Below are 86,053 nucleotides of genomic sequence, written 5' to 3' on the forward strand. Positions count from 1 at the left end.
GAACCGTGCTGGTCGAGCTCGTCATACCCCCATTCAACCCGGGGCCACCGACATTACCGACTCGAAAAGAGCCAGATCAGATCCAGAAAAGATCACAAACGGGTCACGGAATCCGATGGTCACATCCTGGGGTCCGAGCGCCCTGAGCATCTCGCGAACGATGCTCAAGGCGTGGCCTTCGACGATCGCGACGCGGCTATCGATCCACCGCCGCCTCCGCTGCAGGGACTCACCCTAGGCTTGGTCCGTGGCGGAACCGATGATCCAGGGCAGCACGGCGCATGAGATCGCCGACTCGATCCGCGCCCAGATCGGATCCGGCGTGCTCGCCGTGGGGGAGGGGCTGCCCACCGTGCGCGCCCTCGCCGACCGCCTCGGAGTGAACCGCAACACGGTCGCCGCCGCCTACCGTGCGCTCGCCCGGGCCGGTGCCGTGGAGAGCCGCGGTCGCGGTGGCACCGTGGTCGCGGGGCCCGTGCGCACGGAGGAGGAGGGCTTCGCAGCGGAGACCGTGCTGCGCGACCTCGGCAGCGGCAACCCGGATCCCGATCTGCTGCCCCTTCCGGTGCTCGCCGAGGTCGACCTGCGCACGCCGGCGCTCTACGGCGACGCGCTCATCGACGAGGGGCTGCGCACCTGGGCGACGCGGTGGCTGGCGGAGGCGCAGCCGCGCGGCGCGGAACTGTCCGTGACCTCGGGCGCGGTCGACGCGCTGGAGCGCCTCCTCGTGGCATCGCTCGCCCATGGCGATGTGGTCGGACTCGAGGATCCGTGCTTCCTGTCCAGCATCAACGTGGTCCGACTCGGCGGGTACCGCCCTGTCGGCATCCCCCTCGACGAGGAAGGCATCACGGTCGCCGGGCTGCAAGCGGCGATCGACGCGGGCGCCCGCACCGTGGTGTGCACGCCTCGGGCGCACAACCCCACGGGCATCAGCCTGAGCTCGGAGAGGGCGGCCGAGCTCCGCGCGGTGTTCGCGGAGGCGCCGCACGTGCTCATCATCGAGGACGATCACTACTCCCTTCTCTCGCGACGGCCGTACCACTCCGTGATCCCCGAGGGGCATCCGCGCTGGGCGCTGGTGCGGTCGATGTCGAAGTTCCTCGGTCCGGATCTGCGCCTCGCGCTGCTCGCGTCGGATCCGGACACTGCGGCTCAACTGCGCACTCGGCTCTCGCCCGGCAAGACCTGGGTGAGCCGGATTCTGCAGCGGGTCGCCGTCGGCATGCTCGATCATCCGGACACACCGGCAGCGCTCGAGCGCGCCGGAGCGCACTACGCCGAGCGCGGCGATGCCCTGCGCGCGCTGCTGCGTGAGCGCGGCATCACGGTGCGCGGGGACGACGGTCTGAACGTCTGGGTGGAGTGCGGCGTCGACGGCCGCGCCGTCTCCGAGGCGATGATGCGCCGCGGCTGGCTGGTGCGCACAGGCGGCGGATTCCTGCTCGAGCCGGACGAGGCCTCGCCGCAGATCCGGCTCACCGCGCACACCCTCGGCGACGCCGAGCTGCGCACCCTCGCCGACGACCTGCAGGCCGCGATCGCCGACGCGCGTCGGCGCTGAGGGCTCCGGGCGCCATAACCGCCGCCGCTAGGATTCCTGCGTGGCTAACCGCAAGACCAAGAAGACCGCACCCGCGTCCGCTCGCCCCGTGACGCGCGCCCGCTCCGGCAACCCCGCGAAGCGCCCGGTCGAGCAGCTGCCGCCGGTCACCCTGGGCGACTGGATCGGCGCCGCCCGTCCGCGCACCCTGCCCCTGGCGATCGCTCCGGTGCTGGTCGGCACGGGGGCCGCGCGGCTGGGGGATCCGCAGTTCCACTGGGTGATCGCGCTCGCGTGCCTTGCGGTCGCCGTGTGCCTGCAGATCGGCGTGAACTTCACGAACGACTACAGCGACGGCGTGCGCGGGACCGACGCGCACCGGGTCGGCCCCGCACGCCTCACCGCCTCGGGCCGGGTGAGCGCCAAGAGCGTGCTGTACACCGGGCTCGCGTTCTTCGCGCTCGCGGCGATCGCGGGCCTCGGCATCACGATCCGCACCCAGCAGTGGTGGCTGATCGCGGTCGGCGCGGTGTGCATCGTCGCCGCCTGGTTCTACACCGGCGGCAAGCGCCCCTACGGCTACAACGCGCTCGGCGAGGTCTTCGTCTTCGTGTTCTTCGGGCTGGTGGCGACGCTGGGCACGACTTGGGTGCAGTCGCTGAAGCTGCCGCAGGAGGCCTGGATCGGGGCCGTCGCGGTGGGGCTCTTCGCGTGCGCGGTGCTGCTGGCCAACAACCTGCGCGACATCGACCAGGACCGCGTGGTCGGAAAGCGCACGCTGACCGTCCTGATCGGCAAGCGGGCCACGCAGGTCGTGTACACGCTGTTCGTGATCCTGCCGTTCCTGGCCCTCGTGCTGCTCGCCCTGTTCTACCCGGTCGCCTGGGTCGGGCTGCTGGCGCTGCTGGCGTTCCTGCCGGCGCTCGTGATCGTCTGGGCGTACCGGGAGCCCAGGGAGCTCGTGGTGGCCCTGGCGCTCACCTCGCTCGGCACGCTCGCCTATGCCGGAGCGCTGTTCTGGGCGTTCATCTCGCCCACCGTATGAGCGGATCCGGATCCGCTCGGGTGAGCGCCGTCCGGCGCCCGCCCACCGTGTGCATAGGGTCTTTTCGTAGGATTCGGAGCATGCCTCTGAGTTCGTCGCGCCCGTCCGCGCCCACCGGCTCACTCGGTGATGCCGCTCTCGGAGACCGATCGGTGGCACGCTCATCCCGACGTTCGCGCCTTGTCCGGACCACGGCTGCCGTCCTCGGCGTCGCGCTCGCGGCCGGTCTCGCGGCCTGCTCGAGCGATCCCGTGGCCGATCAGTACCGCAACGGCGACAACAAGGGCTACATCGGCTCCGACGGCATGCGCGTCGAGGAGATCAAGCCGGCCGACCGCAGCAAGCCGGTCGCGTTCGCGGGCACTCTCGAGAGCGGTAAGAAGTTCAGCAGCACCGAGATCGCGGGCGATGTCACGGTCGTGAACTTCTGGTACGCCGCGTGCGGCCCGTGCCGCGTCGAGGCGAACGACCTCCAGTCGGTCTGGCAGAAGTTCGACGGCAAGGGCGTCTCGTTCGTCGGCGTGAACACCTACGACCAGGCCGGCACTGCCACGGCGTTCAACGACAAGTACGGCGTCACCTACCCGAGCATCATCGATGTGAACACGGGCGACGCGAAGCTCGCCTTCGCCGAGGTCACCTCGATCCAGGCGACGCCCACCACGCTCGTGCTCGACAAGCAGGGCCGCGTCGCGGCGCGCGTGATCGGCCCGATCGGATCCGCCTCGATCCTGGAGACGCTCGTCCAGGACGCACTGGACGAGAAGGCATGAGCGTGCGCGCACCTCGCACGTCTGTCGTCCCGGTGAGGCCGATGCCGGCGGCTTCCGTCCCGGCGACTCCCGCCCCGCGGAGGTCGCGGGCGTGAACATCGACGCGATCGTCGGATCCGGCGCCCTCTGGGCGGCCCTTCCGGTCGCCATGCTCGCAGGGCTCCTGTCCTTCCTCTCGCCCTGCGTGCTGCCGCTCGTGCCCGGCTACCTCGGGTTCGTCGGCGGTGCGGTCGGCGGATCCGCGCCCCAGCAGGACGGAACCACGAAGGCGCCCACGCGTCGCCAGATGGTGCTCGGGGTGCTGCTGTTCATCCTCGGCTTCACGGTGGTCTTCATCCTCATGGCGGTCGTCGGCGGCACGGCGGGAGTATTCCTGTTGCGCTGGGGCGACCTGATCACCCGCATCCTCGGCGCGGTCATCATCGTCATGGGCCTCGTCTTCATCGGCGTGTTCGGCTTCGCCCAGCGCACCGTGCGGATGAACGTGTCCGGCCGTGCGGGTCTCATCGGCGCCCCGCTGCTCGGCATCGCGCTGGGCATCGGCTGGAGCCCGTGCCTGAGCCCGACGCTCTCGGCGATCGTCGCGCTGTCGGTCAACGTCGGCGATGTGAGCCGCGCGGTGTGGCTGGGCGTCGCGTACTCGCTGGGCCTCGGGATCCCGTTCCTGCTCGTCGCGCTGGGCTTCGGCTGGGCCACGCGCTCGCTCTCGTTCCTGCGCCGCCACGTGCGCGTCGTCAACATCGTCGGAGGCGCACTGCTCATCGTGCTGGGACTGCTGATGGTGACCGGCGTCTGGAAGGCGATCATGTCGAGCATCGGGGCGGTGGTCGGCAGTGTCGAACTCCCGCTCTGACTCCTCGTCGACCGTGCGTCGACAGGTTCAGCAACCGCGCGACCGTGCCGAGGCGTCCGTCACCACGACCGTTCGAGCCCTTCGACAGGCTCAGGAACCAAACCGCAGGGACCGGGAATGAACAAGGACAGCTCGAAGAAGGACGCGGGCGCCGATCGTTCGACCGACCCGCTGCGCCCGAGCGACCACATCGACGGCGATGGCGATTCCCGTGGCGACGGCGTCGACTCCCCGAAGCTGAACGTCGTCGGCTGGCTGCGCTGGGGCTGGCGGCAGCTGACCAGCATGCGCACCGCGCTCGTGCTGCTGCTGATCCTCGCGATCGCCGCGATCCCGGGCTCGATCTTCCCGCAGCGGATGGCGGATCCGAACGGCGTCACGCAGTGGAAGGCCGATCATCCGGATCTGTTCCCGATCCTGGACGGCATGCAGCTGTTCGACGTCTACCTGTCGGCATGGTTCTCGGCCATCTACCTGCTGCTGTTCCTGTCGCTGGTCGGCTGCGTGATCCCGCGCATCAAGCACCACCTCAAGGCGCTGCGCGCGCGCCCGCCGCGCACCCCCGTTCGGCTGGCCCGCCTCGACGATCACCGCGTCCTCGAGCGCGCGGTCGCCGGCGATGCTTCGACAGGCTCAGCACAGGCGCGGGCCGCGGCCGAGCAGAGCATCGCGATCGCGGAGAAGCAGCTGCGCGCCCTGCGCTACCGCGTGGAGCGCTACGACGACAAGCGCGGCTTCTCGGTGTCGGCCGAGCGCGGGTACGCCCGCGAGACCGGCAACCTGCTGTTCCATCTCGCCCTGCTCGGGGTGCTGGTCTCGGTCGGCGTCGGCGGCAGCTTCGCCTACACCGGCCAGCGCGTGGTCGTGCAGGGCACCAGCTTCGTGAACACGCTGCTGGACTACTCGTCGATGAACCGCGGCCGCTTCGTCTCCGACGATGCGCTCGCGCCCTACCGGATGACGCTGGACTCCTTCGACGTCACCTACCAGCCCTTCGAGCAGGGCAAGTCGTCCTCGGGCCAGGCCGGGAACTTCGCCGCGAACGTCACCGTCTCCGAGCCCGGACAGGATCCGCACAAGGCCGAGGTGAAGGTGAACCACCCGCTCGGCATCGCGGGAGACCGGGTCTACCTGCTCGGCAACGGCTACGCCCCGACCATCACGGTGCACAACGCCAAGGGCGACGTCGTCTTCCACGACTCCGTGCCGTTCCTGCCGCAGAACAACAGCACGATGATGTCGATCGGCATCGTCAAGGTCGCCGATGGTCTGCCCCAGCAGCTCGGCCTGCAGGGCTTCTTCTACCCGACCTCGGCGAAGCTGACCTCCGGCGCGCTCACCTCGGTCTACCCGGCCCTGGTGAACCCCACGCTGACGCTGAACGTGTTCGCCGGCGACCTCGGCATCGACGACGGGACTCCGCGCTCGGTGTACGTGCTGGACACGGGCTCGATGACGCAGCTCACCGGCGGCAAGACCGGGGTGAAGTCGATCGAGCTCGCCCCGGGCGAGACCACCGCGCTGCCGAACGGTATGGGCACCATCACGTTCGACAACGAGGCCCCCAAGGACGCGAAGGACTACACGCAGTCCGTCAAGCGCTACGTCTCGCTGCAGATCCACCACGACCCCTCCGAGCAGTGGGTGCTGGTGTTCGCCGCGCTCGCACTGGTCGGACTCGTGCTGGCGCTGTTCGTGCCGCGCCGCCGCATGTGGGTCAAGGCGGTGGTGGTCGACGGGCCGGATGGTGCGGAGACGGTGCGCCTGGAGTACGCGGGCCTCGCGCGCGGTGAGGATCCGACCCTCGCCGCCGCCGTCGAGGACCTGCGCGACGGACACGTGCGCCTGCTCGACGCCGACGGCATGACCGCAGCGGTTCCCGAGGAGGGGCCGATTCCTGATGCGGATCCGGTTCCCGGTACGGATCCGGCTGCAGCGGACGTTCCCGACGCCGCCACCCTCGACGAACCAGAGCCCGATGACAGCGGAAATCCGCGGAAGTAGGCTGACAGCATGAACTTCGACTCCCTGTCGATCCTGACGATTTGGACGGCGGTGGCGATCTACGCCGCCGCGTTCATCGCCTACGCGTTCGACCTCGCCAAGCGCTCGCAGCTCGCCGCCGACGCCAAGGCCGTCGTGCCGGAGCGTGAACTGGTCGGGGCGACGGTGGGCGCATCGGCGTCCTCACCGGCACGCACCGCGGGCTCCGCCGGGGCGGGAGCAGGGCCGACCGCCCCGCAGCGCTTCGTCATGGCGCGGATCGGCACGGCGCTGACCACGCTCGGATTCCTGTTCCACCTCGCCGGCGTGGTGCTGCGCGGCATCGCCGCAGGCCGGGTGCCGTGGTCGAACATGTACGAGTTCTCCATGACGGGGACGCTGCTGATCATCGCGGTGTACGTCGGGGTGAACATCTGGTTCGACCTGAAGTACCTCGGCACCTTCATCGTGGGCCTGGTCGTCGTGCTGCTCGGCGGCGCCGCGACCGGCTTCTATGTCGAGGTCGTGCCGCTCGCGGATCCGCTGAAGAGCGTGTGGCTGGTGATCCACGTGTTCGTGGCGTCGCTGGGCACCGCGTTCTTCGCGCTCGCCTTCGCGCTCAGCGTGTTCCAGCTCATGCAGGCGCGCCGCGAGGCGAAGATCCTCGCGGACGCGCCGAAGGCGGGGCCGCGCTTCCTCGCGACCCTGCCCTCCTCGGAACGGCTGGAGGGCCTCGCATACCGGTTCGCAACCGTGGGCTTCATCTTCTGGACGTTCACCCTCATCGCCGGATCCATCTGGGCCAACGACGCCTGGGGCCGCTACTGGGGCTTCGACACCAAGGAGACCTGGACCTTCATCATCTGGGTGCTCTACGCGGGCTACATCCACGCCCGCGCGACGCGGGGCTGGCGCGGATCCCGCTCGGCGTGGCTGTCGATCGTCGGCTTCGCCGCGGTGCTGTTCAACTTCACCATCGTGAACCTGTTCTTCAAGGGCCTGCACGTCTACTCGGGCCTGAGCTGAGCGCGTCGTCCCAGGGGGCCCTGCGGTGACCACGCGGCGGGCCTGGCTGCGGCCCGGCGCGCTGGCCGTCATCGCCCTGGCCCTGATCGCCACGGGAGTCGTCGTCAGCGGACTCCTGCCTCTCGCGGACGCGGGCTCGCTGGCCGGGCGCACGGCTCCGGTGCTCGGCTTCGTGATCGCGATCACGATCGTCGCCGAGCTCGCGCGTGATGCCGCCGTGTTCGACGTGATCGCGCAGCACCTGGCCCGATGGGGGCGCGGCCGGGTGATCGCGCTCTGGGGCGCTGTGATCCTGCTCGCGGTGATCAGCACGATCTTCCTCTCTCTCGACACGACCGCGGTGATCGTCACACCCGTCGTCGTGCTCCTCGCGCAGGGCGTGGGCGTCTCGCCAATGCCGTTCGCGCTCGCGACGGTCTGGCTCGCCAACACGGCCTCGCTGCTGCTGCCGGTGTCGAACCTGACGAACCTGCTCGCCGCGCCGACCATGGGCTCGGATCCGCTCGCCTTCCTCGCGCTGAGCTGGGCACCCGCGCTCGCCGGCGTGCTGGTGCCGGTCGTGATCCTCACCCTCGCGCACCGGCGCACGCTCTTCGGGCGGTACTCGGCGCCCGTGCGGGCTGAGCCCGCCGACCGGGTGCTGTTCGTCGTCTCGGCCGTGGTGCTCGTCGCCCTGCTGCCGCTGCTCGCGCTCGTGCGGGATGTGTGGATCCCGGCCTCGGCCGCCGCCGTGATCCTGATCGTGCTGTTCGCGGTCCGCCGGCGCCGCGCCCTGCGTCTCTCTCTGGTGCCGTGGCAGGCGCTGGGGCTCGCCGCCGCGCTGTTCGTGATCGTCGAGGCCGCTCACGTGCGCGGGCTCGCGGCGCTGCTCTCACCGCTCGCCGCGAGCGGGCACGGTCTGCTCGAGCTGCTGCGCGTGGCGGGCATCGGCGCACTCGCGGCGAACGGCATCGACAACCTTCCCGCCTACCTCGTGCTCGAGCCGATCGCCGGGCATGACCCGGTCGCGCTGATGGCGCTGCTCATCGGCGTCAACCTCGGCCCTCTGGTGACGCCCTGGGCCTCGCTGGCGATCCTGCTGTGGCACCACCGCGTCTCCGCGCTCGGGGTGTCGATCTCGTGGGGGCGCTTCGCCCTGTGGGGTCTCGTCGCCGCAGTTGCCACGGTGGGCGCGGCCGTGCTCGCGCTCGCCGCCGTTTCCTGAATCGCGAATCAGGGTTATCGTCGCGGCATGTGCCGCAACATTCGATGCCTCCACAACTTCGAGCCGCCGACGAACGATGACGAGGTGCGCGAGGCCGCGCTCCAGTTCGTCCGCAAGGTGAGCGGATCCACGCATCCGTCGCGCGCGAACACCCCTGCCTTCGAGCAGGCGATCGACGAGATCGCGCTCGCGACCCGGCGCATGCTCGACCAGCTCGTCACGAACGCCCCGCCCAAGACACGCGAGGCCGAGGCGATCAAGGGGCGCCAGCGGCACGAGAAGCGGATGGAGCGCGAGGTCAGGATCCGCACCGCGAGCGCTTAAAGGATCGGCGTCGCCTCGGGCGGGGCCTTTCGCGGCCGGGCATCCGGCACCGTACGCTCGATGAGAAGCACGACAGTGCAAGAGGGGGCATCATGCGCAGACGTCAGGTGACGATCATCACGGGGGAGCCCGGCCCGGCGGCCGGCGGAGTGCGGATCGAGCCGTTCACGTTCGGCCTCGTCGGCGCGCTCGGCGTTCTGGTCGCGCTGCTGATCGGCGCGATCGTGGGGCAGCTGTCGACGGTGCTCGTGTACATCGGGATCGCACTGTTCCTCGCCCTGGGGCTCGACCCGATCGTGCGAGTGATCGAACGGAAGCTGCCGCGCGGAGCGGCAGTGGCGATCGTGGTCATCGTCGTGGTGCTGGCCTTCGCCGGCATCCTGCTGGCGATCGTTCCGATCGTGGTGCAGCAGATCGCCCACCTCGTCGAGACCGGACCGAAGATGATCGATGACATGCTGCGCAGCGACTGGTACCGGCAGCTCGCCGCGCAGTACGGCGACTCGTTCAGTCAGGCCGTGGACGGGATCGCGAAGTTCTTCAAGGATCCTGGCAACATCACCAAGATCGGCGGCGGAGTGCTCGCGGTCGGCGCCGGCATCGCGGGCGGCTTCACCGGCTTCACGATCGTGCTGATCCTGACGCTCTATTTCATGGGATCGCTGCGCACGATGAAGCGCACCGCTGCCCGGTTCGTGCCCGCCTACCGGCGCCCGCGGTTCACGGAGATCGTCGAGGACGTCTCGGGCGCGGTCGGTCGTTACGTGATCGGTCAGGCGAGCCTGGCGCTCATCAACGGCGTGCTGAGCCTGTTCTTCCTCACGATCATCGGGGCGCCACTGCCGGCTCTGCTCGCCCTGATCGCGTTCATCGGCTCGCTGATCCCGCTGGTGGGGACCCTGTCCGGATCCATCATCATCTCGCTCATCTGCCTGTTCGTCTCGCCGGTGACGGCGCTGATCGCGTTCGCGTACTACCTCGTCTACATGCAGATCGAGGCCTACGTCATCAGCCCGCGCATCATGAGTAAGGCGGTGGCCGTTCCCGGTGCGCTCGTCGTGATCGCCGCCGTCGGCGGCGGCGCACTCGGCGGGATCCTCGGTGCGCTGGTCGCGATCCCGGTCGCCGCGAGCGCGATCATCATCATCCAGAAGGTGCTCTTCCCCGCGCAGGATGCCAAGGTCGTCGCTCCGGAGGACGCGCGCACGGCGTGAGCGCCTGACGATGCGAAGACAGGCGCGGCCCCGGGGGAGGTGGGGTCGCGCCTGCCGCTTCCAAGCTCAGATCGCCGGAGCCAGTATCGCGCGGACCGAGGTCGTGCGCCGCGCCGCCACGGCCAACGTCGTCGCGATCAGTGCGAGCGCGGCCCAGACCAGCAGCGCCGCGATCGCGGATCCGATGCCGTCCTCGCCCAGCAGCGCGGTCGCCGCGGACGAGGTGGGCAGGAACCCGGCGATCGTCGCGAGCCACCCGGGCAGCGTCGAGATGATGCCCGCGCCGAGCGCGGCCACGCCCATGACCGCGGAGATCCAGCGGCCGATGCCGCCGAGTACGGCGACTAGCGCCTGGTTCACGGCGGCGAAGGCGATCCCGGCGAGCACGGCGACGCCCGCGAAGCCCCACCACCGCGACGGGTCGTACGTCGCGACGATCTCGACCACGAGGGCGACCAGCAGGCCCTGTCCGGCGCCGATCGCGGCGGCCGGAGCGAACGCGCGCAGCGCGAGCGAGCCCGAGGCGCGGCGGGAGGTGAGGGCTCCCGCGGTGAACGCCCGCATCACGAGGAACGTCACGAGGCCGCCGAACCACAGCACGACCGCCGCGAGCAGCGGGATCGCGGTGGGACCGAACAACCCGCCCGAGGTATCGGCCGTCACCGGGTTCGCCACGACCTCGGCGAGCGACGATGCCTCGGAGTCGGTGCGCTTCGGCAATGAGTCGGCCGCCTGGTGCAGGCCCGACGCGAGGCCGGATGTGCCGGTCGCGAGCGAGCCGATGCCGGTGCTGAGCTGGGATGCGCCGTCGGCGAGCTGGGTCGCACCGGACTGCAGCCCGGTGGCGCCCGTGGCGAGCCCCTCCGCGCCCGTCGCGCTCTGGGACGTGCCGTCGGCGAGCTGGCCGAGCCCGGCGGAGAGCTGGTTGACGCCATCGGCCGCGGCGCGGAACTGGTCGGCGATGGTCGAAGTGGCTGCGGTGTTGAACTGGTAAAGGCCTGCGGCGGTTCCAGAGGCGGCGTCCGCAGCCTGTGCTGCGCCGGGCACAAGCTTCTTCTGGGCGTCCGCGACGGTCCCCGCGAGCGTGGCGCAGAAATCGGGTTGCGCCTTAGCGTCGCACGTCGAGCTCAATGTCGCGAGGCCGTCGACCAGGCCGCTGACGCCCTGGCTCACGCCTGCTGTCGCCTGCTTGGTGCCGTTCGTTCCGGCGAAGAGTTCCGCCGGAACGAGCCCCTGCGCCTGCAGCGCATCCGCACCCTGTGCGAGTCCCGCGCCGGCCTGGTTCGCTCCGGTCTGCGCCGACGTGATCCCCGAGGCGATCGTGCCGAGGCCGTTCGAGAGCTGCGAGGCGCCGTCGGCGAGCTGGCCCGCACCGTCGGCGAGTTTGGTCGCGCCGTCCGGGAGCGCCGCCGCCCCGGTCGCGGCGGAGGAGGCGCCCGCGGCGAGCTTGTCGGCGCCGTCCGCCGCCTCGCCGATCTTGTCGCCGAGCGTGCCGAACCCGACGAGCACGTTCTGCAGCGTGTTCTTGGAGATCTCGGCGCCCATGGTCGACGCGGCGGTCGCGGCGATCTGGTTGGCGATGAGGCCGTCCGCGGCGCGAGCCTGCGGAGCGGTCGTCACCGAGATCGTCGCCTTCTCGGCGGACTTCGCCGGATCCTGCACGGCACTGCCGCCCGAGATCGCGGCGGCGGAGAAGTCCTTCGGAATACGCACGACGGCCTGGTACGTGCCGTCCTTGAGGCCCGCGGCAGCGTCCTTCTCGTTCGAGATGACCCAGGTGAGGTTCTCATCCTTCTTCCCGGTGCCGTCGACGAGGCCGGCGGAGAGCTGGCGCCCGAGCGGGGCGAGCTGACCGTTCACGGTCACCGGCTCGTCGTCGTTCACGATCGCGGCGGTCATCGTGTCGAGGCGCTGCGTGGGGTCCTGCAGGGCGGCCACGAGCACGCCGCCGAGGACGGCCGGCAGCAGCAGCACGCCGATGAGGGTGAGGGCGGTGATCGGCTTGTGCGAACGGGCGCGTTCGATCAGCGCGGACAGGCGATTGGTCATGCGGTCACCTCGTCGAGGTCGGTGGTGGGCGCGTCGGGGGCGAGCGGTTCTGGTCGGACCTGTGGATGGTCGAGGTCATGCGTCTGCGGGGCGGCCCAGCCGGCGTCGGCCAGCAGCCGGACGGCGGCGGAGGCGTCGGCGGCCGTGGTGACCACCGCGAGAGTGCCGCGGCGCGCGGCGTCGCGCAGCATCGCGACGGCCTGCTCGCTCTGGGCGAGCGTGAGGCGGTCGGCGCCGTCGATCACGACGAGCGTGGTGCGCCCGCGCAGGGCCTCGCGCAGCTCCCGCAGCGGATCCGCCCCCGTCCGGCCGTCCACGATCACGCAGCCGACGTGCGCACGCACCCAGGCGGCGCGCCCCGGCAGGAGGTGTCCCGCCACACGCAGGCGTCCCCCGGAGGGCACGCGCGCCGTGAGCGCGAGCGCCACCGCACGACGCACGGCCTGGTCGGCGCCGGTCAGCACGAGCGCGGATCCGGCGGGCACGCGCAGATCCCGTCCTTCCACGGCGCCCGCCACGGTCAGAGCATCCGCGGCGATCACCGAGTCGTCGCCCGGCCAGGCCGCCAGGTGCCGCTCGCGCTCCACGGCCTCGCCCTCGATGTCGACGCTCGGCAGGACCTTCTCGAGCCACGGGGGGATCTCCCACGCGCGCTCGCCGAGGATCGCCATGAGCGCGGGGATCAGCGTCATCCGCACCAGGAAGGCGTCGATCGCGATGCCGGCGGCGAGGCCGAGCGCGATGGGCTTGAGCGAGGAGTCGCCCTCGGGCACGAAGGCCACGAACACGGCGAACATGATGAGTCCCGCCGCGGTGACGACCTTCGCGGATCCGGCGAAGCCGCCGCGCACCGAGCGCAGTGCAGCGGCCCGGCGCTCGGCGCGGTCGGCGCTGCGGGAGCCGGCATCGTGCACGTAGTCCTCGCGCATCCGGGAGACGAGGAAGACCTGGTAATCCATGGCAAGGCCGAACAGCACGCCCATCAGGATGATCGGCATGAAGCTGATGATCGGTCCGACCCTGGCGACGTGCAGGGCGTCGGCGAACCAGCCCCATTCGAAGACGGCGGAGACCACGCCGAACGCGGCCACGATCGAGAGCAGATAGCCGAGCGCCGCCGTGACGGGCACCCAGATCGAGCGGAACACGATCGTCAACAGCACCAGCGACAGACCGATCACGAAGATGCCGAACGGCAGCAGCGCGGCGCCGAGCTGGTCGGAGATGTCGATCGCGACGGCGGTGAACCCCGTCACCTTCACGTCGATGCCGAACTTCTTGAGCCACTCGTCATGGTGCGAGCGCAGCTCGCGCACGAGGTCGGCGGTGGCCGGAGCGTCCGGCGCGGTCGTGGGGATGACCTGGACGATGCCGGTGTCGGCGGTCTGGTTCGGGGTCGCCAGGGCGATCTCGGCGACGCCGGGGAGCTTGGCGACCGCATCGCCCAGATCTTTCATGAGGCCGACAGGATCCTTCGACGTCACGATGGTGCCGGTGAGGATGAGCGGTCCGTTGAACCCGGGGCCGAAGTGCTCCGCGGTGAGGTCGTAGTTCTCCCGCGCCTCGGATCCCTTCGGCTGCACACCCGAGTTCGGCAGGGCGAGTGCGAGGTTCGCGGCGGGCACGGCGACGACGCCCAGTCCCAGGACGATCGCGAGCGCGACCAGCACCGGGTGCCGGGTGACGCCGCCCACCCAGCGCTCGGAGAACCGGCGACGGGGCGCCGCCTCGGACGCGCCCTTCTTGGCACGGCGGGGCTTGGCGAGGCGGCCGGCCGCGCGGCCCTTGAGGAAGCCGAGGATGGCCGGCGTCAGGGTGACGGCGATGAGCACGGCGATCATCACGGCGACCGCCGCCGCGATGCCCATCGTGGTGAGGAACGGGATCCCGGCGAAGCCGAGGCCGATGAGCGCGATCAGCACGGTGATGCCGGCGAAGACCACCGCGGATCCGGCCGTGCCGGTCGCGCGAGCCGCCGACTCCTCGGGATCCACTCCCGCGCGCACCTGATCCTGGTGTCTCGCCATGATGAACAGCGCATAGTCGATGCCCACGGCGAGCCCGAGCATGAGCGCGAGCAGCGGGGTGGTCGAGGAGACCGAGGCGAACGCCGTGGCGGCGAAGATCGCGGCCATCGAGACGCCCACGCCCAGCACGGCCGTGAGCAGCGGCATGCCGGCCACGACGAACGAGCGGAACGTCACGATCAGCACGAGCAGGGCGATCACCAGGCCGATCCCCTCGGTGATCGAGATCGCGGGGATCGACATCGAGAACAGGTCGCCCCCGATCACGGCGTGCGCGCCCTGCGGCAGATCCTTCTCGAGATCGCTCACCGCGGTGCGCAGCGTGTCCTTCGTCGCGGCGGAGACGTCTGAGGCCTGGCCGTTGAACTGGAGGCGGACGATCGCGGCGGAGCGGTCGTCTGACACCATGCCGGTCACATGCTCGTCGTAAGGGCTCGTGGCGGCGAGCACGCCGTCGACCTTCCCGAGGTCGCGCACGGTCTGCTCGATCGGATCCTTGTAGTCCGCATCGGTGACGTGGTCCCCGTCCGCCGCCACGACGATGAACTGCGCGCTCGTGCCGCTCACCTGCGGGAACGTGCGCTCGAGCTGCTCCAGGCCCGCCTGCGACTCGGTGCCGGGGATCGTGAACGCGTTGTCCGTGCCCTTGCCGAGGGCGAGCGCCGCGCCGCCGGCGATGCCGAGCACCAGCAGCCAGGCCACGAGCACGCGCCAGGGGTGCCGGAACGACCAGCGGCCGAGTGAGGAGAGGAGAGTCGACACGGGTTTCCTCCGGAGGGAGTTCAGGTGGGTTCGATACACTGGTGTATTCGATACGTCTCTGTATCGTAGGACGACGGCGCCGGGATATTCTGTGCGCGGGATGTGAATCGCGGGCGCAGAGTCCGCAGGAGGTGCGGGATGACCGGCAGTGCGACCAGGAGCCGGGAGAACACGCGTGCGCGGCTGCTCGAGGCGGCGGCGCTGGTGTTCGCCGAAGAGGGCCTCGACGGTGCGACCGTCGAGGCCGTGTGCGAACGCGCCGGCTTCACGCGCGGGGCGTTCTACTCGAACTTCGAGTCGAAGGACGAGCTGTTCCTCGAACTCGCCGGCACCGTGTCGGCCGAGCGCCTGACGGCCGTGCGGGCGCGGGTGACCGAGCTGAACGAAGCCGGGGCGCTCGCCCAGGACTGCGACGCGACGTCGCTTGTGCAACAGGTGATGGACTCGGGCAAGGACGACCGACTCGGCGTCATGCTGCTCAGCGAGATCCGCCTCCGCGCCCTGCGCGATCACGCCTGGGGTAAGGCCTATCTCAAGCAGGAGCAGGAGATGGTCGCCGGCATCGCCCGGATCATCGACGACATCGCCGCGACCGGCACGATCTCCCTGCGGGTCGACTCCGAGGTCGCCGCCCGCATGCTGCTGATCATCTGGGAGGGCACGACTGTGCGCGGCGCGATGGCCGGCAAGGACGACGCCCAGCTCCGCCGCACGGGCAGCGTCGAACTCGGCCGGATGGTGTCACTGCTGCTCGGCTGAGTGCTCGCCTTCCGCTCACTGGGCGCATCCTGCGGTCATCCGCCATCGGAAGCCGCATTTCGCGACCAGCGAGCGGATCCGGAACGCGCCTATCGGGCGGTCAGCAGCGCATGGCAGCGGGTCACGCGATCGAGCCACCACTCCCGCCGCTCCGCCGGTGCCTCCAGCCGTGCCAGCGCGCCGGGATCCGGCGTCACTCGGGCTGCGGACACCACCCCGCCGTGCGGGCGGGCATCAGCGACGTCATCGGCGAACAGCGACGCGGTGCCGAGGCCGCAGTCGTGGTCGAGCACGGGCAGAGCCGCAGCCAGGGCGGCGCCGAGCGACAGGCCGACCGCGGTGTCCAGCGCGCTCGAGACGACCACGGGCAGCCCCGCGTCGGCGACGATCCGCAGCGCGCGCTCGATGCCGCCGAGCGGCTGGGCCTTGATGACGAGCAGATCCGCCGCACCCGCGCGGGCGACCGCCAGCGGGTCCTCCGCCTTGCGCACGCTCTCGTCCGCCGCGATCGGGATGTCGAGGTAGCGGATCCGCTCGCGCAGCTCGGCGAGCTCCTCGACGGTCGCGCAGGGCTGCTCGGCGTACTCCAGATCGAACGGGGCAAGGGCATGGATCGCACGTTCGGCCTCGTCGACGTTCCAGCCGGCGTTCGCATCGATCCGGATCCTGCCCTCCGGCCCCATCTCCGCCCGCACGGCACGCACTCGGGCGACGTCGTCGGCGAGGCTCTGCCCCGCTTCGGCGACCTTGACCTTCGCCGTGCGGCAGCCGTCGAACAGCGCGAGCACGTCGGGCACCCGGTCCGCCGGCACGGCGGGGATCGTCGCGTTCACACGGATCTCGGCGCGCACCGCGGCCGGCCGCGGGCGCCAGGCGTCCGCGATCGCGGCCGCCAGCCAGGTCGACGCCTCGGCGTCGCCGTACTCGGTGAAGGGGGAGAACTCGGCCCAGCCCTCCGGGCCCTCGAACAGCAGCGCCTCGCGGACGTCCACGCCGCGGAACCTGGTGCGCATCGGGAGCGCGACCACCCGCGCGGAATCGAGGATATCGGCGAGCGCGGGGAGGTCGGTCATGCCCCCATCATGCACCCGCGCATGCCGTCAGCCGATCCGCTTCTGCAGCTCCGCGAGTCGCCCTGAAGGGCGGAATCCGAGGGCGACGTTGACGGCCAGCATGTGCTCGTTCGACTCGGCGTTGTAGGTCACGACCCGCGGCGTCCGCGGCAACTCCTGCTGCAGTCTGCGCAGGTTCTCCAGCTTCACCCGCATGCCGAGCCTGTGGCCGCGGTCCTCCCGGCGCACGAGCGTGCCCCACTGGTACGCGGAACTGTCATCCCCGGAGACCACGAGCTGCGAGTAGGCCGCGACCTGACCGTCCGGGCTGAGCGCGACGACGCAGAATGAGGTGCGGCCCTGCGCGGCCACGAGCTCCTCGCTCTCGCGGACCTCCGCCACGCTGGGGGTCCCGGCCTCGATGTCGAGGTCGCCCATGGGCGCTTCGGTGTCGAGTGAGCTGGAGAGCGCGGCCCACCCCGCGACGAGGTCCTCGGGCACGGGGCCGGTCCAGCTGCGCAGCACGTAGCCGTCGTCGGGGGTTCCCGCGCCCAGGCGATCGAGCAGCTCCGGGGCCACGGGCAGATCGAGCACGCTCTCCCGGTCGCCCAGCGCGAGCGCATACCCGTGCCGGCGGCCGAACTCGACGCCCGGATGCCCTGTGCCGTCGGCGGGCGCGGAGGCGGCCCAACTCGTCTCGGCCAGGAAGGTCCGTCGGGAGCGCGCGATCGCGCGTGCCTCGATCTCCTCGAGAAGCGTGGATCCGACACCGGTCCTCCGCGCGTCCGGCACCACGTACACCGCGACATCGGCGAGATGGGTGTTGTCCTTGAGTGGCAACCCGAGTCCGGCTGCGCCGACGGCGCGGTCTTCGAGCCGGGCGAGGAACACCTGCCGTTCGAACACGGCGGAGGCCTGTCGCAGCTCCTGACGGGTCTCCTCGAGCGACCACAGCACGGCGTCGTCACCGCGGTCGGCGCGCAGGGCGGCGGCGTAGACCTCCCACCAGGCGTCCACTGCCGCGACGTCGAAGGGGTCGACGGGCCGGATGTCGATCGTCATGCCTCCACGCTATGCCGGTCGGACGCTCGAGCTGCTCGCAACGCGTGAGCACTTCGCTCCGCTCGCACCCGGAATAGGCTGGATCCGTGACTGACAAGCTCGTCTCCGACCTGTTCGATCCGGCTGAGTGGACCCTCGCTCCTGGCGCGGGGGAGTACACCGACATCACGGCGCACGTCTCGAACGACGGGCGGATCGCCCGCATCGCCTTCGACAGGCCCGAAGTGCGCAACGCCTTCCGCCCGCACACGGTCGACGAGCTGTATCGCGCCCTGGACGAGGCGCGTCAGGATCCGCGCATCGGCGTCGTGCTGCTCACCGGCAACGGACCGAGCCCGAAGGACGGCGGCTGGGCGTTCTGCTCCGGCGGCGACCAGCGCATCCGCGGTCGCGACGGCTACAAGTACTCCGAGGACGAGGCGGCGGTGCCCGCCGAGGCGCAGGCGCGTGCGGGTCGCCTGCACATCCTCGAGGTGCAGCGGCTGATCCGGTTCATGCCGAAGGTCGTCATCGCGGTCGTGCCCGGCTGGGCGGCCGGCGGTGGGCACTCGCTGCACGTGGTGTGCGACCTCACGATCGCGAGCGCGGAGCACGGCCGGTTCAAGCAGACCGATGCGGATGTGGGATCCTTCGACGCCGGCTACGGATCCGCGTACATGGCACGCCAGACCGGGCAGAAGTTCGCCCGGGAGGTGTTCTTCCTCGCCGAGGAGTACTCCGCCGAGCGCGCGATGCAGGCGGGCGCCGTGAACCGCGTCGTGCCGCACGCCGAGCTCGAGCGCGAGGCGATCGCGATGGCGCGCACGATCCTGACCAAGTCGCCCACCGCGATCCGCATGCTGAAGTTCGCCTTCAACGCCGTCGACGACGGGCTGGTCGGGCAGCAGGTCTTCGCGGGCGAGGCGACCCGCCTGGCGTACGGCACGGACGAGGCGGTCGAGGGCCGCGACTCGTTCCTCCAGAAGCGCGAGCCGGACTGGTCCCCGTACCCCTGGCACTTCTGAACATGGCCTCTTCGGGTTTCGAAGCGCGCAAATGGCTCGATCCGCACCGCGGATGGGATCATCTGCGCGCTTCGAAACCGGGCGGAACGGGCGGCCGGTGGTGAGGCTGCAGGTCGCCGACGGTGCGGATCCGGTTGCGGTCGGCGCGGCGGTGCCTGGGGCGCTCGACGGGGCTGCGCCCCTCGCGCTCGGCTTCGTGCCGGGTCCGGATGGCGAGGTCGCCGAGGGCACCGCGGTCGTCATCGCGACCTCCGGCTCCACGGGCGTGCCCAAGAAGGTCGTGCTCTCCGCCGCCGCCCTGCGCGCGAGCGCGGAGGCGACAGCGCTCCGTATCGGATCGGGCCGCTGGCTGCTCGCGCTGTCCGCCGGCTATGTGGCGGGGCTCCAGGTGCTCGTGCGGGCGCACCTCGCGCGCACGATGCCCGTACTCCTGGACGGGCGGTTCACGCCGGCCTCGTTCGTCGCGGCGACGCGCGAGTTCGGCGCAGAGCCCCGATACACGTCGCTCGTGCCGGCGCAGCTGGCGACGCTGCTCGATGCCGCCGATGACCGCGACGTCCAGGCCGCGCTGGCGTCGTACGAGGCCGTGCTCATCGGCGGGCAGGCGCTTCCGCCTGCCCAACGGGAACGCGCCCGGGGCCTCGGCGCCAGGATCGTGCGCACCTACGGATCCAGCGAGACCGCCGGTGGCTGCGTGTACGACGGCCTCCCGCTGGACGGTGTGCGCGCCGCTGTCGTCGACGGCGAGATCCGTCTCGCCGGGCCGACACTCGCCGACGGCTACCTCGGCGACCCCGACCTGACCGCGCGCACGTTCGTCGCCGACGGGGCCGGCGACCGCTGGTACCGCACGGGCGACGCCGGAACCGTCTCCGACGGCGCGGTCGCCGTGACCGGGCGCATCGACAACGTCATCGTCTCGGGCGGCGTGAACATCTCCCTCGATCGGGTCGAGCGCGCCGTGCGCGCCGTGCCGGGCCTCGAGGGCGCGGTCGTCGTGGCGATCGATCACGACCGATGGGGCCAGGCGTCCGCGATCGTGGCCGCCGGCCCGGACGGCGCGGCGGGCGCGCTGCTGTCCGCCGCGCGGGACAGGGTCGCGACCGAGGTGGGAGCGCCCGCCCGGCCGGACCGGATCCTGCTCGTCGCCGACCTTCCGCTGCTCGCCTCGGGCAAGCCCGACCGCCGCGCGATCGCCGCGCTGGCCGGGGGTCACGCGGCGACGGATACATCTCCCGGCGGATGACCGCATCGGATCCGGTCGCGTACCGTGAGGGGGTGTTCCGCACCATCCCGCGCTTCTGGCTCGTCTTCGACATCGTGGGCAGCGCCATCGGCCTCCTGCTGACGCTGCCGCTCACGTACACGTTCGAGGCCGGCACCATGAGCCGGTGGATCCCCGACGGGCCGGTCTCGGTCGTGCTGGTGCTGCTGGTCGCGGTGATCCTCTGGGGTGCGGCCGCGATCAGCCGGCTCTCTCCGGTGCTCGCCCTGATCGTGGCCTGGATCGGCGCCCTGCTGCAGATGGCGTGCGGATTCTCCCCGGGCGCTTACGACCTCGCGATCCTCGCCGTGGTCTTCGCGACCTCGGCGTGGGGCTCGATGCGCCTGCTCTGGATCGGCGGCGCATCGGCGCTGGGCGGGGGGATCCTCGCGGGCGGCTACATGTCGCTGATCAACGAGGAGGCGCTTCTCCAGGACACCGAGACGGGCCTGCGCATCGCGCTGGTCGCCGTGCTCCTGGGCACGGTGTCCGTGCTCACCCTGGTGATGGCATGGGGTGCCGGCCTGCTGTGGCGGGTCGTGCTGAACGGTCGTCGCACGCGCGACGCGCAGGTGCGCGCCGAGGCCGTCGCCGTCGCGGAGCAGGAGCGGGTGCGGATCGCCCGCGACATGCACGACGTGGTCGCGCACTCCCTCGCGGTGGTGATCGCCCAGTCGGACGGTGCGCGCTATGCCGCGGCCGCGGATCCGGCGCAGGCGACCGCGGCGCTCACCACGATCGGGCAGACGGCGCGGGCGGCCCTCTCCGATGTGCGGCTGCTGCTCGCGCAGCTGCGGCACAGCGAGGGGCAGGGACCGCAGCCCACACTGGCCGACCTCGAGACGCTGTACACGCAGGTGCGCGCCGCCGGCATCGAACCGCGCGTCACGGTCGACCCGATGCCGCCGGGGGAGCCGCCGGCCGGCATCCAGCTGGCGGTGTACCGCATCCTGCAGGAGGCGCTGACCAACGCGATCCGGCACGGTACCGGCGATGTCGACATCTGGCTCGGCTGGCATCCGGACGGCGTGCAGATCACGGTCCGCAACGGTGTGCCGCCGGTGCCGCGGCAGGCGCACACCGAGCGCGGACACGGCCTGATCGGCATGCGCGAGCGCGCGCAGCTGGTCGGCGGGACGCTCAGCGCGGAGCTCGAGGCGGAGGGCTTCGTCGTGCGTGCCGCGCTCCCGATCGGGCCGACCGCGCCCTGATCTGCGGTCCCGGGCCCGCGCCGGAGGATGACAGACTCTCTGGAGGCGCGGATCCCATCGCGCGGAACGAGGAGGCAGGATGATCCGGGTCGTGCTGGTCGACGATCAGGCGCTGTTCCGTGCCGGAATACGCATGCTCGTCGCGTCCCAGCCCGACCTCGAGGTCGTCGGCGAGGCGGGGAACGGGCAGGAGGCCATCGAGGTCGTGCGGGCGACGCGCCCCGACGTCGTGATGATGGACATCCGGATGCCGGTCATGGACGGCCTGACCGCCGCGGCGCGCATCCTGGAGGAGGCGGAGCCGCCGCGCATCGTGATGCTCACGACCTTCGACCTCGACGAGGCGGCCGCGCGCGCGATCCGTCAGGGGGCGAGCGGCTTCCTGCTGAAGGATGCGGATCCGGAGTTCCTGCTCGCGGCGATCCGCACGGTGCACTCGGGATCGAGCGTGATCGCGGCTTCCGCCACCCGCGACCTCTTCGCGCACTTCGCAGCGCCCGCGCAGACTCCGGTGCCGGCGAGCTACGGCGATCTCACCGAGCGTGAGAAGGAGATCTTCGCGCTCGCGGCGCGCGGCCTGTCCAACGCCGAGATCGCCGCTCGCGAGTTCCTCTCCGAGGCTACCGTGAAGACGCACATCAGCCGCATCCTCGCCAAGCTCGCCCTGCGCGATCGGGTGCAGCTCGTGGTGTTCGCGTTCGAGCACGGCCTGAACTGACCCGCCCTCAGCCCGCCTCCTGCAGCTGTCCTGCTAGCGCTCAGTCCGCCTCGCGCAGCAGCTCCCACAGCGCGCGTGCGGCGCGGGTCGGCGTCGCCCGCCACACCACGCCGAGGCGCGAGCGCACGTGCGGAGCGTCGATCGGGATCGCTCGGATCCCCTCCCAGCGTCGGCAGGTAGCGGCACTGACGACACCGACGCCGAGGCCGCGCACCGCGAGCTTCTCGACCGCGGAGGGCGTGGACACCTCCCAATGCGGGGTCCCCGCGCCCGGGCGTCCGGCCAGCAGGGCGTCCAGCGCCGCCCGGTCGCCGGTGCCCTCCGGGAGGGCGATGAGGTCCATGCCGATCAGCTCGTCCGGGCGGATACGACGCCGCGCCGCCCAGGGATGGGAGGGCGCCACCACGGCGACCATCGGATCGTCGAACACGACCTCGGACCCCAGACCCTCCGGCGCCTGCTCAGCCCAGGCGACGAGCGCGATGTCGATCTCGCCGCGGCGGACCGCGCCGGTGAGCTGGGCGGACGTGTCCTCGCGCAGCCTCAGCTCGAGCCCCGGATGCGCAGCGCTGATCTCGGCGAGCGCGTCGTAGAACCGCGGCCAGGTGAGGCCGAACACGGTGCCGACGCGGAGCGTCCCGAGCAGCAGTCCGCGCAGGTCGGCGGCGGTGGCGCCGATCTCGCCGATCGCCTCGAGCGCCGCCCGGATCGCGGGCATGAGCCGCTCGCCCTCCTGGGTGAGAGCCACTCGGCGCGAAGTGCGGTCGAACAGGGCGATGCCGAGCTCGCGCTCGAGCTTCTGCACCTGCGTGCTCACGCCGGACTGACTCACACGCACACGTGCGGCGGCCGCGGTGAAGGAGCCGGTCTCGACGACGGCGAGGACGTAGCGCAACTGGTGGAGTTCCATCTCTCAGACAGATGATAGCGATAGGGATCAGCTGTTGGACGGATGGATCCGCATCGTCGATTCTGAAGAGGACGAAAGGAAACACCATGACCATCACCGAGACCTCGACCCAGACCGAGTCGACCGTCCCGATCCCCGTCCGTCTCGACATCGACACGGTCGCCCCGCGCTTCTCCCGGGCGCTCGCCGGGCTCGACGCGGCGATGGTCCGCGAGCTCGACGCCGCGGGCATCGACGCACGGCTGCGCGAGCTGGTGCGGCTGCGGGCGTCGCAGATCAACGGCTGCAGCTACTGCGTCGACCTGCACGCGGGCGACGCCGCCAAGGCCGGCGACACCGCCGCCCGGATCGCCGCGGTCGCGGTGTGGCAGGAGTCGCCGTTCTTCACCGCGCGGGAGCGTGCCGCGTTCGCGCTCACCGAGAGCATCACCCGCCTCTCCGAGACGCATGTGCCGGACGCGGACTGGGCGGCCGCCGCCACGCGCTTCTCGCCGGAGGAGCTCGGTGCGCTCGTCTCGCTCATCGTGGTGATCAACGCCTGGAACGCGGTCGGCGTCTCCACGCACGCCTGGACCGGATCGATGTGAGCCGCGAGCCCGATCGCGCCGGGCGGGTCGCCCTGGCCGTCAACCGGCCGGGGTGACCTCGGATCGATCTCGAGCCCTCGGCGAATTCACAGGGACCTAGACTGTCTATGCATCGACTGTCTAGGTAAAGTCGGCTCATGGCAGACGAACGACTCCGAGGCAATCTCGAGATGCTGATCCTGGCGACGCTCGCGCGCGGATCCGCCCACGGCTACGCGCTCGCCGAGGCGCTGCGCACGGCGAGCGGCGGCGAGTTCGACGTGCCGGAGGGCTCGCTGTATCCGGCGCTGCACCGGCTGGAGCGAACCGGTTCGATCGCGAGCGAATGGGTGCACGACGGTCGGCGGCGCCGGGTCTACGCGATCACGCCCGTCGGTGCGGCTCAGCTGACCCGGGAGGCCGGAGCGTGGCAGCGTTTCGCCGACGGGGTGGCCTCGACGCTGGCGGCTCCCGCGATCCGGCCGGCCGTGCAGGGGGCGTGAGATGACCGACGCGATCGATCGCTACGTGGCGCAGCTCGCCGACCGCCTGGGCGCGGGCGAGGACACCTGGCGCCTGCTCGCCGAGACGGACGGGCACCTGCGCGATGCGCAGGCGGCCCTTCAGGCGCAGGGAGTGGAATCCGCCGAGGCTGCGGAGGCCGCCGTGCGACGATTCGGAGACCAGGCCGCCGTGGCCAGGACGCGTTCTCCGCGGCGCCGGGTCCTGGGACTTCTCAGCGGAGGATGGCTCGTCGTCGCCCTCGGGTTCATCGTGATCGGGCTCAGCGGGCTGGTGTCCTGGGCGCTCGAGGCGATCTGGGGGCCCGCATTCCTCGCCGGCGACACGTACGGCGTGACGTACACGGCTGCGCGATGCGGCGACTTCCTGGGGTTCTTCCCGCAGGCGGGCAGCTGTGCGGCCGCTGCGGCGATGCACCACTCCGACGAGATCGTCTCCGAGCGGCTCGCGGCCGGAGTCCTCGGCATCATCCTGCTCGCGGTCTGGTTGTTGGTCCGGCGTCTCCGCGGGGCCGTGCCGATCGCGCGGGAGAACCGGCGCATGCTGCTCATCGCGAGCGCCGTGGCCTTCCTTGGCGTAGGCCTGGTCGGGTTCGGCTCGGGTGCGCTCTCGGTCGCCCTCGACCTCGTGCGGGGGCTCGCCGTGGCCGGGGTCGGCGTGCGCCTCAGTGATGGCGCGATCGCCCTGGTCGCGGGCGTCGTCGCCCTCGTCGTTCTTGCTCGCTTCCTCCGCCACGGCGTCTCCGCACCCGCCGCGCCGACTCCTGCCTGAGCCCCTCCTCCTTCGCCCCGGAGGCGGAAACGGCGGTGGGCGCCAAGACGACGGGTGCGCTCAGCGCAGGAGCTGGAGCGCGTCGGCCGCCGGGCTGCCGGGAGCGGCGATGTGGGTGAGGAGGCGCTGACCGTTGCCGTCAGGCAGGTGCAGTGCCTCGTAGTGCAGATCGACGTCGCCGACGAGGGGGTGGTGCAGCCTCTTCTCGCCGCTCGAGCAGAGTCTGACATCGTGCTTCGCCCAGAGCCGGGCGAAGTCCGCGCTCCGCATCGCGAGGTCGCCGACGAGTTCGGCGAGCATCCGGTCGTCCGGGTACTGCGCGGCGATGTAACGCAGTGAGGAGACCGCGAGCGCCGCCTCGTCGGCCCAGTCGCGATGGAGCTCGCGAGTGTGAGGGTCGAGGAAGAGCATCCGCATCTGGTTGGGTCGCGTCGCGGGGGCGTCCGGCGCCGTGAAGGGGAGATGCCCGGCCAGCAGAGCATGCCCCAACGGGTTCCAGGCCAGGATGTCGTTGCGTCGGCCCAGGAGCAACGCGGGAACCGCGGGCATCGACGCGAGCAGCGCGAGCGCGCCGGTGTTCGGAACCTCCGCGCGGGTGCCGCGTCGGCGCGGGGCGGGAGTCGGCCGCGCCAGCTCGAAGAGATGCGCGCGTTCTGCGTCGTCGAGGTCCAAGGCTCGGGCGAGCGCGTCGATGATCGAGTCGCTCGCGTTCGCGGAATGGCCCTGCTCGAGCCGGGTGTAGTAGTTCACCGAGATGCCCGCGATCTGGGCGAGCTCCTCGCGTCGCAGTCCAGGCACCCTGCGCGCACCCCACATGCTGATCCCGACGTCGGCCGGCGCGACGGCGTCCCGCCGGCTGCGGAGGAAGTCACCGAGTTCGCTCGCCGGGCGGGCGTGTTGGCGGGTGCTCATCGTTCCAGTGTGGCGGACTGCTCGACCTGCAGGGTGCCCCTGTCGGTGGTACCCAGCGCAGGATCTGGTTGAGAGTCATGTCGCGTTCGAAGGTTGACGACATGACTGCTCATCCCTCGCTCACGCCCGCTGGTCCGCGCGCGCCGCGCTCCGTCTTCAGTATCAGACAGCGCGTCGCGCTCCTCGTCCTGCTCACAGCGAGCTTCACGCTGGCCGTGGACTTCTCGATCCTCAACGTCGCTCTGCCGCGCATCGGCGTCGACGTCGGGTTCGGCCTCGCCGACCTGCAATGGATCTCGACCGCCTTCGCCGTGTGCGCTGCAGGGTTCACGTTGCTCTTCGGCCGCTTCGCCGACCTGTTCGGGCGGCGACGTCAGTTCCTCGCCGGGATCGCGCTCCTCGGCGCGGCCTCCCTGGTCGGTGGACTCGCCGACGAACCCTGGCTGCTCCTGATGGCGCGCGTGGCGCAGGGCATCGCCACCGCCGCGGTGACTCCGGCGGCACTGTCGCTGCTGACCACTTCTTTTCCGGAGGGAGCGATGCGGGAGAAGGCCCTCGGCATCAATGGGGCGCTGATGGCTGCGGGCTTCACCACGGGGGCGATCCTCGGCGGTCTCCTCACTGACCTGATCAGCTGGCGATGGGCGTTCTTCGTCAACGTGATCGTCGCGGTGGCCGTGCTGGTGATCGGTCCGGCGGTGCTGAAGGAGACCAGGGCGCCGCAGCGTCGACGGCTGGACGCGGCGGGAGCCGTGACGGTGACCTTGGCGCTCGTCGCGGGAGTGTACGGCCTGACCCAGGCCGGCCAGCATTCCTGGGGTGACATGCGGAGCTGGGGGCCTCTGGGAATCGCCGCTGTCCTGGTCGTCGCGTTCCTTCTCATCGAGCGTGCGGTGCCGGAACCGTTGGTGCCGCTGCGGGTGCTGTCGCGGCGGACGACCGGCTGGGGCAATGTCGCCGGCATCCTCGCCTTCGCCACGCAGACATCCGTGGTCTTCCTGCTGACGGTCTTCCTCCAGGAGGTGCGCGGATACACCGCGCTGCAGGCGGGGCTCGCATTCGCGGTGATGGGCATGGGCACCGTGATCGGAGGGGTGATCGCACCGCGGATCATCGGCTGGATCGGGGGCAGGCGCGCCATCGTCGCCGGCCTCGTGATCCAGGGGCTCGCCACGATCCCGCTCGCGTTCCTCGGCGATCTGCAGGCATGGCTGGCCGTGCTCCTGATCGCGACCTTCATCGGCGGCGTCGCCAATCTTGTCGCCATCGTCGGGTTCATGGTCACCGCCACCTCTGGCCTGCCGGACGCCGAGCAGGGGCTGGCGACAGGGCTGGCGACCATGAGCCAGCAGATCGGCATCGCCCTGGGCACGCCCGTCATGTCGGCGATCGTGACCGCAGCCGCCGGGGCCGCGGTGGTGGGGACCCTCCCGGTGCTGACAGGGGTGTCGACCGCTCTCTCGATCAATGCGGCCGTCTGCTTCGCGGGCGCGGTCGTGACGGCATTCGCGATTCCGCGCGCACCGAAGAAGGCGGCCTGAGTCTCCCGCAAGGTGGCGACGCGCGAGAGGAGGCGCGGATCATCCTTGCGATGTACGGGGATGGATCCGCAGGCCGACGCGGAGGGCCGATGCGGATCCTTAGCGTCGAAGGCATGGAGATCACGACGACCGACCTGGGTCTTGCGGCCCGCGTCCAGCACCTCACCAAGACCTACGGATCCGGCGAGGGCGCGGTGCGCGCCCTCGACGATGTCAGCGTCGGCATCCGCCGTGGCCAGTTCACGGCGATCATGGGCGCCTCAGGGTCCGGCAAGTCCACGCTCATGCACATCATGGCGGGGCTCGACACCCCCACTCAGGGTCGCGCCTGGATCGGCGACACCGAGATCACGGGGCTCGGCGACCTCGACCTCACGATCCTGCGCCGTCGCCGCGTGGGCTTCGTCTTCCAGGCCTTCAACCTGATTCCCACCCTCGACGCGCTCGGCAACATCCTGTTGCCGTTCGAGCTGGACGGGCGCCGTCCCTCCGCGATCGAGCGGGCGCGGATCGACTCGCTGGTCGACATCCTCGGGATCGGGCCGCGCCTGCGGCACCGCCCGCACCAGCTCTCCGGCGGTCAGCAGCAGCGGGTGGCGATCGCCCGGGCGCTGGCCACCGCACCGGATCTCGTCTTCGCCGACGAGCCCACCGGAAACCTCGACTCCGCCTCCGGTCGCGAGGTGCTGCAGTTGCTCTCCACCGCGAGTCGTGAGCAGGGCCAGTCGATCGCCATGGTCACGCACGACGCGGTCGCTGCCAGCTACGCCGACCGCGTGCTGTTCCTCGGCGACGGCCGGATCGTCGCCGACCACCCTCGTCGCAGTGCCGACGAGATCGCCACGCTCATGCTCTCCGGCGGGGCTCCTGCGCCCGTGGGTGCGCACTCGGCGGGGGTGCCGGCATGACCGCCGTCGCCCCGACCCTGCTCGAGACTCCGCTGACCCCGTCGCGGCTCGCGTTCCTGCGGGAGCGCGGCATGGGCTCGAGCGTCTTCGTCGCCGCCCTCACCGCCGCCTTCGGTGTGATCCTCGTCGACACCACGTTCTACCTGGGCGCCCTGCTGCAGAACGATCCGTTCCTCGGCGACAGCGAGACCCTCGCCTACGTGGTGCGGATCCTGTCGGTGCTGCTCACCGCCGTGGCGATGTATGTCGCCGCGATCGTCACCGCCAACACGTTCGCCACCATCGTCGCCGGCCGCACCCGGCGCATCGCCCTGATGCGGCTGATCGGCGCCTCGGCGCGGGCGCAGCGGTCGGAGGTCGCGAGTCAGGGACTCGCGGTCGGCGTCATCGGCGCCGTGCTGGGGCTCGCCGCGGGCGTCCTGCTGAGCTGGGCCGGTGCCGCGATCGGATCCCTCGTCTTCGACCACCCGCCGCAGGGCTTCTCGCCGCTGCAGCCGGGGGCGCTGATCCCCGCCGTCGGCGTGGCGCTGACCACGTGGCTCGCCGCCTGGGCCGGATCCAGGCGCGTGCTGACCGTCACCCCGCTGCAGGCACTGGCGGGTTCCGCAGAGCGCTCGGTCGCCGAGACCGGGGCAGGCGTGACCAGGCATCTCGGCGCGATCACGATGTTCGTGCTCGGCGGCGTGCTGCTGGCCGGCGGTGTCGTGGTCGGGCTGTCCTCGCCGCTCGGCGTCGTGGTGGCCTTCTTCGGCGGAGTGTTCTCGTTCAGCGGGCTCGCGATCGGATCGGTGCTGGTGATGCCGCCCGTGCTGCGGCTGGTGGGGCGCCTGTTCGGCCGCGGTGTGACGGCCCGCCTCGCCGCTGAGAACGCGCTGCGCCATCCCGAACGCTCGAGCCGCATGGCCATCGGCGTGGTGATGGGGGTCACGCTCGTGACCATGTTCGCCGTGGCGCTGGAATCGGCGAAGGCGCTCATGGTGCGCTCGAGCGCCGAGGAGCTGCCGCCCGGGTTCTTCGCCCCGTTCGACGCCTTCGGCACCGTGATGATGGTGCTGGTCGCGGTGTCGGCGGTGATCGCCGCGGTCGGGCTGGTGAACCTGCTCACGATCGGCGTCGTGCAGCGCCGCCGCGAACTGGGCCTGCTGCGCGCGATCGGGCTGAGCAGCCGCCAGGTGCGCCGCATGGTGCTGCTCGAGGCCGCGCACGTGACGATCGCCGCCACGGCGACGGGCCTCGTGCTGGGTGTCGCCTACGGCTGGATCGCCGCGCAGTCGCTGCTCGGATCCGTCCCTTCGATGCCCGACTTCCATCCCGCGGGGCTCATCCCGCCGGTCGTGCCGTGGATCCCGGTCGTCGCGATCGTGGCCTGCACCGCTGTGCTCACGCTCGTGGCCTCCGCCACCCCGACCCGGCTCGCGACCCGCGTCGCCCCGGTCGAGGCTCTCGCCGCGGACTGAGGATCGGCTCGGCGCGGACGGAGTCAGGCAGGGCCGCGAGACTGCTCCGCGGCCCTGTCCCAGCCGCGCGCGAGACGGCGGATCCGCCACCCGCGCCATTGCCATGCCGCCCACAGCACGGGCAGGAGCAGAGCGGATCCGGGCCCCGCGAACACGAGCCGGTCGCGCCAGAGCGCCCGACCGTCCGGCAGGGCGGAGACGGCCATCCGGTGGTCCCAGACATCGAGGGAGGCGAGCGGACCGGTGAGCGGGATGCCGCTGTCGCGCAGGATCCGCACGGTCTCGCCCTTGTGCTCACGGGACTCGTCGTACGCCCCGATCAGCTGGGTGCCCACGGTGATCAGACCGAACAGGCGCAGCCGCACCGCGCTGTGCAGCAGGGAGCCCTCGTCGGCGTGCGTGAGGGGTTCGACGACGAGCACGGGTGCGTACAGTGCGGTGAGCACGGCAGGGGAATGAAGAGCCGCCCACGCGGCGTCCGCGCTCGCGGAGATCCGGAATTTCAGCTGCACGTGCCGCAGCTTCAGATTCGTGGTCGTCATCGCGGCAGCACCGCCGCCCGGCGGTCCGCGGCTGTGATCTCGCGGCGGGTCCAGACCAGCAGGAAGCGGTCGTCGTAGCGACGCGAGCAGCGCGCGCACGAGGACGCCCGAGTGGGGCGCCGGTGCCGGTACGTCACATGGCCGGTCGGACAGCGGCCCACCCACGGCGCCAGCTCGGTCGCCGTCTCGCCGTGGTGCGTGGTGCCGCCCACGTATCCCAGCGTGCGGGCGACTCGCTTCCAGGCGGCTCCATGCGCGGCGTCGTGGCCGGCCACGGCGTGGGCCACCTCGTGCAGGAGCACCTGGTGGATCTCGTCGTCCTCGAACCGCGCCGCGAGATAGCGGGAGACGGTGATCCGCTTGTCGCGGTAGTTGCAGGCGCCGGCGCGGCGCTTGGCGTTGTCGAAGCCGAACGTCCAGGTCGGATCCAGATGCAGGCGGATCAAGGCCTCGCCCCAGATCCGCACTCGCTCCAACTCGGCCATGCATTCACGTTAGGCGATGCCGGGGACACTCCGGCGCGCAGCTCGCGCAGCACGCGGATCCATGCCCGGGTCCGCGTCGGCCGTGCTCGGTCCCACGTCAGCCGTTGACGGCCACCGGGTCGCGCCGGCGCTCGACCGTGTCGACCGCGAGCAGCGCGGCCTCCAGCGCCGCATCGTCGGCGCCGGCCTCGCGACGCAGGAACACGGTGCGCTTGAAGCTCTCCCTGGCCTGGTCGAAGTCTCCGGCCTCGAACGCGTTGCGGCCGCGGTGCTGGTGCGCGAACGCGGCGATCGGCACCCAGCCCTGGCCCTCGGCCTCCGCCACGCAGGCCGTCAGCTCGTGGTCGGCGGCGGCGTGCGCCCCGCGGTACTGCTGCACCGTGGCGCGCAGCACGCGAGCGCGCAGCAGGTCCTTGCGGGTGCCCGCCATACGGGCTTGCCGCACGGCCTCGTCGGCCAGCACGAGTGCGTCGTCCAGGCGGTCGAGCACCTTCAGCAGCCACACCCGCTCGAGCATCGACGGGAGGCTCCGCAGGTCGGAGATCTCGACCAGTCGCGCCTCGCACTCGGCCGGATCCACCAGCTCGCGCAGAGAGTCCGGGTCGTATCCCTTGATGTAGCCCACGCGCCCGTCCTCCTGCACTGCCTCGCCGTGTCCTCCAGTCTGCCTGCGTCTGCGGCGCATCCGCGAAGGCCCCAGGGCGTGCCGTGAGAAACCGGTGCTTCGGGCTGAGCGACGCGACCGGATCCTGAGAGCATCCGGTGTCCGAGGGCCGTGCGATCAGACGCTCAGCGCAGGAAGAGGCCGGCATCCGGCCGGGGCGAGGCCACCGCGGTGGCGTCGGTGACGATCGCCGCATCCTTGGCGAACGCGGTCACCTCGGCGCCGTGGGCCAGCTTCGCCGGATGCGGACCCGCGGCGAGGATGCGTGGCAGCGCGTCGGCCGGGAGCGGCCCGTTCGACGCCGCGAGCACGAGGTTGCCGAACCGGCGGCCCTTCAGGATCTGGGCGTCGGCGAGGATCGCGACCTCCGGCAGCACCGCGCGGATGGTCGCCACCTGGCGTCGGGCGAACGCGAGGCCGGGGCCGTCGGCGACGTTCACGAGCAGCACGCCGGCCGGCGCCAGCAGCTGGGCGAGCTCGGCGTAGAACTCGACGCTGGTCAGGTGCGCGGGAGTCTGCGCGCCCGAGTAGACGTCGGCGACCACCAGGTCGACCGACCCGCGCAGCGCCGGCGGAAGGCGGCGCACGCCTTCGCGGGCGTCGCCGATGCGTATGCGGATCGCGGCCCCCCGCGGCAGCGGAAGATGTTCGCGCACCAGCTCGACCAGTGGGGCCTCCAGCTCGATCACCTGCTGCCGGGATCCGGGGCGAGTGGCCGCGATGTAGCGCGGGATGGTCAGCGCGCCGGCTCCGAGGTGCACGGCGGTGATCGCCGCGCCGGGGGAGGTGAGCTGGTCGATCAGGGCGCCCATCCGCACGATGTACTCGAAGTGCAGATGGGTGGGATCGGCGAGGTCCACGTGCGACTGCGGGGTCTCGTCGATGAGCAGTTCGAACCCGCCGCCGAACTCCGCGGGGATCACCCGCGCGATCCCGCCGGATCCCAGACGTGCCGCCGGATGGTCGGTGTCCTTCGCCCGCGCTCTGCCCATGACACGAGCGTAGGGCGATCCGCGGCGACCTGCGCGCCGGCGCCGATCGTCGCCGCGGAGCAGGAGCACGGCGGCCGTCGCATGCTTGCACCAGTTTTGTTAGTAGTGGATGCTTAATGCGGCGCGACGACGCCGACGGATCGACGAGGAGACCCATGACGCCCGACCGCAGCGCCGCCCATGCCGACGATCTCTCCCGCCTCGCCAACGGCGTGCTGTGGCCCGGCTTCTTCGGCGCCGAACTGCCGGACTGGCTCGCCGCGGAACTGCGGGGCGGCCTCGCCGGCGTCGTCTACTTCGCGCAGAACCTCTCGCCGCACCTGGACCGTCTGAGCGCGGCGATCCACGACGCCAACCCTCGTGCGCTCATCGGCATCGACGAGGAGGGCGGCAGTGTCACCCGCCTCGAGGGCCTCACCGGGTCGACCGTCCCGGGCGCTGCGCAGCTCGGCGCCCTCGACGACTCCGCCGCCACGCGCGCGACCGGAGCGGAACTCGCCCGCCGCGTCCGCGAGGCGGGCGGCGACGTGCTCATCGGCCCCGTCGCCGACGTCAACACCGATCCGCGCAACCCCGTCATCGGGGTGCGGGCGTTCGGAGCGCAGACCGGGCTGGTGTCCCGGCACGCCGCGGCGGAGATCGAGGGCATCCAGGGATCCGGCGTCGCGGCATGCGTCAAGCACTTCCCCGGCCACGGCGACACCGCGGTCGACTCGCACCACGGTCTGCCGCGGATCGCGGGGGATCCGGCTGACTTCGATCGGGTGCACGTCGAGCCGTTCCGCGCCGCGATCGCGGCGGGGGCGCTGTCCGTGATGACGGCGCACATCGTCGTCCCTGCATGGGGGGAGGCGCCCGCCACGCTCAACCCCCGCGTGCTCGGGATGCTCCGCGCCGAGGGGTTCGACGGCGTGATCGTGACCGACGCCCTCGACATGGCGGCGATCCGGGAGTCGGTCGGCATCGGCGGGGGAGCGGTCGGCGCGCTTGCCGCGGGGGCCGACCTGCTCTGCATCGGCAACCCGACCAACCCGGGGGACGCCGCGGCGGTCGATCAGGATCAGCGCGACTTCCATGCCGCGAAGGACGCGATCGTCGAGGCGCTCGCCGATGGAACGCTGAGCGTTCAGCGCGTCGCCGAGGCGGGAGCGCGGGCCGCGCGTCTGGCCGACCTGCTCGCCGCGGAGCGTGCCGGCGTGGACGCGGTCCCGCCGGCCGACATGCGCGACATCGTGCGCCGTTCGCTCACCGTGCGCGGCGACCTCGGCGCCGCGACGGGCGGACTCGCGGTGCTGGATGCGCGTCGCCGCGCGACCCTCGCCGTCGACAGCGCCGCGCCGTACGTCGTCGACGCGCTGGCGGCCGGCAGCTGGTCACGTCGGGTCGATGTCGAGCGCGCCGGTGCCGCGGAGATCGCGGGAGCCGTCGACGAGGCCCGCTCCGCGGCCTCCGCGAGCGGATCCCGGATCGCGGTGCTGGTCGACCGGATCGATACCGACGAGGCGCAGCGCAGGTTCGTCGCGGCGGTCGCGGACGCTGCTCCCGGTGCGGTCGTCGTGAACGTCGGCCTGCCCGGCGCCGACGTCGCACTGCCCGTCGTGGACGTGCGCGCCAGCAGCAGGATCGCTGCCGAGCTCGCTCGAGAGATGCTCGTCCGCGCCTGACGCCCGTGGTTATACCCCCCTCGGGGCAGAAGGTCAAGAATCGCGCTTGCCATGTCGCGATTTCGGAACTATAGTTGATCTTTGCGCCTCGCTCCTCCCTGCCCTCATATGGTGGTCGGCAGAACTCCGTACGTCCTCGCTCCTCGACAGAGCGCCTTCGGCGTGCGGCCGTGTGACGCGGCGCACTCCACCTGACGACGAGGAATCGAGACGCCCTTCGGGGCTCACGGAGGTTATTCCCTTGGCTGCTGCTCGCAACGCATCCACCCCCACCACCAACAAGAACGGACGCGGCCACTCCCGCCTCTCGTTCGCCAAGATCTCCGACACGCTGACGGTCCCCGACCTGCTCGCCCTGCAGACCGAGTCCTTCGACTGGCTCGTGGGCAACGAGGCCTGGAAGAAGCGCGTCGCCGACGGCAAGAAGTCCGGCCGCAAGGATCTGGCCGAGGCCAGCGGCCTCGAGGAGATCTTCGAGGAGATCTCCCCGATCGAGGACCTGAGCGAGACCATGCAGCTCTCGTTCACGAACCCCTACCTCGAGCCCGAGAAGTACTCCATCGAGGAGTGCAAGGAGCGCGGCAAGACCTACGCGGCCCCGCTCTACGTCGAGGCCGAGTTCATGAACCACCAGACCGGTGAGATCAAGACCCAGACGGTCTTCATGGGCGACTTCCCGCTGCAGACCGCCAAGGGCACGTTCATCATCAACGGCACGGAGCGCGTCGTCGTCTCGCAGCTGGTCCGCTCCCCGGGCGTCTACTTCGACAAGACCGCCGACAAGACCAGCGACAAGGACATCGTGTCCGCGCGCGTCATCCCGTCCCGCGGCGCCTGGCTCGAGTTCGAGATCGACAAGCGCGACCAGGTCGGCGTGCGCATCGACCGCAAGCGCAAGCAGTCCGTCACCGTCTTCCTCAAGGCGCTGGGCCTGACCAGCGAGGAGATCCTCGCAGAGTTCGCCGGCTTCGCCTCGATCGAGGAGACCCTCGCCAAGGACACGATCCTCACCAAGGAGGACGCGCTCCGCGACATCTACCGCAAGCTCCGTCCGGGCGAGCAGGTCGCCGCCGAGGCCGCCCGCGCGCTGCTGGACAACTTCTACTTCAACGCGAAGCGCTACGACCTCGCCAAGGTCGGCCGTTACAAGATCAACCAGAAGCTGGGTCTCGACCTGCCGCTGGACGAGTCGGTGCTCACGGTCAAGGACATCGTCGAGACCATCAAGTACCTGGTGCGCATTCACGCCGGCGTCGAGACCTTCGAGGGCATCCGCGGTGGCAAGAAGGCGGAGATCCGTCTCGCGACCGACGACATCGACAACTTCGGCAACCGTCGCATCCGCGCGGTCGGCGAGCTCATCCAGAACCAGGTCCGCACCGGTCTGTCCCGCATGGAGCGCGTCGTCCGCGAGCGCATGACCACGCAGGACATCGAGGCGATCACCCCGCAGACCCTGATCAACGTGCGCCCCGTCGTCGCCGCGATCAAGGAGTTCTTCGGCACCTCGCAGCTGTCGCAGTTCATGGACCAGAACAACCCGCTCGCGGGTCTGACCCACAAGCGCCGCCTCTCGGCCCTCGGCCCCGGTGGCCTCAGCCGCGACCGCGCCGGCGTCGAGGTGCGCGACGTGCACCCCTCGCACTACGGCCGCATGTGCCCGATCGAGACCCCGGAAGGCCCGAACATCGGCCTGATCGGCTCGCTCGCCACGTTCGCGCGGATCAACTCGTTCGGTTTCATCGAGACCCCGTACCGCAAGGTCGAGGACGGCAAGGTCACCGAGCACATCGACTACCTGACCGCCGCCGAGGAGGTCGACTTCAACATCGCGCAGGCGAACGCCCCGCTCGATGCCGAGGGTCGCTTCACCGAGGCGCACGTGCTGGCGCGCCCGAAGGGCGGATCCGGCGAGGTCGACATGTTCCTGCCCGCCGAGATCGGCTACATCGACGTCTCGCCGCGCCAGATGGTGTCGGTCGCGACCTCGCTCGTGCCCTTCCTCGAGCACGACGACGCGCAGCGCGCGCTCATGGGCGCCAACATGCAGCGCCAGGCCGTGCCGCTGCTCCGTTCCGAGTCGCCGTTCGTCGGCACCGGTATGGAGGGCTACGCCGCCATCGACGCGGGAGACGTGATCACCGCCGACAAGGCCGGTGTGGTCTCCGAGGTCTCCGCCGACCGCGTCGTGGTCATGCTCGACGAGGGCGGCACGCAGGAGTACTACCTGCGCAAGTTCGACCGCTCGAACCACGGCACCTCCTACAACCAGAAGGTCGTCGTCTCCGCCGGTGAGCGGGTCGAGGTCGGCGAGGTCATCGCCGACGGCCCCGCCACGGAGAACGGCGAGCTCGCGCTCGGCAAGAACCTCCTCGTCGCGTTCATGACGTGGGAGGGTCACAACTTCGAGGACGCGATCATCCTCAGCCAGGACCTGGTGAAGGACGACACCCTCTCCTCGATCCACATCGAGGAGTACGAGGTCGACTCGCGCGACACGAAGCTCGGCAAGGAGGAGATCACCCGTGACCTCCCCAACGTCAGCCCTGAGCTGCTGAAGGACCTGGACGAGCGCGGCATCATCCGCATCGGCGCCGAGGTCCGCCCCGGCGACATCCTCGTCGGCAAGGTCACGCCGAAGGGCGAGACCGAGCTGAGCGCCGAGGAGCGCCTGCTCCGCGCGATCTTCAACGAGAAGAGCCGCGAGGTCCGCGACACCTCCCTGAAGGTGCCGCACGGCGAGCAGGGCACCGTCATCGCGGTCAAGGAGTTCAACGCCGAGGACGGCGACGACGAGCTCGGCTCCGGCGTCAACCGCCGCGTCGTGGTCTTCATCGCCCAGAAGCGCAAGATCACCGAGGGCGACAAGCTCGCCGGCCGCCACGGCAACAAGGGTGTCATCGCGAAGATCCTGCCCGTCGAGGACATGCCTTTCCTCTCCGACGGCACCCCGGTCGACGTCATCCTGAACCCGCTCGGCATCCCGGGCCGCATGAACTTCGGCCAGGTGCTGGAGACCCACCTCGGGTGGATCGCCAAGCAGGGCTGGAAGATCGAGGGCAACCCGGAGTGGGCCGCGCAGCTGCCCGAGGAGGCGTTCGACGTCGCCCCCGGCACCAAGGTTGCGACCCCGGTGTTCGACGGCGCTCACCAGGAGGAGATCGAAGGTCTCCTCGACTCGACGCTGCCGACCCGTGACGGCGTGCGCCTGATCGACTCGTCCGGCAAGACCACCCTGTTCGACGGCCGCTCCGGCGAGCCGTTCCCGGGGCAGATCTCCGTGGGCTACATGTACATCCTGAAGCTCCACCACCTGGTCGACGACAAGATCCACGCGCGCTCGACGGGCCCCTACTCGATGATCACCCAGCAGCCGCTCGGCGGTAAGGCCCAGTTCGGTGGCCAGCGCTTCGGTGAGATGGAGGTGTGGGCGCTCGAGGCCTACGGCGCCGCGTACGCGCTGCAGGAGCTCCTCACGATCAAGTCCGACGACATCCTCGGCCGCGTCAAGGTGTACGAGGCGATCGTCAAGGGCGAGAACATCCAGGAGCCGGGTATCCCGGAGTCGTTCAAGGTGCTCATGAAGGAGATGCAGTCGCTCTGCCTGAACGTCGAGGTCCTCTCGGCAGACGGCACGGCGGTCAACCTCCGCGACACCGATGACGAGGCCTTCCGCGCCGCCGAGGAGCTGGGGATCAACATCTCCAGTCGCTTCGAGTCCGCATCCATCGACGAGATCTGAGCATTCGGGGGATCCGGATCCGTTCCTGATCCCCCGAGGCCCTGACTTTTTCTTAAGAGAATTTCGACACAGGAGAACTAGTGCTCGACGCAACAACCTTCGATGAGCTTCGCATCGGCCTCGCCACCGCAGACGACATCCGCAAGTGGTCGTACGGTGAGGTCAAGAAGCCCGAGACCATCAACTACCGCACGCTGAAGCCGGAGAAGGACGGCCTCTTCGGCGAGCAGATCTTCGGCCCCTCCCGCGACTGGGAGTGCGCCTGCGGCAAGTACAAGCGTGTCCGCTTCAAGGGCATCGTCTGCGAGCGCTGCGGCGTGGAGGTCACCAAGAGCTCCGTCCGTCGTGAGCGCATGGGCCACATCGAGCTCGCCGCACCCGTCACCCACATCTGGTACTTCAAGGGCGTGCCCTCGCGCCTCGGCTACCTGCTGGACATGGCGCCGAAGGACCTCGAGAAGGTCATCTACTTCGCCGCGTACATGGTCATCTCGGTCGACGAGGACGCGCGTCACCGCGACCTGGCGACCCAGGAGAACAACATCCGCCTCGAGCTGAAGACGCTCGGCGACCGCCGCGACGCCAAGATCGCGGAGCGCCTGGCCAAGCTGGAGGAGGAGCTCGCGGCCCTCGAGGCCGAGGGTGCCAAGGCCGACGCCAAGAAGAAGGTCAAGGACGCCGCCGAGAAGGAGATGTCCCTGATCCGCAAGGGCGCTGACGAGGCGATCGTCAAGCTCGAGCGCGTGTGGGAGGACTTCCGCACCCTCGAGGTCGGAGCCCTGCGTCCTGAGGACGACGTGTTCCACGAGCTGCAGGACCGGTTCGGCCAGTACTTCGAGGCGCACATGGGCGCCGAGGCGATCCAGCGTCGCCTCGCGGCCTTCGACCTCGCCGCCGAGTCGGAGAAGCTGCACCTGCAGATCTCCGAGGGCAAGGGTCAGCGCAAGATCCGCGCGATCAAGCGCCTCAAGGTCGTGAACTCGTTCCTGGAGACCGGCATGAGCCCGGCCGCCATGGTGCTCGACGTCGTGCCGGTGATCCCGCCGGAGCTGCGCCCGATGGTGCAGCTGGACGGTGGCCGCTTCGCGACCAGCGACCTGAACGACCTGTACCGCCGCGTGATCAACCGCAACAACCGTCTTCGTCGTCTGATCGACCTCGGCGCCCCCGAGATCATCGTCAACAACGAGAAGCGGATGCTGCAGGAGGCCGTCGACGCGCTGTTCGACAACGGCCGCCGCGGTCGTCCCGTCACCGGCACCGGCAACCGCGCCCTGAAGTCCCTCAGCGACATGCTGAAGGGCAAGCAGGGTCGCTTCCGCCAGAACCTGCTCGGCAAGCGCGTGGACTACTCGGGCCGTTCGGTCATCATCGTCGGCCCGCAGCTCAAGCTGCACCAGTGCGGTCTGCCGAAGACGATGGCGATCGAGCTGTTCAAGCCGTTCGTGATCAAGCGCCTGATCGACCTGGGGCACTCCCAGAACATCAAGGCGGCCAAGCGCGCCGTCGAGCGCATGCGCCCCGAGGTCTGGGACGTGCTCGAGGAGATCATCCGCGAGCGCCCCGTGCTGCTGAACCGCGCCCCCACGCTGCACCGCCTGGGCATCCAGGCCTTCGAGCCGCAGCTCGTCGAGGGCAAGGCCATCCAGCTGCACCCGCTCGTCTGCGCGGCGTTCAACGCCGACTTCGACGGTGACCAGATGGCGGTGCACCTGCCGCTGTCGGTCGAGGCCCAGGCCGAGGCCCGCGTGCTGATGCTCGCCTCGAACAACATCCTCAAGCCGTCCGACGGCCGCCCCGTCACCCTGCCCTCACAGGACATGATCATCGGCCTGCACCACCTGACCACGGTCAAGAGCGGTGCGCTCGGCGAGGGTCGTGCGTTCGGCTCCGTGGGCGAGGCGATCCTGGCCAAGGACGAGGGCACCCTCGACCTGCAGGCCAAGGTCCGCATCCGCATCCCGGGTCTGACCTTCCTCGAGGGCGAGGCCCCCGAGGGCTATGCGAGCCACGGCCTCGTGGACGCATCGCTCGGCCAGGCGATCTTCAACGACACCCTGCCCAAGGGCTACCCGTTCGTGCGCGAGGTCGCCGACAAGGGCAAGCTCTCGCAGATCGTCAACAAGCTCGCCGAGGAGTACCCGAAGGTCGAGACCGCCGCGTCCCTGGACCGCATCAAGGACGCCGGCTTCTACTGGGCCACGCGTTCGGGTGTGACCGTCGCGCTCAGTGACGTCATCACCCCGCCGAACAAGGCGGAGATCGTCGCGGGCTACGAGAAGCAGGCCGAGAAGATCCAGGCGCAGTACGACAAGGGTCTGACCACCGACGCCGAGCGTCGTCAGGAGCTCGTCGAGCTCTGGACGAAGGCGACCAACGAGGTCCAGGCCGAGATGCAGGCGAACTTCCCTGAGGACAACACCATCAACCGCATGGTGTCGTCGGGAGCGCGTGGTAACTGGCTGCAGATCCGTAACATCGCCGGTATGCGTGGTCTGGTGAACAACACCAAGGGTGAGTTCATCCCGCGTCCGATCATCTCCTCGTACCGCGAGGGCCTGTCGGTGGCGGAGTACTTCATCGCCACGCACGGTACCCGTAAGGGTCTCGCCGACACCGCTCTGCGTACGGCCGACTCGGGCTACCTGACCCGTCGTCTGGTCGACGTCTCGCAGGACGTCATCATCCGTGAGGACGACTGCGGCACGTCGAAGGGCCTGGAGCTGCCGATCGCCGCGCCGAACAGCGCCGGCGAGCTGGTGCGCGACGCGAACGTGGAGAACTCCGTGTTCGCCCGTACGCTCGCCTCCGACGTCGTGAACGCGGCCGGAGAGGTCGTCGCGACGGCCGGTGAGGACGTCGGCGACGTGCTCATCGACAAGCTCGTCGCGGCGGGCGTGGAGTCGATCAAGGTCCGCTCCGTGCTGACCTGCGATTCGGCTGTCGGCGTCTGCGCGCAGTGCTACGGCCGCTCGCTCGCCACCGGCAAGACGGTGGACATCGGCGAGGCTGTCGGCATCATCGCGGCCCAGTCGATCGGTGAGCCCGGTACCCAGCTGACGATGCGTACCTTCCACCTCGCTTCGGCCGGTGACATCACCCAGGGTCTGCCCCGTGTGCAGGAGCTCTTCGAGGCCCGTACCCCGAAGGGCGCCACCCCGATCGCCGAGGCCGACGGCCGCATCACGATCGAGGAGACCGACAAGTCGAAGAAGGTCATCCTCACGCCCGACAACGGCGACGAGGAAGTGGTCTACCCGGTGCTGAAGCGTGCGACGCTTCTCGTCGAGGACGGCCAGCACGTCTCGGTCGGCGACCCGCTGCAGGTCGGTACCCTCGACCCCAAGGAGGTCATGCGCGTCATGGGCGCCCGCGAGGTGCAGCGCTACCTCGTCAGCGGCGTGCAGGACGTGTACCGCTCCCAGGGTGTGCCGATCCACGACAAGCACATCGAGGTCATCGTGCGCCAGATGCTCCGGAAGGTCACCGTGGTCGACCACGGCGACACCGGTCTGCTGCCCGGTGAGATGCTCGACGCGCGTCGGTACCAGGACGTCAACCGTGCGACCGTGGCCGCGGGCAAGCGCCCCGCGTCCGGCCGTCCGGAGCTGATGGGTATCACGAAGGCGTCGCTCGCGACCGAGTCGTGGCTGTCGGCCGCGTCCTTCCAGGAGACGACCCGCGTGCTCACGCAGGCCGCCATGGAGGGCAAGAGCGACCCGCTGGTCGGCCTCAAGGAGAACGTCATCATCGGAAAACTGATCCCCGCGGGGACCGGCCTGCGCCGCTACCGCGACATCACGGTGGAGGCGACCGAGGAGGCCAAGAGCGAGCGCTACCCGAACCGGATCTTCGCATCCGACGGCGCGTACGCCGAGGGCGACTTCGGTTACGTCGACTTCGACGCGTTCTCGACCGACGACATCACCCCCGGCACCTACAACTGATTGAGGCGAGAGCCGAGCGAGCGTGCTCGCTCGGCCGAGCCGATTGAAGTCGCGACTCAACGGAGTGACGACTGATCGAATGACGAAGACCCCCGGATCCACATGGATCCGGGGGTCTTCGCGTTTCCGGATCCGGATGCGTCGATCAGTGGAAGATGCTCGCCACGATGCTCGACGTGTACCCGTTCGGGGAGAGGTTGGAGTACCGCGTGTCGATGAGCACGTCATCGCGCCAGAACAGGGTGCGCCCGTCGGTGACGGGGTACTTGGGATCCGCCCATTCCTTCTCGCAGCGCGTGCCCTTGTCCGGTGTGTAGCAGCTGAAGCCGTCGGTCTTGACGAGACCGTTCAGCGTGTCCAAGGCCTCACCGCGGTACTTGCGCGAGATCGTGGTGGTGATGTTCGTGGTGTCGGCCTTCGGATCCGCCCAGATGCAGATCAGGCTGCCGTCGGACTGGACGCCGCTCGGCCCGTACACGGGGGAGTTCAACGGGGTGTCGCCGAGCTGCGAGAGCACATCGGCGGACAGGATCGCCTTGCAGTCGGTCGGCAGGGCGATCGGCGTCGACGTCGGGCTGGGCGTGGGTGAGGCACTGGTGCCGGGGGAGGGGCTCTTCGTCGGGTGCGCCGGATCCGATCCGGCCGCGGTGCCGCCCGCGGAGGCGGACGGGCTCGAGGTCGTGCCAGGGGTCGTCGGGGTGCACGCGGCCAGCGCGGCGACGAGGGCGAGGGCGGCGAGGGCGACCGCGACGCTGCGTGTCTTCATGGCGTCAGGATAGGGCCAGGGCTTCGCGGGTCCGGGCGGCGCTCCGGAGTAGCCTGGGGAGACCTGCGGAGCGACTCCGCAGGGAAGGGGGCGGCATGGCCGAGCAGCGGGTGGTGATCCTGGGAGAGGCGTGGGTCGACGAGATCCGTGACCCGGGCGGGATGCGTGAGAGCGTGACCGGCGACGCCGTGGAGCTCGCGACGGCCCTGCGCGGCCACGGCCTCGTCGTGACCGTCGTGACGCCGCTCGGAGACGACGCCGACGGAGAACGGGTTCGCACCGCCCTGCATGATCGCGGGATCCGCCTCGTCCCCGTTCCCGCGCCCGAGGGCACCCTGCGCCGTTCGATTGTGCGGGACCGCGCAGGCGCCGAGATCGAGCTGCGCCGGGGCGACGGTGCGTTCCCCGACACGCGCCGGTCGCTGGCCGCGCAGACCGAGGCCGACGTGATCGTGGATCTCCGCGATCGTGCGATCACGACGGTCGCCGAGGCTCGCGACGAGGTGCTGGAGGCCCTTGGGCTTGCCGTCGCCGCGCCGGCGTCGCTCCCGCAGGAGTCGGTGCTGCGGGAGGGCGACGCGGTCGAGGAGGCGGCCGGTGCCGCATCGTCGGAGCAGGCCGAAGCGGCGGGTGGCCACGGGGCCTCCGGCGATGCGCACGCCGATGGTTCACCCGCCGATGCCTCGGCGGAGAATCCGGCGGGTGTCGAGGCTCCGGGGCGCCCGTTGCTCCTGCCCGCGCCGATCGTCGCGGGGACGTACCGTCACTCCCGGGTCCAGCTCCTGCCCGCGCCGCCCGCTGCGCACGCACCGGCGCCCGACTGGCGCGGCCTCGAGGCCCGGATCGCGCGCGTCGCGACCTGACCTCGCCGATGCTCCCGGGGGCCGGGTGATCGACCGCGGGTGCGCGTCGGCGGTGACCGGACGCGTGTGAGGCGCAGAGCCCGATCCGGTCAGCCGCGGGGTGCCCAGTGCGTCGGCGGGTGCGTGCGGCGTACGAGTCCCCGCAGCGCTTCGAGGGAGGCATCGGCGCCGAACGCCCCGGCCGCGCGCGCCTGTACGAGCACGTTCCCGAGAGCGGTGGCCTCTACGGGGCCGGCCAGCACCGGAAGCCTCGTGCGGTCGGCCGTCGCCTGGCAGAGAAGCTGATTGAGGGACCCGCCCCCGATGAGGTCGATCGCCTCGATCGCCGTGCCGCTGAGCGCGGATGCCGTCGATACGGCGTCCGCGAACGCCTGCGCGATCGATTCGACGATCATGCGCACGAACTCCGCCCGTTCGGATGGCGGCTCCGCTCCCGTCGCACGCACGACTGCCGCAATGCACGCGGGCATGTCGCCCGGACTGCTCAGCGACGGGTCGTTGGCGTCGAACAGCGGCACCTCCGGACCCGCGGCGGCGGCGTCGAGCAGCGCGGGCAGATCGATCGGCGCGCCGTCTTCGCCCTCCCAGGAGCGCACGGTCTCGCTGAGCAGCCACAGTCCTGTGACGTTGTGCAGGAAGCGGATCCGCCCGTCGACGCCGAGCTCGTGCGTGAAACCGGCATCGCGTGCGGCGTCGGTGAGCACCGGCTCGGTGGTTTCGAGCCCGACCAGCCCCCAGGTGCCGCAGGAGATGTACGCCGTGGATGGGGAGGCGAGGGGCGCGGCGGCGACCGCCGAGGCGGTGTCGTGCGAGCCGACCGCGACGACGGGCAGATCCGCGCCGATCCGCGCGGCGATGGCGGGGAGCAACCGTCCGATCCGCGCGCCAGGATCGACCAGCGGCGGCAGCAGCGCCGGACGGATGCCGATCCCTTCCGCGAGCGCGAGATCCCACTCCCGGCCGTGCACGCCGAGCAGCCCCGTCGTGGAGGCGTTCGTCCGCTCGGCGACCCTGGCGCCCGTCAGACGATGCGCGAGGAGGTCGGGGATGAGCAGCAGGGTCTCCGCCTCGGCGGCGCGCTCGTCGGCGGCGAGCTGGTACAGGGAGGTGAAGGGGAGGAACTGAAGGCCGTTGCGGGGGTACAGCTCGGCGAACGGCACGCGCGCGTGCACGAGGTCGGCCCCGCGCGCGCCGCGCTCGTCGCGATAGTGGAACGGCTCGGCCAGCAGCGCGTCGCCGCGCAGCAGGCCATAATCGACCGCCCAGGTGTCGATGCCGATGCTCTCGATCGCGGGCTCGCGACGTACCGCTTCGGCGAGACCCGCGATGACATGATCCACGAGCACCTCGAAGTCCCAGTGCAGACCGTCCGCGCGCCGCACGGGCCCGTTCGGGAAGCGCGCGACCTGCTCGAGCTCGAGCACGTCCGTCCCGACGCGGCCGATCATCACCCGCCCGCTGGTGGCCCCGAGATCGACCGCGGCGAAGGCGCGCGGGCGGTGCGCGGCGTTCACAGGGCCGGCCCCTGCACTCGACGAGCCGTGCGCGTCCGCAGGCCGCGGACGAGCTGCGACGCGGTCATCGCAGGAACGCGGCCGCGACGCCGGAGTCGACGGGGATGTGCAGGCCGGTGGTGCGGCTGAGCTCGGGGCCGGTGAGCACGTAGACGGCGTCCGCGACGTTCTCCGGAACGACCTCGCGCTTGAGGATCGTGCGGTTGGCGTAGAACTGACCGAGGTCCTCCTCGGCGACGCCGTAGGTGGCGGCCCGGTTCGCGCCCCACCCGGAGGCGAAGATGCCGGATCCGCGCACCACGCCGTCGGGGTTGATGCCGTTCACCCGCACGCCGTGCTCGCCGAGCTCGACCGCCAGCAGTCGCACCTGGTGGGCCTGGTCGGCCTTCGTTGCGGAGTAGGCGATGTTGTTGGGGCCGGCGAACACGCTGTTCTTGGAGGAGATGTAGACGATGTCTCCACCGAGCTTCTGATCGATGAGGATCTTCGCGGCGGCCTGCGAGACGAGGAAGGATCCCTTCGCCATCACGTCGTGCTGCAGATCCCAGTCCTTCTCCGTGGTCTCCAGCAGCGGCTTGGAGAGCGAGAGTCCCGCATTGTTGACGACGAGGTCGACGCCGCCGAACGCGAGCACGGCCTCGTCGAGAGCGGCCCGCACGGCGTCGGCGTCGGCGACGTTCGCCGCGACGCCGATCGCGACGTCGGTGTTGCCGAGCTCGGCGGCCGCGGCCCGGGCCTTCTCGAGGTCGAGGTCGGCGACGACCACGCAGGCGCCCTCCGCCGCGAGACGGGTGGCGATGGCCTTGCCGATGCCGGACGCGGCTCCGGTCACGAACGCGATCCGGCCCTGGTGGGACTTCGGCTTCGGCATCCGCTGCAGCTTGGCCTCCTCGAGCGCCCAGTACTCGATGCGGAACTTCTCCGCGTCGGAGATGGGGGAGTACGTCGACAGCGCCTCGGCGCCGCGCATCACGTTGATCGCGTTGACGTAGAACTCGCCGGCCACCCGCGCGGTCTGCTTGTTCGCGCCGTAGGAGAACATGCCCACACCGGGGACGAGCACGATGAGCGGGTCCGCGCCCCGGATCGCGGGCGAGGAGGCGGTCGCGTGCGCGTCGTAGTAGGCCTGGTAGTCCGCGCGGTACGCGGCGTGCAGTTCGTGCAGGCGTGCGATCTGCTCCGCGGCAGTGGCGGTCGCGGGAAGGTCGAGGATGAGCGGCTTCACCTTGGTGCGCAGGAAGTGGTCGGGGCAGCTGGTGCCGAGCGCGGCGAGGGCCGGCGCCTTCTCGGAGGCGAGGAAGTCGAGCACCGCCTCGGCGTCGGTGAAGTGGCCGACCATGGGCCTGTCGGTCGAGGCGATGCCGCGGATCGTGCCGGCGAGGGCGGCGGCGCGCTCGCGGCGCTCGTGTTCGGGAAGCGCCTCGAACCCGGCCCGGACGCCGCCGAACGGCTCCGCCTTGCCGTGCTCGGCGATGTGGGCGGCGGCGGTCTCGATGATCCAGAGCGAGTTCGCCTCGGCCTCCTCGGACGTGTCGCCCCACGCGGTGATGCCGTGCCCGCCCAGGATGCAGCCGATCGCGTCGGGGTTCTCGGCCTTGATCCGTGCGATGTCCAGGCCGAGCTGGAATCCAGGGCGCCGCCACGGCACCCACGCGACACGCTGTCGCCCTGCAACATCGCCGAAGATCTCCGCGGTCAGCGCCTCCCCATCGGCCGCGGTCGCGATCGCGATGCCGCTGTCGGGGTGCAGATGGTCCACGTGCACGGCGTCGACGAGCCCGTGCATCGCGGTGTCGATCGACGGGGCCGCCCCGCCCCTGCCGTGCAGGCAGTAGTCGAACGCGGCGACCATCTCGTCCTCGCGCTCAACGCCGGGGTACACATCCTGCAGTGCACGCAGGCGGTCCAGGCGCAGCACGGCCAGGCCCTGCTCGGTGAGGGTGCCCAGGTCGCCGCCCGAGCCCTTCACCCACAGGAGCTCGACGGGCTGCCCCGTGACGGGATCCGTGTCGGTGCCCTTCGCGGAGGTGTTCCCACCCGCGTAGTTCGTGTTCTTCGGGTCGGCGCCCAGGCGGTTGCTGCGCTCGATGAGTGCGGCGGCGGTGGGGGTGGTCATGTCGGTTCCTTGGTAGCGGTGATCGTTCGGGATGCAGCGGGGGAGGGTGCGCTCAGGCGCCCCAGCCGGCCTGGGCGCCGCCGACGCGTTCGGCGGCGATCTTCTCGAGATAGCCCGAGGCTCCGAAGGCCGCCATCGGGTCTGCGGGCAGGCCGCGGTCTTCGCGCCAGGCGGCGAGGGCAGGACGGACGTCCGTGTAGAACGCGTCCATGAGCACGGCGTTCGCGGCCAGCACGTCGTTCGCGCGCTGGGCTTCGGCCAGCGCCTCGCGGTCGATCAGCAGGGCGCGTGCCGTCATCTCCTGCACGTTCAGCACCGAGCGGATCTGTCCGGGGATCTTCGCCTCGATGTTGTGGCACTGGTCGAGCATGAACGCGACGTCGGGGTTGTTCAGGCCACCGCCGCGGATCACCTCGGCGAGGATGCGGAACAGCTGGAACGGATCCGCCGCCCCTACGATGAGGTCGTCGTCGGCGTAGAAGCGCGAGTTGAAATCGAACGAGCCGAGCTTGCCGAGGCGCAGCAGCTGCATCACGATGAACTCGATGTTGGTGCCGGGGGCGTGGTGCCCGGTGTCCAGGCACACCATCGCCCGCTCGCCGAGGGCGGACACCTGCGCGTAGCTGGTCCCCCAGTCGGGCACGTCGGTGTGGTAGAACGACGGCTCGAAGAACTTGTACTCCAGGACCAGACGCTGCTCGGCGCCGAGCCGCGCGTAGATCTGCTGCAGCGAATCCTGCAGGCGGTCCTGCCGGGAGCGCATGTCGTTCTGGCCGGGGTAGTTGGATCCCTCGGCGAGCCAGATCTTCAGATCCCGGGATCCGGCCGCGTGCATCACGTCGATGCAGGCGAGGTGGTGGTCGATCGCCTTCTGCCGGATCCGGTCGTCCTCGTGCGCGAGGGCGCCGAACTTGTAGTCCTCGTCCTGGAACGTGTTGGAGTTGACCGTGCCCAGGGCGACGCCGTGGTCCTCCGCGTGCCGACGCAGGTCCTCGAACGAGTCCACCAGATCCCACGGGATGTGCAGGGCCACGGTCGGCGCGAGCGCCGTGTGCGCGTGCACCTGGGCGGCGTCGGCGATCTTCTCGAACGGGTCGCGCGGCGTGCCCGGGGTGCCGAACACGCGGAAGCGGGTGCCGGAGTTGCCGAACGCCCAGCTGGGCAGCTCGATCGCCTGCTTCTCGAGTTCGGCGAGGATCACTGGGGAGAGCGTGGTCATGATGCGGTGCTTTCTTCGATGCGGGTGGCGCGGAGGGTGTGCGTGCCAGGGGTGAGCTCGGTGGGTCCTTCCAGGATCCAGCCCGGGGCAAGGGCGATGTCGGCCGTGACTCCGAACGGGACCTCGACCGTGAGATCTGCGCCGGCGGCGTCGCGCCGCCAGTCCACCGCGATCCGCCCGGCGGGGGCGTCCACGTGCGCCCGGCAGTGATCGAGTACGCCGTCGAGGTCGGGGGCGATGCGGGTGCGGCGATACCCGGGCTCGATGAGCTCGATCCCCGCGACGCGGCGCATCATCCAGTCGACGACGCAGCCGAAGGCGTAGTGGTTCATCGACATCCGCTCGACCGTGCCGTCCTCGTGCACGGCTTTCCACGCCTCCCAGATGGTGGTGGCGCCGTGGTCGACCTCGTACAGCCAGGAGGGTGCCGTGTCCTGCACCAGCAGTGCCCGTGCGAGGTCGGCGTGCCCCTCGTCCCACAGCACGTCGAGCAGGAACGGGACGGAGACGAAGCCGGTGTCCAGATGTACCCCCGCCTCGTGCACGAGCTCGACGAGCCGGGCGACGACGCGCGGGCGGAGGTCATCGGGCACGGCGTCGAACGCGAGGGCGAGCACGGCGATGCCCTGCATGTCCGGCCCGATCCGGCCGTCGTCGCCCACGTACTCGGCGGCGAAGGCGGCGCGCACCGCCGCCGCGTGCTCACGCGCCTGCGCGGCGGTCGCGGCATCTCCGAGCGCCTCGGCCGAGGCGGCGTACAGATCCAGGGAGCGGATCTGGAACAGCGGCCCCGTGAGTTCGGCCGTCAGCTGCGGTGCGAGCATGATGGCCGCGAACTCATCGAGGCCTTCCGACTCGGGACGGGATCCGTCCAGGGTCGACGGCGCGAGCCAGTCGCCGAAGTTCATGCGCCCGTTCCAGAGCAGCCGCTGCCGGGCCAGGCGCTCCGCGGAGAGCGTCGCCGGATCCAGGTGCGCCGGCAGCGCGGCGGCGGCGTCGGCCGTCTGGTGCTCCACCCAGGCGCGCATCGCGTCGATGTTGTCGCGCAGGAAGCGAGGATCCCCGTAATGGCGGTACAGCTCCCAGGGGGCGATCGTGATCGCGTCGCTCCAGCCGGCCGAGTCGCTGATGTCGCCCACGCCGTCGCCCAGGAGGCCCGGAGCGTCCAGTGCAGGAGGCATCGGCACGATGATCGGCACGATGCCGTCGTGAGCAGCCTGGTCGACGCGGACGTTGCGCAGCCAGCGGTCGAGGAACGAGGCGACGCCCATGAGGGTCGCCGCGGTCGGCGTGAAGATCTGCAGGTCGCCGGTCCATCCGGCGCGCTCGCGCTGCGGGCAGTCGGTCGGCACCGCGAGAAAGTTGGAGCGCTGCGACCACACGGTGTTCTGCACCAGGCGATCGAGGCGCGGGTGGGACGACGAGAACGAGGCGGTCTGATCGAGGTCGTTGGCGATGACGACGGCCGTGAAGTCCTCGGGCAGAGGCGTGCTGGGGTATCCGATCAGCTTGACGTAGCGGAACCCGTGGAAGGTGAGCAGCGGCTCCCATTCCTCGCCGTCCGGGTGGCCGGCCAGCACGTACTCGTCGGCCTGGTCCTTGTTCACCCCGATGATGTTGTCGAGGAAGTTGCCCTCCGCATCGACCACCTCGGCATGCTCGAGGCGGACAACGGTGCCGCGCTCGCCGCGGACCCGCATGCGCACCCGGCCGGCCATGACCTGGCCGAAGTCGATCACGGTCTCGCCCGTGGGAGTGGTCAGCACGCGCTGCGCCGGGAGCTCGCGCACGCGGCGGATCGGCTCGCCCACGAAGGGCACCAGAGGCACGGCGACGGGGACGAGCGCGCACGGCGTCCACGTCCCGACGAGCTCGGCACCGGCCGGCGGGGCGTCCCAGCCGGGCATCTCCGCGCGGGCGTCGTGGCGCTCGCCGATGAAGATGTCCGACCAGTCGATCGGGCCGCGCGAGCTGCGCACCGACGCATCCGGGCGGATCACGCGCCGGGTGCCGTCGGGGAGGTCGATCTCCAGCCGCCAGGTGGCGCGGAGGATGTCGCCGTACTGGGCGCTGCGCCCGAGGATGGAGATCCGCCCGGCGTACCAGCCGTCGCCCAGGATCACGCCGAGCACGTTGGCGCCTTCGCCCAGCAGCGAGGTGACATCGTGCGTCATCACGGAGATCTCGTGCTGATAGCTCTCGTAGCCCGGTGCCAGCAGCCCGTCCCCGACCGGCCGGCCGTTGAGCGACGGCTGGTGCACGCCCTGGCTGCTGATCCGCAGACGTGCCGACACCGGCGCGGCGGGCAGATCGAACTCCTGACGCAGATGCCGTGGCGGGTGCAGGCGCTCGCCGGGCGGGGTCGCATCCTCGGCAGGGGCGAACGTCTCCGGACCGATCGCGAGCGGCCCCTCGGCGAGCACGCGCTCCTGCTCGGGCTCGGCCCACGGCGCATCCCACTCCGCGAGGCCGATGCCGAAGCCGGCGGACGCTTCGACCACGCCGCCGCCGGCATCGCGCACGGTGAGCTGCCAGCGGTAGTCCGCGCCCGGGGTGCCCGCGAAGTCGACGGGTTCGAGCGCGGTCGCGTCCGAGTCGATCCATCCGGAGTCATGCGCGAGCTCGCCGTCGGCGGACGTGATGCGGATCCGGTGCGCGCGGGGCGCGGAACCCGCATCCTCCGCACGCACCCGCCAGGTGAGCCGCGGGGCGGCGCGGCGCAGTGCGAGCGGGTTCTCGAGGTGATCTGCGCGGAGGTCGGAGAGGACGAGTGGCATCGACGGGGCTCCTTTGCTCTGAATCGATTCAAAACGCTGAATTTGACGATACGACCTCGCCACCGAGTCGTCAAGCTACCCATATCCGCGCCGAGAACGCCCCTGCGAATCGGATCCGGTGTCGGGCTTGTGAATCGATTCAAAGCTTGCTAGCGTGCAAGCACCCCGGATCCGCAGCGCCTGCCCGGCCGCCGCATTCCGCATCGCTCACGTTCAAAGGAGAACCATGACCGTCGCAGCCCCCGCCGTCCGCCGCCCGAACCCCTGGTGGGTCGGCATCGTGTGCGGTATGGCGTCGTACATCGATGCCGCCACGATCGTCTCGACGGGCATCGCCCTCGTGATCTATCAGCACACGATCGGCATCACCCCGGATCAGATCGGCATCCTGTCCGGAATGCTCACGCTCTCCATCGCGATCGGCGCGATCTTCGGCGGCCGGCTCGGTGACGCGCTCGGCCGGCGCACCGTCTTCCTCGTCACGATGCTGATCGTGATCGTCGGCATCGCCCTGCTGGTGTTCGGGGCGTCGTTCCCCGCGCTGCTCGCCGGCGTCGTCCTCGCGGGCCTCGGAACCGGCGCCGATCTGCCCGTGTCGCTCTCGACCATCTCGGAGGCCGCCACGGAGAAGAACCGCGGTGCGATCATCGGGTTCTCCAACATCCTCTGGGTCGTCGGGATCCTCGGGACGATCGTGATCGCGACGTTCGCCGGCGGTCTCGGGCGCCTCGGCGGTCAGCTGCTGTTCGGCCAGGTCGGGATCGTCGCCGCACTCGTCTTCCTCGCCCGACTCACGATCCCGGAGTCGCCGTTCTGGCTGGCGGCGCGCGATGAGCGTCGTCGTGGTGTCGTGACCGTGCGGGCCGACCGCGCCTCGGTGCGCGACCTGCTGCGCAAGCCCTATGCCGGCCCGTTCGTCGCACTGCTGATCTTCTACGCGCTCACCAACGTCGGCGCCAACACCGGTGGCCAGTTCGGCACCTACCTGGCGGTCAACGTCGCGGGCATCCCCGTCCAGCTGAACTCCGCGATCGGTCTGGCGTCGTTCCCGATCGGTCTGCTCGCAGGCCTCTGGTTCATGCGCATCGTCGACGGCAAGCACCGGATGACCTACTTCGTCTTCGGAGCGGTCGTGCTCCTTCTCGGGTATCTGACGCCCGCGGTCCTCGGCTTCAGCCTGCCCACGATCATCGCCATGAACCTGTTCATGGGCATCGGCGGCGCCTTCGCGTTCGAGGGCATCATGAAGGTGTGGACGCAGGAGTCGTTCCCGACCCTGCTGCGCACGACGGCGCAGGGCGCCGTCATCGCGATCGCCCGGGTCGTCGCGGCACTGCTCGCCTTCGTCACCCCCGCCCTCATCGCCGTCAGCCCGCAGGGACTGTACGCCGTGCTCAGCGGGGTCGTGGCCATCGGCCTCGTCGTGGCCTGGTTCGCCTTCCGTCACGCGGGCGAGAGCCAGTTCGTCACGGAGTCGCTGCTGACCGTCGTCGTCGAGGCGGAAGCCGAGGCCGCCGCGCCGATCGAGTCCTGACCCCTTCGACCACACGCCTGACCACGATCCGGAAGGACCGAGATGCACACCCCACTCCACCAGGCCGACTTCCTCACCGCGGGGGCTCCGCGCGAGGCCGCGATCCGCATCCAGCGGGCCGTTGCTCCCGCCCAGCCGCGCGACGCGGTCGCCTCCGCACGTCTCAGCGCCACGGCGCTGGGCGTGTATGAAGCGCGGCTCGACGGTGCACCGGTCTCGGACTCGGTGCTCGACCCGGGCTGGAACGCGTACGAGTGGCGACTCCCGTTCCAGAGCTGGGATGTGACGGAGGCGGTGCGCGGCGGATCCGGGGATCTCTCCCTCGAGGTTCTGCTGGGCAACGGCTGGTATCGCGGCGATCTCGGGTTCGAGGGCGCGAATGCGAACTACGGGGAGGAGATCGCCGTGGCGCTCGCCCTGGAGCTCGTCTTCGACGACGGCACCGTTCAGACCGTCGCGACCGATCCGGAATGGACGGCCGAGACCTCCGAGGTGCTGCGCAACTCGCTCTACAACGGCGAGACCATCGATGCGCGCCTTCGTGGCGTTCCGGGGGAGGCGCTGGCCGTTCAGACGGTCGAGGTGGACCGATCCCGGCTCGTCGCGCAGGCGGGTCCGCCCGTGAAGAGACAGGAGACGCTGCACCCGGAGCGCATCTGGGCCTCGCCATCGGGCCGCACGCTCGTCGACTTTGGCCAGAACCTGGTGGGCTGGGTGCGGGTGACAGTGCAGGGGCCGAGGGGCGCCGAGCTCGTGCTGCGGCATGCCGAGGTGCTCGAGGACGGCGAGCTCGGCACGCGTCCGTTGCGCGCCGCGCAGGCCACCGACGTGTTCGTGCTCTCCGGCGGCGAGGACGTGTTCGAACCCACGCTCACCTTCCACGGCTTCCGCTACGTCGAGGTCACGGGCTGGCCCGGGGAGCTGCACGCCGAGGATCTGGAGGCCGTGGTCGTTCACTCCGAGATGCGCCGGCTCGGCTCCTTCGAATGCTCGGACCCGCTGGTCACCCAGCTCGTGCGCAACTCGGTGTGGGGGCAGAAGGGCAACTTCCTCAGCGTCCCCACCGACTGCCCGCAGCGCGATGAGCGGCTGGGCTGGACGGGCGACATCGCGGCCTACGCGGCCTCGGCCTCGTTCCAGTTCGACACCGCCGACTTCCTGCACGACTGGCTCGAGGACCTGCACGCGGAGACCCGTCATTCCCCCGCGGGGATCGTTCCGATCGTCGTTCCGGACGTGCTCAAGTACGCGCACTTCGGCGATGACTTCGCCTTCCCCGCGCTCGGGGCGACCGCCATCTGGGGCGATGCCGCAGTGTGGGTGCCCGAGGCGCTGTGGTGGGCCTACGGCGATCGCGATCGGCTGGCGGCGCACTACCCGGCGATGGTGCTGCATCTCGAGTCGGTGGAGCGCGCGCTCTCGCCGAGCGGGCTGTGGGACGAGGGCTTCCAGTTCGGCGACTGGCTGGATCCGGATGCGCCCCCGGAGAACCCGGCCGCGGCGAAGGCGGATCCGTACGTCGTCGCGACCGCATGCCTGTACCGGTCGGCCTCGTTCGCCGCCGAGGCGGCGGAGATCCTCGGGAAGGCCGTCGATGCGGAGCGCTGGCGGGCCCTCGCGGAGCGCACGCGCGCCGCGTTCCAGGAGCACTACGTGGAGGACGGCCGGGTGCGCTCGGACTGCGTCACGGTCTACGCCCTGGCGATCTGCTTCGGGCTCCTCGACGACGTCGATCGCGAGAGGGCGGCCGACCGGCTGGCCGAGCTCGTGCGCGCCGGCGACTACCGGGTCACGACCGGCTTCGCGGGCACCCCGTTCGTCACCTGGGCGCTCTCCGACACCGGTCATGTGGAGGACGCGTACCGCCTGCTGCGGGAGAAGGAGAACCCCTCGTGGCTCTACCCCGTGACGATGGGTGCGACGACGGTGTGGGAGCGGTGGGACTCGATGCTGCCGGACGGATCCATCAATCCGGGTGAGATGACGAGCTTCAACCACTATGCGCTCGGCGCGGTCGTCGACTGGATCCACCAGGTCGTCGGAGGAGTCCGGCCCGCCGAGCCCGGCTACGCCAAGGTGCGCATCGAGCCGGTCCCCGGCCCGGGCATCACCTGGGCGCGCACTCGGTACGAATCCGCGGCCGGCGAGATCGCCGCCCACTGGAGCACCGAGGACGAGGCGTTCGTGCTCGACGTGCGGATCCCCGACGGGGTCCCCGCGGAGATCGTGCTCCCGGGAGGGGCGGCGCATGAGGTCGTCGGAGGCGAGCACCGCTTCGTCGCGTGAGGTGCGGCCGCGCCCCGATCTGCGGGCGCGGCCCGCCCCGGCTCCGGCCGAGCGATGCCCTAGGCTCGCTGTGCGAGAGAAGGGGGCGGCGATGGTCGTGAGCGTCCGGGAAGTGGCCGAGGACGCCGGCGTGTCCGTCGGCACGGTGTCGAACGTCCTGAACCGTCCCGATCGCGTCGCCGCTGAGACCGTGACCCGCGTCCAGGCCTCGATCGCGCGCCTCGGATACGTGCGCAACGACGCGGCCCGGCAGCTGCGCGCCGGACGCAGCCGCACCATCGGGCTCGTGGTGCTGGACATCCGCAACCCCTTCTTCGCCGAAGTCGTCCGCGGTGCCGAGCAGCGCGCCGACCAGCACGGCATGTCGGTGCTCGTCGCCAACAGCGACGAGAGCGCACGCCGCGAGGGCATGCTTCTGGACCTGTTCGAGGAGCAGCGAGTCGCGGGGGTGCTCATCACGCCGGTCGCCGAGGCGCTGCCACGGCTGCAGCAGATGCGCGATCGCGGCACCCTCAGCGTCCTCGTCGACCGCGAATCGCGCGATCCCGGGTTCTCCTCCGTCGCCGTGGACGACGTCGAGGGCGGGCGGATCGCCGCCGCGCACCTACTGGAGAGCGGACGCCGCCGGCTCGCGTTCGTCGGCGGACCGGTCTCCCTGCGACAGGTCTCGGACCGATTGAGCGGAGCGCAGGCAGTGGCCGCCGCGGCTGGGGTGGGCCTGGAGTTCATGGCGACGGGAGCGCTCAGCGTGGAGGAGGGGCGTCGCGCGGGGATGCTCCTCATGGATCGTCCCGCGGCGGAGCGCCCGGACGCGGTGTTCGCGGCGAACGATCTGGTCGCGCTGGGCATGCTGCAGAGTCTGGTGATGGCCGGGGACGCGCGCGTCCCGCAGGACATCGCACTCATCGGATACGACGACATCGACTTCGCCGAAGCCGCGGTGATCCCGCTGAGCTCGATCCGCCAGCCCGCCGAACTCATCGGATCAACCGCCGTCGACCTTCTGCTGGGCGCGTCGGACGGCGGCGCAGCGACCGCCGAACGGGTGCTGTACCGGCCGGAACTCGTCGCCCGCGCCTCGACGCTGGGCACCTGAACGCGGGCCTCGGGGCGGCTCCGGCCGCTCGATTTCTCGTGGCCGGATCCGCCGGGTATGCTTGATCTTCGCGCCCCCGGTCGGCTGGAAAAGCGGGACGGGCGTGCATTGGCAAGTTGCCCGAGCGGCCAAAGGGAGCTGACTGTAAATCAGCCGCGTTATGCTTCGGGGGTTCGAATCCCTCACTTGCCACATCGATCGAAGGCCTCCGCAGCGCGGAGGCCTTCGTCGTTCGCGGATCCCTCAGCGCTGGGGGGGCTTCGGCGTGTGGTTCCCCGCACTGACCATCCAGGAGAGCTGCGATCCGCTCCAGGATCGTGTGCAGGATGTCGGCCGTGGTGGGGTCCTCCTCGTCGACCTGGTCGTGCACCTCGCTGCAGGTGGGTGTCACGGAATTTGGTGCCGACGACGTTCCAGTGCACCTGCTCGCCCTGCAGGGACAGCTCGATGAGATCGACGAGCACGCGCTGCATGTCGTCGCTCAGCGTCTGGGATGCGGCGAATCCCTTCTCGGCGTTCTCCTCAGCGGTGCGCTGCGCGCCGCGCGCCGGCTTGCGAGGTTCTTCGTGGCGGTCGATGCCTGGGGGCTCATGGGACTCCTCGCTGTCACGGCGGCGCGGGCTCCGCGCGCCCGTCTGCTCATACGCCCTGCACCCTAAGCGCAGGCGTGCGGGAACGGTACGGGCTTGCGCCTTTCCGTCGTGAGGGTCAGGGGGCGACGGAGAGCCGTTCCCGGAACGGCCGGCATCCGGACGAGGGCTTCCTAGACTGGTCCTCATGCGCGCGCTCACCGAAGACCAGATCCGGGCGTCGTTCCGCAACGCCGAGCCCGACGAGGCCGCCGAGATCGCGATGCCGCACGACCTCCTGCTCGCGGAGTGGGACTACCTCGACTTCTTCGCGTGGCGGGATCCGATCGCGTCCCGCAGCGGGTACATCGTCATCGAACAGGCGGGCGAGCCCGTCGGCATCGTGCTGCGGGCGGCGGATCCGTCCCGGGTGCGCTCCGGTATGTGCAACCTCTGCCACACGATGCAGCCCGGCAACCAGGTCGCCCTGTTCGCCGCTCGCCGCGCGGGGGAGGAGGGACGCAAGGGATCCGTCGTGGGCACCTACATCTGCGCCGACCTCTCCTGCCACGAGAGCGTGCGGATCGTGCCTCCGCTGGCGCCCAACGAGATCCGCGCGGACCAGCACGTCGACCGGCGCCTGGACGGCACGCATCGGCGCGTGTACTCCTTCGTCGCCTCCGTGCTCGGCGAGGCCTGACGCCGACGCGGCCCGAGGCCCGACTCTGAGCCTCAGGTTCACGACGGTTGAGACTCGGTACCATCGGGAGCGATGCCGCGGGTAGGCTGGACGGGCGGCTCACGGCCGCACGATCGCCGTCGATCCCGAAGGAGCACCATGTCCGAGCCCCTGCTCTACCGCGTCGAGGACGGCCTGGCCCGCATCACCCTGAACCGGCCGCAGCGACTGAACGCCTTCAACGCCGAGCTCGCGCACGCGTGGGCCGATGCGACGGCCGCCGCTGTGGGCGACAGCGCGGTGGGCGCGATCCTGATCGAGGGCGAGGGGCGTGCGTTCTGCGCGGGCGGCGACGTCATCGACATGGCCACGGGCATGGGCGGGCATGAGGAGATCGAGCGGCTCGCGCAGGTCATCCACTCCGGCATCACGTCCCTGACGACGTCCTCGGTGCCCGTCGTCGCCGCCGCACACGGCACCACCGCCGGCGGAGGGCTGGGGATCCTGCTCGCGAGTGACTACGCCGTCGTCGGATCCGATTCGCGCTTCGGCAGCCTTTACGCCAACGTCGGGCTCACCCCCGACCTCTCCGTCAGCGCCCAGCTGGCCGCAGCGGTCGGCCAGCGCCGCGCGCTGCAGCTCCTGCTCACCGACCGCATGCTCTCGGCCGCGGAGGCGATTGAATGGGGGATCGCCGCGGAGGCCGTCGGCGAGGGCGACGCCGAGGCGGTCGCTGCCGCGGTGCGCACCCGAGCCGAGGAGGTCGCGCGGTTCTGGCTCGCGGGAGCTTTCGGCGCGTACGGACAGGCGAAGCGCCTGATCCGCTCCCGGCCGGAGCGCACGTTCCCGGAGCAGCTGGATGAGGAGGCCCGCACGATCGCGGCCGCGTTCGGAGGATCCGAGGCGCAGGGGCTGATCGCGGCGTTCGCGCAGCGGTCCTCCGGACGCTGACGGTCCCGCCGACCCGGCGCGACGCGCGTCCCCGCATCGCATCCGCCTGCACAGAGTCCCGCGGAGACGAGTTCTCCCCTGATCGTGCATCGCCCGCAGAAGCCGCGACATCGCGTGCGAGGATGAGAGCACGACAAACGGGGGACCCCATGGCGAACACGACGACGGCCAAGTCCGGGCCGAACACTTCACTGCTCATCCGAGGAGCGATCTGGATCGCGATCGGAGCCCTCATCGCCGCCGCCCTGGTGTGCGTCGTATGGGTGCTCATCGGCGATCAGCAGGGCCTGATCGGACGGGCGTTCCTCACGATCGTGCTGCTCGCCGGGTTCGCGGCGATCGCGATCCTCGAGGCCAGTCTCGCGCCGAACCGTCAGGACTGGCTCGCGCTGCTCAGCATGATCACCTGGATCGTGGCGCTGCTGGTCGGTGCGGTGAAGATCTGGCTGCCCGATGACAGTTACTTCGGTGGCGTGGAGCGCTTCTTCCAGCTGATCCTCGTCGTCGGCATCCTGCAGCTCGCGCTGCTGCACGTACGGCTGTTCCAGAAGGCGGCGGCCCGCCACGAGACCGCGTTCACCCGGGGGATCGTCTGGGTGACGTACGCGTTCCTCGCTTCCCTGGTCGTGATGCTGGTGTTCTACCTGACCTTCCCGCACACGTTCGACTACCAGGAGCTGTACTGGCGGATCGTGGTCGCCCTCACGATCCTCACCGCGGTCGGCACGATGCTGATCCCGCTGCTGAACGCGTTGTTCGCCCCGAAGCGCCCTGCGCCGGGCGCACCGGCCCTCGTGGCCTACGCCGCCCCGGCCGCCGTGGCGTACCCGGCGGCTGAGCCGCAGCCGTGGCCCACCTATGCCGACGGGCGCACGCCCCTGCCCTTCTTCGCGGACGGCAGCCCCGATTGGAACGCGTACTACACGGGCGTGCCTTCGCCGGGAGCGACGATCCCGGGTCAGCCGGCCGCGGCGACCCCGCCGGCGTCCGCTGTGCCGACTCCGTCTCAGCCCGCGATGCCCGCGCAGTCCGCGGCCGAGGCTGCCGCGGCGGCTCCCGAGGCCGTCGCAGGTGGCCACGGTCTGACGGGCGCACTGCACTCGGAGACTGGGGCGGCCGAGACGGATCCGGCTGCTCCGTCGGCGCCGGCGATTCCGGCGTTCCCGCCCGCCCCGCCTGCTCCGTCTGCCGGGCCGACGCCGCCGGCCGCCTCGTGACCGCCGTCGAACTCCGCGATCTCGCGATCGACATCGCCCGCGAGGCGGGGGAACTGGCTCGACGTCGGCGGGCCGAAGGTGTCTCGATCGCGGCGAGCAAGTCGACGCTGGCCGACATCGTGACCGAGGCGGACCGCGAGGTGGAGGCGCTGATCCGTGCGCGCCTGGATGCCGAGCGTCCGGGGGACGGCTTCCTCGGCGAGGAGACCGGAGGCGGCGAGGGGACCACGGGCCTCACCTGGGTCGTCGATCCGATCGACGGAACGGTCAACTACGCATCGGGGATCCCGCTGTACGCGGTGAGCATCGCCGTCGTCGAGGGCGGCAGCGATCCCGATCGCTGGACGGCGCTCGCCGGCGTGGTGCAGTCACCGGTGCTGGGGGAGACGTTCTCCGCGGTTCGCAGTGAGGGCGCCTACCTGAACGGCGAGCGCCTCCGCATCGCCGAGCCCGGGGCCGCCGGCGCCCTGCTCGCCACGGGTTTCGGGTACGATCCGGGCACCCACGCAGGAGACCTCGCCACGGTCGGCCGGGTCATGCCCGTGGCCCGCGACCTTCGCCGCGGGGGCAGCGCCGCGACCGACCTCGCATATGTGGCGGCGGGGCGCCTCGACGGCTACTTCGAGCGGGGCCTGAGCCCGTGGGACTTCGCCGCGGGAGCGCTTCTCGTGCAGGAGGCGGGTGGCGTGTTCGCCCGCCCGGAGGGGCCCGATGTCGCACGCCGTCTGAACCTCGCCGGCAGCGCGGATCTCGTCGCGGAGCTGCGCAGACGCATCCTCGAACCTCACTGAGATCGGCCCGGGCGAACGCGGACACGCCCGTGTGACGGCGGGGTCGCCTCGATTCGGCCACGCGCCGATTCTTTGGTATTCTCGTCTGGTTGCCCTCTGAGGGCAGCACGCCCCGATAGCTCAGTGGCAGAGCACTTCCATGGTAAGGAAGGGGTCGTCAGTTCAATCCTGACTCGGGGCTCGCAGTATCCATCGGATGCCGTGCGGCAGGGTAGCTCAGTTGGTGAGAGCGCACGACTCATAATCGTGAGGTCGCGGGTTCAAGCCCCGCTCCTGCTACATCAAGCCCCCCGAAGAACCGCGGAATCACGCGGATCTCGGGGGCATTTACGTCGAAGATTCGCGAGCGCTCGTGAGGATCGCGTCCGTCTATTCGCGCGAATGACGTGATCTGGAATCGCCTCCGCAGCTGCTACGGACTGGTACGAGGAGTCGCGCTCGGCTCGTCACTGCGTGACCTGGACCGGCAGAACGATGCGAACCCAGTGGGGCTCAACGCCGCCGCAGAGCGTAAGCGCGGTGCAGTTCGCGGTGGCCAGTCTCCGGTCGGCGTGGAACGGGCGACGTGCTCAGCGAGGCCAACAGCCGTTCACGACATCTGCGACTTCGACTGAGTGCGCATGCCGACCAGCAGGCAGCGTCGAGCACGGGGTGGCAAGGCGGAGGTCCTCCGCACGACGAGCTGACTTGCCCCGGCTCGTCCCGCCGATGCCTCGCGCGCCCGCCGCAGGGAGGCTGTCATCCCGGATGCCTCGTGTTCAGAGCCGGTGGAAATGAGATGGGTCGGCCGCCGTGTCGTGCGCGGCGGCCGACCCGAGGGGTTACTTGCTGGAGGCGAGTTGCGGGTAGACGGCCTCGAATGGTGCGGACAGTCCAGCCTTGAGCTGCACGGAGGTGTCGTCGGCGAGGACTTCGTAGCCGCCGGCCTCGAGCGTGTCGAACACCTGGGTGACGAGATCGGCGGGGTCGAGCTTCGGATCGGTGCTGTGGGCGGCCATCGCGGTGTCGACGTAACCGACGTGGACACCGACGACCTGCACGCCCGCGGGCTGTAGCTCCAGGCGCAGCGAGTTGGTCGCGGACCAGAGGGCGGCCTTGGTCGCGGAGTAGATGCCGGCGACGGCGTACCAGGACAGGGCGGAGTGGATGTCGATGATCGCCGTGTCCGCATCCTTGGCAGACAGGACCGGCGCGAACGCGCGGGCGAGGAAGAGCGGGCCGAGGAAGTTGGTCTCCACGTTGGCGCGGATCTCCTCATCGCTGTGGGTGAGGATGCCCGGGCTGGAAACCGAGGTGCCGGCGTTGTTGATCAGCACCGTCACGTCCGAGGCCTGCTCCGCGACAGCCCGGATGGACGCCGGGTCGGTGACGTCGAGGGTGAGCGGCACGATCCGCTCGTCGTCCCACTGACGGGGGTTGCGGGCGGTGGCGTACACCTTCGCCGCGCCGCGGGCGAGGGCGTCACGGACGAAGTGACCGCCGATGCCGCCGTTCGCGCCGGTGACGAGGACGACGGCGCCGTTGAGGGAAGTCATGGAATGAAGCTCCTTGCTGGTGTGGTCTTGCGGGTGGTCGAGAAGGAGGGGCCGGGGCGGGCGTCGGGTCCGCCTGCCCTGGCCACGTCGAGGGGTCAGGCGCGCGTCAGGGGCGGGTAGTCGGTGTACCCGCGTGCACCGCCGGTGTAGAGCGTGGCCGGGTCGAGGTCGTTGACAGGTGCGTCGGTGCGCAGCCGCTCGACGATGTCGGGGTTCGCGAGCGCGAAGCGCCCGAGGGGAGCAATGTCGGCCAGGCCCTTTTCGATGTCCGCGGCGATGCCGTCCCTGTCGCGGCCGTACCGGACCACGAGCACCGCGGCCGGCCAGACCTCGCGGAAGGAGGCAAGCAGTTCGTCGTCGCCGAGGTGGTGCACGTGCAGGTAGACCAGGTTCAGCTTCGCGAGTTCGCCGACGAGGTAGTCGTACTGGGCGCGCACGGCCTCGGTGTCGCCCTCGTCGAGCCCCCCGAGGGGGAACGCCGGAGAGATGCGGATGCCGGTGCGGTCCGGGCCGATCTCCTCGGCGACGGCGCGCGCGACCTCGATGACGAAGCGGGCACGGTTCTCGATCGAACCGCCGTACTCGTCGGTGCGCTGGTTGGCGTTGGGGGCGAGGAACTGGTGCAGCAGGTAGCCGTTGGCGGCGTGGATTTCCACGCCGTCGGCGCCGGCGGCGATCGCGGAGGCAGCGGCGTGGCGGAACTCGCCGATCACGTCCTGGACGTCGGCCGTGGACAGCTCGCGCGGCACCGGCGTCTTCTTCGGGCCTTCGGCGGTGAACACGTCCTGCTCGGCCGAGATCGCCGACGGCGCGACGGGCTGACGGTGGTGCGGGGTGTTGTCGGGGTGGGAGATGCGCCCCGCGTGCATCAGTTGGATGAATAGATGCCCGCCGTTCTCGTGCACGGCATCGGCGATCTTCGCCCACCCCGCTACCTGCTCCGGGGTATGGATGCCGGGAGTGTTCAAATACCCCTGACCGTCCTCGGACGGCTGGGTGCCCTCGGTAATGATCAGGCCGAGTGAAGCCCGCTGACCGTAGTACTCGCCGGCGAGGTCGCCGGGTGTGCCGTCGGGGTTGGCGCGGTTACGGGTCATCGGAGCCAGCGCGAGCCGGTGCGGAAGCTCGATGCGTCCGAGGGTGAACGGTTGCCAGAGAGACGAAGACGTCATGACGGGTGAAGTTCCTTTCGATGGGGCATCGCCTGATCTCCGGTGCGCGACGGTCGCCGCGCACCGGCGTGGGAGGATGGGTCAGAGCACATCCGAGTCCACACGATAGTGACTACACTCAAAACTGAGGTAAGTCAGAGTTTATTCCCCGGGAGGAACACGATGTCAGTGGCGACACCGCCGCTCGGGCGACGCGAGCGGCAGAAGCAGGACAAACTCGCGCGCATCACCGCGGCCGCCAGCGACCTGTTCGCAAAGCACGGGGTGGACGAGGTCACCACGCAGCAGATCGCCGACGCCGCCGATATCGGCACGGGCACGCTGTTCCTGTACGCGAAGACCAAGGGGGAGCTGCTCCTCCTGGTCCAGAACGCGCACTACGCCGACGCGCTGAAGCGTGGTCGTGCGGCGGCTGCGGGGGAGTTGGCGGCGGTGGACGCGGTCCTCGCCCTGCTGGGACCGGTGGTGGAGTGCAACCGCGTCCAGGTCGACAATGGCCGCACCTACCTGAGGGAGATGGTCTTCGGCGACCCGAGCGAACCTCACCACGCGGCGGCGCTGGACATCGTCGCGCAGACCGAGCACGCCGTCGCCAGCATCCTCACCGAGAAGGCGGGCGTTCCCACACCTCAGGCGGAGGTGCTGGCGCGAGTTGTTTCCGCCATCCAGTTCCTCGAGCTGGGAGTCAGCGTGAACACGGCCTCGACCATCCCGCAGCTCCTCGCGGACATCCGTACCCAAGTGGCGGCGATCCTCCCGCGTTGACGCGGTTCCGAGTCTCACGGCACGTCGTCGATGGCGCCTGAGCGCACGAACGCCACCTCTGCGTTCGAGACGCTCCTTTCGTCTGCGGTGAGCAGGGCGGCGTGCACGCGCTCGCCTTCGCTCACGGTGACGGCCCGCACACGTGAGCCGGGCGTCAGGGGAATGTGGGCTTCGCCCCACTGCTGCATAGCGACCATGACGACCTTCAGATCCTCACCCGCAGCGGTGAGTCGGTAGGCCTCACGAATGCGCTGCCCTGGCTCCCGGTAGGGCGCTTTCTCGAGTACTCCGTGCTCGACAAGCGTCGCGAGCCGCGCACTGAGCACATCGCTGGCGATGCCGAGCCGGTCGCGGAACTGTGCGAACGTCCCCGCACCGAAGAGTGCCTCTCGCACGATGAGGAAGCTCCAGGAGTCACCGAGAACGCCCACGCTGCGGACGATGCCGCACGGGTTGTTCAGCGCGTGGACGAGTGTCGGTGATCGGCGGGGCATCGGAGCCTCCTCTTTCGGCCTGGCGGTGCTGCCACCGCTCAGAGCAGCTGGGATTCGTGGATCCCGCTCGTATGAGCGGATCGACCGGCCTGGCCCTCGCCGGTGCACCTCGCCGCAGGATGTGCACCTGAAACACCAGTGTCTGTCCCCTCCTTGCGCCACACGAAGACGCCGTGTGACCACCTGAGTTGTCTCAACAAACTTAGCATCGATAGGGTCGGTGCGACGAGGACTTCACGTCGCATCCCGTCATGGCAGATCGGAGCACAGGCATGCGCTACACCGCGTTCGAACGCCGGACGCGGCTGCGGGTCTCGGAGTTCGCGTTGGAGGCGCGGGCCTTCAGCGGAGACGGGGCGAAGGCAATGTTGAGGACGTTCGGTGAGTGAGGTGGCTTTGACCAGGTACGACGAGGATTCCGAGCGGTCGCGCACGATCCGCTACGAGGTTTCGGGTAGGGACAAGCGGAAGCTGTTCGCCCGATCCGGGCTAGAGCAACTTCGGGCTGTGGCCGCGGGCGAGGCACCAGCGCCGCCGATCAGCAGTCACATCGGGCTCGAGATCGTCAGCGTGGAGGAGGGTGACGTGGTGATGACGGCGGTTCCGGACGAATCCCACTACAACCCGATCGGGTCTGTGCACGGTGGGTTCTTCGCCACCGTCCTCGACTCCGCGTGCGGGTGCGCTGTGCACTCCACCCTCCCGGCCGGCGTCGGATACACCAGCCTGGAGATCAAGGTGTCGTTCCTGCGCCCGATCACCGCGGACACCGGCCCCGTCACCGCGCACGGATGGGTCACCCGTAGGGGCCGAAGTGCGGTGTTCGCGGAGGCGGACATCCGTGACAGCCAGGGGCGGGTCCTCGCGACCGCGTCCAGTACCTGTCTCGTCGTCCGACCGGACCCTGCCTCGTGACGCGTCTGGGACGGCGTGGCGCGTTCTGGGCTGCCGCGTCGGTCCTGGCCCTCGCGCTGTGGTCCTCGGGGGCGCCGAGCGTGCTTTATCCGATCTATGCCGCGAAGTGGGATCTCACTCCGGTTGTCGTGACGACGGTGTTCGCGACGTATCAGTTGGCGCTGATCGTGGTGCTCCCGCTGTTCGGGAACCTGTCCGATCTGTTCGGCCGCAGGTGGGTCATGATCACGGGCGTCGGGCTCATCGGCATCTCTGGGGTGGTGTTCGCTTTCGCGCCTCATGTCGGCTTCCTCTATGTTGGCCGCGTCCTGCAAGGGGCCGGGGCGGGTCTTGCGATGGGGGCTGCCACCGCATCCTTGATCGAGAACAACACCACGCGCAGCCCCCGCTTCGCGAGCACCACTGCCGCGGTCGCCACCGCGACCGGCCTCACCGTGGCGTTGCTTCTCAGCGGAGTGTTCGCCGAGTACCTGCCTCTGCCCTTGGTGTGGAGCTACCTCGTCCTCTTCATTCTCGCCGCGGCCTCTACCGCGGCGCTGCTGGCCACACCCGACGACCGGCCGCAGGCGAGGGCCCGGTGGCGACCGCAGGCCCCGTTCGTCCCCGCGGGGATCCGGATCGGGTTCGTCATCGCCACGCTCTCGGTCAGTCTCGCCTACTGCGTCGGGGCGATCTTCCTCTCCCTCGGCGCGCACATGATCGACCAGTTCACGCACACCGACAACACCGCTCTCGTCGGCATACTGCTCGCCGCCTCAGCGGCGTTCATCGGTATCACCGGACTCTTCCTCGCCCGATTCCACGCCCATTCCCTCATCTGGGCAGGCACGGCATTGACGCTGGCTAGCCTCGCCCTGATGGCGGCGGCCAGCGCGCTCCAATCGATCGCGCTCTTCCTGGCATGGTGCGTCGTCGGCGGAATCGCCTACGCCCTGGCATTTACCGGTGGGCTCGGTCTCATCAACCGACTCGCCCCCCAACACCACCGCGGCTCGATCCTGTCCTTCCTCTACCTCATCGCCTACACCCTGCAAGCCGCGACCGCGATCGGCGTCGGCGCAGTCGCCACCGCCATCTCCCTGCGCGCCGCCGTCGGAGCCGCCGCAACCGCGGTCACCGTGCTCGCCATCGCCGTCGGCGTCCTGCTGATCGCCGAGGTCCGGAAAGGCAATCGACCGCGAACACCTCAGTGACAGTGAGCCACCGTCGAGCGCCCATCCGCCGATGAGTTGGTGGCGATTAGGCGGCGTCAGTTCTCGTAGTGCGGGAGGATCTGGCTGTCGTTGACATAGGTGAGCGCGTCGGTGACGTCGTAGGCGTGGACAGCAGCGACGTGCGGGGCGAGCAGGGTCGAAAGGTCTGGGGCATGGTCGGTGTAGAAACGGTCGCGAGCACGGTCGTCGGTGAAGCCGAGGATGACCGAGGCATTCAGGTGCTGGTCGGCCGGGTTGTCGTGGGCGACGTTCGGTGTGTCCCAGGTCTTCTCATTCCACGGCAGGAACACCTGTGTGCGCAGCTCAGTGAGCGCCCCGGTGGCGATCAGGGCGGGGGTGAGCTGCTTCTTGAGGAACTTATGGAATGCGACCGAGCCCTCATCCGCGCCGCGGCGCAGATAGATGATCGCGCGCGAGCCGGGCTTGTACCCGGGAGCGACGTCGTACCAGCGGGAGGTGCCGGGAGGGCCGGCGTGGAGGAGAGTGCGGCGGAAGATGTTGACCTCGTCCTCGAAGGCGAGCGCCGTCTGCTTGCGTCCCGACAGTGGAGAGAGGGCGTTCTCGAAGGTGACCTCCGCGATCCCGTCGATCTTGCGGTCTGCGGGGATCGCGGTCTCGACGCCGGAAGTGTCGGGCCAGCGGCCCGGATTGTGCTCGGCAAGGTGGATCTGCCGGTACTCGAACAGCCCGGGGGTGGCGGCGATGATGCCCGAGTGCGGCCCCTTCCATCGGTCCATGCCCTCCTGTCGAGGCTTATCGGTGCGCATCCAGAGCAGGATCGAGGAGGTGAAGTGCTTCGAGACGTCTGGTTTCGTCGGTGTGGTGTCGGTCATGATGGCTCCTTAGGGGTGACAGCTCGCTGGTCAGTCGGTGAGGAACTTCGCGGCGATCGGGGCGAACTTCTGCCAGTACTGGAAGATGCCGCCGTGGCCGGAGTTGGGGTAGATGATCAGCTCGCTGCCGGTGATGCGCCGATGCAGGTCTTCGGAGAGCACCGAGGGGACCATACGGTCGTTGTCGCCGTTGGCGATCAGGGTCGGGCCAGTGATCACCGACAGGTCCGAGGGGGTCGAGCGCCCATACCGCTGGATGGCCCTGAGCTGGCGGCTGAACGATTTGTTGCTGATCGGCTTGTCGCGGTCGACGGTGCGCTCCTTGAGGCGTTCGACGAACGCCTTCCCGGCTCGCTTGCCCTCAGCGTCACGATTGAAGAAGAGGAACTCCTTCGGGTCAGACCGTGTGATCACGGAGCGGAAGATGTCCCAGTAGGTGACTCCTACCACCTTGTCGATGTTCTTCCCGCCGCGCGGGCCCGTGCCGGTGAGCACGAACTTGCGAACCAACCCGGGGTGGGCGACGACGAGGTCTTGGGCGATCATGCCGCCCATCGAGAAGGAGAAGATGTCGATCTTGTCGTAGCCCAGGCCCTTGGTGATGAACCGGTAGGCGTCGGCCGCGGCTTGTTCGAGTGTGTCGGGGACCTGCCCGGAGGAGGCACCGACGCCGAGCTGGTCGAAAGCGATGACGTGGCGGGTCTTCGCGATCTGGTCGATGATGCGCGGGTCCCAGTTGTCCAGGGTTGCGGCGAGGTGGACGAAGAAGATCACGGGGATCTCTTCTTTCGCGCCGAGTTCCCGGTAGGCGAAGGTGTCCCCGTCGACGGTGACGGTCTTGGCCGGGGCTTTGGCGTAGGAGGTGATGACGGGTTCGGTGGTGCTCATGAGGGTGCTCCTTGAGGATCTGAGTGTGTAAAGCGGACTGGCGGATGGGGATTATGCGGCCTGGTCGGCGCCGGTGATGACGGCCTTGCCGCGGATGCTGCTGGTGCCGAGCGAGGCGACGGCCTGCACTGTCTGGTCGAAGGGGAAGGTCGCGCCCACGACCGGGCGGATGACGCCGGCGTCGACGAGCTCGGCGATCTGGCGCAGCTGGTCGCCGGAGGCGTGCATGAGGAGGAACTCGTAGGTCACGCCGAGCTTCCTGGCAAGTGCGCGGGTCTTGCGGCTGAGGACCGTGATGGCCAGGCGCAGCACCAGGTTCAGGCCTGCGGCTTTCGCGAACGCGGGGGTGGGTGGCCCGGAGATCCCGACGGCCTTCCCGCCGCGCTTCAAGACCTTGAGCGACTTGGTGAGGTTGTCCCCGCCGAGGGGGTCCAAGACGAAGTCGTAGCCGGAGAGCTCGGACTCGAAATCGTGGGCGCGGTAGTCGATGACGACGTCGGCGCCGAGCTCGCGGACGAAGTCCGCGTTCTTGCCAGACACGGTGGTCGCGACGTGCGCACCGAGGTGCTTGGCGAGCTGGATCGCGATGGACCCGACCCCGCCGGCACCGGCGTGGATGAGCACCTTCTGCCCCGGCTGCACGTTCCCCTTCTCCACCAGGGCCTGCCATGCGGTCAGGGCGACCAGCGGAAGCGATGCCGCCTCCACGACGCTGATCGAGGTCGGAGCCAGCGCGACATCTGCCTCATCGACAGCGATGCGTTCGGCGAAAGTGCCGATCCGGTGATCCCGCGGTCGGGCGTACACCCGGTCGCCGACGGTGAACCGGGTGGCTCCCGCGCCGGTGCGGATCACGGTGCCCGCGACGTCGTGGCCGAGGGTGACGGGGGTCTTGTAGGGCAGGACCGCCTTGAACTCACCCGCCCGGAGCCGCTCGTCGAGGTGGTTCAGCCCTGCGGCCTCGACCCGGATCAGGACGTCGTGCTCGCCTACCGTGGGCTCGGGGACGTCTGCTTCGTGCAGGGGCTTCTTGTACTGGTCGAACACGAATGCTCGCATGATGCTCTTCTTTCTGTGATGACGCGTGGGGTGCAGCGACGGCGGTCAGCGCTGCAGGAAACGGTGGGTGGCGTCGGCGATCGCTCTGCAGTTCTGGAAGACGACGCCGTGCCCGGAGTCCGGGAACAGCAGCACCTCGGAGCCCGGGAAGCGATCCCGGAGCGCCTCAGCGTTGGCGGGCGGGACCATACGGTCGCGGTCGCCGTGCAAGACGAGCATCCGACCGGCGAAGGCGCCACCCGCCTGCTGCTGGTGACCCCACCGGTTCACGGCACGGAGCTGCGCACGGAACACCCCGGGGGTGACAGGCGTGTCCCTTCCGATGCGACGGCGCTTCATCCGCGCCTGGTAGGCCCTCGCGGCTTGCTTGCCTGCTCGGGTGCGGGTGAAGAACAGCAGCGTGGTCGGGTCGGTGAAGCTCACAACCCCGCGCAGGATGGTGCGGACGGTGACGCCGGTCATCGCGGTGAGCCCGGGACCATGCTGCGGGCCCGTTCCGGCGAGGATGACACGCTCCACGAGGTCCGGGGCCTGGCGGATGATCTCCTGGGCGACCATGCCGCCCATCGACAACCCGAACAGGTCCACCCGGGACAGTCCGAGGGCACGGACCACGGCGATCGCGTCAGCGGCCATGTCTTCGAACCGGTCACGCACGCTCCCCGTGGATGCGCCCACTCCTCGGTAGCCGAGCAGAATCACCCGCCGCTTTTCGGCCAGGGCATCAACGAACTCCGGGTCCCAGCTATCAAGGTTTGCACCGAGGTGGGTGAGACCAACCAGCGGGATACCGCCGTTGTCGGCGCCGAGCTCGCGGTAGACGAACGGTGCACCCGCCGCCGTGACCGCGCGGGTCGTGGCGTCGACGAAGCGCACGGGCAGTCCGCCTGATCTCTGCTGTGTCTCTGTCATCACAGCTCCTTGCTTGGATTGTCGGCTCCTGCGGCACCGTTCCCCGTCCGCTTGAGCCGAGTACACTCAATTGTGAGCGAACTCAGTAATCTTGTCAAGAGAGATCGACATGGCATCTCATCCGGGCCCGGTGGGGCGCCGTGAGCGAGCGAAGGAGGACAAGCGGCACCGGATCGTCGACGCTGCCGGCGCGTTGTTCGCCGAACACGGCGTGGGAGGCGTGACCACCCAGCAGATCGCCGACCGCGCCGGTGTGGCCATCGGCACGCTGTACCTGTATGCGTCGACGAAAGCGGAGCTGCTGATCCTCGTGCAGAACCAGAAGTTCGCCATCGCCGTCGACGACGGCCTTCGTGCGGCCGGTGCCGATCTTCGTGGAGGGGTCGGCACCGCGGCGGCAGTGCTCGCGCTGCTGGAGCCCGTGGTGGCGTGCATCCGGGAGCAGCCGGAGAACGGCCGCACCTATCTCCACGAGCTCTTGTTCGGCGACCCTTCCGAACCGCACCGCAGCCACGGTCTCGCCCTCTCAGGGCGCCTGGAGAACGGCCTGTCCGGCATCCTCGTCCGCGATCCTCGCATCGTCTCCGCCGATGCGGACTCGCTCGCGCGTGTAATCGTCGCGATTGTCCACGTCACCACCACCGCGGCCCTGCACCTGCGCGACAGTCTCCCTGAGATCCTCGACCACATCCGTCGGCAGATCAGCGCCGTGCTGCCCGGTCCCGCGCACGCGATTGCGGTGTGGCATGCTTCCGGCGCTCCGAAGGCTCCTGTCACTTCAGCAGTGAATGCAACGAGCTCGGAGATCGGGGCGATCAGGATAGGCCGTCGAGGGCTCCCGGGAGTATGGATGGCGGACAGTCGAATCTGAGGACCGCCGTCACATCGAGATGGAGGATGCGTTCGAGCGTCTCGGGAGTGACGCGGGTCCTCGCGGGCTTCCCGTCTCCCGCGAGATCGCCGATCGTCGTGCGTCCGCAACCGGTGAGCGCGGCGATGCGCCGTATTGACAATCCGAGCGCGCGCAGCGCCCGCACCTTCACCGCGGCGGCCTGCGCGTCGACGGGTTCTACGCGCGGCGCGATCCCGGCAGCCCGCGCCAATTGCGCTCGATACCGCGCTCGTGCGTCCGTGCAGGTGCCGCCGGAGTCGTCTCCCGGGCACGCGCGCCGGTCACGGCATCCGAGCAGATACCCGTTCGAAGTGCCGTGCTCGATCGGCGTCCCGATGCCTGCAGTGCGGCGTGACGTATAAGACTGCATGTAGCGCCGTCGTGCTTCGGAGCAGGTTATCGCGCCCTGGAGCCAGTTGGGGCAGTCTCGAGCATCGCGACATCCCCGGGCGTAGCCCCATGGCGTGCCGTGCACCTCGTGGATCGTGCTCGTTGGGGTCGCAGCCGCTTTGGCTGGTGCATGTCGAGGTAAGGGCTGATCGGCCGGGAGACGTGCCAGATGGTAGTCGGCGCGTCGACGGACGGCTGCCTCGGCGCAGGAGAGCAGGTCGGACTCTTCGCCGTGAGCGCACATGGCTCGCGTGCGGCAGCCTCGATCGAAACCAGCCCGGCTGCCGTGTGGCGGAACAGCCGCGTCCATGTCCGTCATCCGTGCAGTGAGCGCGCGAATCATGGCTGGTTTCAGGACTTCGAGCTCGGCCGGCCGGGAATGTGGTTGAGTATCGACTTCGAGAAGCCGCCGTCGACACAGACATCTTGGCCGGTGACGTATCCTGACAGCGGGCTGACGAGGAATTCGATGACATTGGCGATGTCGACGGGTTCACCGATCCTGGACAACGGGATGATCGCTTCGCGCGCCTTTTTGATCTGCGGGTCTGCATACATCTGCTCGGTCATGCCGGTACGGGTCATGCCCGGCGACACGACGTTGACGCGGATGCCGTCGGGCGCCCATTCCAGCGCGAACGTCTGAGCCAGCAGGGTCAGCGCGGCCTTGCTCGGGCTGTAGGCACCGGAGCCGGCATGGGGAAGTTGACCGGACATCGACGAGATGAAGCACGCGGCGCCGCGGTTGTCCCGCAGATGCGGATGGCTCGCCTTGGCGAGCAGCCACGCACCGCGGACGTTGACGGAGAACATGTGGTCCCAGTCCTCGAGGGAGACGTCCGTGAGTGCGCCGGGTTTGGCGATCCCGGCATTCGACACGAGTGCGTCCAGGCCGCCGAACGCATCCGCCGCCGCTGATACGAGCTGCGCCGGCACGTCGGGATCGCCCAGGTCGCCCTCCAGCCCGATAGCGGTTCCGCCGACCGCCTGGATCGAGCGGACGACCTCCTCCTGCCCCGCGCCCGACCTGTTCCCGCAGACCGCGATCATCGCCTGCTCGCCTCGAGCGAGAGCCGCTTCCGCCAGCCTCAGGCTCGTGGCTGCACCGATCCCGCTGCTTCCGCCGCTGACGAGGGCTCTCATCGCGCGATCTCCTCGCGGGTTCCCAGGTTCCACCCGAAGCGAGGAAGGTCCTGCATCGCCTGCGCAAACTCCTCGAGTGGATTCTCCTGGCGGATGATCTCGAGCACGACGTTGCTGAATCCCAGGGTCGATTCGACCGCTCGGCCCAGCCCCTCCCAGTCGATCACTCCGGTGCCGATGGGGTCGTGGCCCCAGACGTCTGTGCCGGTGTCCGAGATGTGCATGAGCCCGATCCACTCGTGGTGCGCGTTCAGCGCCGCGACCGGGTCGTCCCCGATGTACGCGGCATTCGCGACGTCGTGCACGATCCTGAGCGCGTCGTCGTCAACCGTGCGGATGACGTCCGCGATCTCTTCGATCGTGGGAGTGAAGCAGAACGGGGCGTTCTCGAACAGGAGGCGCTTGCCGGCGTTCTTCGCACGGGGGACCAGATCCTCAAGGCTCTCGTAGAGCCACCCGTACACGCTCTCGAGCGGAGGTGAGATCACCGGACGGCGTGTACCAGGAGAGATCACGATGTCCGGGACGTTCCATTCCGTCGCCAGTTCGATCACCGAGACGACATGCTCGATGCTCCTGCGTCGCACGCTCGCGGCCGGGCTTGCCAGGTTGAGGTCATATCCGCCCGCGTTCAGCGACCGGATCTTCGCACCGGACCCGTTCAGCTGCGCCGCAGTGGCCGCGCGCTCGGAACTGGAGATATCCACCGGCCAGCAGTGCGGTGAGCTGATCGGGATCTCGAAGGTCGTGTACCCGTTCTCGACCAGTTCCGCGATCGCCTCGGGAGCGGTCTTGGACCAGAGGTAGGAAAAGGTGTTGATGATCATCGGGATTCTCCTTCTTCTTCGCGGATCTGCTTCAGCAACGCATCGATATCCACGCCGGTATCGTCGTTGACGGCGTCGAGAACCCGGACGCCTTCCCATGCGACGAGGGTCTTTCCCCAGCGGGCCCAGAACGCGTCCCAATCGCCGAGCTTCGCGACATCGCGCGCGAGGCCGCGCGTGACGAGCCGCGTCTTGATCACCGCTTCCGGAGCAAGGATGCGGAGGACGAAAAGGCAGGAAGCGGGCCATCCTCCCTCTGCGGTCGACCGGAGGAAGAAGTCGGGTCGGTCCAGGTATGCGGCGAAGGGTGCATCCAGGACGATGTCGTGTCCCAGCCGTAGATTGTCGCCGGCCACAGCGAAGAGCGCCGTGTACTCGGACGGCATGAGCCGGGTCCGGTAGAAGTCGCTGCTCTCTCGATCGGTGCTCTCGTGCCCGCTCGCGGCGAGGGCTGCTTCGACGAGCGGTCCGGCCAGAGTGTCCTTGTCCAGATACACCGCAGACGCGCCTCGGGCGAGCTCGCGCGCCACCGTGGACTTTCCGGAACCAGCGGGGCCGACAACCGCGACCGCGAACGACATGTCAGCCTCGTGCGGCTTCGACGGCGGAGAGGAATCTCCGGGCGGCCGTCGTGACGCGTGCGTAGTCGCCGTCCGGTCGCGCCGCCTTCGTGACGCTGCTTCCGACACCGACGGCGCTCACCCCGGCCGCGAACCAGTCGCGGACGTTGTGCTCGTCGACGCCTCCCGCAGGCATCAGGGCGATCTGCGAGAGGGGTGCGAGCACCGCCTTTGCGTAATCCGGACCGGCGTCGGCCGGGAAGAGCTTGACGATGTCGGCTCCCTCCTCGGCCGTCTCCAGGATCTCGGTGGGAGAGTAGGCCCCACTGATCGAGACCACCTGGTAGCGGTTGGCGGCGCGAAGCATCGGGCGGCTGAGGTTGGGGCTCACCACGAAGGAGGCACCCGCGGAGACTGACGCGTACGCCATCGCCTCGTCGATGACCGTGCCTGCCCCGATCGACACCTCGGAGCCGTACTCGTTCGCGAGTCGTTCGATGACGCCGAGTGCACCGTCCGTGGACAGCGTGATCTCGATCGCCCGCACCCCGCCCTCGATAGCCGCTCTCGAAGCTCGCAGTGCCTCGTCGGCATCGTCGAGCCGCACGATGACGACCGTGCCGGTCGAGTGGATATTCGTCAGCGTCCGCAGCTTTGCGTTCATGAAACCCCTTTATATCGTTGCTCGACATGAATATAGTAGTCTTCGACAAAACTGTCCAGAGGTGCCGCATCGACGCGGTGGCCGATCACGGGAGCCCGCTCGAAGGGAGCGCGCATGAATCCAGCACGAACGATGGTCCTCGGGCCGTCGCACTGGCACGTTCCGCTCTGTGCGGAACGGATAGGCGCTCGTCATGACGTCATCGGAGTGAGCGACGAGGATGCCGACAGCGCTCGGCGCTACGGCGACCTGTGGGATGCTCCGGTCTACGAACGCTGGCAGGATCTGCTCGCGGCGCACACTGACGCCGACCTCGCCTACGTGTTCGTGCCGCACGACCAGATGCGAGATGCGTGCCTGGCGCTGATCGATGCGCGGATTCCTCTCGTCGTGGAGAAGCCGGCCGGCGTCTCCCGGACCGAGGTTGCCGACGTCCGAGCTGCTGCTGAAGCTGCGGGTGTGCCCATCGCGGTCACGTTCGTCCAGCGAGGTGGGCCCATCGAGCGCTGGCTGTCGCAGGCGGGCCCGGCTGTGTACGAGAGCACACAGTTCATCGCGGGCCCCCCGGACCGGTATCTGACCAATGGCAGCCCCTGGATGATGGATCGATCGCGCTCCGGAGGGGGGTGCGTCATCAATCTCGCACCCCACTTCATCGACATGTTCCTGAGATCGGCGGGGCAGCGAGAGGCAACGGTTTCGGCCGCTCTGTCGTCGACTCTTCATGGACGCGGCGTCGAAGACTTCGGGTCGTTGACTCTCACAACATCCGACGGTCGGATCGGCACCATCCAGGTCGGCTACGCGTTCCCCGGCTCCGTTCTCAAGCGGCACTGCTCGTTCACGCGAATCGGCCCGAACGGGGTGGCGAGCATCTGGACCGACGGGACGGCTTCGTTCACGGACATCGCGGGCGCGACACAGGTGAGCACTCTCGATGTCGATAGCGATCCTCTGTACGACCGATTCGTGGACGCCGTCGCAGACACGCTCGACCAGGGATTCGAGGGACTGCCCGGCATACGCGACCTCGAGGATGCCATGGCGATCGTATGGGACGCCTACTCAGAAGGGAGTCCGACCCCATGACCGGACGACGACTGCCCGGCGTGCGCTACGTGGATCACGCCGCCTACACGGTTCCCGACCTCGACGAAGCGGTGAGTTTCTTCGTCGACGTGTTGGGCGCTGAAGAGCTGTACCGCTCCAAGCGGGGCCCGGACGCCGACTTCATGCCGGAGAACTTCGACGTCCCCGCCGACGCGCAGCTCGAGCTCGCCATGCTGCGGATGCCTCCCAACCTGAACGTCGAGCTGTTCCAGTGGCAGACGGCGGATCGTCGGCACGAGCATCCGCGCCACAGCGACGTCGGGGGCCACCACCTCTGCTTCACCGTCGACGATGTCGACGATGCCTTCGAGATCCTCCGGCAGATTCCCGGCGTCCGGATCCTCGGTGAGCGCAAGGAGGTCGCCGGCGACAGCCCTGCCGTGGCGGGCAACCGCTGGGGCTACTTCGTCACGCCCTGGGGTCTGCTGATCGAACTCGTCGACCGGTCCCGAGTGCAGAACCCGCCGCACCTGGTCGGCCCCGCCGACTGGACCACTCACACAGAAGGACCCACATCGTCATGATCATCGCAGGGCACACCCTCGGCACACCCGACCACGACCTCCGCGGCGCATTGCGGCTGTTCCGTACGGCGGGACTCGACGCGGCCGAGGTCATCTATCAGCAGGACTACGCCGCCGCGATCGCGCCCCACGACGAACGCGCGGCCGCTGAGGCGGCGGAGATCGCGCGGGACGAAGGGATCCCCATCGTCGCGCTCACGCCCTACACGACCGCCATCAACAGCCTCGACGACGAGTCCTGGGGCGCGGGTGTGGACGATCTGCGCGCGTGCATCGCCGCCGCCCACACCGTCGGCGCATCTCGCGTCCGCGTGTACGCCGGCTCCTGGCATGACGGTGACAAGGATTGGGACGCCCACTGGGGTCAGCTGCGTAAGGCGCTCGAGGTGCTCGCCGTCGACGCGGCGGACGCCGGGGTGGTGCTGTGCGTGGAGAACCACTTCGGCACCATGACCCAGACCGCGGCGAACACGGCACGACTCGTCCGCGAGGTCGCGACCCCGTCCGTCGGTGTGCTGTACGACCAGGCGAACCTGACCTTCACGCACGACGAGGCCTGGCCGGAGGCGCTCGTCGTGCAGGGCGATCTCGTCCGCCACGTCCACGTGAAGGACCTGGTGTTCAAGGACCCGAACGCGCCTTTCCGGGCGAGCGACACGGCACGCGTGAAGACGGAGGAGCGCGCTGTGAGGTCGCGCGTGGTCGGTGAGGGCGTGGTCGCGTGGGACGAGATCATCGCGGAACTCGTACGTCGCGGCTACGATGACGTCCTGACGCTCGAGTACGAGTACCGCTGGCACCCGCAGGACCTCCCGGCTCCCGAGATCGGCTTCGGACAGGCGGCGACGGCTCTCCGGGAACTGCTGAGCGCAGCGGGGGCGAAAGCATGAGCGGCCAGCGTCTGCGCATCGGCCTTGTCGGTGCCGGCAACATCGCGAGTATTGCCCAGCTCCCCTCACTCGTGGCTCGGGATGATGTCGCGCTGAGCGCGCTCGTCACTCGACGTGACGATCCAGAGCCGCTGATGCGTCGGTGGGGCTTTTCTCGTGCGTACAGCACTGTCGACGCCATGCTCGGTGCTGAAGAACTGGATGCGATTTTCGTCCTGACGCCGCGTTCGGAGCATGTCGAGGCAACGAAGAGTGCTCTGGAAGCGGGAGTGGACGTGTTCTGCGAGAAGCCGCTGGCAACTCGCCTCGACGATGCCGAGATGCTCGCGCGTTCGGCGACCGATAACGGTCGAGTTCTGATGGTCGGATTCAATCGGCGTTTCGCGCCCGTGTACCGAACCGGGCGGGAAGCCTTCTCCGCATCCGGTGCGACGTTCTGCGTTGCACAGAAGAATCGGGCGGGCTCGGAGTATCGGGCAACCTTCGAGAACGCCATCCACATGATCGATCTGCTGCGCTGGTATTGCGGCGGCGAACCCGTCGAGGTCACGGCGCACGCAGCAGGAAGCGATCAGTGGCAGGAGGATGGCGTGGCTGCGCTCGTGCAATTCGACAACGGTCATACGGGAGTCCTCATGGCCGCGCGGAACGCCGGCAACTGGGGCGAGAAGATCGATGCGTACGGTGATGGCGTGAGCGCTGAGATCCTCGCCCCCGACACGGCGAGGATCACTCGCGACGGCCTCACCACCATCCGTGAGATGACGCCGGAGGCGTACGGGTGGGCTACCGCAACCCACACCCTCGGCTTCGCCGGTGCCGTCGATCATTTCCTCGAGCGCGTTCGCGACCGACGGGAGCCGCTCACCTCCGGCCGGGAGGCGACGAAGACGCAGGCGCTGCTCGAGCGCATCCTGTCCGCGGCGGGTCTTCCTACTGAGGAACAGCCCGGACGCGAGTGGTCCAGCCACGCGAAGAAGTGAAGGAGCTCAGATCATGGTGAATGCAGCAGATCAGGTGGTCGTCGTCACCGGCGGCAACGGAGGAATCGGCGCTGCGATGGTGGCCGCCTATGTGGAGCTCGGCGCGACGGTCATCAACACCGACCGCGGGCCGGCCCGGGTAGGCGCCGCCGCCGAGTACTACGACCTCGACGTCACCGACGAGGCGGCGGTTAAGGCGACGCTCGCCGAGATCGTCAAGAAGTTCGGTCGCATCGACGTGCTCCTCCACGCTGCCGGTGTGCTCGGAGAAACCGTCGATCCCATGAGCACAACCACCGCGGAGTTCGAGCGCATCATGACCATCAACGGCACCGCAGCCTTCACGGTGACGCGCGAGGCCGGGCAGATCATGCTGGATCACAGCATCAAGGGATCCATCCTGCTGCTTTCGTCCGTCGCCGCGAAAGAGGCGCGGACGACGTACCTCCCGTACAACGCGAGCAAGATCGCGGTGCTCCACATCACCTGGTCGATGGCGCAGATCCTGGGCCCGTCGGGAATCTCCGTCAACGCGATCGCCCCTGGGCCCACAGAGACCCGCATGTGGGCGCAGCTCGCGGACGCTTCCGGCCCCGACGTGGAGGCCGCCCGGCTGGCGCGAGCGGCGCGTGCCGCGCAGCTGCCCATGCGACGGTTCGCACAGCCCGAGGAGATCGCGAACGCCGCGCTGTTCCTCACGGACCCACGCAACCGGTACATCACCGGGGTCACCTTGGATGTCGCCGGCGGCGCGCATCTCGGGATGGGGTCATGAAGGTTCTCCGCAAATAAAGGAGATTTTCGACGTATATGCGTCGAACAGTGCTAATATCGGGGAAGAGGTCACCAGATGAAGGGCCTCCGCAGTCGAAATGCCAAAACGTCGCTGACAGGCGCAACCCGAGCGCTCACAGGTGTCACACACGCGACTGATCTCAAAGGAGAGAGTGGGATGATCACCAAACGCTGGAAACTCGTGGTGGCGGGCCTTGCCGCGGCGACGCTGATGCTGGCCGCGTGCGCGCCGGCGGACGACTCCGGAGGCGCCAAGGGCGGCGGCAACGCCAAGGGCCCAGTGACACTGACGTACTGGGACTTCCTCGACCCGAGTCAGGACAATCCGCGCGCTCACGCCCTACGGGACAACATCGCGGCGTTCGAGAAGGCGAACCCCGACATCAAGGTGGACCTCTCAGTCGTATCGCTGGGGGACATGCTCAGCCGACTGCCGCAGGCGGCAGCAGCTGGCCAGGCCCCTGATGTGTTCAAGATGTTCAGCCCGACCGTTCCCCAGATGGCGGCCGCTGGCGCCTACTCGCCTCTGCCTGATGCCGCATCCGGTGTCAAGGACTGGCTGCGGCCTGTCAAGACCCTGGCCGGCCCCGATGGCAAGCCTGTCGCGGTGCCGTACGAGTATCGGACGTGCTCGCTGTACTACAACCAGAAGATTCTCGACAAGATCGGCGCGACCGTCCCGAAGACATACGACGAGGTCGTCGATGTGGCGGCCAAAGCGGCGGCGGCTGGTTATACAGGTTTCGGCACCGGCTTCTCCGATACGGACAATTCGGCGATCATCGCCACGTTCTTCGACTGCTTCATGAGCCAAGTCGGTCAGAACATCTGGAGCAAGGACGGCAGACCGGTCTTCGCCGGCGCGAAGGCCGACGAGTTCGGTGACTTCCTCGCGAAGCTCCGAGATGCCAAGGCGCTGGGCAGCAGCGTCGTCTCTGACAGCTATTCCACGGTGAGCGACGGTCTTGCCAATGGCACGGTCGCGATGGCGGTTCTGGGAACAGAGCGAATCGTGACGTTTAGCAAGACCAACCCGGACATCAAATGGAGCGCCCTCCCCAAGGCGTCGACCGGAAGCCAGGCGGGCACGACGATCGGCTGGACGATGGGCATCGGCGCGGGGAGCAAGCACGTCGATGCTGCATGGAAATTCATCGACTACATGACGGGCCCGAAGGCTGGTGCGGTGATGGCGACGGGAGGCGAAGTGCCGCCGCGCGCGTCGACCTATGACGAGTCGTACTTCTCCACGCCGGCGGCAGACACCGTGAAGTCCATCGCCGACTACGTCAAGAGCAACAGCAAGCCGCATGTCTATGCGGACGACTGGATCGCGGTGGCCAGCGGCCTCTCCCACGCGGGGCAGTCGCTCTATCTGAACGGCCTCACGGGCAAGCAGTTCATCTTGGCCGCGCAGGACGCGGCCAAAAAATAGACCGAGGAACATCCGGGGAGCCCTGCGGGGCTCCCCGGGGATCGGAACATCATGACTGACACTCGCACTCTGGTGATGCCTCCCGGGCAGCGCAAGACCAGGCTGGGCGCGGGGCGGAGCCTCAAAGTGGGTTCCGGCCGTGCAGACCGACGGGTATGGCTATACACCGTTCCTGTCATCCTCGTCTTCACCTTCGTCTTCATCGGTCCTCTGATCTATACGGGATGGACCGCGCTGCATGAGACGAAGTACTACTCGATCGGAAGCTTCTCTGGCCTCAACTCGTTCACGAAACTGTTCTCCGATCCCAGCCTTCCGGCGCAGATCGGCACGACACTCGTGTTCTCCCTTGGCGCGCTGGTCATCGCGCTCCCTGCCGGCCTTCTGTCGGCGATCGTGCTGAACAACCTTCACCGATTCAAGCGCACGGTGCGCAGTCTCTTCCTCTTGCCGTGGCTCATGTCCCAGGCCACCGCGGGAACGATCTGGCTTTGGTTCCTGAATCCCAATTTCGGGCCCGCGTCAGCGATCACCACTGCACTCGGCTGGGGACCCACGGATGTGTTTTCTTCTCCGACCGCAGCCCTGATCGCAGTGACGCTGATCACAGCGTGGTGGTCGTATCCTCAGGCGATGCTGCTGTTCCTCGGGGCACTGCAGACGATTCCCGAGGAGCTCCGCGAGAGCCTTCGCATGGATGGTGGGGGGATCTGGCGCGGCTTCGTCAGCATCACCCTGCCGTATCTACGCAACACGATCGTCTCGGTCGTCATCGTGCTGCTCATGCTGTATGTGCAGATGGTGACCATCATCCTCGTCACCACTCGCGGCGGGCCGTTGAACGCGACGGAGACGCTCTCGATGCGCGTCTTCAACCAGACCTTCGTCGACTTCGACCTGTCTGGTGCGTCCGCCACGGCGATCCTTCTCTTCGCCGTGAACATCGTGCTCACGCTGGTCGCCATTCGTTTCCGTCGGAAGGAAGCATTGTGAACGTCGCAACCGCACGCCGCCGCCGCCCGCTGCGCAAAGCGCTTCAGGAGGTGCCCTCCTGGATCTACGTCGTGCTGTCCGCAGCCATCGTCCTCCCGCCGGTCGCCTGGATCCTCTCCACAGCGCTCAAGCCGGATGCGGACACGATCAAGTTCCCGCCAGAGTGGATCCCGAACCCGTTCACCGTCGACGCCTTCGCTGGCATCTACACCACGACCAACGTGCGGTTCTTCGTGAACTCGCTGATCTACGCGGGCGGATCCATCGTGCTGGCGCTCACGATCTGCATTCCCGCGGCGTACGTCGCCACCCGATACCAGGGGCGGCGCATGGAGGCGGTGATGACGGGTATCCTCGTGTTCTCTATGGTCCCGGCGATCGTCGTGTTCATCGCCCTGTACTCGATGTTCGTCAAGACCGCGCTGATCAACACCTACCCGCTGCTGATCGTGGTCTACACGGCGATCATCAGTGGTCAGACGATCTTGTTCCTGCGGAACTTCATCGAGAACATCCCCGTCGAGATCGAAGAGGCGGCCGCGATCGACGGCTGCTCGCGCCTGCAGATCCTGTGGCGGATCGTGATCCCGCTCATCCGACCGGGTATCGCGGCCATCGCAATCTTCATCTTCGTGTTCGTCTGGAATGACTATCTCGTCGGAACCGTGCTGGCGACGACCGAGAACATGAAGACGGTGCAGAACGGCATCGTGCGCTACATCACCACAGGATTCGGCAACTTCTGGGGGCTATTCTCCGCCTTCGTCATCGTCGCGTTCATCCCCGTGCTCGCCGTGTTCGCTGCATTCCAGCGATGGTTCATCGCCGGCCTGACATCGGGCGGCGTGAAGGGATGAGCGCGGCCGTCCGGGTTGCCGTGATCGGCGCTGCCGGCTGGGCCGGGCGCCGCCACGCGCGAGCGTTCCACGCGATCGGCGCTGACGTGGCAGTCCTCATCGACCCCAGTCCGGCGGTGCACGAACTTGCGCGCGAAGTCGGCGCAGACGTAACGGAATCGTCCGTCGACCTGCGTCGCGAGAACATCGATCTGGTGGTCGTCTCGCTGCCGACGAGTGTGCAACCCGGCATGACAGCCGAACTTCTCCGGCGCGGCTTCCGGGTGCTGGTGGAGAAGCCACTCGGGTCATCTGCGGAGAATGTCGCGGCGCTCGGCTCGATCGATGGCATCGACGATGCTCTCATGGTCGGGTACACGCTCCACCACCACCCGATCGCAGGTCCACTTGCGGAGTGGATCTCCGCGTCGACGGTGATCAGCGTCAGCGTCCGGTCCGCCGCCAGGAAGCTCACGCTCGACTCCTGGCGGGTGGCGCCGCAGGAAGGCGGCGTCACTGTCGTCAACGGTATCCACGCGATCGAGTACGTCGCCTCGTTCTTCCCCGGTGAGGTGACGGTTCGCAGCTCGTACAAGAGCGACGGACTGCACAAAGCCTCCGTCACCGACTACGCCGCGGCAAACGTGTCCTTCGACGATGGTGGCCCGCTCTTCCGGCTGGAGACGTACTGGAATCCGTGGAACCACACGGCGGGGTTGAATGGCGACGACTGGGCCTTGGAGGTGGACGTCGTCGCGCACGAAGGGCGCCGGCTCTGGTCGAACTGGTCCCTCCACGAATGGGACCGTCAAGGATCCGAGACCACGCATCACTTCCCAGAGGTCGATCTCTTCCTCGAGCAGGCGAAGCGAGCCCTCGACTTCGCGAGGGGCGGCCAGCCCTTTGTCGGCTACCGGCAGGCACTGCGGGCGACCGAGATCGCTGACAGGATCCTTCGGGCGTGAGCACGCCGGCCGGCTCGGTGTGCTCACGTGGTCGCACATGATCGAGTGGCTGCCGGCGGCCGTGTTCGCCGCGCAGCGCCGATGGAAACCCGGAGTGGCCATGGGGACGCTTCAGGCGCTCTTCCTCCCCCTGAATATCATCACGGTCGCGATACTCGGACCTCCTCAGGGAGACCTCTCCGTGCTCGTATGGGCGGCGGGCGGGCTTGTCGTTGGCTCCATCGCGGCATCCTTCTTCCTGCGTCGGCTTGCGCGATTCGCTCGACGGATCACACTCTCGCTCGCCGCGTTCGGCGGTGTCGCTCTGGTCATCACAGGCATCGCGTCGGCGATATGAAGGCTGTACGCGCGTCCTCGCAGGCTTCAGGCCTTCGCAGCCAGCCGTGAAGGCGCACGGTCATCGCTTGAGATGAGTCGCCGCAGGTTATCCTCGCTGAGAGCGAACTCGGTGGCCATGATTCCGGCGCCGATGAGCGCTGCGCGCACTGGTTCCATCGAACGAACGATGGCCAGCCCTTCCGTCGCGAACGGCGTCGCTTTCTGATAGACGACTTCTCGGATCCCGGCGACAAGATGATCGCCTGCCGTGGCGAGCCTTCCGCCGATGGCGATCGTCGCGGGGTTGAAGAAGCTGATGCAGGTCGTGAGAACCTCGCCGATGTCGTTCCCCGCACGGCGAACAGCCGAGATCGCCTCGAGGTTTCCACTGAGCACGAGCCCGACGACGTCATCGACTGTTACCGCCTCCACGCCTTTGGCGGACAAGGACGTCGCGATCGCAGGGCCGCTCGCCACCGCGACCAGACATCCCCGTCTTCCGCAAATGCATGGCACGTCAGCGTCACGCGGCACAGGGATATGGCCGATGGCACCGGCCGCGCCCTTGGCGCCGCGCAGCAGGGCGCCGTTGTTGATGATGCCCGCACCGATGCCAGTCGAGGCTTCCACGGCGATCATCTCGGTGGCATCCGGGCGCAATGCGAGCTCGCCCAGGGCCATCAGATTGGCGTCATTGTCGACGAGTACCGGAACAGCGAAGTGCTTCGCCAGATGCCCGGGAACGTCGAAATGATCCCATTCGGGCAGGTTGGTGGAGTTGAACGTACGGCCTTCTTCGTGGAACACCGGCAGGGCGATGCCCACGCCGACCGCCGCGATTCGCCAACCGGCGTGGTCGCTGTCCTTCAAGAGCGTCGACGACGCGGCTGCTGCCGCATCGAGGACCGCTTCCGGCCCGTCCGTCATATCGGCAGGGAAGGCCGCCTCGGCGATGATCTGCCCCGAGAGGTTAAGAAGAGCGACCAGATTGTGCGATCGACCGATATCGATCGCGATCGTCCCCCAAGACACCGGCTCGAACGACACGCGCGCCGAAGGCCGTCCGGCGGCAGTGGAGGGAATCATCGGCGCCGACACCACCAGCCCGGAAGTGATCAGCTCCTCGAGTCGAAGAGCCACGGTAGAGCGAGCTCGCCCGGTCAGTGCTGAGAGCTCGCTCAGGGTGAACGAGTGATCGCCCTGCCCTCGGCCGAAGCTGAACAGGTCGATCGCATCGAAGGAACCCAGCGGTTTGCTCTCCCGTGCCATATCACCATTACACCACCTCAGCCGGACACTCAGTCGAGCATCGCGCTATAAATGCCCTTCAGCAACGCATAAGTGATGAATCTCGGCGTAATGGTCAGGATGAGGCTGCGCAAGCCGAGAGCATGCGCGCGCCCGCTGGAAGACGCAGTGTCGTCGCTGATTGGTGTAGGCGTGCTCATCGTTACCGCATATCCACTGACCGCAGCGACCCCTGTTCGCATGCTCAGCAGAACTGCGCCAGCGGCGGCTCTGGGGTGCTGCCTCGGTCTGCGGCGAGGATGCTCTCGACGATTCGGGCGGTCTTCGGTGGGAATTCGTCGCCGGGGTAGAACTCTCCATACAGTGACTCGGCGTCATCGAGAGAGGTGATGCCGAGACGGTCGAGGAGGTCGGCGATGTCTTCCGCCTCGCGGGCGCCACGTCGTGCGGCGGAGTGCAGCTTCATCGCCAGCAGCGTCTCATGGGTAGCCGCTTGGATCGTGATCGTCGCGTCCTGGTAGAGCATGACCCATTCGGCGGGACGACCGAACCCGCTGGGCAGAAACTGCGCGGCATCGTCGTTCAGCCAATCGGCTGGCCAGTGCCTGCGTTCGGCGACGGTCCGTGCGGCCCGTTCGATCTCGGCCTTCGGCGCGAACGTGGCGTCGATGTCACGGGTCAGGCGTCGGTTCGCGTTGACGGTGAGAACGATGGCGGCCCCGCCGACGAGTTGCAGCGTGCCGGTGATGCCGCGGTCGCGGAGTGTGTCGGCGACATCTTTGATCCCGTCGATGATGTTATCGCGGGCCAGGAACGGAGTCATATTCGCTTCAGGGGTGCCGTGCACGAGCTTCTCGAACTGGCCACGGGACTTCGAATGACCCGTGTCGTCGGCGTGGCTCATGCGCTCTCCAGCTCACCGGCGGAGATCGCGATGCCGCGTCGGCGAAAAGGTTCCGGCGCCTCGGAGAGATCTGTGAGGGCGGGCAAGGGGAACGGCGTGCGCTGTGGCTCCCACACGGGCTCACTTGGTGCCGTGTCATGTTTGGCAGCCCACGGCGGGACCGAACTCTTGGGCAGCCGAAACTCGACGAGGGCGGCGATCGCATCGTCCCACCGACTGCCCAGTCTGCGGGGCTGTTCGACGGTGAGCAGGAACTGCTCGTATGGGTCGGCTGCGGCGAGGTCATCGGCGAGCTGGAGGAAGGCGCGATATGCGGTGGCGGGTTCCGCGCCAGCGTAGGTCGCGATCGTTTCCGCGGCGTCCGCGGCGGTCAGCCGATCGACGCGGGGGATGACCGCGACCCGGACGCCGAGTGTTTCCGCGATCCGCTCCACGGTCCCAGACGTGGGCTCGCGTCGGCCGCTCTCGATGTTGGAGAGGCTGGATGCGCCAACGCCCGAAGCGGTGGCGGTGTGGCGCAGGCTGACGCCGGAGTTCAAGCGCGCGCGACGGAGGCTCGTGGCAATGCTCATCGAGGTTCCCCTTCCTGCCAATGTTACCGGATGCGACAACAGTCTACCTCGTGTCTCCCCGGCGGCACCCTGCCGGGGGTGTTTGCTCGATCCGGACCTGCCTACAGTTCTCGAACTCGTCCGTTTTGTGTCCGCAAATCCGCTTTGTGTCCGTGTATATACTCGTGGGAACCAGTAGCAACCGTTGCTGGATGCTTGGAAAACAGTGGTATCGAGGGGAACTGGCGCCTTGCGCCATTGACGTGAGGTCGCGGGTTCAAGCCCCGCTCCTGCTACCGAATGAAACCCCTGTCGACGACGTTCGAAAAGTAGGCCATTGCGACGTGTGAAAACGAGGCCACCT

Annotated in this window: 75 protein-coding genes, 3 tRNA genes and 1 pseudogene; 48 read left to right on the forward strand and 31 right to left on the reverse strand. The window is 69.3% G+C overall.

What is annotated here, in order from left to right:
- The first annotated feature begins 259 nt into the window (after positions 1–259).
- The 9 genes from ACTJI8_RS19430 (at position 260) to ACTJI8_RS19470 (ending at position 9,965) form a co-directional block, all read left to right on the forward strand.
- Positions 260–1,564: an aminotransferase class I/II-fold pyridoxal phosphate-dependent enzyme gene (locus ACTJI8_RS19430; protein ID WP_440735155.1), complete on the forward strand. Its 1,305-nt coding sequence runs from the start codon at positions 260–262 to the stop codon at positions 1,562–1,564.
- A 40-nt stretch (positions 1,565–1,604) separates the two neighbouring features.
- On the forward strand, positions 1,605–2,588 hold the full coding sequence (locus ACTJI8_RS19435; RefSeq protein WP_440735084.1) for a 1,4-dihydroxy-2-naphthoate polyprenyltransferase: 984 nt from the start codon (positions 1,605–1,607) through the stop codon (positions 2,586–2,588).
- Between the two features lie 152 nt (positions 2,589–2,740).
- Positions 2,741–3,361: a TlpA family protein disulfide reductase gene (locus ACTJI8_RS19440; protein WP_440735085.1), complete on the forward strand. Its 621-nt coding sequence runs from the start codon at positions 2,741–2,743 to the stop codon at positions 3,359–3,361.
- A 91-nt stretch (positions 3,362–3,452) separates the two neighbouring features.
- Positions 3,453–4,214, forward strand: coding sequence for a cytochrome c biogenesis CcdA family protein (locus ACTJI8_RS19445; protein WP_440735086.1), 762 nt, complete (start codon positions 3,453–3,455; stop codon positions 4,212–4,214).
- A gap of 117 nt (positions 4,215–4,331) precedes the next feature.
- Positions 4,332–6,218, forward strand: coding sequence for a cytochrome c biogenesis protein ResB (resB, locus tag ACTJI8_RS19450; RefSeq protein ID WP_440735087.1), 1,887 nt, complete (start codon positions 4,332–4,334; stop codon positions 6,216–6,218).
- 9 nt (positions 6,219–6,227) lie between these two features.
- On the forward strand, positions 6,228–7,223 hold the full coding sequence (gene ccsB, locus ACTJI8_RS19455) for a c-type cytochrome biogenesis protein CcsB (protein ID WP_440735088.1): 996 nt from the start codon (positions 6,228–6,230) through the stop codon (positions 7,221–7,223).
- Between the two features lie 25 nt (positions 7,224–7,248).
- Positions 7,249–8,427, forward strand: a complete 1,179-nt coding sequence (locus tag ACTJI8_RS19460; protein WP_440735089.1) for an SLC13 family permease — start codon at positions 7,249–7,251, stop codon at positions 8,425–8,427.
- 27 nt (positions 8,428–8,454) lie between these two features.
- On the forward strand, positions 8,455–8,751 hold the full coding sequence (locus ACTJI8_RS19465; protein WP_233310275.1) for a DUF2277 domain-containing protein: 297 nt from the start codon (positions 8,455–8,457) through the stop codon (positions 8,749–8,751).
- A 92-nt stretch (positions 8,752–8,843) separates the two neighbouring features.
- Positions 8,844–9,965, forward strand: a complete 1,122-nt coding sequence (locus ACTJI8_RS19470; protein ID WP_440735090.1) for an AI-2E family transporter — start codon at positions 8,844–8,846, stop codon at positions 9,963–9,965.
- 66 nt (positions 9,966–10,031) lie between these two features.
- Here ACTJI8_RS19470 and ACTJI8_RS19475 read toward each other — a convergent pair whose 3' ends face one another.
- Together ACTJI8_RS19475 and ACTJI8_RS19480 are read right to left on the reverse strand one after the other, a co-directional pair.
- The gene (locus tag ACTJI8_RS19475) at positions 10,032–12,014 is read right to left on the reverse strand and encodes a YhgE/Pip domain-containing protein (RefSeq protein WP_440735091.1); all 1,983 of its coding nucleotides are present in this window, start codon (positions 12,012–12,014) and stop codon (positions 10,032–10,034) included.
- Entirely contained in the window at positions 12,011–14,803 is a 2,793-nt protein-coding gene (locus tag ACTJI8_RS19480) for an MMPL family transporter (protein WP_440735092.1), read from the reverse strand. Before ACTJI8_RS19480 ends, ACTJI8_RS19475 begins: the two co-directional genes overlap by 4 nt.
- A gap of 138 nt (positions 14,804–14,941) precedes the next feature.
- Between ACTJI8_RS19480 and ACTJI8_RS19485 the strand changes: the two genes are divergently transcribed.
- A complete protein-coding gene (locus ACTJI8_RS19485; RefSeq protein WP_440735093.1) occupies positions 14,942–15,562 on the forward strand; it encodes a TetR/AcrR family transcriptional regulator in 621 nt (206 codons plus the stop codon).
- An 89-nt stretch (positions 15,563–15,651) separates the two neighbouring features.
- Here ACTJI8_RS19485 and ACTJI8_RS19490 read toward each other — a convergent pair whose 3' ends face one another.
- Positions 15,652–16,635, reverse strand: a complete 984-nt coding sequence (locus ACTJI8_RS19490) for an o-succinylbenzoate synthase (RefSeq protein ID WP_440735094.1) — start codon at positions 16,633–16,635, stop codon at positions 15,652–15,654.
- A gap of 27 nt (positions 16,636–16,662) precedes the next feature.
- The gene (locus tag ACTJI8_RS19495) at positions 16,663–17,676 is read right to left on the reverse strand and encodes an N-acetyltransferase family protein (protein ID WP_440735095.1); all 1,014 of its coding nucleotides are present in this window, start codon (positions 17,674–17,676) and stop codon (positions 16,663–16,665) included.
- Positions 17,677–17,762: 86 nt separating this feature from the next.
- Here ACTJI8_RS19495 and ACTJI8_RS19500 point away from each other — a divergent pair, with 86 nt between their 5' ends.
- The 4 genes from ACTJI8_RS19500 to ACTJI8_RS19515 all read left to right on the forward strand — a co-directional run bounded on the left by ACTJI8_RS19500 (position 17,763) and on the right by ACTJI8_RS19515 (position 21,873).
- On the forward strand, positions 17,763–18,680 hold the full coding sequence (locus ACTJI8_RS19500) for a 1,4-dihydroxy-2-naphthoyl-CoA synthase (protein ID WP_440735096.1): 918 nt from the start codon (positions 17,763–17,765) through the stop codon (positions 18,678–18,680).
- A 100-nt stretch (positions 18,681–18,780) separates the two neighbouring features.
- Positions 18,781–19,926, forward strand: a complete 1,146-nt coding sequence (locus tag ACTJI8_RS19505; protein WP_440735156.1) for an AMP-binding protein — start codon at positions 18,781–18,783, stop codon at positions 19,924–19,926.
- A complete protein-coding gene (locus tag ACTJI8_RS19510; RefSeq protein WP_440735097.1) occupies positions 19,923–21,155 on the forward strand; it encodes a sensor histidine kinase in 1,233 nt (410 codons plus the stop codon). The genes ACTJI8_RS19505 and ACTJI8_RS19510 overlap by 4 nt, the downstream gene beginning before the upstream one ends.
- A 79-nt stretch (positions 21,156–21,234) precedes the next feature.
- Positions 21,235–21,873: a response regulator gene (locus ACTJI8_RS19515; RefSeq protein ID WP_440735098.1), complete on the forward strand. Its 639-nt coding sequence runs from the start codon at positions 21,235–21,237 to the stop codon at positions 21,871–21,873.
- Between the two features lie 40 nt (positions 21,874–21,913).
- Here ACTJI8_RS19515 and ACTJI8_RS19520 read toward each other — a convergent pair whose 3' ends face one another.
- Positions 21,914–22,783, reverse strand: a complete 870-nt coding sequence (locus tag ACTJI8_RS19520; protein WP_440735099.1) for a LysR family transcriptional regulator — start codon at positions 22,781–22,783, stop codon at positions 21,914–21,916.
- A gap of 86 nt (positions 22,784–22,869) precedes the next feature.
- Here ACTJI8_RS19520 and ACTJI8_RS19525 point away from each other — a divergent pair, with 86 nt between their 5' ends.
- The 3 genes from ACTJI8_RS19525 to ACTJI8_RS19535 all read left to right on the forward strand — a co-directional run bounded on the left by ACTJI8_RS19525 (position 22,870) and on the right by ACTJI8_RS19535 (position 24,642).
- A complete protein-coding gene (locus ACTJI8_RS19525) occupies positions 22,870–23,370 on the forward strand; it encodes a carboxymuconolactone decarboxylase family protein (protein WP_440735100.1) in 501 nt (166 codons plus the stop codon).
- 137 nt (positions 23,371–23,507) lie between these two features.
- Entirely contained in the window at positions 23,508–23,852 is a 345-nt protein-coding gene (locus ACTJI8_RS19530; protein ID WP_440735101.1) for a helix-turn-helix transcriptional regulator, read from the forward strand.
- A gap of 1 nt (position 23,853) precedes the next feature.
- Positions 23,854–24,642 carry a hypothetical protein gene (locus tag ACTJI8_RS19535; RefSeq protein WP_440735102.1) on the forward strand — a complete coding sequence of 263 codons (789 nt, stop codon included), beginning with the start codon at positions 23,854–23,856 and terminating at the stop codon, positions 24,640–24,642.
- A 60-nt stretch (positions 24,643–24,702) separates the two neighbouring features.
- Here ACTJI8_RS19535 and ACTJI8_RS19540 read toward each other — a convergent pair whose 3' ends face one another.
- A complete protein-coding gene (locus ACTJI8_RS19540) occupies positions 24,703–25,554 on the reverse strand; it encodes a helix-turn-helix domain-containing protein (protein WP_440735103.1) in 852 nt (283 codons plus the stop codon).
- 101 nt (positions 25,555–25,655) lie between these two features.
- Here ACTJI8_RS19540 and ACTJI8_RS19545 point away from each other — a divergent pair, with 101 nt between their 5' ends.
- From ACTJI8_RS19545 to ACTJI8_RS19555, 3 genes are all read left to right on the forward strand, one after another.
- Positions 25,656–27,095: an MFS transporter gene (locus tag ACTJI8_RS19545; RefSeq protein ID WP_440735104.1), complete on the forward strand. Its 1,440-nt coding sequence runs from the start codon at positions 25,656–25,658 to the stop codon at positions 27,093–27,095.
- 113 nt (positions 27,096–27,208) lie between these two features.
- A complete protein-coding gene (locus ACTJI8_RS19550; RefSeq protein ID WP_440735105.1) occupies positions 27,209–28,003 on the forward strand; it encodes an ABC transporter ATP-binding protein in 795 nt (264 codons plus the stop codon).
- Positions 28,000–29,460, forward strand: a complete 1,461-nt coding sequence (locus ACTJI8_RS19555) for an FtsX-like permease family protein (protein WP_440735106.1) — start codon at positions 28,000–28,002, stop codon at positions 29,458–29,460. The genes ACTJI8_RS19550 and ACTJI8_RS19555 overlap by 4 nt, the downstream gene beginning before the upstream one ends.
- A 23-nt stretch (positions 29,461–29,483) precedes the next feature.
- Here ACTJI8_RS19555 and ACTJI8_RS19560 read toward each other — a convergent pair whose 3' ends face one another.
- The 4 genes from ACTJI8_RS19560 to ACTJI8_RS19575 all read right to left on the reverse strand — a co-directional run bounded on the left by ACTJI8_RS19560 (position 29,484) and on the right by ACTJI8_RS19575 (position 32,143).
- Positions 29,484–30,002 carry a hypothetical protein gene (locus ACTJI8_RS19560; RefSeq protein WP_440735107.1) on the reverse strand — a complete coding sequence of 173 codons (519 nt, stop codon included), beginning with the start codon at positions 30,000–30,002 and terminating at the stop codon, positions 29,484–29,486.
- Entirely contained in the window at positions 29,999–30,487 is a 489-nt protein-coding gene (locus ACTJI8_RS19565) for a SprT-like domain-containing protein (protein ID WP_440735108.1), read from the reverse strand. Before ACTJI8_RS19565 ends, ACTJI8_RS19560 begins: the two co-directional genes overlap by 4 nt.
- Before the next feature lie 97 nt (positions 30,488–30,584).
- On the reverse strand, positions 30,585–31,112 hold the full coding sequence (locus ACTJI8_RS19570) for a hypothetical protein (RefSeq protein WP_440735109.1): 528 nt from the start codon (positions 31,110–31,112) through the stop codon (positions 30,585–30,587).
- 164 nt (positions 31,113–31,276) lie between these two features.
- A complete protein-coding gene (locus ACTJI8_RS19575) occupies positions 31,277–32,143 on the reverse strand; it encodes a spermidine synthase (protein ID WP_440735110.1) in 867 nt (288 codons plus the stop codon).
- Between the two features lie 155 nt (positions 32,144–32,298).
- Between ACTJI8_RS19575 and ACTJI8_RS19580 the strand changes: the two genes are divergently transcribed.
- From ACTJI8_RS19580 to rpoC, 3 genes are all read left to right on the forward strand, one after another.
- Entirely contained in the window at positions 32,299–33,807 is a 1,509-nt protein-coding gene (locus ACTJI8_RS19580) for a glycoside hydrolase family 3 N-terminal domain-containing protein (RefSeq protein ID WP_440735111.1), read from the forward strand.
- A 241-nt stretch (positions 33,808–34,048) separates the two neighbouring features.
- Entirely contained in the window at positions 34,049–37,549 is a 3,501-nt protein-coding gene (gene rpoB, locus ACTJI8_RS19585; RefSeq protein WP_440735112.1) for a DNA-directed RNA polymerase subunit beta, read from the forward strand.
- Between the two features lie 80 nt (positions 37,550–37,629).
- Complete coding sequence (rpoC, locus tag ACTJI8_RS19590; RefSeq protein WP_440735113.1) at positions 37,630–41,496, forward strand: DNA-directed RNA polymerase subunit beta'; 3,867 nt, start codon at positions 37,630–37,632, stop codon at positions 41,494–41,496.
- Positions 41,497–41,641: 145 nt separating this feature from the next.
- Here the strand turns inward: rpoC and ACTJI8_RS19595 are convergent, their stop codons facing one another.
- Positions 41,642–42,262, reverse strand: coding sequence for a hypothetical protein (locus ACTJI8_RS19595; RefSeq protein ID WP_440735114.1), 621 nt, complete (start codon positions 42,260–42,262; stop codon positions 41,642–41,644).
- A gap of 95 nt (positions 42,263–42,357) precedes the next feature.
- Between ACTJI8_RS19595 and ACTJI8_RS19600 the strand changes: the two genes are divergently transcribed.
- Positions 42,358–43,125: a hypothetical protein gene (locus ACTJI8_RS19600; protein WP_440735115.1), complete on the forward strand. Its 768-nt coding sequence runs from the start codon at positions 42,358–42,360 to the stop codon at positions 43,123–43,125.
- 89 nt (positions 43,126–43,214) lie between these two features.
- On the opposite strand, the gene ACTJI8_RS19605 is transcribed toward ACTJI8_RS19600, so the two are convergent.
- The 4 genes from ACTJI8_RS19605 to ACTJI8_RS19620 form a co-directional block, all read right to left on the reverse strand.
- On the reverse strand, positions 43,215–44,639 hold the full coding sequence (locus tag ACTJI8_RS19605; protein ID WP_440735116.1) for a rhamnulokinase: 1,425 nt from the start codon (positions 44,637–44,639) through the stop codon (positions 43,215–43,217).
- A gap of 64 nt (positions 44,640–44,703) precedes the next feature.
- Positions 44,704–46,755 (reverse strand): bifunctional aldolase/short-chain dehydrogenase, encoded by a 2,052-nt coding sequence (locus ACTJI8_RS19610; RefSeq protein ID WP_440735117.1) that lies wholly within the window; start codon positions 46,753–46,755, stop codon positions 44,704–44,706.
- A gap of 52 nt (positions 46,756–46,807) precedes the next feature.
- A complete protein-coding gene (gene rhaI, locus ACTJI8_RS19615) occupies positions 46,808–47,974 on the reverse strand; it encodes an L-rhamnose isomerase (protein WP_440735118.1) in 1,167 nt (388 codons plus the stop codon).
- Positions 47,971–50,751 carry a family 78 glycoside hydrolase catalytic domain gene (locus tag ACTJI8_RS19620; RefSeq protein WP_440735119.1) on the reverse strand — a complete coding sequence of 927 codons (2,781 nt, stop codon included), beginning with the start codon at positions 50,749–50,751 and terminating at the stop codon, positions 47,971–47,973. The genes rhaI and ACTJI8_RS19620 overlap by 4 nt, the downstream gene beginning before the upstream one ends.
- 226 nt (positions 50,752–50,977) lie before the next feature.
- On the opposite strand from ACTJI8_RS19620, the gene ACTJI8_RS19625 reads away from it, so the two are divergent.
- The 4 genes from ACTJI8_RS19625 to ACTJI8_RS19640 all read left to right on the forward strand — a co-directional run bounded on the left by ACTJI8_RS19625 (position 50,978) and on the right by ACTJI8_RS19640 (position 55,859).
- Positions 50,978–52,285, forward strand: coding sequence for an MFS transporter (locus ACTJI8_RS19625; RefSeq protein WP_440735120.1), 1,308 nt, complete (start codon positions 50,978–50,980; stop codon positions 52,283–52,285).
- A gap of 42 nt (positions 52,286–52,327) precedes the next feature.
- Positions 52,328–54,571, forward strand: coding sequence for a family 78 glycoside hydrolase catalytic domain (locus ACTJI8_RS19630; protein WP_440735121.1), 2,244 nt, complete (start codon positions 52,328–52,330; stop codon positions 54,569–54,571).
- A 91-nt stretch (positions 54,572–54,662) separates the two neighbouring features.
- A complete protein-coding gene (locus tag ACTJI8_RS19635; RefSeq protein ID WP_440735122.1) occupies positions 54,663–55,667 on the forward strand; it encodes a LacI family DNA-binding transcriptional regulator in 1,005 nt (334 codons plus the stop codon).
- A gap of 110 nt (positions 55,668–55,777) precedes the next feature.
- A tRNA-Tyr gene (locus tag ACTJI8_RS19640) sits at positions 55,778–55,859 on the forward strand.
- Positions 55,860–55,910: 51 nt separating this feature from the next.
- Here ACTJI8_RS19640 and ACTJI8_RS19645 read toward each other — a convergent pair.
- Positions 55,911–56,245, reverse strand: a pseudogene (locus ACTJI8_RS19645) (hypothetical protein).
- A 199-nt stretch (positions 56,246–56,444) separates the two neighbouring features.
- On the opposite strand from ACTJI8_RS19645, the gene ACTJI8_RS19650 reads away from it, so the two are divergent.
- The 6 genes from ACTJI8_RS19650 to ACTJI8_RS19675 all read left to right on the forward strand — a co-directional run bounded on the left by ACTJI8_RS19650 (position 56,445) and on the right by ACTJI8_RS19675 (position 60,153).
- Positions 56,445–56,936: an FBP domain-containing protein gene (locus ACTJI8_RS19650; RefSeq protein WP_440735123.1), complete on the forward strand. Its 492-nt coding sequence runs from the start codon at positions 56,445–56,447 to the stop codon at positions 56,934–56,936.
- Positions 56,937–57,074: 138 nt separating this feature from the next.
- Positions 57,075–57,866 (forward strand): enoyl-CoA hydratase/isomerase family protein, encoded by a 792-nt coding sequence (locus tag ACTJI8_RS19655; protein WP_440735124.1) that lies wholly within the window; start codon positions 57,075–57,077, stop codon positions 57,864–57,866.
- Between the two features lie 149 nt (positions 57,867–58,015).
- Complete coding sequence (locus ACTJI8_RS19660) at positions 58,016–59,083, forward strand: hypothetical protein (protein ID WP_440735125.1); 1,068 nt, start codon at positions 58,016–58,018, stop codon at positions 59,081–59,083.
- Positions 59,080–59,874, forward strand: a complete 795-nt coding sequence (locus ACTJI8_RS19665) for an inositol monophosphatase family protein (protein WP_440735126.1) — start codon at positions 59,080–59,082, stop codon at positions 59,872–59,874. The genes ACTJI8_RS19660 and ACTJI8_RS19665 overlap by 4 nt, the downstream gene beginning before the upstream one ends.
- A gap of 109 nt (positions 59,875–59,983) precedes the next feature.
- Positions 59,984–60,055: transfer RNA gene (locus ACTJI8_RS19670), tRNA-Thr, on the forward strand.
- Positions 60,056–60,079: 24 nt separating this feature from the next.
- Positions 60,080–60,153: transfer RNA gene (locus ACTJI8_RS19675), tRNA-Met, on the forward strand.
- 542 nt (positions 60,154–60,695) lie between these two features.
- Here ACTJI8_RS19675 and ACTJI8_RS19680 read toward each other — a convergent pair.
- Together ACTJI8_RS19680 and ACTJI8_RS19685 are read right to left on the reverse strand one after the other, a co-directional pair.
- Positions 60,696–61,409 carry an SDR family oxidoreductase gene (locus ACTJI8_RS19680; RefSeq protein ID WP_440735127.1) on the reverse strand — a complete coding sequence of 238 codons (714 nt, stop codon included), beginning with the start codon at positions 61,407–61,409 and terminating at the stop codon, positions 60,696–60,698.
- 95 nt (positions 61,410–61,504) lie between these two features.
- Positions 61,505–62,581, reverse strand: a complete 1,077-nt coding sequence (locus ACTJI8_RS19685; protein ID WP_440735128.1) for an alkene reductase — start codon at positions 62,579–62,581, stop codon at positions 61,505–61,507.
- A 162-nt stretch (positions 62,582–62,743) separates the two neighbouring features.
- Here ACTJI8_RS19685 and ACTJI8_RS19690 point away from each other — a divergent pair, with 162 nt between their 5' ends.
- Complete coding sequence (locus tag ACTJI8_RS19690) at positions 62,744–63,346, forward strand: TetR/AcrR family transcriptional regulator (protein ID WP_440735129.1); 603 nt, start codon at positions 62,744–62,746, stop codon at positions 63,344–63,346.
- 14 nt (positions 63,347–63,360) lie between these two features.
- On the opposite strand, the gene ACTJI8_RS19695 is transcribed toward ACTJI8_RS19690, so the two are convergent.
- The gene (locus ACTJI8_RS19695) at positions 63,361–63,840 is read right to left on the reverse strand and encodes a winged helix-turn-helix transcriptional regulator (protein WP_440735130.1); all 480 of its coding nucleotides are present in this window, start codon (positions 63,838–63,840) and stop codon (positions 63,361–63,363) included.
- A gap of 390 nt (positions 63,841–64,230) precedes the next feature.
- On the opposite strand from ACTJI8_RS19695, the gene ACTJI8_RS19700 reads away from it, so the two are divergent.
- Both ACTJI8_RS19700 and ACTJI8_RS19705 read left to right on the forward strand, forming a co-directional pair.
- The gene (locus tag ACTJI8_RS19700) at positions 64,231–64,755 is read left to right on the forward strand and encodes a PaaI family thioesterase (RefSeq protein ID WP_440735131.1); all 525 of its coding nucleotides are present in this window, start codon (positions 64,231–64,233) and stop codon (positions 64,753–64,755) included.
- The gene (locus tag ACTJI8_RS19705; RefSeq protein WP_440735132.1) at positions 64,752–65,948 is read left to right on the forward strand and encodes an MFS transporter; all 1,197 of its coding nucleotides are present in this window, start codon (positions 64,752–64,754) and stop codon (positions 65,946–65,948) included. The genes ACTJI8_RS19700 and ACTJI8_RS19705 overlap by 4 nt, the downstream gene beginning before the upstream one ends.
- A gap of 56 nt (positions 65,949–66,004) precedes the next feature.
- Here the strand turns inward: ACTJI8_RS19705 and ACTJI8_RS19710 are convergent, their stop codons facing one another.
- Genes ACTJI8_RS19710 through ACTJI8_RS19725 form a run of 4 tightly spaced genes read right to left on the reverse strand, consistent with a single transcriptional unit; the run spans position 66,005 to position 69,661 of the window.
- Positions 66,005–66,802, reverse strand: a complete 798-nt coding sequence (locus ACTJI8_RS19710; protein ID WP_440735133.1) for a strictosidine synthase — start codon at positions 66,800–66,802, stop codon at positions 66,005–66,007.
- 30 nt (positions 66,803–66,832) lie between these two features.
- Positions 66,833–67,690: an alpha/beta fold hydrolase gene (locus ACTJI8_RS19715; RefSeq protein ID WP_440735134.1), complete on the reverse strand. Its 858-nt coding sequence runs from the start codon at positions 67,688–67,690 to the stop codon at positions 66,833–66,835.
- Positions 67,691–67,741: 51 nt separating this feature from the next.
- Positions 67,742–68,749 (reverse strand): NADP-dependent oxidoreductase, encoded by a 1,008-nt coding sequence (locus ACTJI8_RS19720; RefSeq protein WP_440735135.1) that lies wholly within the window; start codon positions 68,747–68,749, stop codon positions 67,742–67,744.
- Between the two features lie 45 nt (positions 68,750–68,794).
- Positions 68,795–69,661 (reverse strand): alpha/beta fold hydrolase, encoded by an 867-nt coding sequence (locus tag ACTJI8_RS19725; protein WP_440735136.1) that lies wholly within the window; start codon positions 69,659–69,661, stop codon positions 68,795–68,797.
- Positions 69,662–69,770: 109 nt separating this feature from the next.
- On the opposite strand from ACTJI8_RS19725, the gene ACTJI8_RS19730 reads away from it, so the two are divergent.
- Positions 69,771–70,532, forward strand: coding sequence for a TetR/AcrR family transcriptional regulator (locus ACTJI8_RS19730; RefSeq protein WP_440735137.1), 762 nt, complete (start codon positions 69,771–69,773; stop codon positions 70,530–70,532).
- Positions 70,533–71,294: 762 nt separating this feature from the next.
- Here ACTJI8_RS19730 and ACTJI8_RS19735 read toward each other — a convergent pair.
- From ACTJI8_RS19735 to ACTJI8_RS19750, 4 genes are read right to left on the reverse strand one after another with little or no spacing between them, the layout of a single operon-like run.
- Complete coding sequence (locus ACTJI8_RS19735) at positions 71,295–72,086, reverse strand: SDR family NAD(P)-dependent oxidoreductase (RefSeq protein WP_440735138.1); 792 nt, start codon at positions 72,084–72,086, stop codon at positions 71,295–71,297.
- Positions 72,083–72,913 (reverse strand): sugar phosphate isomerase/epimerase family protein, encoded by an 831-nt coding sequence (locus tag ACTJI8_RS19740; RefSeq protein WP_440735139.1) that lies wholly within the window; start codon positions 72,911–72,913, stop codon positions 72,083–72,085. The genes ACTJI8_RS19735 and ACTJI8_RS19740 overlap by 4 nt, the downstream gene beginning before the upstream one ends.
- Entirely contained in the window at positions 72,910–73,494 is a 585-nt protein-coding gene (locus ACTJI8_RS19745) for an AAA family ATPase (protein ID WP_440735140.1), read from the reverse strand. The genes ACTJI8_RS19740 and ACTJI8_RS19745 overlap by 4 nt, the downstream gene beginning before the upstream one ends.
- A 1-nt stretch (position 73,495) precedes the next feature.
- The gene (locus ACTJI8_RS19750) at positions 73,496–74,137 is read right to left on the reverse strand and encodes a bifunctional 4-hydroxy-2-oxoglutarate aldolase/2-dehydro-3-deoxy-phosphogluconate aldolase (RefSeq protein WP_440735141.1); all 642 of its coding nucleotides are present in this window, start codon (positions 74,135–74,137) and stop codon (positions 73,496–73,498) included.
- A 132-nt stretch (positions 74,138–74,269) separates the two neighbouring features.
- On the opposite strand from ACTJI8_RS19750, the gene ACTJI8_RS19755 reads away from it, so the two are divergent.
- From ACTJI8_RS19755 to ACTJI8_RS19800, 10 genes are all read left to right on the forward strand, one after another.
- Positions 74,270–75,226, forward strand: coding sequence for a Gfo/Idh/MocA family protein (locus ACTJI8_RS19755; protein ID WP_440735157.1), 957 nt, complete (start codon positions 74,270–74,272; stop codon positions 75,224–75,226).
- A complete protein-coding gene (locus tag ACTJI8_RS19760) occupies positions 75,223–75,771 on the forward strand; it encodes a VOC family protein (RefSeq protein ID WP_440735142.1) in 549 nt (182 codons plus the stop codon). Before ACTJI8_RS19755 ends, ACTJI8_RS19760 begins: the two co-directional genes overlap by 4 nt.
- Positions 75,768–76,661, forward strand: a complete 894-nt coding sequence (locus tag ACTJI8_RS19765) for a sugar phosphate isomerase/epimerase family protein (protein ID WP_440735143.1) — start codon at positions 75,768–75,770, stop codon at positions 76,659–76,661. Before ACTJI8_RS19760 ends, ACTJI8_RS19765 begins: the two co-directional genes overlap by 4 nt.
- On the forward strand, positions 76,658–77,644 hold the full coding sequence (locus ACTJI8_RS19770) for a Gfo/Idh/MocA family protein (protein WP_440735144.1): 987 nt from the start codon (positions 76,658–76,660) through the stop codon (positions 77,642–77,644). The genes ACTJI8_RS19765 and ACTJI8_RS19770 overlap by 4 nt, the downstream gene beginning before the upstream one ends.
- Positions 77,645–77,657: 13 nt before the next feature.
- Positions 77,658–78,419, forward strand: a complete 762-nt coding sequence (locus tag ACTJI8_RS19775; protein WP_440735145.1) for an SDR family NAD(P)-dependent oxidoreductase — start codon at positions 77,658–77,660, stop codon at positions 78,417–78,419.
- Between the two features lie 177 nt (positions 78,420–78,596).
- On the forward strand, positions 78,597–79,874 hold the full coding sequence (locus ACTJI8_RS19780) for an ABC transporter substrate-binding protein (protein ID WP_440735146.1): 1,278 nt from the start codon (positions 78,597–78,599) through the stop codon (positions 79,872–79,874).
- A gap of 51 nt (positions 79,875–79,925) precedes the next feature.
- Positions 79,926–80,867, forward strand: coding sequence for a carbohydrate ABC transporter permease (locus tag ACTJI8_RS19785; protein ID WP_440735147.1), 942 nt, complete (start codon positions 79,926–79,928; stop codon positions 80,865–80,867).
- On the forward strand, positions 80,864–81,724 hold the full coding sequence (locus ACTJI8_RS19790; RefSeq protein WP_440735148.1) for a carbohydrate ABC transporter permease: 861 nt from the start codon (positions 80,864–80,866) through the stop codon (positions 81,722–81,724). The genes ACTJI8_RS19785 and ACTJI8_RS19790 overlap by 4 nt, the downstream gene beginning before the upstream one ends.
- On the forward strand, positions 81,721–82,668 hold the full coding sequence (locus ACTJI8_RS19795; protein ID WP_440735149.1) for a Gfo/Idh/MocA family protein: 948 nt from the start codon (positions 81,721–81,723) through the stop codon (positions 82,666–82,668). The genes ACTJI8_RS19790 and ACTJI8_RS19795 overlap by 4 nt, the downstream gene beginning before the upstream one ends.
- Positions 82,669–82,705: 37 nt before the next feature.
- Positions 82,706–83,005, forward strand: a complete 300-nt coding sequence (locus tag ACTJI8_RS19800; protein WP_440735150.1) for a hypothetical protein — start codon at positions 82,706–82,708, stop codon at positions 83,003–83,005.
- 26 nt (positions 83,006–83,031) lie between these two features.
- Here the strand turns inward: ACTJI8_RS19800 and ACTJI8_RS19805 are convergent, their stop codons facing one another.
- From ACTJI8_RS19805 to ACTJI8_RS19820, 4 genes are read right to left on the reverse strand one after another with little or no spacing between them, the layout of a single operon-like run.
- Positions 83,032–84,255, reverse strand: a complete 1,224-nt coding sequence (locus tag ACTJI8_RS19805; protein WP_440735151.1) for an ROK family protein — start codon at positions 84,253–84,255, stop codon at positions 83,032–83,034.
- Positions 84,256–84,284: 29 nt separating this feature from the next.
- Positions 84,285–84,434 carry a hypothetical protein gene (locus ACTJI8_RS19810; RefSeq protein WP_440735152.1) on the reverse strand — a complete coding sequence of 50 codons (150 nt, stop codon included), beginning with the start codon at positions 84,432–84,434 and terminating at the stop codon, positions 84,285–84,287.
- 44 nt (positions 84,435–84,478) lie between these two features.
- Entirely contained in the window at positions 84,479–85,081 is a 603-nt protein-coding gene (locus ACTJI8_RS19815; protein WP_440735153.1) for a hypothetical protein, read from the reverse strand.
- A 53-nt stretch (positions 85,082–85,134) separates the two neighbouring features.
- Positions 85,135–85,710, reverse strand: coding sequence for a helix-turn-helix domain-containing protein (locus ACTJI8_RS19820; protein ID WP_440735154.1), 576 nt, complete (start codon positions 85,708–85,710; stop codon positions 85,135–85,137).
- Positions 85,711–86,053 lie beyond the last annotated feature (343 nt).

The organism is Microbacterium sp. 22303 (genome assembly GCF_052045265.1).
Lineage (GTDB): Bacteria > Actinomycetota > Actinomycetes > Actinomycetales > Microbacteriaceae > Microbacterium.

Excerpts from the sequence above, each read along its gene's own strand:
- ACTJI8_RS19430 (WP_440735155.1), top strand. The coding sequence starts at position 260 with ATGATCCAGGGCAGCACGGCGCATGAGATCGCCGACTCGATCCGCGCC.
- resB (WP_440735087.1), top strand. The coding sequence starts at position 4,332 with ATGAACAAGGACAGCTCGAAGAAGGACGCGGGCGCCGATCGTTCGACC.
- ccsB (WP_440735088.1), top strand. The coding sequence starts at position 6,228 with ATGAACTTCGACTCCCTGTCGATCCTGACGATTTGGACGGCGGTGGCG.
- ACTJI8_RS19465 (WP_233310275.1), top strand. The coding sequence starts at position 8,455 with ATGTGCCGCAACATTCGATGCCTCCACAACTTCGAGCCGCCGACGAAC.
- ACTJI8_RS19470 (WP_440735090.1), top strand. The coding sequence starts at position 8,844 with ATGCGCAGACGTCAGGTGACGATCATCACGGGGGAGCCCGGCCCGGCG.
- ACTJI8_RS19475 (WP_440735091.1), bottom strand. The coding sequence starts at position 12,014 with ATGACCAATCGCCTGTCCGCGCTGATCGAACGCGCCCGTTCGCACAAG.
- ACTJI8_RS19485 (WP_440735093.1), top strand. The coding sequence starts at position 14,942 with ATGACCGGCAGTGCGACCAGGAGCCGGGAGAACACGCGTGCGCGGCTG.
- ACTJI8_RS19490 (WP_440735094.1), bottom strand. The coding sequence starts at position 16,635 with ATGACCGACCTCCCCGCGCTCGCCGATATCCTCGATTCCGCGCGGGTG.
- ACTJI8_RS19495 (WP_440735095.1), bottom strand. The coding sequence starts at position 17,676 with ATGACGATCGACATCCGGCCCGTCGACCCCTTCGACGTCGCGGCAGTG.
- ACTJI8_RS19510 (WP_440735097.1), top strand. The coding sequence starts at position 19,923 with ATGACCGCATCGGATCCGGTCGCGTACCGTGAGGGGGTGTTCCGCACC.
- ACTJI8_RS19515 (WP_440735098.1), top strand. The coding sequence starts at position 21,235 with ATGATCCGGGTCGTGCTGGTCGACGATCAGGCGCTGTTCCGTGCCGGA.
- ACTJI8_RS19520 (WP_440735099.1), bottom strand. The coding sequence starts at position 22,783 with ATGGAACTCCACCAGTTGCGCTACGTCCTCGCCGTCGTCGAGACCGGC.
- ACTJI8_RS19525 (WP_440735100.1), top strand. The coding sequence starts at position 22,870 with ATGACCATCACCGAGACCTCGACCCAGACCGAGTCGACCGTCCCGATC.
- ACTJI8_RS19530 (WP_440735101.1), top strand. The coding sequence starts at position 23,508 with ATGGCAGACGAACGACTCCGAGGCAATCTCGAGATGCTGATCCTGGCG.
- ACTJI8_RS19535 (WP_440735102.1), top strand. The coding sequence starts at position 23,854 with ATGACCGACGCGATCGATCGCTACGTGGCGCAGCTCGCCGACCGCCTG.
- ACTJI8_RS19540 (WP_440735103.1), bottom strand. The coding sequence starts at position 25,554 with ATGAGCACCCGCCAACACGCCCGCCCGGCGAGCGAACTCGGTGACTTC.
- ACTJI8_RS19545 (WP_440735104.1), top strand. The coding sequence starts at position 25,656 with ATGACTGCTCATCCCTCGCTCACGCCCGCTGGTCCGCGCGCGCCGCGC.
- ACTJI8_RS19550 (WP_440735105.1), top strand. The coding sequence starts at position 27,209 with ATGGAGATCACGACGACCGACCTGGGTCTTGCGGCCCGCGTCCAGCAC.
- ACTJI8_RS19555 (WP_440735106.1), top strand. The coding sequence starts at position 28,000 with ATGACCGCCGTCGCCCCGACCCTGCTCGAGACTCCGCTGACCCCGTCG.
- ACTJI8_RS19560 (WP_440735107.1), bottom strand. The coding sequence starts at position 30,002 with ATGACGACCACGAATCTGAAGCTGCGGCACGTGCAGCTGAAATTCCGG.
- ACTJI8_RS19565 (WP_440735108.1), bottom strand. The coding sequence starts at position 30,487 with ATGGCCGAGTTGGAGCGAGTGCGGATCTGGGGCGAGGCCTTGATCCGC.
- ACTJI8_RS19575 (WP_440735110.1), bottom strand. The coding sequence starts at position 32,143 with ATGGGCAGAGCGCGGGCGAAGGACACCGACCATCCGGCGGCACGTCTG.
- ACTJI8_RS19580 (WP_440735111.1), top strand. The coding sequence starts at position 32,299 with ATGACGCCCGACCGCAGCGCCGCCCATGCCGACGATCTCTCCCGCCTC.
- ACTJI8_RS19595 (WP_440735114.1), bottom strand. The coding sequence starts at position 42,262 with ATGAAGACACGCAGCGTCGCGGTCGCCCTCGCCGCCCTCGCCCTCGTC.
- ACTJI8_RS19600 (WP_440735115.1), top strand. The coding sequence starts at position 42,358 with ATGGCCGAGCAGCGGGTGGTGATCCTGGGAGAGGCGTGGGTCGACGAG.
- ACTJI8_RS19610 (WP_440735117.1), bottom strand. The coding sequence starts at position 46,755 with ATGACCACCCCCACCGCCGCCGCACTCATCGAGCGCAGCAACCGCCTG.
- rhaI (WP_440735118.1), bottom strand. The coding sequence starts at position 47,974 with ATGACCACGCTCTCCCCAGTGATCCTCGCCGAACTCGAGAAGCAGGCG.
- ACTJI8_RS19620 (WP_440735119.1), bottom strand. The coding sequence starts at position 50,751 with ATGCCACTCGTCCTCTCCGACCTCCGCGCAGATCACCTCGAGAACCCG.
- ACTJI8_RS19625 (WP_440735120.1), top strand. The coding sequence starts at position 50,978 with ATGACCGTCGCAGCCCCCGCCGTCCGCCGCCCGAACCCCTGGTGGGTC.
- ACTJI8_RS19630 (WP_440735121.1), top strand. The coding sequence starts at position 52,328 with ATGCACACCCCACTCCACCAGGCCGACTTCCTCACCGCGGGGGCTCCG.
- ACTJI8_RS19635 (WP_440735122.1), top strand. The coding sequence starts at position 54,663 with ATGGTCGTGAGCGTCCGGGAAGTGGCCGAGGACGCCGGCGTGTCCGTC.
- ACTJI8_RS19650 (WP_440735123.1), top strand. The coding sequence starts at position 56,445 with ATGCGCGCGCTCACCGAAGACCAGATCCGGGCGTCGTTCCGCAACGCC.
- ACTJI8_RS19655 (WP_440735124.1), top strand. The coding sequence starts at position 57,075 with ATGTCCGAGCCCCTGCTCTACCGCGTCGAGGACGGCCTGGCCCGCATC.
- ACTJI8_RS19660 (WP_440735125.1), top strand. The coding sequence starts at position 58,016 with ATGGCGAACACGACGACGGCCAAGTCCGGGCCGAACACTTCACTGCTC.
- ACTJI8_RS19680 (WP_440735127.1), bottom strand. The coding sequence starts at position 61,409 with ATGACTTCCCTCAACGGCGCCGTCGTCCTCGTCACCGGCGCGAACGGC.
- ACTJI8_RS19685 (WP_440735128.1), bottom strand. The coding sequence starts at position 62,581 with ATGACGTCTTCGTCTCTCTGGCAACCGTTCACCCTCGGACGCATCGAG.
- ACTJI8_RS19690 (WP_440735129.1), top strand. The coding sequence starts at position 62,744 with ATGTCAGTGGCGACACCGCCGCTCGGGCGACGCGAGCGGCAGAAGCAG.
- ACTJI8_RS19695 (WP_440735130.1), bottom strand. The coding sequence starts at position 63,840 with ATGCCCCGCCGATCACCGACACTCGTCCACGCGCTGAACAACCCGTGC.
- ACTJI8_RS19710 (WP_440735133.1), bottom strand. The coding sequence starts at position 66,802 with ATGACCGACACCACACCGACGAAACCAGACGTCTCGAAGCACTTCACC.
- ACTJI8_RS19715 (WP_440735134.1), bottom strand. The coding sequence starts at position 67,690 with ATGAGCACCACCGAACCCGTCATCACCTCCTACGCCAAAGCCCCGGCC.
- ACTJI8_RS19720 (WP_440735135.1), bottom strand. The coding sequence starts at position 68,749 with ATGCGAGCATTCGTGTTCGACCAGTACAAGAAGCCCCTGCACGAAGCA.
- ACTJI8_RS19725 (WP_440735136.1), bottom strand. The coding sequence starts at position 69,661 with ATGACAGAGACACAGCAGAGATCAGGCGGACTGCCCGTGCGCTTCGTC.
- ACTJI8_RS19730 (WP_440735137.1), top strand. The coding sequence starts at position 69,771 with ATGGCATCTCATCCGGGCCCGGTGGGGCGCCGTGAGCGAGCGAAGGAG.
- ACTJI8_RS19735 (WP_440735138.1), bottom strand. The coding sequence starts at position 72,086 with ATGAGAGCCCTCGTCAGCGGCGGAAGCAGCGGGATCGGTGCAGCCACG.
- ACTJI8_RS19740 (WP_440735139.1), bottom strand. The coding sequence starts at position 72,913 with ATGATCATCAACACCTTTTCCTACCTCTGGTCCAAGACCGCTCCCGAG.
- ACTJI8_RS19745 (WP_440735140.1), bottom strand. The coding sequence starts at position 73,494 with ATGTCGTTCGCGGTCGCGGTTGTCGGCCCCGCTGGTTCCGGAAAGTCC.
- ACTJI8_RS19750 (WP_440735141.1), bottom strand. The coding sequence starts at position 74,137 with ATGAACGCAAAGCTGCGGACGCTGACGAATATCCACTCGACCGGCACG.
- ACTJI8_RS19755 (WP_440735157.1), top strand. The coding sequence starts at position 74,270 with ATGGTCCTCGGGCCGTCGCACTGGCACGTTCCGCTCTGTGCGGAACGG.
- ACTJI8_RS19760 (WP_440735142.1), top strand. The coding sequence starts at position 75,223 with ATGACCGGACGACGACTGCCCGGCGTGCGCTACGTGGATCACGCCGCC.
- ACTJI8_RS19765 (WP_440735143.1), top strand. The coding sequence starts at position 75,768 with ATGATCATCGCAGGGCACACCCTCGGCACACCCGACCACGACCTCCGC.
- ACTJI8_RS19770 (WP_440735144.1), top strand. The coding sequence starts at position 76,658 with ATGAGCGGCCAGCGTCTGCGCATCGGCCTTGTCGGTGCCGGCAACATC.
- ACTJI8_RS19775 (WP_440735145.1), top strand. The coding sequence starts at position 77,658 with ATGGTGAATGCAGCAGATCAGGTGGTCGTCGTCACCGGCGGCAACGGA.
- ACTJI8_RS19780 (WP_440735146.1), top strand. The coding sequence starts at position 78,597 with ATGATCACCAAACGCTGGAAACTCGTGGTGGCGGGCCTTGCCGCGGCG.
- ACTJI8_RS19785 (WP_440735147.1), top strand. The coding sequence starts at position 79,926 with ATGACTGACACTCGCACTCTGGTGATGCCTCCCGGGCAGCGCAAGACC.
- ACTJI8_RS19795 (WP_440735149.1), top strand. The coding sequence starts at position 81,721 with ATGAGCGCGGCCGTCCGGGTTGCCGTGATCGGCGCTGCCGGCTGGGCC.
- ACTJI8_RS19800 (WP_440735150.1), top strand. The coding sequence starts at position 82,706 with ATGATCGAGTGGCTGCCGGCGGCCGTGTTCGCCGCGCAGCGCCGATGG.
- ACTJI8_RS19805 (WP_440735151.1), bottom strand. The coding sequence starts at position 84,255 with ATGGCACGGGAGAGCAAACCGCTGGGTTCCTTCGATGCGATCGACCTG.
- ACTJI8_RS19810 (WP_440735152.1), bottom strand. The coding sequence starts at position 84,434 with ATGAGCACGCCTACACCAATCAGCGACGACACTGCGTCTTCCAGCGGG.
- ACTJI8_RS19820 (WP_440735154.1), bottom strand. The coding sequence starts at position 85,710 with ATGAGCATTGCCACGAGCCTCCGTCGCGCGCGCTTGAACTCCGGCGTC.